At 55.0% G+C, this 94,555-nt stretch carries 83 protein-coding genes and 2 pseudogenes (1 of these 85 running past the window's edge); 42 read left to right on the forward strand and 43 right to left on the reverse strand.

The window, feature by feature from the left end; genetic code table 11:
• Positions 1–851 carry the 5' portion of a sugar transporter gene (locus ACOTX3_RS10135; protein ID WP_029883786.1) on the reverse strand. 346 nt of this gene lie to the left of the window's left edge, so the window shows 851 of its 1,197 coding nt (coding positions 1–851); it begins with the start codon at positions 849–851; the stop codon falls past the left edge of the window.
• A gap of 175 nt (positions 852–1,026) precedes the next feature.
• On the opposite strand from ACOTX3_RS10135, the gene ACOTX3_RS10140 reads away from it, so the two are divergent.
• Positions 1,027–1,815: a PhzF family phenazine biosynthesis protein gene (locus ACOTX3_RS10140; protein WP_020688617.1), complete on the forward strand. Its 789-nt coding sequence runs from the start codon at positions 1,027–1,029 to the stop codon at positions 1,813–1,815.
• 27 nt (positions 1,816–1,842) lie between these two features.
• A complete protein-coding gene (locus ACOTX3_RS10145) occupies positions 1,843–2,634 on the forward strand; it encodes a PhzF family phenazine biosynthesis protein (RefSeq protein WP_057071885.1) in 792 nt (263 codons plus the stop codon).
• Here ACOTX3_RS10145 and ACOTX3_RS10150 read toward each other — a convergent pair.
• The 6 genes from ACOTX3_RS10150 to ACOTX3_RS10175 form a co-directional block, all read right to left on the reverse strand.
• Complete coding sequence (locus ACOTX3_RS10150) at positions 2,631–3,308, reverse strand: SDR family NAD(P)-dependent oxidoreductase (protein WP_058678512.1); 678 nt, start codon at positions 3,306–3,308, stop codon at positions 2,631–2,633. The two genes, ACOTX3_RS10145 and ACOTX3_RS10150, sit on opposite strands and share 4 nt — an antisense overlap.
• A gap of 1 nt (position 3,309) precedes the next feature.
• Entirely contained in the window at positions 3,310–3,780 is a 471-nt protein-coding gene (locus ACOTX3_RS10155; RefSeq protein WP_020688620.1) for a YhcH/YjgK/YiaL family protein, read from the reverse strand.
• Positions 3,777–4,940 (reverse strand): sialidase family protein, encoded by a 1,164-nt coding sequence (locus tag ACOTX3_RS10160; protein ID WP_058678511.1) that lies wholly within the window; start codon positions 4,938–4,940, stop codon positions 3,777–3,779. The genes ACOTX3_RS10155 and ACOTX3_RS10160 overlap by 4 nt, the downstream gene beginning before the upstream one ends.
• Before the next feature lies 1 nt (position 4,941).
• Positions 4,942–6,354, reverse strand: a complete 1,413-nt coding sequence (locus ACOTX3_RS10165) for a sodium:solute symporter family protein (protein WP_127869259.1) — start codon at positions 6,352–6,354, stop codon at positions 4,942–4,944.
• A gap of 76 nt (positions 6,355–6,430) precedes the next feature.
• The gene (locus ACOTX3_RS10170) at positions 6,431–7,315 is read right to left on the reverse strand and encodes a dihydrodipicolinate synthase family protein (protein WP_058678510.1); all 885 of its coding nucleotides are present in this window, start codon (positions 7,313–7,315) and stop codon (positions 6,431–6,433) included.
• A 14-nt stretch (positions 7,316–7,329) separates the two neighbouring features.
• Positions 7,330–8,478, reverse strand: coding sequence for an iron-containing alcohol dehydrogenase (locus tag ACOTX3_RS10175; protein ID WP_058678509.1), 1,149 nt, complete (start codon positions 8,476–8,478; stop codon positions 7,330–7,332).
• A 173-nt stretch (positions 8,479–8,651) separates the two neighbouring features.
• Between ACOTX3_RS10175 and dtnK the strand changes: the two genes are divergently transcribed.
• The 4 genes from dtnK to ACOTX3_RS10195 all read left to right on the forward strand — a co-directional run bounded on the left by dtnK (position 8,652) and on the right by ACOTX3_RS10195 (position 12,177).
• Complete coding sequence (gene dtnK, locus ACOTX3_RS10180; protein ID WP_058678508.1) at positions 8,652–9,869, forward strand: D-threonate kinase; 1,218 nt, start codon at positions 8,652–8,654, stop codon at positions 9,867–9,869.
• On the forward strand, positions 9,862–10,848 hold the full coding sequence (locus ACOTX3_RS10185) for a D-threonate 4-phosphate dehydrogenase (protein ID WP_127869260.1): 987 nt from the start codon (positions 9,862–9,864) through the stop codon (positions 10,846–10,848). Before dtnK ends, ACOTX3_RS10185 begins: the two co-directional genes overlap by 8 nt.
• 1 nt (position 10,849) lies before the next feature.
• A complete protein-coding gene (locus ACOTX3_RS10190; protein ID WP_029883777.1) occupies positions 10,850–11,611 on the forward strand; it encodes a DeoR/GlpR family DNA-binding transcription regulator in 762 nt (253 codons plus the stop codon).
• Positions 11,612–11,694: 83 nt separating this feature from the next.
• The gene (locus ACOTX3_RS10195) at positions 11,695–12,177 is read left to right on the forward strand and encodes a GNAT family N-acetyltransferase (RefSeq protein ID WP_045294042.1); all 483 of its coding nucleotides are present in this window, start codon (positions 11,695–11,697) and stop codon (positions 12,175–12,177) included.
• Here the strand turns inward: ACOTX3_RS10195 and ptrR are convergent.
• Entirely contained in the window at positions 12,131–13,009 is an 879-nt protein-coding gene (gene ptrR, locus ACOTX3_RS10200; RefSeq protein ID WP_013096613.1) for a putrescine utilization regulator PtrR, read from the reverse strand. The genes ACOTX3_RS10195 and ptrR overlap by 47 nt on opposite strands.
• A gap of 99 nt (positions 13,010–13,108) precedes the next feature.
• On the opposite strand from ptrR, the gene sad reads away from it, so the two are divergent.
• The 10 genes from sad to ACOTX3_RS10250 all read left to right on the forward strand — a co-directional run bounded on the left by sad (position 13,109) and on the right by ACOTX3_RS10250 (position 24,581).
• Positions 13,109–14,497: a succinate-semialdehyde dehydrogenase gene (gene sad / locus ACOTX3_RS10205; RefSeq protein WP_127869261.1), complete on the forward strand. Its 1,389-nt coding sequence runs from the start codon at positions 13,109–13,111 to the stop codon at positions 14,495–14,497.
• A 116-nt stretch (positions 14,498–14,613) separates the two neighbouring features.
• A complete protein-coding gene (locus ACOTX3_RS10210; protein WP_058678506.1) occupies positions 14,614–16,203 on the forward strand; it encodes a methyl-accepting chemotaxis protein in 1,590 nt (529 codons plus the stop codon).
• Between the two features lie 64 nt (positions 16,204–16,267).
• Positions 16,268–17,194, forward strand: a complete 927-nt coding sequence (glsB, locus tag ACOTX3_RS10215) for a glutaminase B (protein WP_013096610.1) — start codon at positions 16,268–16,270, stop codon at positions 17,192–17,194.
• Positions 17,194–17,550, forward strand: a complete 357-nt coding sequence (locus ACOTX3_RS10220; RefSeq protein ID WP_013096609.1) for a DUF4186 domain-containing protein — start codon at positions 17,194–17,196, stop codon at positions 17,548–17,550. Before glsB ends, ACOTX3_RS10220 begins: the two co-directional genes overlap by 1 nt.
• A gap of 112 nt (positions 17,551–17,662) precedes the next feature.
• Positions 17,663–19,102: a GGDEF domain-containing protein gene (locus tag ACOTX3_RS10225; protein WP_058678505.1), complete on the forward strand. Its 1,440-nt coding sequence runs from the start codon at positions 17,663–17,665 to the stop codon at positions 19,100–19,102.
• Between the two features lie 176 nt (positions 19,103–19,278).
• Positions 19,279–20,271: a sensor domain-containing diguanylate cyclase gene (locus ACOTX3_RS10230; protein WP_058678504.1), complete on the forward strand. Its 993-nt coding sequence runs from the start codon at positions 19,279–19,281 to the stop codon at positions 20,269–20,271.
• 53 nt (positions 20,272–20,324) lie between these two features.
• Positions 20,325–21,290 (forward strand): sensor domain-containing diguanylate cyclase, encoded by a 966-nt coding sequence (locus ACOTX3_RS10235; protein ID WP_013096606.1) that lies wholly within the window; start codon positions 20,325–20,327, stop codon positions 21,288–21,290.
• Between the two features lie 82 nt (positions 21,291–21,372).
• On the forward strand, positions 21,373–21,900 hold the full coding sequence (locus tag ACOTX3_RS10240; RefSeq protein WP_127869262.1) for a GNAT family N-acetyltransferase: 528 nt from the start codon (positions 21,373–21,375) through the stop codon (positions 21,898–21,900).
• Between the two features lie 117 nt (positions 21,901–22,017).
• Positions 22,018–23,469 carry a tagaturonate reductase gene (locus ACOTX3_RS10245; protein WP_038980692.1) on the forward strand — a complete coding sequence of 484 codons (1,452 nt, stop codon included), beginning with the start codon at positions 22,018–22,020 and terminating at the stop codon, positions 23,467–23,469.
• A 197-nt stretch (positions 23,470–23,666) separates the two neighbouring features.
• Complete coding sequence (locus ACOTX3_RS10250; protein WP_038980694.1) at positions 23,667–24,581, forward strand: bestrophin family protein; 915 nt, start codon at positions 23,667–23,669, stop codon at positions 24,579–24,581.
• Here the strand turns inward: ACOTX3_RS10250 and ACOTX3_RS10255 are convergent.
• On the reverse strand, positions 24,569–25,117 hold the full coding sequence (locus tag ACOTX3_RS10255) for a GNAT family N-acetyltransferase (RefSeq protein ID WP_013096602.1): 549 nt from the start codon (positions 25,115–25,117) through the stop codon (positions 24,569–24,571). The two genes, ACOTX3_RS10250 and ACOTX3_RS10255, sit on opposite strands and share 13 nt — an antisense overlap.
• A gap of 226 nt (positions 25,118–25,343) precedes the next feature.
• Between ACOTX3_RS10255 and ACOTX3_RS10260 the strand changes: the two genes are divergently transcribed.
• The 5 genes from ACOTX3_RS10260 (at position 25,344) to ACOTX3_RS10280 (ending at position 30,330) form a co-directional block, all read left to right on the forward strand.
• A complete protein-coding gene (locus ACOTX3_RS10260; RefSeq protein ID WP_058678503.1) occupies positions 25,344–25,784 on the forward strand; it encodes a GNAT family N-acetyltransferase in 441 nt (146 codons plus the stop codon).
• A gap of 145 nt (positions 25,785–25,929) precedes the next feature.
• A complete protein-coding gene (locus ACOTX3_RS10265) occupies positions 25,930–26,925 on the forward strand; it encodes an alpha/beta fold hydrolase (protein ID WP_013096598.1) in 996 nt (331 codons plus the stop codon).
• Positions 26,926–26,969: 44 nt separating this feature from the next.
• The gene (locus ACOTX3_RS10270) at positions 26,970–27,710 is read left to right on the forward strand and encodes a response regulator (protein ID WP_058678502.1); all 741 of its coding nucleotides are present in this window, start codon (positions 26,970–26,972) and stop codon (positions 27,708–27,710) included.
• Positions 27,707–29,002 carry a sensor histidine kinase gene (locus tag ACOTX3_RS10275; protein ID WP_058678501.1) on the forward strand — a complete coding sequence of 432 codons (1,296 nt, stop codon included), beginning with the start codon at positions 27,707–27,709 and terminating at the stop codon, positions 29,000–29,002. Before ACOTX3_RS10270 ends, ACOTX3_RS10275 begins: the two co-directional genes overlap by 4 nt.
• A gap of 137 nt (positions 29,003–29,139) precedes the next feature.
• Positions 29,140–30,330: a cytochrome c biogenesis protein/redoxin gene (locus ACOTX3_RS10280; RefSeq protein ID WP_040020903.1), complete on the forward strand. Its 1,191-nt coding sequence runs from the start codon at positions 29,140–29,142 to the stop codon at positions 30,328–30,330.
• A 6-nt stretch (positions 30,331–30,336) separates the two neighbouring features.
• On the opposite strand, the gene tam is transcribed toward ACOTX3_RS10280, so the two are convergent.
• Both tam and ACOTX3_RS10290 read right to left on the reverse strand, forming a co-directional pair.
• Positions 30,337–31,095 carry a trans-aconitate 2-methyltransferase gene (tam, locus tag ACOTX3_RS10285; protein WP_058678499.1) on the reverse strand — a complete coding sequence of 253 codons (759 nt, stop codon included), beginning with the start codon at positions 31,093–31,095 and terminating at the stop codon, positions 30,337–30,339.
• 83 nt (positions 31,096–31,178) lie between these two features.
• Positions 31,179–31,763, reverse strand: coding sequence for an NUDIX domain-containing protein (locus ACOTX3_RS10290; RefSeq protein WP_020688643.1), 585 nt, complete (start codon positions 31,761–31,763; stop codon positions 31,179–31,181).
• Positions 31,764–31,849: 86 nt separating this feature from the next.
• Between ACOTX3_RS10290 and ACOTX3_RS10295 the strand changes: the two genes are divergently transcribed.
• Positions 31,850–32,617, forward strand: a complete 768-nt coding sequence (locus ACOTX3_RS10295; RefSeq protein ID WP_023619584.1) for a DeoR/GlpR family DNA-binding transcription regulator — start codon at positions 31,850–31,852, stop codon at positions 32,615–32,617.
• A gap of 44 nt (positions 32,618–32,661) precedes the next feature.
• Here ACOTX3_RS10295 and ACOTX3_RS10300 read toward each other — a convergent pair whose 3' ends face one another.
• A complete protein-coding gene (locus ACOTX3_RS10300) occupies positions 32,662–33,024 on the reverse strand; it encodes a DUF4406 domain-containing protein (RefSeq protein ID WP_023619585.1) in 363 nt (120 codons plus the stop codon).
• 227 nt (positions 33,025–33,251) lie between these two features.
• Between ACOTX3_RS10300 and ACOTX3_RS10305 the strand changes: the two genes are divergently transcribed.
• Positions 33,252–34,868 carry a mechanosensitive ion channel family protein gene (locus ACOTX3_RS10305; RefSeq protein ID WP_127869263.1) on the forward strand — a complete coding sequence of 539 codons (1,617 nt, stop codon included), beginning with the start codon at positions 33,252–33,254 and terminating at the stop codon, positions 34,866–34,868.
• A 55-nt stretch (positions 34,869–34,923) separates the two neighbouring features.
• Here the strand turns inward: ACOTX3_RS10305 and ACOTX3_RS10310 are convergent, their stop codons facing one another.
• The 6 genes from ACOTX3_RS10310 to ACOTX3_RS10335 all read right to left on the reverse strand — a co-directional run bounded on the left by ACOTX3_RS10310 (position 34,924) and on the right by ACOTX3_RS10335 (position 42,003).
• Positions 34,924–35,343: a DUF4354 family protein gene (locus ACOTX3_RS10310; RefSeq protein ID WP_038980708.1), complete on the reverse strand. Its 420-nt coding sequence runs from the start codon at positions 35,341–35,343 to the stop codon at positions 34,924–34,926.
• Between the two features lie 31 nt (positions 35,344–35,374).
• Positions 35,375–35,818 carry a PACE efflux transporter gene (locus ACOTX3_RS10315; RefSeq protein WP_013096588.1) on the reverse strand — a complete coding sequence of 148 codons (444 nt, stop codon included), beginning with the start codon at positions 35,816–35,818 and terminating at the stop codon, positions 35,375–35,377.
• 110 nt (positions 35,819–35,928) lie between these two features.
• Positions 35,929–37,296, reverse strand: a complete 1,368-nt coding sequence (chrA, locus tag ACOTX3_RS10320; protein WP_038980712.1) for a chromate efflux transporter — start codon at positions 37,294–37,296, stop codon at positions 35,929–35,931.
• Positions 37,297–37,457: 161 nt separating this feature from the next.
• Positions 37,458–37,739 (reverse strand): hypothetical protein, encoded by a 282-nt coding sequence (locus ACOTX3_RS10325; RefSeq protein WP_048972123.1) that lies wholly within the window; start codon positions 37,737–37,739, stop codon positions 37,458–37,460.
• A 448-nt stretch (positions 37,740–38,187) separates the two neighbouring features.
• Positions 38,188–39,897, reverse strand: coding sequence for a LeoA/HP0731 family dynamin-like GTPase (locus ACOTX3_RS10330; protein ID WP_058678497.1), 1,710 nt, complete (start codon positions 39,895–39,897; stop codon positions 38,188–38,190).
• Between the two features lie 9 nt (positions 39,898–39,906).
• Complete coding sequence (locus ACOTX3_RS10335) at positions 39,907–42,003, reverse strand: GTPase (protein ID WP_127869264.1); 2,097 nt, start codon at positions 42,001–42,003, stop codon at positions 39,907–39,909.
• A gap of 836 nt (positions 42,004–42,839) precedes the next feature.
• On the opposite strand from ACOTX3_RS10335, the gene ACOTX3_RS10340 reads away from it, so the two are divergent.
• Complete coding sequence (locus ACOTX3_RS10340; protein WP_234355758.1) at positions 42,840–43,163, forward strand: hypothetical protein; 324 nt, start codon at positions 42,840–42,842, stop codon at positions 43,161–43,163.
• Between the two features lie 27 nt (positions 43,164–43,190).
• Here the strand turns inward: ACOTX3_RS10340 and silA are convergent, their stop codons facing one another.
• From silA to ACOTX3_RS10360, 4 genes are read right to left on the reverse strand one after another with little or no spacing between them, the layout of a single operon-like run.
• Complete coding sequence (gene silA / locus ACOTX3_RS10345; protein WP_058679093.1) at positions 43,191–46,331, reverse strand: Cu(+)/Ag(+) efflux RND transporter permease subunit SilA; 3,141 nt, start codon at positions 46,329–46,331, stop codon at positions 43,191–43,193.
• A 10-nt stretch (positions 46,332–46,341) separates the two neighbouring features.
• On the reverse strand, positions 46,342–47,583 hold the full coding sequence (locus ACOTX3_RS10350) for an efflux RND transporter periplasmic adaptor subunit (protein ID WP_058679092.1): 1,242 nt from the start codon (positions 47,581–47,583) through the stop codon (positions 46,342–46,344).
• Between the two features lie 11 nt (positions 47,584–47,594).
• Complete coding sequence (cusF, locus tag ACOTX3_RS10355; RefSeq protein WP_058679091.1) at positions 47,595–47,936, reverse strand: cation efflux system protein CusF; 342 nt, start codon at positions 47,934–47,936, stop codon at positions 47,595–47,597.
• 27 nt (positions 47,937–47,963) lie between these two features.
• The gene (locus ACOTX3_RS10360) at positions 47,964–49,349 is read right to left on the reverse strand and encodes an efflux transporter outer membrane subunit (RefSeq protein WP_058679090.1); all 1,386 of its coding nucleotides are present in this window, start codon (positions 49,347–49,349) and stop codon (positions 47,964–47,966) included.
• 162 nt (positions 49,350–49,511) lie between these two features.
• Between ACOTX3_RS10360 and ACOTX3_RS10365 the strand changes: the two genes are divergently transcribed.
• Positions 49,512–50,195, forward strand: coding sequence for a copper/silver response regulator transcription factor (locus ACOTX3_RS10365; protein ID WP_029883300.1), 684 nt, complete (start codon positions 49,512–49,514; stop codon positions 50,193–50,195).
• Positions 50,185–51,642: a Cu(+)/Ag(+) sensor histidine kinase gene (locus ACOTX3_RS10370; protein WP_058679089.1), complete on the forward strand. Its 1,458-nt coding sequence runs from the start codon at positions 50,185–50,187 to the stop codon at positions 51,640–51,642. Before ACOTX3_RS10365 ends, ACOTX3_RS10370 begins: the two co-directional genes overlap by 11 nt.
• Here ACOTX3_RS10370 and ACOTX3_RS10375 read toward each other — a convergent pair.
• A complete protein-coding gene (locus ACOTX3_RS10375; protein ID WP_058679088.1) occupies positions 51,610–52,521 on the reverse strand; it encodes a LysR family transcriptional regulator in 912 nt (303 codons plus the stop codon). The two genes, ACOTX3_RS10370 and ACOTX3_RS10375, sit on opposite strands and share 33 nt — an antisense overlap.
• A gap of 117 nt (positions 52,522–52,638) precedes the next feature.
• On the opposite strand from ACOTX3_RS10375, the gene ACOTX3_RS10380 reads away from it, so the two are divergent.
• Complete coding sequence (locus ACOTX3_RS10380; RefSeq protein ID WP_250116797.1) at positions 52,639–54,048, forward strand: MFS transporter; 1,410 nt, start codon at positions 52,639–52,641, stop codon at positions 54,046–54,048.
• Between the two features lie 36 nt (positions 54,049–54,084).
• Here the strand turns inward: ACOTX3_RS10380 and ACOTX3_RS10385 are convergent, their stop codons facing one another.
• From ACOTX3_RS10385 to ACOTX3_RS10395, 3 genes are read right to left on the reverse strand one after another with little or no spacing between them, the layout of a single operon-like run.
• Positions 54,085–55,080: a DUF2891 domain-containing protein gene (locus ACOTX3_RS10385; protein ID WP_058679086.1), complete on the reverse strand. Its 996-nt coding sequence runs from the start codon at positions 55,078–55,080 to the stop codon at positions 54,085–54,087.
• A gap of 23 nt (positions 55,081–55,103) precedes the next feature.
• Positions 55,104–56,090: a DUF979 domain-containing protein gene (locus ACOTX3_RS10390; protein WP_058679085.1), complete on the reverse strand. Its 987-nt coding sequence runs from the start codon at positions 56,088–56,090 to the stop codon at positions 55,104–55,106.
• Entirely contained in the window at positions 56,087–56,809 is a 723-nt protein-coding gene (locus tag ACOTX3_RS10395; protein WP_013096573.1) for a DUF969 domain-containing protein, read from the reverse strand. The genes ACOTX3_RS10390 and ACOTX3_RS10395 overlap by 4 nt, the downstream gene beginning before the upstream one ends.
• Positions 56,810–57,024: 215 nt before the next feature.
• On the opposite strand from ACOTX3_RS10395, the gene ACOTX3_RS10400 reads away from it, so the two are divergent.
• Positions 57,025–57,573: a winged helix DNA-binding protein gene (locus tag ACOTX3_RS10400; protein ID WP_058679084.1), complete on the forward strand. Its 549-nt coding sequence runs from the start codon at positions 57,025–57,027 to the stop codon at positions 57,571–57,573.
• A gap of 2 nt (positions 57,574–57,575) precedes the next feature.
• On the opposite strand, the gene glgX is transcribed toward ACOTX3_RS10400, so the two are convergent.
• From glgX to treZ, 3 genes are read right to left on the reverse strand one after another with little or no spacing between them, the layout of a single operon-like run.
• Positions 57,576–59,651, reverse strand: a complete 2,076-nt coding sequence (glgX, locus tag ACOTX3_RS10405; RefSeq protein ID WP_058679083.1) for a glycogen debranching protein GlgX — start codon at positions 59,649–59,651, stop codon at positions 57,576–57,578.
• Positions 59,652–59,666: 15 nt separating this feature from the next.
• On the reverse strand, positions 59,667–62,135 hold the full coding sequence (gene treY / locus ACOTX3_RS10410; protein WP_127869160.1) for a malto-oligosyltrehalose synthase: 2,469 nt from the start codon (positions 62,133–62,135) through the stop codon (positions 59,667–59,669).
• The gene (gene treZ, locus ACOTX3_RS10415; protein ID WP_058679081.1) at positions 62,132–63,916 is read right to left on the reverse strand and encodes a malto-oligosyltrehalose trehalohydrolase; all 1,785 of its coding nucleotides are present in this window, start codon (positions 63,914–63,916) and stop codon (positions 62,132–62,134) included. Before treZ ends, treY begins: the two co-directional genes overlap by 4 nt.
• A 162-nt stretch (positions 63,917–64,078) precedes the next feature.
• On the opposite strand from treZ, the gene ACOTX3_RS10420 reads away from it, so the two are divergent.
• From ACOTX3_RS10420 to ACOTX3_RS10430, 3 genes are all read left to right on the forward strand, one after another.
• Positions 64,079–64,819, forward strand: coding sequence for a 5'-nucleotidase, lipoprotein e(P4) family (locus tag ACOTX3_RS10420; RefSeq protein ID WP_058679080.1), 741 nt, complete (start codon positions 64,079–64,081; stop codon positions 64,817–64,819).
• A gap of 142 nt (positions 64,820–64,961) precedes the next feature.
• Entirely contained in the window at positions 64,962–65,948 is a 987-nt protein-coding gene (locus ACOTX3_RS10425; RefSeq protein WP_058679079.1) for an MBL fold metallo-hydrolase, read from the forward strand.
• A gap of 15 nt (positions 65,949–65,963) precedes the next feature.
• Entirely contained in the window at positions 65,964–66,875 is a 912-nt protein-coding gene (locus ACOTX3_RS10430) for a LysR family transcriptional regulator (RefSeq protein WP_058679078.1), read from the forward strand.
• Here ACOTX3_RS10430 and ACOTX3_RS10435 read toward each other — a convergent pair.
• On the reverse strand, positions 66,866–67,750 hold the full coding sequence (locus ACOTX3_RS10435; protein ID WP_058679077.1) for a LysR substrate-binding domain-containing protein: 885 nt from the start codon (positions 67,748–67,750) through the stop codon (positions 66,866–66,868). The genes ACOTX3_RS10430 and ACOTX3_RS10435 overlap by 10 nt on opposite strands.
• Before the next feature lie 115 nt (positions 67,751–67,865).
• Here ACOTX3_RS10435 and ACOTX3_RS10440 point away from each other — a divergent pair, with 115 nt between their 5' ends.
• Complete coding sequence (locus ACOTX3_RS10440) at positions 67,866–69,356, forward strand: UbiD family decarboxylase (RefSeq protein ID WP_058679076.1); 1,491 nt, start codon at positions 67,866–67,868, stop codon at positions 69,354–69,356.
• A 27-nt stretch (positions 69,357–69,383) separates the two neighbouring features.
• Here the strand turns inward: ACOTX3_RS10440 and ACOTX3_RS10445 are convergent, their stop codons facing one another.
• Genes ACOTX3_RS10445 through opgC form a run of 5 tightly spaced genes read right to left on the reverse strand, consistent with a single transcriptional unit; the run spans position 69,384 to position 73,489 of the window.
• Positions 69,384–69,809 carry an ATP-binding protein gene (locus tag ACOTX3_RS10445; RefSeq protein ID WP_045294122.1) on the reverse strand — a complete coding sequence of 142 codons (426 nt, stop codon included), beginning with the start codon at positions 69,807–69,809 and terminating at the stop codon, positions 69,384–69,386.
• Positions 69,810–70,148, reverse strand: a complete 339-nt coding sequence (locus ACOTX3_RS10450; protein ID WP_045294124.1) for an STAS domain-containing protein — start codon at positions 70,146–70,148, stop codon at positions 69,810–69,812.
• Entirely contained in the window at positions 70,132–71,352 is a 1,221-nt protein-coding gene (locus tag ACOTX3_RS10455; protein ID WP_058679074.1) for a PP2C family protein-serine/threonine phosphatase, read from the reverse strand. The genes ACOTX3_RS10450 and ACOTX3_RS10455 overlap by 17 nt, the downstream gene beginning before the upstream one ends.
• Before the next feature lie 8 nt (positions 71,353–71,360).
• Complete coding sequence (locus ACOTX3_RS10460) at positions 71,361–72,260, reverse strand: hypothetical protein (protein WP_045294355.1); 900 nt, start codon at positions 72,258–72,260, stop codon at positions 71,361–71,363.
• Positions 72,261–72,271: 11 nt separating this feature from the next.
• Positions 72,272–73,489 (reverse strand): OpgC domain-containing protein, encoded by a 1,218-nt coding sequence (opgC, locus tag ACOTX3_RS10465; RefSeq protein ID WP_058679073.1) that lies wholly within the window; start codon positions 73,487–73,489, stop codon positions 72,272–72,274.
• A 280-nt stretch (positions 73,490–73,769) separates the two neighbouring features.
• On the opposite strand from opgC, the gene ACOTX3_RS10470 reads away from it, so the two are divergent.
• From ACOTX3_RS10470 to ACOTX3_RS10510, 9 genes are all read left to right on the forward strand, one after another.
• A complete protein-coding gene (locus ACOTX3_RS10470) occupies positions 73,770–75,587 on the forward strand; it encodes a glycosyltransferase family 2 protein (RefSeq protein ID WP_058679072.1) in 1,818 nt (605 codons plus the stop codon).
• The gene (locus tag ACOTX3_RS10475) at positions 75,584–76,915 is read left to right on the forward strand and encodes a DUF3131 domain-containing protein (RefSeq protein ID WP_045294132.1); all 1,332 of its coding nucleotides are present in this window, start codon (positions 75,584–75,586) and stop codon (positions 76,913–76,915) included. The genes ACOTX3_RS10470 and ACOTX3_RS10475 overlap by 4 nt, the downstream gene beginning before the upstream one ends.
• 41 nt (positions 76,916–76,956) lie before the next feature.
• Positions 76,957–78,459, forward strand: coding sequence for a DUF3131 domain-containing protein (locus tag ACOTX3_RS10480; protein WP_250116823.1), 1,503 nt, complete (start codon positions 76,957–76,959; stop codon positions 78,457–78,459).
• Positions 78,444–79,838 (forward strand): DUF3131 domain-containing protein, encoded by a 1,395-nt coding sequence (locus ACOTX3_RS10485; protein ID WP_058679071.1) that lies wholly within the window; start codon positions 78,444–78,446, stop codon positions 79,836–79,838. The genes ACOTX3_RS10480 and ACOTX3_RS10485 overlap by 16 nt, the downstream gene beginning before the upstream one ends.
• Positions 79,835–80,260, forward strand: coding sequence for a hypothetical protein (locus ACOTX3_RS10490; protein WP_045294136.1), 426 nt, complete (start codon positions 79,835–79,837; stop codon positions 80,258–80,260). Before ACOTX3_RS10485 ends, ACOTX3_RS10490 begins: the two co-directional genes overlap by 4 nt.
• Before the next feature lie 11 nt (positions 80,261–80,271).
• On the forward strand, positions 80,272–82,947 hold the full coding sequence (locus ACOTX3_RS10495) for a response regulator (RefSeq protein WP_058679070.1): 2,676 nt from the start codon (positions 80,272–80,274) through the stop codon (positions 82,945–82,947).
• The gene (locus tag ACOTX3_RS10500; RefSeq protein ID WP_058679069.1) at positions 82,937–85,108 is read left to right on the forward strand and encodes a glycoside hydrolase family 2 protein; all 2,172 of its coding nucleotides are present in this window, start codon (positions 82,937–82,939) and stop codon (positions 85,106–85,108) included. Before ACOTX3_RS10495 ends, ACOTX3_RS10500 begins: the two co-directional genes overlap by 11 nt.
• Before the next feature lie 93 nt (positions 85,109–85,201).
• Entirely contained in the window at positions 85,202–85,489 is a 288-nt protein-coding gene (locus ACOTX3_RS10505) for a VF530 family DNA-binding protein (RefSeq protein WP_023619621.1), read from the forward strand.
• Positions 85,490–85,496: 7 nt separating this feature from the next.
• Complete coding sequence (locus ACOTX3_RS10510) at positions 85,497–86,789, forward strand: glycoside hydrolase family 10 protein (RefSeq protein ID WP_058661305.1); 1,293 nt, start codon at positions 85,497–85,499, stop codon at positions 86,787–86,789.
• A gap of 39 nt (positions 86,790–86,828) precedes the next feature.
• Here ACOTX3_RS10510 and dsbG read toward each other — a convergent pair whose 3' ends face one another.
• The 8 genes and pseudogenes from dsbG to ACOTX3_RS10550 all read right to left on the reverse strand — a co-directional run bounded on the left by dsbG (position 86,829) and on the right by ACOTX3_RS10550 (position 93,995).
• Positions 86,829–87,587 carry a thiol:disulfide interchange protein DsbG gene (gene dsbG / locus ACOTX3_RS10515; protein WP_058661303.1) on the reverse strand — a complete coding sequence of 253 codons (759 nt, stop codon included), beginning with the start codon at positions 87,585–87,587 and terminating at the stop codon, positions 86,829–86,831.
• Positions 87,588–87,629: 42 nt separating this feature from the next.
• Positions 87,630–88,241: a DsbA family protein gene (locus ACOTX3_RS10520; protein ID WP_058661301.1), complete on the reverse strand. Its 612-nt coding sequence runs from the start codon at positions 88,239–88,241 to the stop codon at positions 87,630–87,632.
• A 7-nt stretch (positions 88,242–88,248) separates the two neighbouring features.
• Positions 88,249–90,279: a protein-disulfide reductase DsbD family protein gene (locus tag ACOTX3_RS10525; protein ID WP_127869162.1), complete on the reverse strand. Its 2,031-nt coding sequence runs from the start codon at positions 90,277–90,279 to the stop codon at positions 88,249–88,251.
• Between the two features lie 47 nt (positions 90,280–90,326).
• Positions 90,327–90,698, reverse strand: coding sequence for a hypothetical protein (locus ACOTX3_RS10530; protein WP_013096558.1), 372 nt, complete (start codon positions 90,696–90,698; stop codon positions 90,327–90,329).
• Between the two features lie 90 nt (positions 90,699–90,788).
• Complete coding sequence (locus ACOTX3_RS10535; RefSeq protein ID WP_127869163.1) at positions 90,789–91,355, reverse strand: RNA polymerase sigma factor; 567 nt, start codon at positions 91,353–91,355, stop codon at positions 90,789–90,791.
• A gap of 5 nt (positions 91,356–91,360) precedes the next feature.
• On the reverse strand, positions 91,361–91,780 hold the full coding sequence (locus ACOTX3_RS10540) for a hypothetical protein (RefSeq protein ID WP_013096556.1): 420 nt from the start codon (positions 91,778–91,780) through the stop codon (positions 91,361–91,363).
• Positions 91,781–91,878: 98 nt separating this feature from the next.
• Positions 91,879–92,377 (reverse strand): annotated as a pseudogene (locus ACOTX3_RS10545) (phage baseplate assembly protein V).
• 148 nt (positions 92,378–92,525) lie between these two features.
• Positions 92,526–93,995, reverse strand: a complete 1,470-nt coding sequence (locus tag ACOTX3_RS10550; protein WP_058679068.1) for a caspase family protein — start codon at positions 93,993–93,995, stop codon at positions 92,526–92,528.
• A gap of 308 nt (positions 93,996–94,303) precedes the next feature.
• Between ACOTX3_RS10550 and ACOTX3_RS10555 the strand changes: the two are divergent.
• Positions 94,304–94,446: pseudogene (locus ACOTX3_RS10555) on the forward strand (Presumed portal vertex protein); the annotation flags it as partial.
• Positions 94,447–94,555 lie beyond the last annotated feature (109 nt).

Below are 94,555 nucleotides of genomic sequence, written 5' to 3' on the forward strand. Positions count from 1 at the left end.
AGCAAACCGATGGCGCTGCTCACCAGCGCTGAAGCGTGCTGATTGCCAAGCTTGCCGAAAAGAATACTGCCAATAATGCCCGCCCCGCCAAGGAGCAGCAGGAGAAGGGTGGCAAAATTGCCGCTAAAGCCGGCCACCACCTGAACGAACGGCTCGATATAGCTGTAAGCCGTATAGTGGGCGGTGACCACAATAACGGTAAGCAGATAAATGCTCAGCAGCGCCGGGCGACGCATCAACAGCGGCAGGCTTTTCAGTGAGCCGGAATGTTCGCTTGGCAGCTTCGGCAGCAGTTTTACCAGACACACCAGGGTAACCAGCGCTCCCATGCCAATGGCGAAGAACGTGGTACGCCAGCCGAAGTATTGCCCCACGATACGGCCAATCGGCAGGCCCAGCACCATTGCCAGCGCGGTCCCGGTGGCAATCAGGCTCAGCGCCTGGGCGCGTTTCCCCGCCGGTGCCAGTCGGATAGCCAGCGACGCGGTAATCGACCAGAAAACGGCATGCGCAAAGGCGATCCCGACGCGGCTTAACACCAGCACCGTAAAATTCCACGCCAGGAACGACAGCACGTGGCTGGCGATAAACAACGCAAACAGCCCGATCAGTAGCTTACGCCGCTCCATCTGGCTGGTCAGCAGCATAAACGGCAGCGACATCAACGCCACCACCCAGGCGTAAATGGTCAACATAATGCCCACCTGCGCCGTTTCCATCTGGAAACTCTCTGCGATGTCAGACAACAGCCCAACCGGAACAAATTCTGTGGTGTTGAAAATAAACGCGGCAATAGCCAGCGTGACCACGCGTAGCCACGCAACCCTGCGGGAAACTGTGTTCGTTGTCATAGGGATGTCGGAGATTCGTTGCAAAAGAAGAGGAGACGATCTTAAAGCCTTGCACGGCGAAAACTCAACCATTATGTGATGCAGATCTCAATATTTACCTTATGAAAGCGGTAGCCGGAGGCAGGGTTTTCATTGAATATAAAAGAACACTCCAACAAAAACAGGCGGTAAGACAGTGCAGGAGATTGATTTTTATCTGGTCGATGCGTTTAGCAATGTGTCATTTGGCGGAAATCCGGCTGCCGTTTGCCCGCTCAAGGCGTGGCTGCCGGACGAAACGTTACTGAAAATGGCGCAACAGCATAATCAGTCGGAAACCGCATTTTTCGTCTGTACGAAAGGGGGCATTGAGCTACGCTGGTTTACCACGCTGACCGAAGTTAATCTTTGCGGTCACGCCACGCTTGCTGCGGCGTACGTTCTGTTCAATGAGCTGGACTATCCTGACTCGCGGATCCACTTCGAAACGGCCTCTGGCCGCCTGACGGTGAGCCGGGAGGGGGAGTGGCTGACGCTGGATTTCCCGGCGTGTCCCACGCATGAAGAGACGCCCCCGCCGGAGATGCTCGCGGCGCTCGGTATCCGCCGCTACGTTGAAGCCCGCAAAGGCCGCGCATGGGTGGTGGTGCTGGAAGATCGCCAGCAGGTTGAAGCACTCGCACCGACAATTTCAGCCATGACGCCTGGCGAACATAAGGTTGCCGTTACGGCACGGGGCGACGGGGATTACGATTTCGTCAGCCGCTTTTTCTCCCCCGGCGTTGCCGTCTGGGAAGATCCGGTGACCGGCTCTGCGCATACCATGCTCATTCCTTACTGGAGCGAAAAATTGGGTAAAACGACGATGTTTGCCCGTCAGGTTTCCGCGCGGGGCGGCGACGTGCGGTGCGAGCTAAAAGGCTCGCGCGTGCTGATGAGCGGACAGGCGTCATGCTATTTGAAAGGCACAGTTTTTCTGCGCTAGATACCTATAACAACAGAGGAAAAGACAATGCAGGAAATTGATTTTTATCTGGTGGATGCCTTCAGCGACAGGGCGTTTGGCGGCAATGCAGCGGCGGTATGCCCGCTGGAGGAGTGGCTTTCGGATGAGACGCTGCTCAAAATGGCGCAACAGCATAACCAGTCTGAGACGGCGTTTTTCGTACGCACCGACACCGGGTTCGAGCTGCGCTGGTTTACCACGCTGCATGAAATCAACCTCTGCGGCCACGCGACGCTGGCAGCGTCCCACGTGATTTTCGAATACCTCGATTATCCGCATACCGAAATCACCTTCACCACGCGCTTCGTGGGTGAGTTGACGGTGAAACGCAGCGGCGACTGGCTGACGCTCAATTTCCCTGCGTGGTCGACCGAGGTGGTCGACAATCCCCCGCCGGGCCTGTTCAGCGCGCTGGGGATAGACCAGGCTAAAGAGGTCCGCGTCGGACGGGATTACATGGTGGTACTGGAGAGCCAGCAACAGGTAGAGGCCTTAACCCCGGATATTGCAGCGATGGCACCGCTCGGGAAAATGGTCTGCGTGACGGCACCAGGAGAGGAGTATGACTTCGTCAGCCGCTTCTTCTGCCCGGGCGAAGGGGTACCGGAAGATCCGGTCACCGGATCCACGCACAGCATGCTGATACCGTACTGGAGCGAGAAGCTGGGCAAAACGTCGATGAACGCCCGCCAGGTTTCATACCGTGGCGGGGATCTGCGCTGCGAACTGAAGGGCGACCGTGTGCTGATTGGCGGCCAGGCGACGCTCTATCTGAAAGGGCGTATCTTCCTGCGCTAGCTGAGCGAGGCGCCGCCGCATATCACCATCTCCTGGCCCGTGATGGCGGCGGCTTCATCGCTGAGCAAGAAATTCACCAGTCCCGCGACCTCTTCTGGCGTGATAAGACGACCGATGGGCGGACAGGTAGGCGGTGAACTTTCTCGCCCCGGTGCGCTAAGCATCGGCGTTTGGGTGGCGCCCGGCGCGACCACGTTTGCGGTGATCTCACGCGGGGCCAGTTCCGCCGCCCAGCTTCTGACCATCCCTGTCATCGCCGCCTTGGTGGCAACATACTGTGAACGACCTGCCGCCCCGCGGGAGGTTCTGCTGCCAATCGCCACAAATCGTCCACCGGCGGCCATAGCGGGCGCGAAATGGTTAAACAGGGCTTCGCAGGCCTGAACGTGCAGTTGCCACAGTGACGCGCCAACCCTGCTTTCCAGTTGCCCCAGTGGGGCGGCGGCCATCATCCCGGCGGCGTGGATCACCGCCTGCGGTGTCGCGATGGCGTGCAGGGCGCTGTTCAGCGCCTCAGGGTCGGTGATATCCACGCGTAACCCCGTAAAGCCAGGGGTATCCGGCATCACGGCGCGGCGGCTGAGTCCGGTGACCTGCCAGCCTTCCGCCAGTAAACGCTTAACGATGGCCTCACCAATTCCGGAGCTGGCTCCGGTCACGACGGCGTGACGCATGTCAGACCTCCAGCATTGAACGAGGAACTTTAAACACCGCTTTGCGCACGGTCATCGGCGCGCCGCTGGCGCACAGCGCCTGGTGTGGTTCTCCGGGAGAAAAGACCGCAAAGTCACCCGCGCCAAGGCGGATCCCGACGCTGTGTGCCGATGAGCTGGCAATGAACAGGTCCGCTTTACGCTCTTCGTCATCCGGCTTGCCAACAGGGCGCGCGCCGGCATAGATGAGTTCTTCTCCCGCCAGCACAACCTGAATATCCGCCCACTGGTGATGGTACTCCGTATGCCGCTCCGCGCGCGGCTGCGTCTGCGCCGGACCAATCTGGCAAAACCAGGGGGCATTGTCCGGCTGCCAGCGGCCGTCATCGCGTTCGCTAAGCGCCTGCAGCGTGCAGTCCGGGCGGGACAGCAGGGCATACAACACCGGCGGTAACCCTGCCAGCGGCAGGGCGTCGAGATGTCCAATAATCATGCTGACTCCTTGACCCACTCGGGCGTCACCCGCACGTATTTTATGGCCTGACGAAAGTAGGTGTAGGCGATATGCAGGCTGCCATCCGGGCTCTGTTTAATGCTCGGATAGGAAAACTCACGGTTCAGTTTCTCCAGAGAGTTGTTAGTCATGCAGTAGCCATCTCCCTCGTCCAGATGCCGTTGCCACGGCCAGCTTTTGCCTCCGTCCGGCGAAATGGCGACGGTCATTGGCGCACGCGGGGCACCCCAGAAGGCGGTTCGACCGTGGGTCACAACCGGCTCTTTACGGCCATCGCCATCGTCAATTTCATCGTACAGCGAGGTGCGACGCTCCTGCGCCCCGGCGGCGCTCATGAGGTTAAACACCAGCGCCAGCTCGCCACTGGCAAGCGTTGTCACCTGGATAGAGGAGTTGTTGTTAGGTAATACCGTGGACTCCGGCACGGACCAGCTTTCGCCGTTGTCCGTTGACTGGCTGTAATAAATGTTATCCGCCCAGCGGCTGCGGAACAGGGCAACCAGGGTGCCATTGCGCAGCGGGGTGATATTCATATGGACGCAGCCCAGGCTGTCCGGCAGCTCGACATCACGCCAGGTTTTGCCCCCGTCTTCGGAGATTTTCACCGCGCTGATGTCATCGTTACCGACCCATTTCTCACCCGGCCGGGTGCGGCAGTAAAACACCGGCAGCAGCCAGTTACCGTTCTCCAGCACGACAATCGGCTGACGAATAAAGGTGCCGGGTTTATCGAGCAGGGTCGCGATGCCCCCCCAGGTTTTACCCAGATCCCGGGACTGGCGATAGCGCACAATAGCGGTGTCCTGGTTGCCGGACATTTGCGCGGTCCACAGCAGCCACAGCACGTTATCGGGTGCCAGGAACAGAACCGGGTTCTGTTCGGAGCGCGTGGCATCATCCGACAGTTTTTCTGCCTCACTCCACTGCTGGCTTCCCGGTGACAGGCGCGAACCCCACACAGAGATATCCGCAATACCCTCCTGGGTACCGCCAAACCAGACGCACATCAGCGAACCATCCGGCAGCGGCAGCAGATTTGCCGCGTGGTTTTGTGGGCAGGCGGAAGGCAGCATGGCCGCCTCCACGCGCGTATCCTGTTGTGGGCGAATAATCCCGTCGCGGGTTACGGTTACAGACATATCAGACTCCATTGTTTTCAACGGGGGTTGGCGCTTTACCCTGTGCCTTTCCCGGAATGAGGCGGTCGATGACCATGATGACCGCAGGGGTCAGCAGGGCGATGTACATATTGTTAATGCCAAACGGATCGCCCAGCAGATACCAGACAGAGGTCACGACGCAGGCGCCGATCAGCCCAGCATTGGCTCCGCGAGTACTGCGGAAGAACGGGGCGTAGAACGCGATGACCGCCACGACGGAAATCGACAGACGAATGGCGCGGGTAAAGAACGACAGCTTCAGGACTTCAGGCACCAGCAGAACAAAAATCAGCGGCAGGAAACCAATCAGCAGGGAGATCCAGCGGGTAGCTTTAAACTCCTGCTCGGGCGTCGGGTTGCGCATCGGCACGTAGAAATCTTTGACCACCAGGGAGGCAATGGCGAGCGCCACGGTACTGACGCTGACGAAGATGGACGCCACCAGAGAGGTGGTGACCAGACCGGCCAGCCACGGGTTCATATCCTGCAGGAAAATCGGCATCGCATACAGGCTGTCGATCTCCGGATGCAGGTATTTTGCCGCCACGCCAATCACCGCAGTGGCCAGCGCGATCGGCAGGCAGAAGAAGAACGCGACCCAGGTGGAGCGTTTGGCCGATTTAACATCTTTAGTGGAGGAGATGGCCTGGATCACAAACTGGGTGCAGAAGATGGAGCCAATGGTGCCGATAAGCCACGCGAAAATGGTCGACGCGCCGATGTTGCCATCCCAGGTCCAGTAGAAGTCCGGCATGTTTTCGATCATCGGCGTGAAACCGCCGGTTTTGGATAACGCAAAACCCATGATGGCCAGAATGCCGAAGTATTTCAGCGCACTGTGCAGCACGGTAACCCACGCCACGCCTTTCATGCCGCCGAAGGCGAAATAGAAGGTACTGACGATAGCCGTAATAAAGGCGGCAACGGGCAGATTGACTTTCAGTACGGTAGAAATGGCTGCTGCGCCGCTGACGTAATTCCCCACATTCACCAGCAGCAGGGCGTAGATCATGATGAGGGAGATAATGTTTTTGGTGCTGTTACCGTACTTTTCAGCAATCGCACCCGAGATGGTGATTTTCCCGGTGTTGTATATGCGTTTTACCAGCAACAGGCCAAAAAGCGGGAAGCCAATTGCGGCCCCGATGACGGACCATGATGCAGCAAACCCGTCCTCGAACGCCGCCTGCGCGGTGCCGATGGTGGATTTAGCGCCGATATACTCAGACATCAGCAGGATCCCGACAATAAACGCCGGCATCGCGCGGGAGCCTTCCATAAAGTCCCCGGAGTTTTTACTGCGGATCCGGAAGGTCAGCCAGGTGGTGAACAGGATGTAGGCAATGACTATGCCCACAATGATCAGGGTATCTTCAGCGGTAAAATTATTCATCTTTGCCTCTCTTCAGGGCGAGTGAATCCTGGGCACCTCAGGTACCCGGTATTCTTATTGACGAAACCAACGCCGTTTAGCTAAGTGACGTTGTCACTATCTGGCGAATCTGTTGGCACTGCTGCTCGCTAAACGCCACGGCATAGCGACTCTCTCCGACATCCTCGCCCATGATTTGCAGGGCCTTTTTAACCGCGGCAGGGGAAAACGCCACGCTGTACAGCTCGGTACGCAGTCGGGTGACGCGCTCCTGCGCCTGCCGGGAACCTTCAACATCACCCGCGTTAAAGCGTGACCAGATGGCGTTGATCGCCGCTGGCGCCACGTTTGCCAGCCCGGAAATACAGGCTGAACATCCCTCGACGAAGCCCTGATGGATCAGTGAATCTGGTCCGTTCAGCACGTCGAACCCGTCAATGTCGCTTACCGCGTTGAGAAAACCGCGCAGGCTTTCATAGCTCCCGGCACTGTCTTTAATACCTGAAATGTTGGGGTGTTCGGCCAGCGCCCGTACCGTGGTGGGCTCAAGGGTGTTGCCGGTCCGCGCCGGAATGTTGTACAGAAAGACCGGTACGGTTAGCGCGTCAGCGACGGCGGTGTAGTGTGCGATGAGCTCAGACTGTTTCAGCGGTACGAAGTAAGGGGTGATGACGGAAACCGCATCCACACCCAGCGCGGCGATCTGTTTTCCCAGCCGGATGGTGTCGCGGGTGGAGATTTCGCCAATATGCGCCACGACGGGCGCGCGTCCGGCGACGGTTTCCACACAGGTCCGGGTGACCGCGATTTTTTCCGCTTCGTTCAGGACAAAGAACTCGCCGTTGGTTCCGCCGCAAAAAATGCCGTTTCCGGCGTCCAGCTGCCGGGCAACCTGCCGCGTTAAGCCGGGAAGGTTGAGTTCACCTTCCGCGTCAAAGGGGGTGACGATGGCCGTCAGCACGCCCTTGATGTTGTTACGCATTTCTTACTCCTTGACTATGCATGTTCAGGAAACAGTGTCCGGTAAATCGCCTGCACCTCGTCGTGATTCACCTGACAGGGGACATTGTTCATTAACCGTTTAACGTTCAGGGCGGCATCGCTCAGGGAAGCGATGTCTTCGCGCGGCACGCCCAGGGACTCAAGGTTGTCCGGCAGGTTGAGCCGACGAACCAGCGCGGCAAAGTACTCCACCAGCGCGTGAGATTTTTCGTCATCGGACAGGCTGCTGTCCGCGCCTGGCACGAGATCCCACACCTGCGCAAATTTTGTCACGCAGTGGGGACGAACCACCCTCATGCAGGGCGCCAGAAGAATGGCGTTGGCCACGCCGTGCGGCAGGTGATATTTCCCGCCAAGCGGATAAGACAGGGCGTGAACCAGGTGTGTGCCGGCATGCGCAATCGCGACCCCGCCGTAATAAGAGGCCCACAGCATTTCCAGCTTTGCCAGCAGGTTGCCCGGCTCAGCGCAGGCCGTTTCGATGTTCTTCAGCAGCTTAGCGAGCCCGGTCAACGCCGCGTTATCGCTGACCGGGTTGGCGACCGTGGCGGTGAAGCACTCAATCAGATGGCACAGGGCATCGATGCCGGTGGAGGAGGCAATATGCGTGGGCATGCTGGTGGTCAGTTCCGGCAGCAGGGCGACGTAATCGGGCAGCAGGACCGGAGAGATAATACCGACCTTCGTGTTTTGCTCCGGTATCGCCAGAATAGCGTTCGGCGTGGCTTCTGACCCGGTTCCGGCGGTGGCGGGGATCAGAAGTGAGGAGATACGTGCCACCGGTTTTACCCCTGCCAGCAGGCTGTCCAGCCCCGGTGACAGCGGGTGACAAAGCACGGAGAGCAGTTTCGCCACATCCAGTACGCTGCCGCCGCCGATCCCAACCACGACATCAAACGATCCGCTGTTTAACCCCGCGAGCAACTGGCTGACATCGTGGTGGGAGGGTTCAGGCGGCACCGTGTCAATCACCGTGACGCGGCGGTTGCCCTCTTCAAGAATTGAACGGATCTGTGTTGCCGCCTCCAGACGCGCAATGTTGCCGTCCGTAACCAGCAAGAGCTGCGCGTTATCGGTGAGTAATGGCCTGATGGCGGCGAGCGCATTTGCGCCGCTAATAATGGTGCTGTTGAGGGTTACCACGCTTTTCTCCTGTCTTTGTGTCCATGATTAAATTCGCTCAATTAAGACGCTTCATGGTCATCGTGTGGCTAAATTTATATTTTATTCGCAAACTGATTAACTTGATCTTGCTCACATATAATCAATCATGATTGAATATAATCATTAACAGGAAAAACGAGCCCGGAGTGGGAATGAAAGAAAACAACCTGTTCAGAGACGTCGTTGTCGTTGCAGATGACTTTACCGGGGCAAACGATGCGGGTGTCAGCCTGACGCTAAGCGGTAAGAAGGTCAGCGTGGCATTCCACACCCCCTTTACCCAGCCGGTGGATGCACTGGTTATTAATACCGATTCCCGTGCGCTGCGGGCAGCAGAGGCGGCCGAAAAAGTGGCCGTACTGGGGGCGGATATTGCGGCTGCGCACTGGCTCATCAAAAAGATTGATTCCACGCTGCGCGGCAATGTAGGGGCAGAAACAGGCGTCCTTAAGGCAGTAAGCGGCAAACGGCAGGTGATTGTGGCGCCAGCGTATCCCGCGGCAGGGCGGATCACACGTCACGGCAGGTGTCTGGTGAACGGCATTCCGGTGGATGAAACCGAATTCGCCAGCGATCCGAAAACGCCCGTCCCGTCTGCCACGATTGCTGACCTGTTTACCGACGTGAGTTGTCAATCCGTGACGGCAAACACGCTGGCAGCCGAACTGGCGCAGGGAACGGAGTGGCTCATCGTCGATGCCCAGTGTGACGAGGATCTGGACGCCATTATTGCCGCCGCGCTGACCTGCCCGCAGACACCGCTGCTGGTCGGGTCTGCCGGGTTATGTGATGCGCTGGCACGCCATCTCGCCCCCGTGAAGCGTCAGCAACTGCTGGCGGTGGTGGGATCAATGAGTGAGATCGCTCAACGTCAGATTGCGCTGGCCGCTGCAGAGCCTGCGGTTTCGTCGGTATTTATTGATGTTAATGATGTGCTGAAGGGGGAGACGGCGAACGCGCTCATGCGCATCACGCAGGTCCTGAAGGCGGGCCGTCACTGCATCGTTCATACCTGCCCGGACCATGAGGCGCGACATCAGGTTGAACGGCTTTGCGCGCAGTATCAAATGACCCGGACCGAACTGGGTGAAACGATCTGCGCCTTCCTGGGAGAGATTACCCGAGAGGCACTGACGGCATGTCCGCCGGATGCGTTGTATGTCTCAGGCGGCGATGTGGCAATGGCCGTCGCCAGTGCGCTTGATGCGCAAGGATTTGAAATTACAGGGCGCGTCGCAGGATGCGTCCCTTACGGCAAATTTCTGGGTTGTGCCTGGCACCAGCCGGTAATGACCAAAGCAGGGGGCTTCGGAAAAGAAGAGACGCTGCTTGAGGTGTTGCATTTTATCGAGGAGAGACTGAGTGACTAACATTATTGCTGTAACCATGGGTGACCCGGCGGGCATTGGCCCGGAGATCATTATCAAATCCCTCACCGGGAGCGAATTAACGGGAGCCCCGGTTGTCGTGGTGGGCTGTGCCCTCACGCTCAGGCGGGTGCTGGATGATGGGATTGTGGGGCAGGCTGACATCCACATCATCAAGCAGGTCAGCGAGGCCCGTTTCGCACCCAACGTGATTAACGTGCTGGACGAACCGCTGGCCGACCCTGATGCCCTGAAGCCCGGCGTGGTCCAGGCTCAGGCGGGGGATTTAGCCTATCGCTGCGTGAAGCGCGCGACGGAACTGGCGATGGCGGGGGACGTAAAAGCGGTTGCCACGGCGCCACTGAATAAAGAAGCGCTGCATCTGGCCGGACATCACTACCCCGGGCATACCGAGCTGCTGGCCCATCTGACGCACAGCAAAGACTACGCTATGGTGCTGTACACCGATCGGCTGAAGGTCATTCATATCACGACCCATATTGCGCTGCGTAAATTCCTTGATACGCTCAATCAGGATCGGGTAAAAACCGTCATCGGCATTGCGGATACCTTCCTGAAGCGGGTGGGCTTTAGCACACCTCGTATTGCGGTCGCGGGCGTGAACCCGCATGCGGGAGAAAATGGCCTGTTTGGCGATGAAGAGATCACGATTGTTGGCCCGGCCGTTACAGCGATGAAAGCGCAGGGGGTCAACGTCACCGGACCGTGCCCGCCGGATACGGTATTTATGCAATGCCACGAAGGAATGTATGACATGGTCGTTGCGATGTATCACGATCAGGGGCATATTCCGCTAAAATTGCTCGGCTTTTACGACGGGGTGAATATCACCGCCGGATTGCCGTTTATCCGCACCTCTGCAGACCACGGAACCGCGTTCGATATTGCATGGACCGGTAAAGCCAGGTCGGAGAGCATGACGGTGTCTATTCAGTTGGCTATGCAAATTACACGGGAATAATATGAAGGGATATAACCGGTTAGAGCAGATAATGGATTACCTCAAAGGGCACAACCTGGTCACGGTGGATCAGCTGGTGGCGATCACCGATGCCTCGCCGGCGACGATCCGCCGCGACCTGATTAAGCTTGACCAGGAGGGCGTCATCAGCCGAACCCACGGCGGCGTTACTCTTAACCGGTTTATTCCTTCCCAGCCGACCACGTCCGAAAAAATGCAGCGCAGTCTGGCAGAAAAACATGCCATCGCCAGCGCGGCCGCGAGCTTTGTGAAAGCGGGGGATGCCATTGTGCTGGACGCAGGTACCACAATGATTGAACTCGCGCGTCAGCTCACGCATTTGCCGCTTCGCGTCATCACCAGCGATCTGCACATTGCGCTGTTTCTCTCTGAGTTTAAACAGATTGAAGTGACGATCATTGGCGGCCGTATCGATGATTCGAGCCAGTCCTGTATTGGTGAGCACGGGCGTCGGCTGTTGCAGAATGTCTGGCCTGATGTGGCTTTTGTCAGCTGTAATGGCTGGGATATTACCCGCGGTATCACGTCGCCTACGGAAGAGAAGGCCGCGCTGAAGCGGGATTTAATAGCCAATGCAAAACGCCGGGTGCTGCTGGCAGACAGCTCTAAATACGGTGCCTGGTCGCTGTTTAATGTGGCGCACCTGAACACCCTGACGGATATCGTCACCGACAGCAGGCTGGATGAAGCGGCCCGGACCCAGCTGGAACAGCTTGAGACCCGCCTGACGCTGGCGTCATGACATAAGTTAAAACTATGAAGTCCGAACAGATGGCAGACGCTATGTTGAAGCCTGGCCTCACAAAAAAAAGCAAGGAGCCTGCCATGTATTCCATTACCTCTGAATCTGCCCGACATCCGGACATCCTCAAGCTGATCGCGGCGCTTGACCGTTATCAGAGCGAACTCTATCCCGCTGAAAGCAATCATCTGCTCGATCTGGCTGCGCTGCCTGAAGCCTCGCTTATCCTGATGATCATTCGCGACCCGCAGCTGCAGGCCGTGGGATGTGGCGCCGTGGTGCTTAATGGCGACGGTACCGGGGAGATGAAACGGGTCTATATCGATCCGGCCCATCGCGGGCAACATCTGGGCGAGAAGCTGCTTGCTGCCCTTGAGGATGAAGCCCTGAGTCGTCACTGCCACACCGTGCGCCTGGAGACAGGGATCAAGCAACACGCCGCCATTCGCCTGTATGAACAGTGCGGATATGAACGCCGTCCGGCGTTTGCGCCGTATGTCGACGATCCGCTGAGCCTGTTTATGGAGAAGGCTCTGGTTGTCGACGTTCGTTTAGCAGCGCTATAAACGCTTCGAGCTGGCGGGTCATCGCCCCACGACGCCACACCAGCCAGGTGGTCAGCCAGCGCCAGTTCTCCGCCAGCGGCCACGCTTCTACCTGATGATGCCCCGGCATGCTCTCCAGCATGGAGCGGGGCATTAACGCAATACCCGCCCCTGCAATCACGCAGGCGAGCATACCGTGATACGACTCCATCTCATGGATCCGCCCGGGCGTGGCGCGGTCTGCGTGAAACCAGCTTTCCAGATGACGTCGATACGAACAGTTTGCGCGAAACGCGTAGACGTCGCTGCCGCTTACCTGCGCGGCGCGCGTCACCTCCGCATGTCCGGCGGGGGTGACCAGCATCATCTCTTCCCGGTAAACCGGCATGCCTTCCAGCTCCGGGTGTGAAAGTGGCCCGTCGACAAACGCCGCGCTTAAGGTGCCTTCCAGAACGCCGTCAATCATCGTTCCGGACGGGCCGGTAGAGAGCGCGAACTGAATGCGCGGATAGCGCTGGTTAAACGCCGCCAGACTTTCCGGGATCCGCACAGCGGCAGTGCTCTCCAGGGCGCCAAGGGCAAATAACCCCTGCGGCTCATCACCGGCGACGACCATGCGCGCCTCGTCAACCAGCGCCAGGATCTGCTTGCTGTAGCGCAGAAAGTTGTGCCCGGCGGGAGATAAGCGCAAACGCTGGCTCTCCCGGATAAACAACTCAACGCCGAGATCGGCCTCAAGCTGACGGATGCGGGTGGTGAGGTTAGACGGAACGCGATGCACCTTCTGCGCCGCCTGGGTAATGCTGCCGGTCAGGGCAACGGCGTTAAACATTTCAAGCTGAGTTAAATCCATAGCATTCTCGATTCGTGAATAAGGTGGTTAGTATTATTCATTTTTAAGAAATAGCAGAGTGGGCCACAATCAATCAACCGATATTACGTGGAGAACATCATGACTTATTCATCTGCTACGCATGCCCTCTCTGTTAACCCGGCGACAGGCGAGACGCTGGCCGCCTATCCCTGGGCCACATCCGAAGAGGTCGAACAGGCAATCACCCTGGCTGATGCCGGTTTTCGCCAGTGGCGAGGGGAAAGCGTCTCTCACCGGGCACAAAAGCTGCGCGACCTGGGGGCAGCACTGCGCCAGCGTGGGGAAGAGATGGCGCAAATGTTCTCCCGGGAAATGGGCAAGCCGATTGTGCAGGCGCGGGCGGAAGTGGCCAAATCTGCGGGTCTGTGCGACTGGTATGCGGAACATGGCCCGGCGATGCTGCGTGCGGAGCCCACGCTGGTGGAAAACCAAAACGCGGTCATTGAATACCGTCCGCTGGGGCCTATTCTTGCGGTGATGCCGTGGAACTTCCCGCTCTGGCAGGTACTGCGCGGTGCGGTGCCGATCCTGCTGGCAGGTAACAGCTATCTGCTCAAACACGCACCGAACGTCCTGGGTTCTGCAGAGCTGATTGGGCAAATCTTTGCTGATGCCGGTATTGCGCAAGGCGTCTTTGGCTGGGTGAATGCCACCAATGATGGCGTGAGCCAGGCGATCAACGATCGTCGTATTGCAGCGGTCACCGTCACCGGTAGCGTGCGTGCAGGTGCGGCGATAGGGGCTCAGGCGGGAGCGGCGCTGAAAAAATGCGTTCTGGAGCTGGGCGGCTCCGATCCGTTTATCGTGCTGAATGATGCCGATCTGGATCTGGCCGTTCGTGCGGCCGTCACGGGACGTTATCAGAACACCGGGCAGGTTTGCGCGGCGGCAAAGCGCTTTATTATCGAAGAGGGTATTGCCGATGACTTTACCCGGCGTTTTGTTGCGGCGGTTACGGCGCTGAAGATGGGAGCACCGGATCGGGAAGAGAATGATATTGGCCCGATGGCGCGTTTCGATCTGCGTGACGAACTGCATCAGCAGGTGCAGGCCACCCTCGCGGAAGGGGCCACGCTGCTGCTGGGCGGCGAGAAAATCAGCGGGGAGGGCAACTATTACGCGCCAACCGTGCTGAGCCATGTCACCCCGACAATGACCGCCTTCCGTCAGGAGCTGTTTGGTCCGGTTGCGGCGATTACGGTGGCGAAGGATGCGGAACATGCCCTGCAGCTTGCCAACGACAGCGACTTTGGTCTCTCTGCCACGGTGTTTACCGCCAACGAAGCGCTGGCCGGAAAATTCGCCCGCGAGCTGGAGTGCGGCGGGGTGTTTATCAATGGCTTTAGCGCCAGTGACGCGCGCGTGGCCTTTGGCGGCGTGAAGAAAAGTGGTTTTGGCCGTGAGCTTTCCCACTTTGGTTTGCACGAGTTTTGTAACGTGCAGACGGTGTGGAAGAACAGAGTGTAACCGCCATCCTTACAGAGGCCCCGACGACGAGGGCCTCTGTCATTTCTCTGCAATGGTTCTGTCATTTTCGTTTCGTAGACTCGCACGCGTCTAACGTCTTGTTACTGAAGAAAATTATGAACCTAACGCAAATTTATCGTCGTATTGCGCAGCGCATTATCCCCCGCCAGTTTGGTCTGCTGACCGGTATCTTTTGTATTATCGGCCTCTTTTCCGCCCTGCAACTCTCCTCGTCGTTCCTGCTCAATGCCTCCCTTAAGGAAGCGCAACGCAACGAGCAGCAAAACCTGCTGGCGTACCAGCAGCAGAGCAAGCTGGATCTGGCTCGCGTTTCCCTGCTGGCCGCAAGCGATCTGCTTAACCGCTCCGGCGTCTGGTTTATGCAGGATAAAGAGACCGGCTCCGAGGGCAGCTGGCACAGCCTGATGGACGACGCGCAAAAGGCGCTGGCCGTTTCGCAGCAGGCGTGGAATGCCTGGCTGGCGCTTAATCCGCCAAAAGATGACGCCCTGGTGAACAGCTATCAGCTTTTTTACGGCGCGATAAAAGAGCAGGCGGAAGGGCTGGTGAAAACCAACACCATCGATGCGTTTTTTGCCGTGCCAGCGCAGGCGTTTCAGACCGACTTTAATGACAACTATGCCCGCTATCAGCAAGCAAGCGAGAAGCAGGCGCTCAAAGGGCGTCAGTCATTGATTGCGCAGCTCTCCGGTCTGCAAACGCTGTTCCTGCTTGCGCCTGTTCTGTTGCTCGCTATTGCGGTTGCCGTCTGGTTCGGGATGTCCCGGTGGGTAATTACCCCGTTGCGGCGCTTGATTGCGCATATCAACCGGCTGGCCGCGGGCGATCTTTCCGGTACCCCTCCTGGCGTGATGCGTTTTAACCGTGAAATTGCGCAGCTCAGCGACAGTATTGCCACCATGCAGAACGGGCTACAGCAGCTGGTGACCCAGGTCAGCGATGCGACCACCGCCATGGTGGAAAACATTGGCGCACTGGCGCAGGGCAATCAAAAGCTGTATCACCAGTCGGCGCGTCAGGCCAAAGAGCTGGAAGACGTGACGGCGCATATCGCGACTCTGGAAACCCACGTAGAAGGCAACACGGGCTATGCGAAGCTTGCCAGCTCGCGGGCGGATGAGGCGCGCCAGGCCGCGGCGGGAGGGGATCTGATGATGTCGACCGTCAATGCGTCGATGCAGGCGATCGTCGACCGATCCTCAGAGATGCGGGGGATCGTGGCGATGATCGACAGCGTCGCGTTTCAGACCAACATTCTGGCGCTGAATGCGGCAATTGAAGCGGCTCACGCGGGAAACCAGGGGCGCGGGTTCGCCGTTGTCGCTCGTGAAGTGGGGCTGCTGGCGAGGAAGAGCAGCCATTCGACGCAAACCATTCAGGAGCTTATCAACCGTTCCCTTCAGGGGATCGAAGATGGGTCACGGGCCGTTAACCGTCTGGAAGATAACCTGCAGCAGGTGACGGGGCTGGTGGGAACATTAAGCAGTTTGCTGAATGAGATCTCCGCGGCCACGCTGAGTCAGGGGGAGAGTATTCATCAGATGACGCGCCAGCTTCAGGCGCTGAATCAGGTGTCGCGGCAGACCGACAGCCTTGTCTCTGACGCGTCCGATGCCTCTGAGCGCCTGCACAAACAGTCGGATCTTTTATTGCAGGCGGTTTCGCGTTTTCGTCTCAGTGCCTGACGCAACACATAAGCGTCTGTTATACTCGCAGCCCGTTTTAGCCTGAGGGCAAGGAGCAAAGAGAGTGGCTGCGGTCATCCATAATGAGATGCTGGACGAGATTCTGGCGCAGGTTCGTCCGTTACTTGGAAAAGGAAAGGTTGCCGACTATATTCCGGCCCTTGCCTCGGTCAGCGGGAATAAGCTGGGAATTGCAATTTGTACGATAGACGGTCAGCGTTACCAGGCCGGTGACGCCACGGAACGTTTTTCCATCCAGTCTATTTCGAAAGTGCTGAGTCTGGTTGCGGCCATGCGACAGTACGAGGAAGAGGAGATCTGGCAACGGGTGGGTAAAGATCCCTCCGGGCAGCCGTTTAACTCTCTGCTACAGCTTGAGATTGAACAGGGTAAACCGCGTAACCCCTTTATCAACGCCGGGGCGCTGGTGGTCTGCGATATGCTGCAAAGCCGTCTCAGCGCGCCACGCCAGCGCATGCTTGAAATTGTTCGCCAGCTCTCAGGCGTTGACGATATTGCTTATGATTCAGTGGTCGCCCGTTCGGAGTTCGAGCACTCTGCGCGTAACGCCGCCATTGCCTGGTTGATGAAATCATTCGGCAATTTCCATAATGATGTGGCGACCGTACTGCAAAACTATTTCCACTACTGCGCGCTGAAAATGAGCTGCGTGGAGCTGGCGCAGACCTTCCTGTTCCTTGCTCATCAAGGGCACGCACCACATCTCGATCAGGAGGTGGTTTCACCTATGCAGGCGCGTCAGGTCAATGCCCTGATGGCGACAAGCGGGATGTATCAGAACGCGGGCGAATTTGCCTGGCGCGTCGGTCTTCCGGCCAAGTCGGGCGTCGGGGGTGGGGTGGTTGCCATTGTACCGCATGAGATGGCCATTGCTGTCTGGAGCCCGGAGCTGGATGAGACGGGTAATTCACTGGCCGGTGTGGCGGTTCTGGAGAAACTGACCCAACGCCTGGGACGTTCTGTTTACTGATGTCTGACCTGGATCCTCTTTTTTCTCGCCTGGCGCGATCGACCTTTCGGTCGCGCTTTCGCTTAGGCACAAAAGAACGACAGTACTGCTGGGACAAAGGTGCCGATACCATTGACCAGCATGCTGCCGACTTTATTGCGAAGCGTCTTGCCCCCGCGCACCCCGTCAACGACGGTAAACAGACCCCCATGCGCGGCCATCCGGTGTTTATTGCCCAGCACGCGACCGCCACCTGCTGTCGCGGCTGTCTGGCGAAATGGCACAACATTCCGCAAGGTGTTCAGCTCACCGCGCAGCAACAGCACTATATCGTCGGCGTGATCCACCACTGGCTGGTGTTGCAGATGAACGCCTGATGTTGATGGGTGCTGATCCTGTTGTAATTGTGTTATAGATGCACGCTATGAGATCCCCCGCGTGGTGACGGGTCAGTTAGTTGCCATAAGTTATTATATGGAATGATATTTAATGCGTTCAGACCCCGCTGCCTTCACGCTTTTTCGCCCTGAATCGCCGCTGCGTAATGCGGCGGGTATCTTTATTCTCACCACCTTGTTCTACTTTATCGGTGCGGAATTACGTCTGGTCGAAGCCTTGTCGCTGTTCTGGCCGCTGAATGGCGTGATGGCGGGCGTCTTTGCCCGTTTTACCTATCTCAATCGCCTGCATAACTACGCGGTGTCGTACGTCGCCATGCTGATGTACGACGCGGTCACCACCAACTGGGGAATGGCCTCGGTGGTCATCAACCTGTCGAATATGGTCTTTATCGTCGTTGTCGCATTGCTGGTGGTGCGTGATAAACGGTTGATGAAGAAAACCCCCGATCCCATTAATGCGCTGCGGCTGTTCAATTATTGTCTGATCGCCGCCTTATTATGTGCGCTGCTCGGCGCGACCGGGTCGGTGGGGATCGACAGCCATACCTTCTGGCCGCTGTTTGCCGACTGGTTCAGCGAGCAGTTCTCAACCGGCGTGCTCATTTTACCCTGCATGCTCACGGTCAGTATGCCGACGCGGGCATTCAAACTGCGTCTGGAGCAACTTTTACCGGTCATTGCGCTGATTGTCTCGGTGATGGCATCGGTGGTGATTGGCGGGGCGGGAAGCCTTGCCTTTCCGCTGCCGGCGCTGATCTGGTGTGCGGTCCGCTACTCCTTGCCCGCGACCTGTCTGCTGACGTTTCTGACCGGCGGTCTGGAGATCGTTCTGGTCGCTAACTCCATTATCAATATCGCCGTGGGCACGCCGCTCTCTACCCCGATGATGTTCTCCGCACGGCTGGGGATTGCCACCATGGCGATCTGTCCGGTTATGGTCTCCGTCAGTATGGCGGCCATTAATTCGCTCATCCGTCAGGTGTCGTTGCGCGCGGATTATGATTTTCTGACCCACGTTTATTCACGCTCCGGGCTCTATGAGGCGTTAAAGCGGGAAGAGGCGCAGCGGCAGACACGTTTTCTGACCGTGATGCTGCTGGATATCGATTACTTCAAAAGCATCAATGATAACTATGGGCATGAGTGTGGCGACCGCGTGCTGGCCGGGTTTGCCCGCGAGGTCCAGCAGGTTGTCGGAGACGATGGTATGGTGGCGCGTATGGGCGGAGAAGAGTTCGCGGTTGTGGTGAACACCGGTGACGCGCAGCACGGCTTTGCGCTGGCGGAACGTATCAGACTCACCATTGCCGCTCATCCGTTTACCTGGCGCCAGCAAACGCTCTATCTTACCGTGAGTATTGGTCTCGGGAGCGGGAAGGCGGCGTCGTGGCAGTTGACCGAAGTCTTCAACAGGCTGATGGCCGAAGCAGACGATCATCTCTATCGTTCCAAAAAAGCGGGGAGAAATCGCACCAGTGCGCGTGTGTCAGACGATCCCATTACCCCGGCCCCGGAGAGTGAAACCTGAGCGCAGCCTGCATTCTGCCGGGGATGAATCATAACGAATAGCAGATAAATTGCTTGCTAGGTATTTTTAACGTCAATAAGATACCGCAAGAAAGCTATCGGAAAATTCGCAGAATGAATGCAGCTGACAAACTCAGTAGACCCTCTCGTGTACCAGGAAGCCGGTTTGTCAAACGTATGTATCTGATGCGTATTCTCGGCACGTTTCTCTGTTTTATTCCCATCCTCTCTGTGCTGATTGAACAGAATCGTTCAATCTGGCTGATGTGTTTGCTGGCGTTGAACGCGTTTATCTGGCCTACGCTTGCCTGGTATCGGGCGCGAAATTCGGCCATGCCGCTGGTGACTGAGCATCAGAATCTGGTGCTGGACGCCGGGGCGGGGGGATTCTGGATCGCCATGATGGCGGTTAATCCGCTGCCGTCGGTGGTCATTGCCACCATTATGCTGACCGACCGGCTCTCGGCAGGGGGCGTTACGCTGATGAGAAAGGCGGCCATTACCATGGTGGGCTTTTTTTTGGTGACCTGGCTGACGCAGGGAATGGCGGTGGATATGTACGTTTCGCAGCGCACCATGTTTGCCACGCTGCCGCTGATTGCAATTTATCTGCTGGCACTGAGCATATTAACGGACAGCATTGCGCTGCGCCTGCGGATCAAGAGCCGGGAGCTTGAGCGGATCGCGATGATGGATCCGCTACTGGATATCGCGAACCGACGGCTGCTCGAAAAGCGGATTGACCACGAACTGAATAAACTGCGCCAGACGTGCCGGGAATCGGCCCTGATGTTCATCGATATCGACAATTTTAAAGACGTTAACGATCGTTTTGGTCATAAGGTTGGGGATGCATTGCTGGCGGCCGTCTCGCAAATACTGCATTTGTCGACACGCCCGAACGATACCCCCGCACGCCTTGGCGGTGATGAATTTGTGGTGTTGCTGCCGGATACCACCCTTGAAGAGGCGCAAGTTGTCGCCAGACGCATTATGGATGCGGCTGCAATGAAAAAGGAGGTGGCTCAGGAGACGGTGCATTGCACGCTCAGCATCGGTATCGCCTGTGCCACGCGAGAAATGATAAGCGTAACCGACTGGCTACAGGCCGCGGACAACGCCCTGTACCGCGCCAAGCGGGACGGTAAGAACAGAATATTCGCGCACTGACAATGTCTCTGTTTAGGCTACGCTTTGAGTAACGCTTTGCGTCAGGAGACGTTATGAAAACACCTGCAACCCCAGCAAATGAAATGGAACGTCTGAACTCGCTGCGCGAGTCAGGCCTGCTTGAGATCGACAGTTCCCCGGCGTTTGACCGACTGACACGTCTGGCAAAACGCTTCTTCCAGGTTCCCCTGGCGATGGTCAATCTTATTGATGAACACTCGCTGATTGTGAAGTCGGCCGATGGTCAGGCGCCTGACACCGTTCCGCGTAATATCTCGTTTTGCGGCCATACGATCCTCAGCGAAGCGCCGCTGGTGGTTGCCGATATGCGTCAGGACGATCGATTTGCCGATAATCCGCTGGTGGCCGGTGAGCCCGGCGTAAGGTTCTATGCCGGTTTTCCACTGCGTTTACGTGACGGGGCGAGCGTGGGATCGCTGTGCCTGATTGATTATTCTCCTCGTGAATTTTCCGCAGCCGATCTTGCCGTGCTGGGCGATCTGAGCGCACTGGCGGAAGACGAGTTTGCTGCCGTCAGCGCGGCGACAACCGATGAATTAACCGGTCTGTTTAACCGTCGGGGCTTTAACCAGCTGCTCCGGTTCACGCTCTCCGTAGCCAGACGCCGGGCGGAGCCGTTAACTCTGGGCTGGCTGGATCTGGATCGCTTCAAAGAGATTAACGATCGCTACGGACATGAAGAGGGCGACAACGCGCTGAAAGTGATGGCGGAACTGATGCGCACCTCTTTCCGTGAAGCGGATTTGCTGGTTCGCTTTGGCGGCGATGAGTTTGCCGTGCTGTTTGCCGATACCGACGAGCAGGGGGCCTGGATTGCCATGCAGTATCTGGCCGAGCAGGTTGAACAGTACAATGCGCGCAGGCTGCATCCCTGGTCACTCCATTTTTCCTGGGGGCTGAGCGAGTTCGATCATAACGGCAACGATCTGCAGCAGTGGATGAAAGACGCGGATGAAAAAATGTATGCCATGAAGCAGCAGCGCAAGCGCGCAACATGACATAACAAAAGCCTATGTCTGATGTGATTGCGTTACGTAAATGTTAAATGCACAGTGAGCGTATTCAACGTAAGGAAAACCCATGAATACCTCACTGCAGATCAAAACCCTCACCCGGGACGATATTCTCACCCACCTCGATGCGCTGGCCGATATCTTTGAAAATTGTGTCAGGGGCGGCGCTTCCGTCAGTTTTATGTTGCCATTCAGTACCGATAAAGCTCGTGCTTTCTGGCAGGATATTGCCGGGAGCGTAGAGCGTAACGAACGCGTTGTGCTGGCCTGCATCGATTCTCAGGATGGAGTGATTGGCACCGTGCAGCTCATTACCGATCAGCCGGAAAACCAGCCGCATCGTGCCGATGTGGCAAAGCTGCTGGTGCATGAAAAAGCGCGTCGTAAAGGTGCCGCGATGGCGCTAATGGAGGAGCTGGAAGTGCAGGCCAGAGCAAGAGACATCTCGGTGCTGGTGCTGGATACCTCAACCGGCAGCGGAGCGGAGATCTTCTACCAGCGTGCTGGCTGGCAAAAAGTGGGGGAGATCCCGCGTTATGCGCTAATGCCGGATGGCGCGATGACTGCCACATCGGTCTTCTATAAGTTCTTGTGATTATTTCCCTCAATGACGTGATGAATTGATCAAAAGCGGGGTTCTGGTCGAAAACCTTTGGTAAGTTATCATACCAATTTAATCAGGTTGTACGACTAATCATAAAAGGACCCCATTGTGAACACACTTAACCGTCGTGATTTCCCCGGTGCTCTCTACCCCGAACGAATCATTCAGTTTGGCGAGGGCAATTTCCTGCGTGCGTTTGTCGACTGGCAAATCGACCTGTTAAACGAACATACCGATCTCAATGCCGGCGTCGTGGTCGTACGCCCAATTCAAAGCGACTTCCCGCCGTCATTAAGCACTCAGGATGGCCTGTATACCACGATCATTCGTGGTCTGAATGAGCAGGGCGAGGCGGTCAGCGAAGCGCGTCTTATCCGCTCGGTGAATCGAGAGATCAGCGTCTACAGCCAGTACGATGAATTTCTGAAACTGGCGCACAATCCGGAGATGCGTTTTGTCTTCTCCAACACCACCGAGGCGGGGATTAGCTGGCACGCGGGCGATCGTTTCGAAGATGCGCCAGCGGTGAGCTATCCAGCGAAGCTGACGCGGCTGCTGTTTGAGCGCTTCAGCCATTTTAACGGCGCAGCGGACAAAGGCTGGATCATCATTCCGTGCGAGCTAATAGACTATAACGGCGAAGCGCTGCGCGAACTGGTGCTGCGCTATGCACAGGCATGGGCACTGCCAGCGGAATTTATTCAGTGGCTGAATGCGCATAACAGCTTCTGCTCCACGTTAGTTGACCGCATTGTAACGGGGTATCCGCGCGACGAAGCGGCGACGCTGGAAGCCGGGCTTGGCTATCACGATGCGTTCCTGGATACCGCTGAACATTTCTACCTGTTTGTTATTCAGGGGCCTGAATCCCTGGCCAGCGAACTGCGTCTGGACAAATTCCCGCTAAACGTGCGGATTGTGGATGACATTAAGCCGTACAAGGAGCGCAAAGTGGCGATTCTCAACGGCGCGCACACAGCGCTGGTGCCGGTGGCGTTCCAGGCGGGGCTGGATACGGTGGGCGAGGCGATGAATGATGCCGACATATGCGCATTCATCGAAAAAGCGATCTATGAGGAAATCATTCCGGTCCTGGATTTGCCGCGTAATGAACTGGCCTCTTTCGCCAGCGCCGTTACGGGTCGTTTCCGCAATCCGTATATCAAGCATCAGCTGCTGTCGATTGCCCTTAACGGCATGACCAAGTATCGCACGCGCATTCTGCCGCAGCTGTTGGCGGGGGTGAGGGCATCTGGCACGTTGCCCGCTCGCCTGACGTTCGCGCTGGCCGCACTGATCGCGTTCTACCGTGCAGAGCGTAACGGGGAGAACTATCCGGTGCAGGATGATGCGCACTGGCTTGCTCGTTACCAACAGCTGTGGGCGCAGCATCACGATAAACAGATCACCACCCGCGAGCTGGTCGCCTCCGTTTTAAGCGTTACTGAGCACTGGGAGCAGGATTTAACTCAGGTAGAGGGTCTTGTCGGTCAGGTTTCGCGCGATCTCGACGCGATTCTGCAACAGGGGATGCGGGCCGCAGTAAAACCGCTTTGTTAACCCATGCCCGGCTTAGGCCGGGTATTTTATACCTTATTAGTTACAACATACTATGAACTCGTTTATGTAAAGCAGGCTCTAGCACCGTGCGGTTTATTTCTTATCAGGTGATAAAATGCAATCTCTTATTAACAAGCTTGCAACCGTGACAGGGATCACGTTTAATAACGCGGCTCTTTCCTTTCCTGAAGCTGACTATGATTGTTCGTCCCAAACAGCACTGGCTACAACTGATTTTCGTCTGGCACGGTTCGGTACTTCCTAAAATCTATACCCGGTTGTTACTTAACTTCCTGCTATCCATCGCCGTTATTCTGATGCTGCCGTGGTATACCTCGCTGGGCATTAAATTTACCGTTGCGCCGTTCAGCATCCTGGGTGTGGCCATCGCTATCTTTCTGGGGTTCAGAAACAACGCCTGCTATTCGCGCTACGTTGAGGCTCGCCAGCTATGGGGGCAACTGATGATAGCGGCACGCTCGTTATTTCGCGAGGTTAAAAACACCTTGCCGGATGATAAACATCTGGGTGAGTTCGTCCGCCTGCAGATCGCCTTTGCCCATTGTCTGCGCATGACCCTGCGTCGTGAACAGGGGGAAGGGCAACTGGCGCGCTATCTGGCGGCGGAGGATTTACGCAACGTCATGGCCGCCAATTCCCCGGCGAACCGTATTCTGCTGATCATGGGTGAATGGCTGGCCGTCAGACGCCGTAACGGAGACCTCTCCGATATTCTGTTCCACAGCCTGAACAACCGTCTCAACGATATGTCGATTGTCCTGTCAGGCTGCGAGCGCATCGCCACCACGCCCGTGCCGTTTGCTTATACGCTTATCCTGCACCGTACGGTCTATCTGTTCTGCATCATGCTGCCGTTCGCGCTGGTCGTTGACCTGCACTACATGACGCCGTTTGTCTCTGCGCTGATTTCGTATACCTTTATTTCGCTGGATACGCTGGCAGAAGAGCTGGAAGATCCGTTTGGTACCGAAGACAACGACCTGCCGCTGGACGCCATCTGCAACATGATGGAACGCGATCTGCTGCAGATGAACGATGAAGAGAACATTCCGGAAAGGCTGATGCCGGATAAGTATTATCAGCTGACCTGACGGGCGTTCCACTCGTCCCGGGTGATTTCCCACAGCTCGGAATCGAGCATACCGCTGACGTACGCTTTCTTTTCCGTTCTGATAAGCCGCATGCCGCTACTGTCTGAAATACGACGGGAGCGGCTATTGGCGGCCGCCTTCGGCGCGCGCAATACGGGTTTGTTCAGCGTGTTAAACCAGTAATCCGTTGCCGCAATGCTGGCTTCGCGCATATATCCCTTTCCCTGAAACTCCGGCGCCAGCCAAAACCCGCGGTTGTTATCTTCCACATCGTACAGGCAGATAACCCCCATCAGTTCATCCGGCGCTTCACGACGGCGGATGCTCCAGAACCAGGCAATCCCTTTCGCCATATCCGGCAGCGCCACGTTGTTGACATAGTTTTCCGCGCCGTTATCCGGGTAGGGCCAGGGCACGGAAGAGACCAGATAGCGGACAATCTCCCAGCGCGGATAGCGCTTTTGAATCTGAACGGCATCTTCGGCAACCAGCGGTTTTAGCAGCAAGCGTTCTGTCGTGAGAGTCGGTATCGTCATCCGCAGATCTCCATATTTAAGCGTTATGATTTTGTTTGCGTTCTGGTATTTTGTAAAGAGCGGTCTAAAGGGCGCTTGAGGTTGCTGATTTCTTGCCGGGTGGCGCTGCGCTTACCCGGCCTACACTTCCCAATTCATTGTAGGCCCGTGCAAGCGTAGCGCCGCCGGGCGAAACATACACCATGCACTTTGTCAGCAGTTTATAGCGCCGTAAAGTGAGAAAAACATGACAGTTATCGTAAGACCTTTACACGCAAATGATTACTCCCAGTGGCGTCCACTTTGGGACGGGTATACCCATTTTTATGACTGCTTTCTCGATGAATCGGTTACCGCATCGACATGGGAAAGGGCGCTCTCATCGCATTCACCGATGTTCTGCCGCGTAGTAGAGAAAGACGAAAAGATCATTGGTTTCGCGATGTGCATTCTCCACGAAGGCACCTGGTCAACGGCCCCCGTTTGCTACCTGGAAGATCTGTTTGTCGATGCCACCGAACGCGGTGCGGGGGCCGGGAAGGCGCTCATTGATGCCCTGATAGCCGAAGGCAAGCGCGAAGGGTGGTCGAAACTGTATTGGGTGACCCGGGAGAACAACCCGGCGCGTAAACTCTATGACAAATACGGTGAAGCAGACGATTACGTACGCTACCGCCTCTCGCTGTAAGCCTGAATCACCTGTGTTTGTATCACACTGTATCTGTGTACCGGATACATACACAGGATTGCAATAAACCCCCTTTCGCACATATCCGCTATACAAACGCGTGTTGTTATATCCCCGTCAACTGTTCTTAACCGGAGATACCAACATGTTCAGCAAACTCGCGTATTCAACCCTGGCGTTAACCGTTTCTCTTGGCACCGTCATGTCCTGTCAGGCCGAAGTCACCGGCAAAGATGTTGCCGCAGCCTTCGATCACCCTCAGCAAATTAACGCTGGCGATCTGAATATCGGCTATGTCGATATCGGACCAAAAGAGGGACAGCCGGTGATTCTGTTACATGGCTGGCCCTACGATATTCACAGCTATGCCGAAGTCGCACCCGCGCTGGCGGCAAAAGGCTACCGGGTCATTGTGCCTTCGCTGCGCGGCTACGGCACCACGCGCTTCCTGTCAGCAAGCACGCCGCGTAACGGCCAGCCTTCGGCCATGGCGAAAGATATCGTTAACCTGATGGATGCCCTCAACATTAAGCAGGCTGTTTTTGCGGGATACGACTGGGGCGCCCGTACGGCGGACATTGTCGCGGCGCTGTGGCCTGAACGTGTCAAATCCCTTGTTTCGGTAAGTGGCTATCTCATCAGCAGCCAGCAGATTGGTAAACAGCCGCTGCCGCCAAAAGCAGAGCAGCAGTGGTGGTATCAGTTCTATTTCGCAACAGAACGCGGTGCCGAAGGCTATGCCAAAAATACCCATGACTTCGCCCGTCTGATCTGGTCTCAGGCCTCACCAGACTGGAAGTTTTCCGATGCAACCTTTAACGCCAGCGCAAAATCCCTGGATAACCCCGATCACGTCGCGGTTACGCTCAGCAACTATCGCTGGCGTTTGGGGCTTGAAAAAGGCGAGCGTAAATACGACAGCTACGAGCAAAAGCTGGCGACATTGCCAAATATCACCGTTCCGACAATTACCATCGAAGGCGGCAACAACGGGGCGCCACATCCTGCGCCGCAAGCCTATGCCGGTAAATTCACCGGTAAATATGAACACCGCACCTTTGGGGCCACCGTGGGGCACAACCCGCCGCAGGAAGATCCGCAGGATTTCGTCAAGGCGGTTATCGATGCGGATAAGCTGTGATATGTGCTATTTTCAATACGTTACCCCTCAGTCAGGAGATCCCGGTGGAGCATATTGATCATATCCTTGTCGTCGATGACGACAGGGATATTCGTGAATTGATTGTCGACTATCTCGTCAAGTCGGGCTATCGCGCGTCTGGAGCGGCAAACGGCAAAGAGATGCGGGCCGTGCTAGATAAACAGCATGTCGATCTGGTGGTGCTGGACGTGATGATGCCAGGCGATGACGGATTAACGCTCTGCCGGGGACTGCGCAGCGGTAAACATAAAGATCTGCCGATCCTGATGCTGACCGCGCGCAACGAAGAGACAGACCGGATCCTGGGGCTGGAAATGGGGGCCGATGACTATGTCGTGAAGCCCTTTGTTGCGCGCGAACTGCTGGCGCGTATCAAAGCCATTTTGCGCCGTTTTCGTTCCATGCCACCCAATCTGCAGGTGACCGAGGCCGGGCGCCTGGTGATGTTCGGCAACTGGCAACTGGACACCGTTGCTCGTCACCTGATCGACAGCGAGGGGATGATTGTGGCACTCAGCGGGGCGGAATACCGACTTCTGCGCGTGTTCCTAGACCATCCTCAGCGTGTGCTGAGCCGCGATCAGTTGCTTAACCTGACCCAGGGGCGAGATGCTGAACTCTTTGAGCGCTCGATTGATCTTCTGGTCAGCCGGGTTCGTCAGCGGCTGAATGAAGATGCCCGCACGCCGGCCTACATCAAGACCGTTCGCAGCGAAGGGTACGTTTTTACCATGCCGGTGATCATCAAAGAGGCCAATGAATGAGGCTCTGGCCACGCTCGTTACTGACGCGACTGCTGATTATCGTGATGCTGGGGCTCCTGCTGGCCAACGCGCTCAGCCTCACGCTGGTCATGCTTGAGCGGATGCGCAGCGCCCGCACGGTGATGCTCGGCAACCTGGAATATGACGTTTCCACCAGTGTGGCCATCCTCGACCGGCTTCCCGCGAGGGAGCGTCCAGCCTGGCTGGAACGACTGGCGCGGGGGAACTATCGCTACATTCTGGGCACCGGTGAACCGGGGCCCGCACCGCATGACAAACGCTCGCAGGATGCCATCCGCACCCTGACAGAGGCGCTGTCGGCAACCTGGCCACTGACGTTTACTGCCGTGCCGGGGCCGGTTTCCCATATTCAGGCCCACCTTACGCTGAGCGATGGTTCGCCGCTGACCATTGACCTTATCCCCCGAATGCCTCCGGTCGCCAGCTGGCTGCCTGTAGTGCTTGTGTTGCAGCTACTGCTTCTGGCGTTCTGCTCATGGATTGCCGTGCGTCAGGTTATTCGACCCTTTTCTCAGTTTACCCGGGCGGTGGATTCCCTCGACCCGGCAGCAAGCTCGCCAATGACCGAGACAGGACCAGTCGAGGTGCAACGGGCCGCGCACGCCTTTAATGCGATGCAGGCGCGTATCCAGTCTTACCTGCGCGAGCGTGCGCAGATCCTGGCTTCCGTATCGCACGACCTTCAGACCCCGATAACGCGCATGAAGTTGCGCGTCGAAATGGCGGACCAGCCGGAACTGCGGGACAAGTTGCTCAATGACCTGGACAATATGACGCGCCTGGTGCGGGAAGGAATAGCGTATGCCCGGTCATCAGAATCGCTGGAAGAGACCTCGCTCAAGCTGGAGTTGAATGCCTGGATAAACAGCATCGCCAGTGATTACCAGGACATCGGGAAAAACGTGCAGCTTCAGGCGACCGATGCCCGTATGCCCGTGGTCACGCGTCCGCAGGCGCTACGCCGGGTGATGACCAATCTGCTGGATAATGCGCTGAAATTTGGCGACTACGCCGTCATTACGATTCATTCAGATGCCCATCATGTCACGATCGCCATTCGCGATGGCGGACCGGGGATACCGGACGCCGAACTGGAGGCAGTATTGCAGCCGTTTTATCGGGTGGAAACCTCACGAAACCGCGACACCGGGGGCACCGGATTAGGGCTGGCGATCGCCGCCCAGTTGACTGCGCAGTTAGGCGGGAAATTGCATCTGGCGAACCACGCCGAGGGTGGGCTGGACGTTTCGATTACGCTGCCGCGCGGGTAATTGTACGGTTTTGTATCGGACAGCCTTCATGATACGCGCACAGACAATTCGCGCTGATTTGCACATATCCTGAACATATCAACACGGTGAAATAACCTCACTGCAGCTTCGCAGGGCATCTCTAATGTGAGGTCACTATGTTTCTGATAATCGCTTTTCTGGGCGGAATGATAAGCCTGCTCAGCCCATGTACACTCCCCGTTATTCCACTGCTGTTTGCCGGGTTCCAGGGGCAACGACGGCATATTCTGGCGTTGCTCGCGGGGATGATTGTAATGTTCACCCTCGTGGCACTGGTGGCTACCGCAGCCAGCAACTGGATCGCCCAGGCGACGATAGCAGGGCGCTGGGTCGCACTGGTTGTACTGGCAATAGCCGCACTGGCACTCATTTTCCCGACATTCGCCCAGCGTATTGCCGGACCGGCCGTCAGCGCAGGTAATCTCCTCAACACACGCAGCGGGCAGACGCGCGGTACTCTCTCCGCATTTCTGGCCGGGCTGGCCGTTGGGTTGCTCTGGTCGCCGTGCGCCGGACCGATTCTGGGTGCCATCTTCAGCCTGAATATTGCCGGTCACTCCGCCATTGCCACGGGGGCACTGCTGGCCGCTTATGGCAGCGGATGCGCGCTGATGTTGGGGCTGCTGGTTATCGGTGGTCGCGCGCTGATGGCACCCCTGCGCGCCAGATCGGCATTGATGGAAAGGTTACGCAAGGGGGCGGGCGTGGTCATGTTAGCGACCGTTGCGTTTAACGCCACCGGGATGACGTCCGTTCTGAAAGGCGCTAACGGGGTCGCAGACCGTCTGGAGAATTCGCTCCTGACGCTGGCGAAACCCGCAACGGCACCGGTGAAGCTTCAGCCAGTGGTGATGACCGAACCCAGCAGCCAGTTACCCTCCTTAAGCGGCGGAACAGGATGGGTAAATGGTGACCCTGTCACGTCTGACTCTCTGCGGGGGAAGGTAGTATTGATTGATTTCTGGACGTGGGACTGCATCAACTGTCAGCATACGCTCCCGCACGTTCGCGACTGGGCCCAAAAGTACCAGGCGCAGGGTCTGGTGGTAATAGGTGTGCATACGCCGGAATACCCGTGGGAAAAACCGCTCGCCTCGGTACAAAAAGCGGTGACGAAATGGCAGCTCCCGTATCGGGTGGTCACGGATAATAACTATAAGATCTGGAACGCCTTCGGGAATCAGTACTGGCCCGCACACTACTATTTCGATGCCAAAGGGCAACTGCGCTACACCTCCTTTGGCGAGGGCAATTACGAACAGCAGGAAAAAGTCATTCAGCAGTTGCTGAAAGAGGCTCGCTCCTGAGCCGACTTACGGCTGACGTTGAGCAACGATAAACAAGCGTGGAAATGCCAGCAGTATCTGCCCGTTTTCCTGAAGCGGATACTGCTCTTCCAGCAGTTCATGGTAGCGTTTCAGGAACTGCTTCTGCTCGCTTTCATTCAACTCCTGTAACCACGGACGCAGCCCCGTGGCGCTGACCCAGTCAATAATCGCCTGATGCGACCCCATTTTATGGAAATAGGTTGTGCGCCAGATATCCACGTCGCAGCCTGCCTCCGTCAGAATATCGTAATACGCATGGACACCGGGCAGAGGTTCACGGCCTCGATTCGGATAACCTTGTTCAACAGCCACTTCGCGCATCGAGACGTGTGTCGGTTCAAGCCAGTTATCCGGCATCTGGATCGCCAGCACGCCGTTTAGCTTCAGCAGCGAAACCAGATGCGGCAGGAGCTCGTAATGGTCAGGGATCCACTGTAGCGAGGCATTCGCATAAATCAGGCCCAGCGGCTGGCCTGGCTTGTACTGCCGGATATCGGCCTCAACAAAGTGGCAATCGGGCAACGCCTGGCGCGCCTCTTCGAGCATCGCCGGTGAGTTATCAACACCAGTGATGTGGGCGGAAGGCCAGCGATGCTTCAACAGCGCGGTGCTGTTTCCCGGTCCGCAGCCTAAATCAACGATGGTGGACACCTCATCCAGTGGAATTCTGGCGAGCAGTTCAGCAGCAGGGCGCGTGCGTTCGGCACCGTATTGCAGATAAAGCGAAGGGTTCCAGTCGGCCATTTTTGCCTCTCCGTGTTGAATTCATCAGCAAGAATAGCACAGGCAGAGACCCGCACTGGGGCAGGTCTCAACCGACGCAGTGACTACAGAACGCCTTTCAGCGCGATATGGTAAAGCAGCATAATCGTTTTGCCGTCGACAATCCTGCCGGTATCAATACCGCGCAAGGCCTCATCCAGCGGCATTTCTAGCACGTCGATATCTTCTCCCTCTGACTTGATGCCGCCGCCTGCGCTGGCCCGATCCTGCGGGTGATACTCTGCGATATAAAAATAGAGTTTTTCCGTGACGGAGCCTGGGCTCATGTAGGCTTCAAAGACTTTCTCAACACGGGAGACACGATATCCGGTCTCTTCTTCCGCTTCCGCCTTGATGCGGCTTTCGGGATCCATGTTATCCAGCAGCCCGGCAGCGGCCTCGATAAGGTCGTCCTCATGGCCATTGATAAAGACCGGAAAGCGGAACTGGCGCGTCAGGATCACCGTTCTTTTATCACGGTTATAGAGCAGTATCGTGGCCCCGTTTCCCCGGTCATACACTTCGCGGCTTTGCCGCTGCCATTCACCGTCGCGTCGCTGCAGCTCAAAGGTGTACTTTTTGAGGATGTACCAGTTATCCGACAGGGTTTCATTTTCAATGATGCGCACATCTGCACGTTTCGATTGCACGTTTGCTGCTCCTTACGTAGAGTGATCGTCATAAACAGCATTATCATGCACATTCAAGATAAAGCGTGCAATATCAGGAATCCACAATGCTCACCAGTCAGCGAAAACAATTAATCCTCGAGAAGCTTGCCGCTGAAGGCCAGGTCCAGTCTAAAGCGCTCAGCGCACATTTCGCGGTGTCAGAAGACACCATTCGTCGTGATCTCCGCGAACTGGCGGCGGAAGGGCGTTTGCAGCGTGTCCATGGCGGTGCGCTGCCGGCCTCGTCGGCCACTGTGCCGTTTGCCGAGCGTAAATCGGTGAAGATGGACGCGAAAAAAAATGTGGCCCGCAAAGGCGCAAAGCTCATTTCCCCTGGGCAGGTGGTGATTGTCGACGGCGGCACCACCACATCGGAACTGATCGCGTATTTACCGGCGGATTTACGCATTACCGTGGTCACACACAGCCCGAGCATTGCCCTTGGGCTCGTCGAGCATCCTTCGATTGAAGTGATCCTGATCGGAGGACGTCTGTACAAACACTCCATCGTGACGGTAGGCGCAGCGGCCATTGAAGGCATCGACAATATCCATGCGGATCTGTTCTTCATGGGGGTTACCGGCATCCATCCTGAAGCCGGGCTTACCACCGGCGATTTCGAAGAGGCGTGCATCAAACGTGCATTTTCCGGCAGGGCCGCCGAGACAGTGGTCCTGGCATCGCCAGAAAAAATAAACACCGCGTCATCGTTTGTGATTGGCGAGCTATCGCTGGCCAATACGATTGTCGTGGAAGATGATACCGATCGCGCCTGGATTAGCGCGGTAAGGGAGAAGGGCGTCTCCGTGGTGACGACATCAGATCCAGAATAACCCTTGAACCTGCCTGTGATGAGCAGGCAGGTTCAGGCGCGTCCTCAGGCCTGAGGGATGCTTTCTAACGAGGTGTAAACGTTCAGCCCGAGCTTACGGGCAACCTCGATATCCATATCAGCTCCCTTAGACGCACCGGCAATACGATAAATCGCGTCGCATTTCCCAATGAGCCGGTGTGCAACGGGATAGAGCATCGCTTCACTGATTTCATCCCCAATGGACGTTGAACCCGCGGCCTTTGCCAGCGGTAGCGCAAGCCATTCACCAATCACCGGAACGTGGCCACGCTGGTATACGGCTAATGCTGCGTTTTCCAGACGGGCAAGGTTTTCATCCATTTTGGCCTGGTCGCCATCAGTCCCGCTGCGCCAGGGGCCCGCTATTAAAATCAACTGTTGTGTCATACATACCTCGTTGCGTGATGGTGCATGAATTTGCACGTTAATAATTGAAGTATCGGTTTTCAGCTCTGAAACGTATCTTAATAGGCACCATCGTGCAAATACAAGCAGTATCATGCATAATGGTGATGTTGCATAAGCGCGACGCTGGTCTATGCTCAACATGCAGAGACTCGCCATTCTCTGGGGCAATTGAAAAATAACAATAAGTTGCGTTTCAGGGGGTGGAAATGAATAAGGTCCTGCTCGCATTATTATCCTGCGTGCTCTCGGTCATCTCATTTACTGGCGTCGCCGCCGAGCCACGCCAGGAGCCTACTGAGCAGGAGCGGGCCCGAACCGTTTATATTTTTCATCAACCGATTGTGATGTTGCAGGCCAAATTTGGTCTCACGACGCCTGAAGAACGCGTGTTACGTATTCGCCATACCCTGCGCAATTTCACGCAGCAGGACGTACGTGAGCCGCTGAAAATTGTTCCCGTCACCCGTTACAACCAGCAGGGAAGGCTGATTGTCATGAACAATAAGCCTGTTTTATTGCTTACGCAGGCGGACCTGGATGAGGGGGACGATTTGACTCTCGACCAGGCCGCTCAGCGCGTGCTGGCGCGGATGGAGGCGCAACGTACGGCGCTTCGCGATCAATATGACACCGGCTGGCTGGCGCTCTCCGCCGGGAAAACGGTCGTCGGGCTGCTTGTTCTGTCTCTTTTCTGGTACGGGGCGTGGCGGTCGTGGCGCTGGGTTCGCAATGTTTGCCGTCGCCGCATTCTTGAAAACCGCAGCGTTATCCCGCAGAGCTGGCGTAAGTTTGTCGGCGCAATTGAGGCTCGTTTGTATGCTTTACTGATGATTTTACTGGGCATTCTCGGATTGTATCTCTGGCTGAGTTGGGCGTTCAGCTTGTTCCCCTGGACACGCGTCTGGGGTGCATCGTTAGGCGACTGGACCATGCGCGTGCTGCGGGACATTGCGCTGTCGATTGTCTCGGCCATGCCGGGAATTATGATTGTCCTGATCATCTTTGTGATTACCACCTTTATTCTGAAGCTCCTGAAGGTGTTGTTAAATCAGGTGGAAGCAGGGCGCCTGCAGCTGCCGGGCATTCATCCTGAAACCGTGGGAGCTACGCGTAAACTGATTTCTGTCGTGGTGTGGTTATTTGCCCTCTCTGCGGCCTATCCGTTTTTACCGGGAGCGAATTCGCTGGCGTTTAAAGGCATTAGCGTCTTCTTTGGCCTGATGCTTACCCTGGGTTCGGCAGGCGTGATGAACCATGCGATGAGCGGACTGGTACTGATCTACTCACGAGCGTTGAGGAAAGGAGACGTTATACGGGTGGCGGATAACGAAGGGCTGGTCACGGAGATAGGCATGCTGGCGACCAAGATCATCATCCGCGAGAACTATGTTGTGACCGTACCCAATGCGGTGGTGGTGAGCGGAAAAATCACCAATCTGAGCGTACAGAATCCTGACGGTGGCGTGAACCTGACGATTGGCGTGACGATTGGCTATGACACACCATGGCGACAGGTTCATGCCATGCTGGAGATGGCGGCGAGACGGTCGAAATGTGTTGACCCTTCGCAGCAGCCCCTGGTGCGTCAGCTGGGGCTGATGGACTGGTACATTGCCTATGAGCTGCAGGTAAAATTGCAGCCCGGACAGTCACTTGCCGAAGCCCGCAATGAGCTCCACAGTAACATTCAGGACGTTTTCAACGAGTTCAACGTGCAGATTATGTCGCCAAACTTCGTGATGCAGCCGGAAGGTGCGGTCGTCGTCGCGGAAGAAAACTGGTTCGCAGCACCGGCAGTGAAACCCGCACAAAAGCCATCATGAATCAGTCCGGTGCATGACAGACCGCCTCGATATTATGGCCGTCAGGCGGCGAACATCATCCTTTTGTGCAATCCTGTCCAATGCCGAAACGGACAAATGGCATATTCAAAACGTCAGGGTTCGAACTGCTGAAATACACCATTCCCGTACGGTTATCCATCGGCTTGTATTTTTTCAGCATCTCCAGTTCGATACCTGTACTCATAAATGATTTGCCGTTTTTATCAAACAGGAAGAAACACATTTTATTGTCTTTGCCCGGCTCAATACTTTTATCAGACGCGTTATTCAGTGTCACCTTGTAGCTGACCATGTACTGCGCTTCGCCAGTTGTGCTATCCCATTGACTTCCTTGGGATTGCTTTTCAGCAAAAAGAGTAATACCGCCCTGAGACGCTTTCTGAACTGCCAGGGCAGTTCCGGCTGCAGAAACCGCTAAAGTAAGACATACTGCTTTAATTAAGTTACAACGCATTTTTCCTTCCTCCTGTTAAAATACAGAGCCGCTAAATGGCGGACCGTTTCCGCCCAACAAATGTCCAACGCAGGTAGTCATAAAGCCAGTTAAAGAGCATCGTGTATGGCAGAAAAAACAGTACCAGACCGATCTCGACAAAAAATGCCTCAGTGACTGTTAAATTCAGCATTACCATCGCGACAGGAATTAATGTAATGATAAGTCCTGTTTCAAAGCAGACAGCATGGATTGCACGCACGAGAAATGTTCGTTGAAACGCATATTTTTTCTGCAAGGCGTCAAAGAATTTATTAAACACAAAATTCCATGCCGTGGCGGCAAGTGCAGATATCACGGACAACGAACCCGACTGAAGCACCGACACGTTCATCAGCCACGCAAGTGACAGCGCAATGATGACATTGGCCGTCACTTCGAAAAGAACCGCATGCAAAACGCGTTCTTTAAAACTTTTATCCAGTTCAATTTCCATTTACTTAGTGCGGCTTTTTAAAAAAACTGAAGTATATCAGACGTGCTTCAACTTTCTTTAAACGTGAAGGTTAGAATGGCTGTCAGGCCCCGGTTATTCGGGGCCTTGCTCTATGTTCTGAGGAAAAGATGTAAAATCAACCCGATTACCGCACATGCGGCAATTACGTGTGTGACTCTATATTTGAACCGGAATAGTGCGATGGCGGCAGCAAAAGCAATGACCGCTGCTATCCAGTCCATTTTGCCGTCAAATCCCTGTGGCCAGAGCACGTGGTAGCCAAAAAAGAGTGCCAGATTCAGGATCACGCCAACCACCGCTGCGGTAATTGCCGTGAGTGGCGCGGTAAAATTAATATTGTTGTGCGTCGTTTCAATAAAAGGCCCACCGGCCAGGATAAACAGAAACGATGGCAGAAACGTAAACCAGGTCGCCAGCACGGCCGCTACAGCGCCTGCCAGGAAAAGCTGATCCGGTCCATACGCCATATTCACATAGCCACCAACAAATCCCACAAATGCCACAACCATGATAAGCGGCCCCGGCGTGGTTTCACCCAGTGCCAGACCATCAATCATCTGCGTTGGCGTGAGCCACTGATAATGACCAACCGCGCCCTGGTAGATATAAGGCAGTACCGCATAGGCACCCCCAAATGTCAGCAGCGCCGCCTTGGTAAAGAACCAGCCCATCTGGGTAAACGGGTGCATCCAGCCAAGGCTCAGATAGAGCATCGCCATTGGCGTTGCCCATAAAAAAACACCGGCAATGATAATCAGGGTCAAGCGTGACCATTTGAAAACCGTATGCGGAGCCGCTGGCGTATGGTCATCAATAATGGCAGCACCGTAGGATTTTCGGCTGGCGTCATGGGCGTTACCCTGACCAAAATGGTCGGGGTAAAGGCGCCCACCCACATAACCCATCATTGCGGCTGACAGGACAATAACGGGAAAAGGGACATTGAGGGCGAAAATGGCGACAAACGCGGCGGCAGCGATTGCCCACTGCGTGCGGTTACGCAGCGCCCGCGAACCGATACGGTGCGCAGCCTGCACAACAATCGCCGTAATTGCCGGTTTTATGCCGTAAAAGAGACCGGCCACGACAGACAAATGGCCATACGCCACGTAAATCCACGACAGGACAATAAGGATAAAAAGGGAAGGGAGCACAAACAGTGTCCCGGCAACCACGCCGCCCCAGGTGCGGTGCATCAGCCAGCCAATATAGGTCGCCAGTTGTTGCGCCTCCGGGCCCGGAAGCACCATGCAGTAATTCAGTGCATGCAAAAAGCGCTGTTCGGATATCCAGCGTCGGTTTTCAACCAGCTCCTGATGCATTATCGAAATCTGCCCGGCCGGCCCGCCAAAGCTGATGAATCCCAGCTTCAGCCAGAATAAAAAGGCTTCACGGAAACTGACATGCGGAGGTGGAACGCCCGGTTCGTCGTCGACCGGAGGCAGATTGCTGTTCATGAGTTTCTGAACCTGTTTTTGAATTCTGCTGAGAGAAGGATCCGCTAAGCATATGCCATATTTATGAAAGATGAGTGATGATGGCTACGTCAGCAAACTGAGATAAGAGATTCTAAAGACAGCGGCCGTGTTAACGGTATTTCTTTTTAATTTTCCATGCCTTATAGGAAAGAAACGGCGGCTGAAAAAAAACAAATGATGAACAAAGCGATCAACATCGCAACGCCCGTGGATACTACATTTTCTCTGGACGCGATGATAAGAACTATGAGGTAAACAGCAGCAAGCAATATGGTCAATAACAACGCTGCGTTAAAACGTCTGGACAAGTCAGATATCACCATATCCAGAGAAAGGGCATCTTTTGTTATGTACTTACGCAACTTCTGAAGCTCCGAGGATGTAAATCCAGATGCCAGCAGCTTTGCTTCGGTTATCGACATGTTTTCTCCATCAGCGCTGTACTCTGTGTAATCAAGACTATCAACCAGGTAGCTCAGTGGGTAGCGTTATGTACAAACTCGTAAATGATTTTACAACAGCTATCAGTAGCCAAGGGAACACAATGACGGCCACGGAATGCTGGATTCGCCCTGAATCAACCTTGGTGCGCATAATGTATATTATGTTAAATTATCTACTGTGGTAAATAAGTTCATAAGGCACTCCCACTATCTGATAAATCAATACGTTAGGATTTCTGATCTCCCTCTCGTTTCTTGCATTAGGTACAGAGTACATTCTCTTCACAATCCAGACATTATCCTAATTAAGAATCAACAAAGGCCAGCCCATCTCTTAATGGGTAAAAACAGGCTGGCAAGAGTGTATAGTTTTGGAACACCTATTTAGCGCAGAACTCTAGATACAAAATAATTATGTCTTGAAATATTAAAAGGCACCTTGAATCTCTTCGCGTAAATTTTTGATTTCATCCAGTTGTGCCCGCAGCGCATTAGCGCAATCGGATTTCCCCTCAACCTGTGAGCGTATTTCATGCAGAGCCTCATCGATATTCGTGATAGGCAGATCAAAGCCCATTTCAAGCACCTTCTTGAGCTGAGTATCCATACTCTCACGCACGGCTTCGCTGTATTCTTTAAAGTTTTTGCGAATGTCCCGCTTAATTTGAACAATCTTTTTTGCATGCTCAGACTGTTGATAGTCATCATAAATCTGCATACCCACCCCAAAAATCGCCATGGCGGGACCCAGAAATTTTGCGCCCTTCCCTATTTTTTCCGCTATTTTTACCGCCTCCCAAGCTTTGAACTTGTAGCCAAAGAAGCCCCCAATTTCTTTAATAGCACTGTGCAGGCTGCTACCAGAAATGGATTTCAGCCCCGTTTTAGAGGCATCACCTATAGCGCTTTTTGCCAGGAAGGAAAACCCTTTCTCTGCAGACTTCACCATACCCTGATTAATTGCACTATTAAGCTTGAAGGGATCGTCGTTTGAGACGCTGCCGACTTTCCCTTGTTCGGCTTCGGGGTTGAAATTCTTTGCAGTCAACAGTGCTTCATTGATCTTCGCGCTGGCAGGGGTATTCGCCAATTCGACTAACTCAGCCTCCAGATCTGACAGACACTCGTCTACAGTGTCCCGCAGCGCTTCCAAAGTCGAATTAATTAGTCGCTCACATTTGTAAATCGCGATGTCCTGCATCTTTTCGAATGCTTCCTGTTCTCCACCTAAAGCATCGGCCAGTTGGTTGCCTTGCTCAACGATCTGACTATTCAGCGTGTCCAGATTCACTCCGACTTTTTTAATCAGATCACGCCTGTTAGCCATAAATACGCGTTTGTTTTGAGTGAGTAAGCTCACCAAGCCTTTTTGCAGCGGGTCAGAAATAGTCAGCTCATCTATTTTTGATTCCAGCCTGACTTGAAGCTGCTGGAGAGGCGTTGTCAGCCTGGCGTACAGACCACGTTGCGCCACAAAACTATCAATGGCTTTGGTGAGCCCTTCCGCGTTGGAAAGCTCCAACAGCTCTTGACGTTCTTGCTCATCGTCCTCATCCAACGCGTCGAAGAATGACTGCGCGTCAGTAAAAACGATGGGAAAGTCCTCAGGAATTTTGGGCTCAAGCACCTGCGTGATACCCGAAATCTTAGTCTCTTTATCGGCCGAGTCGCTTTCAAACTTATTGATGACGATCATTATCTCCCCGGCGCGTCCTTGCTTAAAGCACAGGTCCCGGAAGGCCGCGCCAACGACATCATCAAACAGTTCATTGGTAATGACATAGACCAGAAGATCTGCTTTCGATATCGCCTCAAGCGCTTTGGCATCATGTTGTTCGCATTCACCCGCAAGTATCCCAGGCGTATCCCAGATGTTTAACGACTTATGCTGATATTGAGTAACCGCATCTGTAGTAACACCGGCCCCAGTTTTGATATTCTCGATACCCGTCAGCATTTTAATGAGAGAGGACTTGCCAGCACTATACTGTCCAGCAAAAACAAGATTTAAAGGCGCTAAATTAATATCAAAATTTGCTTCCGATGCATTGACGTTACCGGCGCACCATAACTCATGAGAACGTTGGTAAAGGCTTTCCACCTTTTCTTTGAGCGTGTTGTAACCAATTTCGGTCATGACTCTTCCTTAAACAGTGATGAGGTCTATTTCACAGGAACAAAGCGCAGCCACCATTTTTATGCGGCGGTGGTCTTTCCCAATAACTTTACTTATATTTTTTTTCTGAACGAATACGGAAACATTATTATCTCCGGTCAGTTCGACCCTATCTACGAGTCCTTTATAAAGATGTGATATTTTTTTATCTAGGCTTGTGTTATACACTGCCAGTATCTTTTCTCTCATGGATTTACTCATAGCTATAAGAAGGTCAGTGTTTCGGAAATAATCTGAAATAAGAAAATAACATGCATAGCCAGGAATGCGCACCACCTTGATCGGCCTCGGCAGGACAAAATGTTGCTTAGTGATGATATGAGCCACTCTGTTCAGTAGCCTAAAGTTAATCTCGTGCTTCAAGGTACAGAGTTGACTGTCGGCAACATCCATTTCACTTATAAACTTACTCAGTGCTTGACAAAGAAGAGACAGGTTATTTTCCGCCGGGATAATGCAGGCCCGATGGATATTCATTTCGAACCAATCGACTAGATTAGCCTTTATTTTTTTCTTACTTCCCTCGATATCATCAAGCAAAACCTGACGCTGTTTAGACTTAGCCTCTTTAAGTTTTTTAGCACGACTATCTGAGAATAACGAGAATATGGTGAATACTAAACCAATACCAGCCGCCACCCAACCGACAGGATTCCAGGCATTAAAGAATGCAATAGCACTTATAGCCCCGGATATCGCCGAACCCCAGCCATTTATTCGCCTGAAGTCGAACTCGCTGAAGTTCTTCACATTGTGGATAACTTCAAAAGACAGAGTAATATCAAGTCCCTCATTCATTTCACGATTGAAATCCTGAAGTTCCTCCATCACCTGCTCAGCCAAATCCTGCACCGATTTCTCAATATTTTTAACAATATTTAAACTTTTATAATGACGATCCCAGGCGCCTGCCGCATTGTCACTCTCAATATTGTCATCAACAAAATCAGCCACAGAGTCAATGAGAGGTTTAAAAGCCAGATCGACTTCCCTTGAGAGGAACCGTGGTGCATCGCGAAGCGTCTTCATCTTCCATTGGGAAATACGTGTGAGGCCGCTTTCATACTGTGGCAAAAGCATGGAAAGTTGATCCCTTTGTCTTAGAATCAGTAAACTCTGCTCCTCAATATGGTGAAGGCTTGAATCTAGAAACGTCTGGACTCTACGGATCGGGCCATTGCCTTCGACTTCATCAATGAGCGCATTAAGAATGTGATCGATTCGACTCAGCTCATGCAATTGAGTACCTTCCTCACCCGTGATAGTCGTTGCCAGGAAGGCAGCTTGGGCATGAATGGGGATGATTCGAACCGCGCCGGGATTGATGCCTACACGGCCAGCGAGTTTTTTTAAGCGCTCAGTATGCCCTTGAATATCTTCTTCTTTGAAAATATATTTTTCCGGATTTTTCAGCGCCCGTCGCCGATTTCCCTCATTCTCCAGATCTTTTTTCATGTTCAACACGAAGATCAAGGGTTTGTTGAGCTTATGAACATGTTCGAGCTCAACAAAAGTTGATTCCTGAATACTGTCGCTATTCAGCATGAACAGCACGACGTCTGACTGCTCAAGGATCTCGTGGGCAACCTGCGTGTCCTCCAGGCCGTTATAAGCTCCGAAGCCAGGGGTATCGACTATCCTTAAGTTGTTCCATTCGTACTCTTGAACGTCGCGTGTTGTTCTTTGTGCTCCTTTGCCAATGGTCCGACCATCTCCTCGGGTAATCGCCTCGCGAACCGTACTTTTACCCGCCATTGTGCGACCAAAAAGCATGACGTTAAAGCAATCAAGACTTCTTAGCTGCTTTGCAAGATTGGCGTTTCGTTTCGAGAGTAGCTTTCCATAATCCCTCTCAAGGTTATGCAGCATGTCGGTAAGACCATCAACAACCATCTTATCTTTGGAAAGCGTTCGGCTACCATGTTCAATCACGCGTTGCAATTCTTTACTCAACCCATCGATAATGGCATCGCATTGTTCGAAGTGGCTCTGAACAGTCGTGTACTCTTCTTTGGCGATCCGTCTACAGGTCTCGAGCGACGCCAGGTAGTTATTTTGATCCGTCATTGCTTAACTCCGTTTTATCCCTCGGTTTCGGCTTTAACTCCCGCTGACCAAGAATTTAATTTTATTCAAAATTTCAATAGAATAACCAAAATTATTGATGATGCCAGTTGAGAGAAGATAAGCTCATTTTATATTAATAATATTCATTAGAAATAGCGAATGTTTTATTAAACATATGGCTTTCCGTATTACATGATTCTAATTTTATTTACTTATTCCTTAACGTTCACACCTGAAGCGCCAGGGTGATTAAATTTATTTTGAAGCCCCCCTCACCAATACTATTTCGCTTGATTCTTTGTGTGTTGTGAGATTGGTTTATTAATAATTTTAGTCGCGTTTTATTGCCCTATCACCGTTTGCATAGAATATTGTTATAACTTGGATGCAATAAAAGCTTCATTTTTTAGAAATGATTGCTACCAGGGTTGAGCTTAAACTCAACGGGAAAGCAAGTCAGCAGTGACAACGCTACCGCTCTCATAATTAGTTATTCCGAATAAGTCTTAGTGCATCTAGATGTTACAGAAATTAAACATTTTTTCAAGAAGGCAATCAGTAAACCCCTAAATATGGTGTGTTATTCTACGGCGAACATAGCTAATGTTCCATGCACTGAACAAGCGTATGCTGCCAGAACATGCTCATAGGAAATGAATACCCTGTTAGTTCATGAAGTCATTTAGCCCCCTCAAAGAGAAAAAATATCATTCAAATCAATGATGTACACAATTCATTTCTAATAAACAGAGCTCTCACTCAACATAAGTTAAATGCAATAAATCCATAAATCATATCCTGTGCCTCAGCCTCTGCTCTCACATCATAATCAGTGAATGATGTCGGAAGACTTTTCAAACTCTGGCGACCAATACGCTCCACTTCCATGGTACGTTTCTGCCCCCTGGACGAACTGTTTTGGGATACCGCAGCTGTGGTTAGGTTACAAAGTCAGCGCCGCCCTCGGGCTGCCTGAAGAAAGCGTATTTATATGGGTGGTTTTGATCGCCCTGCTGTTCTTAGGCATCAATGGCATGACGATGTTTCTGATTAGCAAAGGCCTCATGCGTGCTGTGCAGGTGCATCTTACGCTGGCGGTTATAAGCCTTGTGTTCAATCGTGCCTGGCGTAAACTTTTGCACCAGACTCGTAAAACGTAAAACCCCGTCATCTCTGGCGGGGTCTGTTTATTGCTTTTTATACCTGCGCAACCAGATAAGCTTATACGCCGCCGGAATGATAAACAGCGACAGCAGCGGCGCTGTGATCATCCCGCCAATCATCGGCGCGGCGATCCGACTCATCACTTCTGACCCCGTGCCGGTTCCCCAGAGTATGGGCAGCAAACCCGCAATGATAACCGCCACCGTCATCGCCTTAGGTCGGACACGCAGAACCGCACCATGGTACAGGGCTTCATCCAACGCTTGTGCGGTGAATGTCTCCCGTCGGGATAAGGCCGGATTCGCTTCGATGGCATGGCGCAGATACATCAGCATCACCACGCCAAACTCGGCGGCCACCCCGGCCAGGGCAATAAACCCGGTGCCGGTGGCGACAGACATATGGAAGCCCTGCCAGTACAGGAACCAGATCCCCCCGACCAGAGCGAACGGCAGACTCATCAGGATCAGCAAGGCTTCATCAACGCGGCGGAATGCCAGATACAGCAGAATGAAAATAATCATCACCGTCATCGGCACCATCAGCTTCAGTTTCTTATTGGCATGTTCCAGCAGTTCAAACTGACCGGAGAACGACACGCTGGTTCCCGGTCTCAGCTTCACGTTCTGGTTGATGGCCGTCTTAAGGTCATTGACCACCGACACCATATCCCTGCCGCGGGCATCAATATAGATCCAGCTGGTTGGTCGGGCATTTTCCGTTTTCAGCATCGTCGGGCCGGAAACGACACGTATGTCCGCCACATCCCCCAGCGTGATTTGCTGCTTCATCGGGGTCAGGATCGGCATCTCTTTCAATGCCTGCGGGCTGTTCCGGTAGTCCTGAGGATAACGGATATTAATCGGGTACCGGGCCACGCCCTCAACCGTTTCCCCTACTGTCTCGCCACCAATTACGGAGGAGACGAACAGCTGCACATCCCCCACCGTCATACCGTAGCGGGATGCTTTTTCACGATTAATATCCACATCAATGTAACGCCCGCCTTCCAGCCGCTCTGCAAGAGCAGACACCACGCCGGGTACGGTTTTGGCGACCGCTTCAATGCTCTGCGCCGTGGCGTCGATATCCGACAGAACGGTGCCTGACACCTTGATACCGATTGGGCTTTTAATCCCGGTAGAAAGCATGTCGATGCGGTTACGGATCGGCGGCACCCAGAGGTTAGCCAGACCCGGCAGACGGACTGTTTTATCGAGTTCGTCAATAATCTTGTCAATCGTCATCCCGGGTCGCCACTGATCCTCGGGTTTCAGTTGAATGGTGGTTTCCACCATTTCAAGCGGTGCGGGGTCCGTTGCTGTCTCTGCCTTACCGGTCTTGCCAAACACAGACGCCACTTCAGGAACGGTTTTGATGAGCTTGTCCGTGGTCTGCAACAGCGCAGCCGCTTCAGCCGGAGAAACGCCCGGCAGAGTTGATGGCATATACAGCAGATCGCCTTCGTTGATCTTCGGCAGAAACTCGCCGCCCATCTGACTCAGCGGCCAGATAACCGTGAAGATTGACAAAGCCGCCACCAGCAGGATTGTTTTTGGCCAGTGAAGCACCCGCAGCAGCAGCGGATGATAGGCTTTAATCAGCAGCCGGTTCAGCGGGTTACTGCTTTCGGCAGGAATTTTCCCCCGGATCCAGAAGCCCATCAGAATGGGAATGACGATAATGGCCAGCGCGGCTGCGCCTGCCATGGCGTACGTTTTGGTAAAGGCCAGCGGACCAAACAGTCGCCCTTCCTGACCTTCGAGGGTAAAAATAGGGATGAACGATAAGGTGATGATCAGCAGGCTAATAAACAGCGCGGGGCCTACTTCAACGGAGGCGTTGGTGATCACCTTCCAGCGGGTCGCGTTATCAATCTGCTCGCCAGGGTGCTGATGATCCCACTCCTCAAGCCGTTTATGCGCGTTTTCAATCATCACGATGGCGGCATCCACCATCGCCCCCACGGCAATGGCGATCCCGCCCAGGGACATAATATTGGCGTTCAGCCCCTGGAAATGCATAACGATAAAAGCAATACACAGGCCTAGCGGCAGAGAGATAATCGCCACCAGCGCAGACCGCACATGCCAGAGAAACAGCGCGCAGACGATGGCCACCACAATAAACTCTTCCAGCAGTTTATAACTCAGGTTATCAATGGCCCGGTCAATCAGCTGGCTGCGATCGTACGTGGTAACAATCTCAACACCTTCCGGCAGGCTGGCCTTCAGCGTCTCCAGTTTATCTTTTACCGCGGTAATCACTTCACGCGCGTTTTTACCCGAACGCAGGATCACCACGCCGCCCGCGACCTCTCCCTGCCCGTTAAGCTCGGCGATCCCGCGCCGCATTTCAGGCCCGGTTTGTACGCGAGCAGCATCACGCAGATAAACCGGTACTCCGTTCTCGCTGGTTTTCAGGACGATGTTATTGAAATCATCAATGGTCTGAAGATAACCGCTGGCCCGGACCATATACTCTGCTTCCGCCATTTCGACCGATGAGCCCCCTGCTTCCTGATTAGAGGATCCCAAGGCCTGCTTCACGTCAGCCAGACTGATGCCGTATTGTGCCAGTTTCAGCGGATTGACCTGGATCTGATACTGCTTTACCACCCCGCCGACCGAGGCCACCTCCGCCACGTTCGGGATGGTTTTCAGCTCAAATTTCAGGAACCAGTCCTGCAAGGAACGCAGTTCGGACAGATCGTGTTTTCCGCTGCGATCCACCAGCGCATATTCAAAGATCCAGCCCACGCCCGTAGCGTCTGGCCCAATTTCCGAACTGACACCAGCAGGCAGCTTCCCCTGAACCTGATTGAGATATTCCAGAACGCGCGAGCGGGCCCAGTAGAGATCGGTCCCGTCTTCAAAAATAACGTACACATAGGAATCACCAAACTGTGAAAACCCACGCACGGTCTTCGCACCCGGCACCGACAGCATGGTCGTGGTGAGCGGATACGTCACCTGGTTTTCGACAATTTGCGGTGCCTGGCCGGGGTAGCTCGTTTTAATAATCACCTGAACATCAGACAGATCGGGTAAGGCATCCACCGGCGTATTGATGATGGTCCATGTTCCCCAGACGCTTAGAAACAGCGCCCCTATCATCACCAGGAAACGGTTGGCGACGGCGCGCCGGATAATCCATGCAATCATCGTCGTCTCCTCAATGGCCTGAATGACTCTTTTCAGGCTGACGCATACGCTCCAGCGCACCGGTAATATTGGCTTCGGAATCAATCATGAACAGACCGCTAACCACCACCGACTCCCCTTCGTTGAGGCCGGATCCTACGGCGGACTGCTGCTGGGATTCGTGCAGAACGTGGATCTGCTTCGGCACAAATCGCCCTTCCGCGTCAACGGTGATGACCCGCTGTTCTTTACCCGTATCGATAACGGCCTGGGAGGGGATCAACAGCATCTCCTGGCTTTGGGTGTTCAGCTTCAGGTACGCATTCATGCCCGGCTTAAGCCGTTCGTCTTTGTTGGAAACCTGCAAGCGAACCTGCAGCGTACGGGTGGCAGGATCGACGCTTGGCAAAATGTTCCATTTTTCAACGTGAAACGATGTGTCCGGGTACGCCGGGACCGAAATGTCAAACTGCGAGGAGTCTTTCAGCAGATACGCGATGGATTCAGGTATGGCCGCGCTGATCCACACCGGATCCATCCCCTGAATCTGTGCCACAACCTTATCTTTCGAAATATTCATCCCGGTACGCAGGTCAAAGCCGGTGATCACCCCGTCAATGGGGGCTTTGATGGTAAACCGGGTCTGGACCGTGCGGGTCGAGCGTAACCTTTGAATATCCGCTTCCGGCATGCCTGCCAGACGAAGCCGTTCAAGCACCCCTTTCAGCTGCGCGGGCGTGCCACCGGTGCCGGACAACAGAAGGAACTCACTCTGCGCTTCCACCCACTCCGGAATAGTAATGTCGATGAGCGGCGTGCCTTTCTTCACACGATCGCCTGTCGTCAGGGGATACACCTTCTCCACAAAGCCTTCGGATCGTGCCTGCACAATCACAAACTGATATTCGTTATAGCTGACGTTGGCCGGGATGGTCTGGGCATAATTCAGCGTGCCGCGGGTCACTTTTTGCGTTTTTAATCCCAGATTCTGAACCTGCGTCGGATCAATACGGATACCGGCACCGCTTTTATCGTCATTCTCATCCGCGTATTTAGGGACCAGATCCATATCCATAAACGGCGATTTACCGGGTTTATCGAATTTAACGTCGGGCTTCATCGGGTCATACCAGAAAAGCACCTTTCGTTCCGGCGGGGTATTTTCTGTTTTTTCGGCAGCATAAATATACTGCCACGCCGTCACTGCAATCAGCCCTCCCGCAAGAAGGCTGCCGATTATCATTGCAGCATATTTAACCTTTAACGATGCCATGCCGTTTCCCGCTATTTAATGCTTTTGAGTAAAGAGATATTGCCCTGCTGCACAAAAGAAAATTTCACGTGGTTGCCGACTTTTACGGCCTTAATACTTTCGTCTGCGTCAGTAAAGGTGAAACGCATGGTCATGGCGGGCCAGCCAATTTCCGGGATGGCTTCATGAGCGATCGTTACCTTTTTGTTTGTGAGATCAATGTCCTTCACGATGCCAGTCCCGGAGACAACCTGCTCTGTGGCCCCTTCGCTGGCAGCACTCATTTCTGCATGCTGATGAACCTCGGCCTGCAGGCCGGCAGAAAACATCATGGAGATCGCACCGAATACAACGGCCTTCATTGAATTACGCATATTATTTTCCTGTTGAGTTAATTAAGGTTATTCGACCCAACCGCCGCCCAGCGCGGTGAAGAGATTAATTTCATTAACCTGTCGGGCATAAATAAGGTCGAGAATGTTTTGCTGCGTGGAAAACAGCGCGCGTTCCGCGTCTAATACTTCGATATAACTGACCGCACCGCGGGTATATAACCCTCTGGCACGCTGCAGGGTGATGTTTAGCGAATCAAGATACCGCTGTTGCGCAGCAAGCTGCTGGCTGAGGCTGTCCCGCAGCGCGAGCGCGTCGGCGACCTGTTTAAAGGCGGACTGAATTTTTTGTTCGTAATTCACAACCGACTGCTGCTGGCGAATTTCGGCCAGCTTCAGGTTGGCTTTATTCCTGCCCGCATTAAAAATGGGAATGTCTATTTTGGGAATAAAATTCCACATGCCGCTGCCGGACGTGAAGAGGCCAGATAATTCCGTGCTGCCCGTTGAAAGCCCGCTGGTCAGGGAGATGGACGGGAAAAAGGCAGCGCGCGCCGCGCCAATATTCGCATCGGCCGCTTTAAGCTGATACTCCGCCTCCATAATATCCGGGCGCTGCAGCAATATTGCCGATGAAAGATGGGGCGGCAGTATTACCGGCACAATATCGCTGGCGTTCATTCCGCCGTCGCCAGGTAGCGCGCGATACGTTCCGAGGACCAGCTGCAGGGCATTATTGGCCTGTGCCAGCTCCCCCTCTCTTTTGGCAATTTCTGCCCGGGTACTTTCGATCTGCCCCCGGGCCTGCTCCAGCGCCAGCACGTTCGTGCTTCCCGTCACCAGCTGTTGCTCAACGAAGGCGTAAGACTGCTGATAATTTGACAGCGTATCCCGCGCGATACGCAGCTGTTTGTAGGCCAGCTGCTGGTTGAAATAGCTCTGGGACACATTAGCGACAAGCAAAATATGCACGGCACGACGGGCTTCTTCGCTGGCGAAAAAGTTTTGTCGGTCGGCATCGCTCATGTTCTTTAGCTTGCCAAAAAAGTCGAGTTCGTAGCTAAGCGCAAGTCCCGCGTCGTACTGCTGTGAGGTGGGTTTGTCACTCTTTAGCCCCCCGCTGTAAGTGACGCCCGAGGAGGCGTTCAGCTGAGGATAACGATCCGCATCCGTCACGTTGAACTGCGCCCGGGCCTCTTCAACCTTCAGCGCGGCCATTTTTATATCGCGGTTGTTCTTCAGGGCCTCTGTAATCAATCCCGCGATTTGCGGATCGACGAAGAAGTTGCGCCAGCCGGTGTCATGATACATGCCCTCCACGGGCGTCAGGCTGTTACGCGACAGCGAAAACTGCTGGGGTACCGGTGACGTCGGGCGCTGGTATTCAGGGGCCAGCGAGACGCATCCTGTCAGGATAAATACCGTAGTGATGCTTAGTCGTTTTAGCAGGAACATAGCGGTTCAGATGAATTCCAGAGTATTTTTAGGGCTACTCTACTGAACGCGTCCTGTTTGACGGGTGACAGGATAATGACAATGTTGTCATTTATGGCGTAAGTCATTGTTAACGGTCGCGGGTGCAATAGAATGTGCTGAGCAGCCAGTCGGGGAAGCGTGATGAAAATATTGATTGTTGAAGACGAAATTAAAACCGGTGAGTACCTCAGCAAAGGGCTTACGGAAGCGGGCTTTGTGGTGGATCGCGCTGACAACGGCCTGACCGGCTACCATCTCGCCATGACCGCCGATTATGACCTGCTCATTCTGGATATCATGCTTCCTGATGTGAACGGCTGGGATATCATCCGCATGCTCCGCTCTGCCGGAAAGGGAATGCCGGTCCTGTTGCTGTCGGCTCTCGGCACCATTGAACACCGGGTGAAAGGCCTGGAACTGGGGGCGGATGATTACCTGGTTAAGCCCTTTGCCTTTGCTGAGCTGCTCGCCCGGGTCAGAACGCTGTTACGACGCGGCAATACGGTGATCGCCGAGAGCCAGTTTACGGTGGCAGATCTGAGCATCGACCTCGTATCAAGGAAGGTAAACCGCGCCGGAAACCGCATCCTGCTCACCAGCAAGGAGTTTAGCCTGCTGGAGTTTTTTGTTCGCCATCAGGGTGAAGTGCTGCCCCGCTCGCTGATTGCCGCGCAGGTCTGGGACATGAATTTCGACAGCGACACCAACGCGATTGACGTCGCGGTGAAGCGGTTACGCGCCAAAATCGATAACGATTATGAACCGAAGCTGATCCAGACGGTACGCGGCGTGGGCTATATGCTGGAGGTTCCGGATGCAGAGTAAGCCCGCCAGACGCCCCTTCTCCCTGGCTCTGCGCCTGACGTTCTTTATCAGCCTCTCCACCATTCTGGCTTTTTTCGCGTTTACCTGGTTTATGCTCCACTCCGTTGAAAAGCACTTTGCCGAGCAGGATATCAGCGATCTGCAACAAATCAGCCGCGCCATGCACCGCATACTGCAGTCGCCCGCGGAGCCGGATGAAAAGAAAATCAGCAAAATCAAAGAGTCGCTGGCCAGCTATCGCAACGTTGCCGTCCTGCTGCTCGATCCCCGTGGCAATGTGCTCTTCAGCTCACAGGGCGAGGCCATCCGGCCAGCGGTGAATACCGCGGATTTCAGCGCCCATCGCCGCGCGCAGGATGTGTTTCTTTGGTCAGTGGAGGATGCTGGCAAGGCGATGCACGCCGGGTCCGACATGAAGATGGAAACATACCGGATTATCGCCTCGTCCGGCACGGCGACATTGCAGGGAAAAGAACAACACTATGTCATGCTGATCGGCCTCTCCATTAATTTTCATCTTCACTACCTCGAGGCGCTGAAAAAGAACCTGATTGCCATCGCGGTGGCGATCAGCCTGCTGATTATTCTGCTCATTCGCATCGCGGTACGTCAGGGACACCTGCCCCTGCGTAACGTCAGCAATGCGATAAAAAATATCACCTCAGAGAATCTGGATGCGAGGCTTGAGCCGTCGCGGGTGCCGGTTGAGCTGGAGCAGCTGGTGATCTCGTTTAACCACATGATTGAAAAAATTGAGGATGTCTTTACCCGTCAGGCAAATTTCTCTGCCGATATCGCCCATGAGATCAGAACCCCGATCACCAATCTGGTAACGCAAACGGAAATTGCGTTAAGCCAGAACCGCTCGCCGAAAGAGCTGGAGGATGTGCTGTACTCAAGCCTTGAAGAGTACAACCGGATGACCCGAATGGTCAGCGATATGCTGTTCCTGGCCCAGGCGGATAATAATCAGCTGATCCCTGACCGGGTAACCTTTGATTTGAGCGCAGAGGTGATGAAAGTCTTTGATTTCTTCGAAGCCTGGGCGGAAGAACGCCATATCACGCTGCGTTTTAACGGCACGCCCTGCCTGATAGACGGCGATCCGCAGATGTTCCGGAGAGCCATCAATAACCTGCTCTCCAATGCCCTGCGCTATACGCCGGACGGAGAAACGGTGACCGTGTCGGTAAGTGAAAAGGAAAACGTGTGCAAGCTGATCGTTGCCAACCCCGGCAAGCCGATCCCTGAAGCACATTTGCCCCGGCTGTTCGACCGCTTTTACCGGGTGGATCCGTCCAGACAGCGAAAAGGCGAAGGCAGCGGGATCGGCCTGGCGATTGTGAAATCCATCATCACCGCGCATCACGGCAACGTGCGTGTGGAATCCGATGCTGTGTCGACCCGTTTTATATTATCGGTGCCGCGACTGATGGCACACCGCTAGCACCTTCTCTCTGAGCCACCGGTGGCCCGGATCCTGTTCCATCCGCGGGTGCCACATCTGAGATACGGTAATGGTCCGGGTGTTGAACGGCAGTTCAAAGATGTGCACATTCTCGCTCATCGGTTGATTCAGCAGATACAACGCCGGGACCATCGCAATCAGATCGGACGCCAGCGCCACGGATAACGCAGTCGGAAAACCGGGCACCACGCTGGCGATTTTGCGTTTCATCCCCCGCGCGGCCAGGGCATCATCAACAAAACCGTGTGAAGAGCCATTTGGCGCGGTCACCACATGACCCCATGCGACATAATCCTCAAGGCTGACTGTTGGCAGCGCCGCCAGCGGATGCCCTTTGCGCACCGCGCCTACAAAGCGGTCCTCAAAGAGCCGCTGCAGACGAATTTCGGGCCCCATGTTGCTCTGCACACCAATTTCCAGGTCAACCAGCCCCTCCCGCAGATAACGCGACGTTTTCTCCGGTTTTGGGGCAAAGCGGATGCAGACATCCGGCGCTGCTTCCGCAACGGCCGCAATCAGCAATGGACCAAACGCCACCACAAAGCCATCATTGGCTCTGACGGTAAACACCCGTTCAAGATTTTCTGCCCGGAAGGTGTCCGTTGAAGGCTGCAGCACCGCCCTTGCCTCATGCAGCGCATGTCGGGCGCGATCCCGGGTGGCTTCGGCCCACGGAGTCAGCACCATCTGACGACCAGCCCGCACCAGAATCGGATCGCCGGTGACCTCACGAAGCCTGCTCAGCGTGCGGCTCATGGCTGAGGTGCTCAGGTTAAGACGCCGCGCCGCGCCCGCCACGCTGGCTTCAGCCAGCAGGATATCGAGTGCGACAAGCAAGTTGAAATCAGGATCGGTCACAAAACCTCCTCATACAGGGCGTTTGATGCAACATATAAGTGCAAATGCTGCGTCTTCCGCCCTGTATAACCCATTACTATAGTGTCGTCATCAACATTCTTGCCTGGAGATAACACGATGACGCTCTTTTCATACCAACCCGGCGACGAAGGATTACCGGGACATGAACGCGCCCGGGTGATGGCTGCGGTGATGACCACCACGTTGATGGGCGTATTCGATGGCACCATGATCAACATTGCCCTGCCATCAATGGCCAGCGCGATGCAGGTGCCCACGAATGTCGCAGTCTGGTTCGCCAACGGTTACCTGCTGTCAGCGGCAATGACGTTAGCCATCTTCGCCGCACTCGCCGCGCGCGTGGGTTACCGCCCGGTGTTTCTGGCAGGACTGGCTACGTTTACCCTGACCTCGCTCGGCTGCGCGCTGGCAACAACGCCGGAAATGCTGATCGGGATGCGTATTTTGCAGGGTATCGGCGGCGCGGCCACGCTGAGTATTGCCCCGGCGATCCTGCGCTCGGTGTTCCCGGGACGGCTGCTTGGCCGCATTCTGGGGCTGCACGCTCTGCTTATCGCCGCCAGCACCGCCATTGCGCCGGTGCTGGGCGGAACAATACTCGACGTACTGAGCTGGCAATGGCTGTTCGCGATCAACATTATTCCCGGTACCGTTGCCCTGCTGCTGGCCTGGAAAGCGCTGCCGCGGGCGAGGGCCTCTGATACGTCCCCGTTCGACGTGCCCGGTGCCCTGCTGTCCGTGATCCTGCTGGGGTCGATGATCATGGCGGCAAACAGCGTAGAGAATACAATGCACGCCATCAGCACCGTTTGCTGGGCATTTGTCGCCACGGTCAGCCTCATCGCTTTTGTCTGGCATATCCGCCGTGCCCGGAGCCCCATCCTGCCGCCGGTGATATTCAGCAACGGACGGTTTACCCTCGCCGCGCTAACCTCGCTGGCCTCGTTTGTGAGTCAGGGCATTACCTTTATCGCGCTGCCGTTTCTGTTTCAGAGCGTGTACGGCTATAGCCCGGCGATCTCCGCTTTACTGTTCACCCCCTGGCCGATAGGTATCGTACTCATTGCGCCGCACGCGGGCCGTTGGGCAGACACGATCTCCGCCCCGTTGATCTCCACGCTTGGACTGATGATTTTTGTCGTTGGGTTGATTTTGCTGGCGACGCTGCCTGCCAGCCCTTCTGCCTGGGATATCTGCCTCAGGAGCCTGGTGTGCGGCATCGGCTTTGGCTGTTTCCAGAGCCCCAATAACCGTGAAATGCTCTCTAACGTTGCCCGGGAGTACGCCAGCTATGCTTCCGGGGTATTGTCCATCGTCAGAACGTTCGGCCAGTGTCTCGGTGCCGCCGTGGTGGGAGTTTTGCTGGCTGCGACCGCAGGGTCAGACCATCAAATGCTGGATGACGGTGCCGTTCATCTTGCGCTGTGGATCGCGGTGATCGCGTCAACTGCGTCAGTATTATTTAGCGTTAGCCGACTGCGTCGCGCGCGACAGGCTACGGCATAAATGCCAGGGCAGCGTCATGCGACGCTGCCCCCATATTTACTCCAGCGCCAGCAGCGCAAAACTCGCCAGCCAGTGCCCACCGCTGTAGTGGCTGCCGACAACATGCTCGACGCTCGCCGTCAGGTGTTTCGCCACCGCATCACGCAGCACCTGCTGCGCCGGATGATCCTCCGGCAGCGCACTGGCAATATGCTTCATGCACCAGGCGCGGCTGAGGTTTAATCCGTCCAGATGCGCAATTTTGGGGTCGGTACGGTCGCTCACTTCTGCCGGGTTCATCAGCGCTGAAACAGCCCCGATATTCGGCAGAAACGCGTCGAACCAGGCCGGGAAATTCTCCGCGACCTTGCTCATCAGCAGAGCCTCTGTCAGCGCGCCGGACACATACTCATCGCCCCCCGGTTCATAGTGAGCCGGATACTGGGTATCCGCGAGATAAAACCGCGTCGCCGCCTCCAGAATGGCACTCTCCAGCGCGTTATCTTCCACCGCCCGGGCGTAATCGATCCCCAGCGCGAGGGCAAACGCGGTGTTGTAATGCGTGCCAACCCGAATCGGGTACGTCAGCTTACTGAGGTAATCCACCAGACGGTTGCGAATGTCCTGCGTTAACGGCGCAAGCGTCTGATACCAGCCTGCTGCCTGCGGCAGCGATGACTGTTTCAGCTCCTGGGCCAGTGCCAGCAGCCAGCCGTAGCCATACGGACGCTCGAACGAGGCGCGGAACGGCGCGTTGAAATAGGCCAGCTCCTGCGCCACCTTTTCTGGCGTGAGATGGTCGGCAAACAGCGTGATAATGTCATCCCGGCACGACAGTTCCGGGTAGAGGCGCAGGCAGCGCAGCAGCAGCCAGTAGCCGTGTACCGCCGAGTGCCAGTCAAAACAGCCATAAAAAATGGGATGCAGTTCGCGCGGCGGCAGGACGTCCCCGTCATCATTGAGCAGATGCATAATATGGTTCGGGTATTCCTGGCGCAGATAGGTCAAAGGCATTCTGGCAAAAGCATCAGCCTGGTGTTGCGTTAATTCCATCACAGCTCCTTAGGTTGCCACGCTTAGCGAAACACGAGGAAATACATTAAGAACACGTTGACCACCAGCAGGGTTAACGCGGTCGGGATCTGGATCTTAATGATCTGATATTTGTCTTTCAGCTCCAGTAACGCGGCGGGAACGATGTTGAAGTTCGCCGCCATCGGCGTCATCAGCGTGCCGCAATAGCCAGCGTACATACCAATCGCCAGCAGCGGTGCCGGATTACCGTGATGCACGTGGATCAGAAACGGTAAGGCGATACCGGCGCTCAGCACCGGGAAGGCCGCAAAGGCATTACCCATGATCATGGTGAACAGCGCCATGCCGACGCAGTAAATCACCACCAGCATAAAGCGGCTGTCCGGGTTCACAAACAGGCTGACCACCTTCTGCACGGAGTTGCCGGTATTGGCCACCACAAAAACCCCGCCCAGCATGGCCAGCATCTGCGGCAGGATCACCGCCCAGCCAATGGTATCCACCAGGCGGCGAGACTGACGGACGGCATGCAGCGGCGTACCTTTTGTCAGCCACCAGCCGGTAAGGATGGCCGCCACACAGGCCACGCACAGCGCCGCCAGCGTGAGCTGTTTTTGATCGAGCAGGTAAACCCCGCCAATCGACACCCCTTTCAGGAACAGCGTGCCGATAACCGTCACCACCGGGATCATCAGGGCCGGTAAAAACAGCCAGTTTTTCAGCCGGTTTGATGAGGCAATACGCTCAGGCTCACTGGCCATTTTGTACTGCCCTTTACCGACCAGCCCAAAGCCTGCCAGAAGGGCAATTACAATCACGGCGCCGCCAATGATCCGGTACGCCAGCGAGCGGCCCAGCTCCTGCACCATCAGGTCACCGAACAGGAAGATCCCACCGAACAGAAACCAGAACAGTGCCGTGGTAAAACGTTTGGGGTTGGCGCGATCGCGCAGGGTCATGACCACCAGCAACATCACGACGAAGCCAATCAGGTAGTACACGCGATTAATGGTGAGCAGTGTCATCATGGCGCGATCTCCTGCGTTCCCTGCCCGGCTTTCCACGCCATCACGTCACGGCGGATGCTGGCATCCAGCCTCAGCAGACGCGTCATATGAATAATCAATGCCGCAATCGCCGTCGGGATCGCCCACAGGCCGATATGCAGCGGTTCAATACCCTGAATACCGTTCTCCTTCAGGAAAGCGTCGATCAGCAGCACCGCCCCGAAGGCGATAAAAATATCTTCGCCAAAAAACACCGCGATATTGTCGCACGCGGCGGCATGGGCTTTGATTTTGTCGCGAATATGCTGGGGCAGTTCGCCGTACTCGTTCAGCGCCGCCCCTTCGGCCATCGGTGCCAGCAACGGACGCACCGTCTGGGCATGACCACCCAGCGACATCAGCCCCAGCGCGGCCGTCCCCTCGCGGGCGACAAAATAGATCATCAGAATACGCGCCGAAGTGGCGCTGGCGATCTTCGCCACCCACGCCTGTGCGCGCTCTTTTAGACCGTAATATTCCAGCAGACCAATAACCGGCAGGATCAGAATGAATGTAGCCAGAGAGCGGCTGTTGACGAACTTCTCGCCGAAGGTTTCCAGCAGCATGCCGAAATCCATCCCAACCAGCAGACCCGTCGTCAGCCCAGCTACCACGACCACCAGTAGCGGGTTGAAGCGCAGGGCAAAACCAATAACCACCACCGGGATCCCGATAAGCGGCAACAGTGTAGAACCGTCCATAAACGTTACCCTATCCAAAGTGAGCGTTGCGCGCCGACGGCTATTTTTTTAATTTGCGGCGAGCGATGTTGTGTTTTCCGTCAGGCTTCGAAAACCTGCGTTAAAAAGCTATATCTGAACCGCAAAAACATGTAAACAATTTATCAATAAAATGTTCTTATTTTATCGATGAGTTTACATTTCCGGGCAACAGCCACACTCCCGTAAGGAACGTTATGACCCTGAAGAAAAGTGCTGCATCAATGAATCACGACGATATTAACGACGGCCGGATCGTCTCCTCCCGCCATCTGGTTTCCGAGCGCTGCGCGGAGCTATCGGAGCTGGAGTACGCGCTGATCATGACCAGTAACGCGTTCAATAAATGGATGGTGCGCTGCATGACCGCGGCCGGTGAGCCGGATATGGGGGCCTTTGACGTCTCGCTTTTGCATCATGTGAATCACCGCAGTCGCAAGAAGAAGCTGGCCGATATCTGTTTTGTGCTCAACGTGGAAGACACCCACGTGGTGACTTACGCGTTGAAAAAGCTGGTCAAGGCGGGCTACGTCACCAGTGAAAAGGCAGGAAAAGAGCTTTTCTTTTCCACCACGGAGGCGGGAAAAGCACTGTGCATGAAATACCGGGATGTGCGCGAAGCGTGTCTGATCAACATACATGCCGAAAGCGGGATTTCGGGTGCCGCTATCGGTGATACCGCCCAGCTGCTGCGCACCATTTCATCCCTGTATGACACCGCCGCACGGGCGGCGGCATCACTTTGACATCACGGGCGTCTGAAGAGAGTAATACTGCGCCCCGCCAGTTCGTAATCCACGGTCCGGGTGATGACCTCGCCCGTGGCAACCTCCCCCGCCGTGGAGAGCTCCAGCACCCAGCCTCCTTCACCAAACTGCGGGATCTGGAACGACACGGCGCCTTCGAAGGGGTTGAACAGCATCAGCACGTCGTGCCAGATCCCCTCCTCCTGGATGAGATCGGGCCGGCTGATGGAGACGCCGATTGTCGAGCCTTCCTCCCATTGCTCAGACTGCTGCGGTCCTCCTCCGGCGTTAAACCAGCGGATCTCAAGACCGTCTCGCCAGCTCTCCCGGCGCAGCAGCGGCTGTTTCGCCCGAAGCGCAATCAGGTGCCGGGTAAACTCACGCAGCGCGACGTCGTTTTCTGACAACCCTTTCCAGTTGATCCAGGAGATCTCGCTGTTCTGGCAATAGCCGTTGTTGTTCCCTTTTTGCGTCCGGCCAAACTCATCCCCGGCCAGCAGCATCGGTGTACCATGGGAGAACAACAGCGTGGTGAGGAAGTTCCGTTTCTGCCGTTCACGGGTGGCAATAATGTCCGGGTTCTCGGTCGGGCCTTCCTCGCCATAGTTATACGAGCGGTTATCGTTATGCCCGTCGTTGTTCTCTTCACCATTATCGGCGTTGTGTTTCTCGTTGTACGACACCAGATCGTTCAGCGTGAAGCCGTCATGCGCGGTAATAAAGTTGACGCTGGCCCACGGGCGACGCCCGCGTAAATCATAGAGATCGCCCGAGCCCAGCAGGCGGGCGGCAAAATCAGTGGGAACGTTATCGCCCCGCCAGTATTCACGAACGGTATCGCGATATTTGTCGTTCCACTCGCCCCAGCCGGGCGGGAAGCCGCCCACCTGATAGCCGCCGGGGCCGATATCCCAGGGCTCACCAATGAGCTTGAGTTTTGATAAAACCGGATCCTGGGTCATGGCATCAAAGAAGCCGCCGCGCGGATCGAACCCTTCTGGCTCGCGCCCCAGTATCGTACCCAGATCGAAGCGAAAACCGTCGATATGCATCGATTCCGCCCAGTAGCGCAGCGAATCCATGATCATCTGCAGCACACGCGGGTGTGAGGTGTTCACCGTATTCCCCGTGCCGGTGTCATTGATGTAATAGCGATGCTGATCCGGCAAGGTGCGGTAATAGCTGTAGTTATCGATACCCTTGAACGAGAGCGTCGGGCCAAGCTCATTGCCCTCTGCCGTGTGGTTATAGACCACATCCAGAATCACCTCGATGCCCGCGTCATGATAGGCGCGGACCATATCGCGAAAACCCTGGATCCCTGCAGGGCCGTAATAGCGTGACGCGGGCGCAAAAAAGCCCAGCGTGTTATAGCCCCAGAAATTCTTCAGGCCGCGGTCCAGCAGGTGCTGATCGTCCGGGAACCAGTGAACCGGCAGCAGCTCGACGGCGGTGATACCCAGACTTTTGATGTAATCGACCGAGGCTTTATGCCCCATGCCTTCAAAGGTGCCGCGCAGCTCGGGCGGTATCGCCGGGTTGAGCTGGGTAAAGCCTTTCACATGGCTCTCATAGACCACGGTATGCGGCCAGGGGATCGCTGGCCGCTGATGGTCCTGCCAGTCAAACGCATTCGGATCGATAACCCTGCATTTTGGAGTGAACGGCGCGCTGTCACGCGTATCAAAGCTCAGATCCAGCGCGTCATGACCCAGTTCGTAGCCAAAATGGGCATCATTCCAGTCGATATCGCCCACCAGTTCACGGGCATAGGGATCGATGAGCAGCTTATGCGGGTTAAAGCGATGCCCGTTTTCCGGATCATAAGGCCCGTAGACGCGATAGCCATACAGCGCGCCGGGCTGGAGGTCGGGCACATAGCCATGCCAGATCTCGTGGGTATATTCCGGCAGCTCCAGACGGGCGATTTCCGTTTTACCGGAGGGGTCAAACAGACAGAGCTCCACCCGCTCGGCGTGAGCTGAAAAAAGCGCGAAGTTAACCCCTTTCCCGTCATAATTTGCACCCAGCTGCTGGCCATGACCGGCCCGTATGTCAAACGTATTTTCCTTTGCCATTTTCGTTCTCCACGATTATTCGCAGGTAAGCAGAACTAACAAACTTCCTGTTTCAGACGTTAAATCCAGCGTCTCCCGCAGCGCCCGACGTTCACCGGTAAACAGATCCCGGTAGCGTTTCCCGGAAAGCTCTTCGGGGATGACGACCGAAGTGTTGGCCCACAGCGTTTCGTTTGTGGGGGTAGCAAAAACCAGACGCGGTACGGCAACAATCAGCGCCTCCCCGTCCTTCACGCGGGCGTAGACAATCAGGTTTTCCTCGCGCTCGCCGCTGACCTTCAGCGGCAGCCAGTCGCCGTACTGGAAGAGCGGTAAATAGTGCTGCCGGACGCGTAACAGCGTGGCGGTGACATACTGCTTCACCCTGCCGTTTCGCCACTGCTGTTCGTCGGCAAAGAGCTTTGCGTCGGCGCTGCTAAGGTTTTGCCTCAGCGTGGCGAAATCCGGCTCCAGCCGGTTATCCGGGTCGACCAGGCTAAAATTAAGCGCCTCGCTTCCCTGATAGATATCCGGTACGCCCGGCGCCGTCAGTTTGATCACCGTCTGGCTCAGGCTGTTCATCAGCCCGGCGCGGATAAAGGGTTGCAGGGAGGACGAGAAATCATGCAGGAACAGCGTGTTCTCAGGGGACAGCAAGTGCCGGACGTAATTCAGCACCACGCTCTCATAGCTCTCATTGCTGTCGATCCAGTCGGTACGCTGTTTGGCCTCGCGCAGCGCTTTCTCAATAAACCCGAGGAAACGCGCTTCGAGAGACTTCAGCCCTTCACCATCGTCAGGCGACAACGTTGCAGGCCAGACGCCCGCCAGCGCCTGGTAGATCATCCAGGTATCGGCCGCGTTTGGCGCGGTACCGTCATTGAGAAAACGCACCTGGGTCTGGTTCATCTGTCGCCAGCGCGCCAGATTTTCACCCCACTGTTCCGGGGCTTCCGTCAGGGTGTAGAGGCGCGCCCGCGCGTCTTCCCCGCGCTTGGTGTCGTGCGTGGAGGTCCCCAGCAGCGCATCGGGCTGACGGGCCAGACGGATGCGCATCTCCTGGTGAAAGCGGGATAACGAGAACGCGCGCGGGGTGGGATCGGCCCCCACTTCGTTCAGGGCGAGCTCGAGGTTATGGCGGAAAAAGAGCGTATCTTCCACCGATTTCGCCATCAGCGGCCCGGTAAGCTGCTGGAAGCGGGTTCTGAACAGCGAGGCTGCATCGCGGCTGCTGGCGTCCAGGTCGCCGGTGAGGATCCTCACCAACAGGCTTAACGCCGGTTCCGGTGCGTCGACGCTGGCAACAACGCGGTTCAACAGCGCGACATCCGGGGCGGTTAACCCGTCGGCGGTGCCGTAGGTGCGGTAGACCGGAAACGCAATCAGCAGTTCGCGCAGCGTGTAGCGTATGTCGTCCTGCGGCACGTCAATGTCGTTGCATCGGGCAAGGTCGGTGGCAATGTTAAGCAGCGTTGTGAATTCACCCTCAAAATTGCGATCGGTCATCAGCCCTTTAGCGTTGCGAAGTTCCGCATGGCGATCGACCGTCACGCCCAGCGTCTCGTCGTGGATTTTTTCCAGCCGTCCGAGGTTATTATCGTCGACCAGCACTTCGGCCAGCGAGGCGATAAACTCATATCCGGTGGTGCCGGATACCGGCCATTCCGCAGGCAGTTGTTCCCCTTTGGCGAGAATTTTTTCCACCGTGATATAACAGTCGGGACCGGTTGCCTGCCGTAACCGCTGCAGGTAACCCAGCGGGTCGGCCAGCCCGTCGATATGGTCAATGCGCAACCCGTCGACAATACCTGTATGCACGAGCTCGAGGATCAGGCGATGCGTATCCTGAAACACCCCCTCGTCTTCCACTCTGACGCCCACCAGGCCGGTAATTTCAAAAAAGCGCCGCCATGAGAGCTGTTTCGGCGCTTCCCGCCAGGACATCAGCCGCCAGCTCTGCGCCTCGTGGATCGCCTCGATGCTTTTCTCCGCAGCCCATATTCCGGGGTTAAGCGGATAGGCTGTGTCATAGTAGACCAGCGCGGCCTCACCGGTGACACTGTCACGTTTCAGAGTAATTGCCCCCTTCACCAGCTCGGCCTCAAAGGTGTCGCCAAGGAACGGCAGCGTCAGCTGGCGCGACCAGTCAATATCAAAATAGTGCGCGTAACGGCTTTGCTGACCAAACGCGATAACGTCCCGCCACCAGCGGTTTTCCAGCGAGGTCGACATATGGTTAGGGACGATGTCCAGAATGAGCCCCATTCCCGCCTGCCTGAGTGCCGCCGTCATGCGGTCGAAACCGGCGCGCCCGCCAATGGCAGGATCGATTTCGTTAGGATCGGTGACGTCATAACCGTGGGTTGAACCGGTGGTGGCGGTAAATATCGGTGAGGCATAGAGATGGCTGATCCCGAGGTCTTTAAGGTATGGCACCAGCTCCACCACGCGGTCAAAGGTCATGCCATTGCGGAACTGTATTCGGTATGTGGCACAAGGGATCATGATGCGTCTCCATCTGCAAAACGAACGACAATGCTGTTCGGCGCTAACACCTCAGCGGCCTCCGGCCAGCTAAAGAGCGTTTCGCCTGCCAGCGCAGGAACGTCAACGGGCTTATTACCGATATTCAGCGCCAGCGACAATGTCCCCGTCGGGAAAGACCAGCTCACCGCCACCATACCGGGAGCAGTCTTAACGATTTTGCCCTCAACGGTGCCGCCAGGGCGAAGTAACGGCACAAGATAGCGATGCCGCAGGACCAGCAGGCTTCGCGTGAAGCGCAGCCAGGATTTACCCTGCGCAGTCGTCACGTTGTGCCAGTCCAGTTTTGAGCGGGCAAAAGTCTGCTTGTCATTCGGATCCGGTACATCGCCATCGTGTCCGCTGTGGCCGGTAAACTCTTTTGCCCGCCCTTCCCGCACGGCTTTCGCCAGATCGCCATGAAAATCCGTAAAGAACAGGAACGGGTTGGTTTCGCCATACTCTTCGCCCATAAACAGCAGCGGGATATGGGGTGACAGCAGCAGCGCGGCGAGCAGAACGCGGGTTTTATCCGCGCCCGCAAGGGTAATAAGCCGTTCGCCCTGGGCGCGGTTACCGGTTTGATCGTGGTTTTGAATAAAATCGACAAAGAAGGTCGGCGGCTGGGTGTGGCATTCCACCCCGCGTGAGTGTCCGGTCTGCAAAGAGACCTCACCCTGATAGACAAACCCTTCTGCGAGTGCTCTGGCGAATTTTTTTTCCGGTTCGAAGGCAAAATCCTGATAGTAGGCATGCGTTTCGCCGGTGGCAAAGACGTGGGCGGCGTTGTGGAAATCATCATTCCACTCGGCGGTAAACAGCGGCGTGGCTCCCTTTTCATCGCGTGGATGCAGGAAAATCACGTTACGGCTGTCCTCGGTGGTGAGATGGATATGACGATCCGGGAGCGCTTCGCGGATCGTTTCTGCGATCTGCTGAAGAATATGTTTCGACGCCGTATCTTTAATCTGGTCGATGGCATCAAACCGTAAGCCATCCAGACGGTATTCGGTCAGCCAGAACAGGGGCGCGTCAAGAATGTAGTGTCTGACCGGCTCCCGTTCATAGGCGATACCGTTACCCCACGGCGTCATTCTCTGCGCATCAAAAAACGCGGGTGACAGCAAGGGTAAGTAGTTCCCTTCTGGGCCGAAATGGTTGAGTACGATATCCAGCACGACAGAAAGGCCCAGGCCGTGCGCCGCATCGATGAACGCGTGAAAATCCTCCGGCGTGCCATAGGCGGAATGCGGGGCATACAGCAATACGCCGTCATAGCCCCAGCCGCGGCTGCCGCCGAACTGTGAAACCGGCATAACTTCAAGCTGGGTGATGCCGAGTTCAGCCAGATACGGCAGCTTGTCGATAGCCGCCCGGAAGGTGCCCTGCGGCGTAAAGGTGCCAATATGCAGTTCGTAAATCACCGTCTCTTCCCACGGTCGCCCTGCCCAGTCTGGGTTGATGGGCTGATAGCGGCCGGGGTCAATCACCACGGAGGGGCCATTAACGTCCCCTTTCTGCGCCCGCGATGCGGGGTCAGGTACCGCCATGCCGTCCTGTAAAACGAACTGATACTCGGTGCCATGCGTCACGCCAGGTACGTCAATCTGGAACCAGCCGTTCCCGACCGCCGTCATGGGCAGATCGCGTTCTGCCAGACGTAGCGTAAGTTGTTGTTGTCCCTCAGCCCAGACGCGAAAACGTACAACGTCACTGGAAATAAACTCAGCACCCCACTGCTTTTGAAATGTCCTGAATTCCATTCATTGTCCTCGAATGACCCACATTTTACGCGGAATGAAGTACAAGCTTAGTTCAGGATCGAAAGCACGTTTCAACAGAGCCCCAATGTGCAACCGTCATTTTTCTGTCACTTAAATTCATTACGCTTTCGTCATTTTGACAAGGGTGTTAAGGAAACAATAATGAATTCAATAGCTAAGGCATTACTGGTGGCATTACCGATGTTGAGCGCAACCGCTACCGCGGCAAATAATGAACTGTGTGAACCAAAAGCCTACGAAATGGCGCTGCGCTACCAGCAGAAGTCAGCTGAAATCATGGCGCTTCAGCTGCAGACGTACCGTTTTGCCACCGGCCGTTTTGACGAGAAAGTGAAAGATCTGAAAACGCCAGAAAATTACGCGGTGGTCATGGATCTGGATGAAACCGTGCTCGACAACACCCCGCTGCTGGTGCGCGACATGGAACAGTGCCATGACTACACCCAATGGGATACCTGGAGCGACTGGGAAAAACAGGGAAAACCCGGCCTGATCCCCGGCGCGAAGGCGTTTCTTGAGCATGTGAATCAAAGCAAGGTGCGTATCTACTATGTCTCTGACCGCATGCAGGAAAATAAAGCAGATACCATCAACACGTTAAAATCCCTTGGCCTGCCGCAGGTCTCGGACGACAGCGTGCTTCTGGATACGGTGAGTAAAGAAGAGCGCCGCCAGAGCATCCTTAAAAAACAGCAGATCATTATGTTGTTTGGCGACAGCCTGCCGGATTTCGCCGTGCAGTTTAAAAACAAAAAACCGAGTGAGCAGCAGCGCGAGCTGGTTGAGGCAAACGCAGAGCATTTTGGCAATGACTGGATTGTGCTGCCTAATGCCGCTTATGGCTCATGGTCAAAAGCCACGCCGGACAGCTGGAAGCCGTAACAATCTGCCCGCCGGGCACGGTATTGCCGTTGCCCGGTCACCCCACTGAGCTATCCATCCCATTTATAGGTCCTATCACTGTTGAGCGGGTTCTTAAATTTTGATGCATAAGTAAGATGAGGACTTACTAAAGGAGATCATCATGCTTACTGTCAAGAAACTTGCCCTCTCTACGCTCATCACCAGTTCACTGCTCTTCTACCCTGCGCTGCACTCCCTGGCAGAGACGCCTCAGCACGTGGTGGAACAACCGGCGGGCGGTTACAGCGTTCAGGTGGGCGACGTGCTGGTTACGTCGTTTACGGACGGCAGCGTCGCGCAGGATCTGCACACGCTGTTGCGCCGGACCACAGCGCAGAAAACCGATGCGTTACTGGCGAAAAATTTCCAGGCTAACCCGGTTGAAGCTTCCATTAACGCCTTTCTGATTGCGCTGCCGGGACACAAAATTCTGGTCGATACCGGTTCCGGCCAGCTTTTTGGTCCGGGCAACGGCGGGCGTTTAATCGAGAGCCTGGCAACGCAGGGGATCAAACCGCAGGACATCACGGAAATCTTACTGACGCACGCGCATTCCGATCATTCCGGTGGCCTGATAAAAGACGGTAAGGCGGTATTTACCAACGCCCGCGTGTTCGTGGGGAAACCGGATATCGACTTTTTCTTCAATGAAGAGAATCAGAAAAAAACCGGTTACGATCAGAACTACTTTGACGTGGCACAGAAGACTTTAAAACCGTATCTTGATGCCGGCAAAGTGGTGCCTTTTACCGGTACATCAGCGCTGCTGCCGGGTATTACCGGAACGGTTCACCCCGGCCATACACCGGGCTCGGCCTTCTATACGCTGGAAAGTAAAGGCGAGAAAATTACCTTCGTGGGCGACATTATCCACGTCGCTGCGGTACAGTTCCCGCAGCCTGATGTGACCATCGCCTACGATGAAGATCAGGACGGAGCAGCCCGAGTGCGCAAGCAGGCCTTTGACGACTTTGTCAAAAACAGAGATCTGATTGCCGCGCCACACCTGCCGTTCCCCGGTATCGGTTATGTCACCAAAGGCGAACGCGCGGGCTATGCCTGGGTTCCGGTTACCTATACCAACCGGGACGCCAGCACAGCTAAATAAACAACGGAAAACAACATGACGCCATTTTCAGACCTGGATATTGACCTGATATTGACGTTGGATGCACTGCTCACCGACCGGAACATCACGCACGCCGCCGCACGTCTGGGGGTCAGCCAGCCCGCGCTGTCAGCCCGTCTTTCGCGCCTGCGTGCCATTTTTGGCGAGCCGTTGTTTATCCCTTCCCCACATGGACGTGGGGTGTTGCCCACACCCCGTGCCGAGGCGCTGAGGCCTCAGATCGCGGCCGTTCTGCGTGGCATCAGCGCGATGCTTGCCCCCACCGGGTTTAACCCCCGCGAGAGCAATCGCACGTTCGTCATTGCCCTGCATGAAAACCCGGCCCTGATGCTTGGGGCTGAACTGCTGAATCACATCAGACGTGAAGCGCCGGGGATCCGCCTGCGTTTCGCCCTGCCGGAGTGGGTGAACCTGACCCAGCAGCTGGAAAGCGGAGACGTTGATATTTACATCGGCGTGAGTGCGGGCGCGCACGACGGCTGGGTCAGACGCAAACTGTTTGAAGACGCGTTTGCTACCGCCCAGCGCAAAGGGCATCCTCGCGGTACGGGGCCGCTGGATCTGGCGCAGTATTGCGCACTCTCTCATCTGGTAGTCTCCTCCCAGGGCGATCCATTTACCGGCTTTGTCGACCAGACGCTGGCCGGGCTGGGATATCAGCGCAACGTGGTGATGTCCACGCAAAGCTATGCCATGGCACCGCCTCTGGTGGCGGGGACTGACCTGATTTGCACCTTACCGGGACGCATGTTGCAGCAGTTCGCCACCACACTCGATATTTTCCCGCCCCCGCTGCCACTCCAGCCGATCGCCATCAGCATGTTCTGGCATCCTAAAAACAGTCAGGACACGGCGAACGCCTGGCTGCGCGAACAACTGCTGCTGGCCGCCGGGCGTCAACCCTGAGCAACGGTGGTGAGGAATTTTTTTAAGACTTCAGAACGAATGATTCGGTGACAAACCAGCGTCAGTTCGCTCTCCCTGAGCCGATCAATAATGTCGACGTAAACCACATTCCCGACGCTCACCGCCCTTGCTGAGGCGGGCAAGAGCGCAATGCCAAATCCCGCCGCGACAAGGCTGATGACGGTGGGCACGTCGGTGGCATTCTGCACCACCTCCGGCTGGAAACCCGCACCGTTACAGGCGTCATAGAAATATTGTTCCAGCCCCATGCCTTGCGGATCGCGCAGCGAGATCCACTTTTCGTCCTTCACGGATGAAAGCGTCAGTGCGGATGACGTGGCCAGGGAGTGTTGGCGAGGCAGCGCCAGCACCGTTTTCTCTGAGGTAAAGGGGCGAGATTGCAGATCGTCAGGTAACGCAGGCAGCGGAGCCCGGATAATCGCCACGTCCAGCTGGTTGGTCTGCACGGCTTCGTAAAGCGTCTGCACGTTCCCGGTCATCAGCGAAATGGCAATCGCGGGCCAGTTCTCGTGCAGCTGGCGCAGCGTTGCAGGCAGCTTACCGTCGAACATCGCACTCGATACACATCCCAGATTCAACACCCCCTGTTCGCCACGGGCGGTTTGTCTGGCGTCCAGCACGGCCTGCTCGGTCATCGCAATTGCCAGCCGGGCTTTGACCAGAAACGCGTCTCCGGCAGGCGTCAGGGTTAAGCGACGATGTGCACGGCTAAACAGTGTGACGCCCAGACGCGCCTCCAGCGCTTTAATCTGCTGGCTCAGCGCAGGTTGCGCCATGTTCAGACGCTCCGCGGCGCGGTGCATATGGAGCTCTTCAGCGACCACCAGAAAATTACGCATCAGACGAAATTGCATGATGAAGTCCCGCGAAAATTGATAATAAAATTCTTATCAAGATAGCATCAATGATGCAATTGATGCTATCTGTCGTTCGCCCAACAATGGAGGTCAGCCATTAAGGGAGAAAAACATGCAAAACCCCATCAACGATCTCAGAAGCGCCATCGCGTTGCTGCAACGCCATCCAGGTCACTATATCGAAACCGATCACCCGGTAGATCCCAATGCTGAACTGGCGGGCGTCTACCGCCATATCGGCGCGGGCGGTACCGTAAAACGCCCCACCCGAACGGGCCCGGCCATGATGTTCAATAGCGTGAAGGGCTACCCTGGCTCCCGCATCCTGGTAGGTATGCACGCCAGCCGGGAAAGAGCGGCGCTTCTGCTGGGTTGTGAACCCTCGAAGCTGGCGCAGCACGTTGGTCAGGCGGTGAAAAACCCCGTTGCACCGGTGGTGGTTCCGGCCTCGCAGGCACCGTGCCAGGAGCAGGTCTTTTACGCCGACGATCCGGACTTTGACCTGCGTAAGCTGCTTCCGGCCCCGACCAACACGCCGATTGATGCAGGCCCGTTCTTCTGTCTGGGGCTGGTACTGGCAAGCGATCCGGAAGATACCTCGCTGACCGATGTGACCATTCACCGTCTCTGTGTGCAGGAGCGAGATGAACTCTCTATGTTCCTTGCCGCCGGTCGCCATATCGAAGTCTTTCGCAAGAAGGCCGAAGCGGCGGGCAAACCGCTGCCGGTAACCATCAATATGGGACTTGACCCGGCTATCTACATTGGGGCCTGTTTCGAAGCGCCAACCACGCCATTCGGTTACAACGAGCTTGGTGTCGCCGGGGCATTACGCCAGCAACCGGTGGAGCTGGTACAGGGCGTGGCGGTAAAAGAGAAAACGATTGCGCGGGCGGAAATCATCATCGAGGGCGAACTGCTTCCCGGCGTGCGCGTAAGAGAAGATCAGCACACCAACACCGGCCACGCCATGCCGGAGTTCCCGGGCTACTGCGGCGAGGCGAATCCATCTCTGCCGGTGATCAAAGTGAAAGCCGTGACGATGCGAAACCACGCGATCCTGCAGACGCTGGTGGGCCCGGGCGAAGAGCACACCACGCTTGCCGGTTTGCCGACCGAGGCCAGCATTCGCAACGCGGTCGAAGAGGCCATTCCCGGCTTTCTGCAAAACGTTTACGCCCACACCGCCGGAGGCGGTAAATTTCTCGGCATTTTACAGGTGAAAAAACGCCAGCCGTCAGACGAAGGACGTCAGGGCCAGGCGGCACTTATCGCCCTGGCCACCTATTCCGAGCTGAAAAACATTATCCTCGTGGATGAAGACGTGGATATCTTCGACAGCGACGATATCCTGTGGGCAATGACCACCCGCATGCAGGGCGATGTGAGCATTACCACGCTTCCGGGGATCCGCGGCCACCAGCTGGATCCGTCGCAGTCGCCGGACTACAGCACCTCGATCCGTGGAAATGGCATTTCCTGCAAGACTATCTTCGACTGCACGGTGCCGTGGGCGCTGAAGGCGCGGTTTGAACGGGCGCCGTTCATGGAGGTTGATCCCACACCGTGGGCGCCGGAGCTGTTTGCGACGAATAAGCAATAGTCCCACAGCACGCGTATGGTCATCGGGTCATACGCTTATTTTCTTTTCAAGCGTGGCGATATTCTCACCCGCCACGCGCTCCACCGTAAAACGATCGACGCTCAGCAAAATCAGCATCAACCCTCTGCCGCTCTCCAGCAATGGCGATGTTTCACAAAATCGGTCTCGTCTGGCGGCATCAAGCCGCTCCTGCGGGAACGCCTCACCTGCGTCGGTAAAGATAAGGCAGACGTCGCTGTCGCGGATGTCGAACCGCACGCGGAATGCGCTTGAGGGATCCTCATGCAACGCATGCCGGATGATATTCGTCGCCACTTCACAGACGGCGAGATCGAGCGCGAAACGCCATTCATCATCAACGGTAAGCGCGCATAGCCTCTCTTCCAGCCAGCTTGCCAGCGGCGTCAGCGAGCCGAGCACCGCCGGAAATTCTGCCTGCTCCGGCGTCTGCATTTACTGCCCCAGCTGCGCAAGCGCGGTGCTTTTATCCGGATAGATGCGAAATATGCGATCCATCCGGGTCAGAGTGAACATATTCATGATCCCTGGGTTCAGGGAACATAGCGCCATTTCTCCTTTGCCATTCATCAACTTGAACAACGACACCAGCATCCCCAGCCCGCTGCTGTCGATGAAATCTACTTTGCTAAAGTCGACAATGAGGGCTTTACGATCGCTGCCAATTTCTTCCGTCACAGTGGCTTTAAACGCTGCCGCAACGGAGGCATCCAGCCGCCGGACCGCCGGCGTAAGTACGTTGGCATGCGGTAATCGTTCAGTGTTCATCATCATTCTGTTCTCCCTGCCGCTCAATTACTAATAGTGAAACATCGTCAGTTAAGGCGGTCGGTTCATCGCGATGTGCGTTACGCCAGTCGGTCAGGTGTTGACCAAACTGTGATAACAGTTCATCAACAGGCAAACGGGCGTGCTGATGAAGCCAGCGCTGGAGACGTTGCGGGCCAAACTGCTCGCCCTCGACATTCTCACATTCCGTGATCCCGTCACTGAATAAGCATAAGCGATCCCCTGGATTGAGGGTAAACGCCACATCGTCCCAGCTGAGATCGGGGATCAGCCCTACAGGCGGTCCGCCGTCACCCACGGCGGTGACGGCACTGTCTGCATTCACAATTACGGGGGTAGGATGCCCTGCCTGACACAACAATCCCTGACCCGTTGCAGGATCGATTACCCCGTAGATAATGGTGAAATAGCTGGTGATGTCGTTCTCTTCACTGCAAAACCGGCTATTCAGAATTCTGATCACCTCAGCGGGAGACTGAACCCCGCCCGCTTCGGTAAACAAGAACCGGTCCACCACCCGGCCATGTAAAAACTGGCGCGCAACCGCGAGGGACATCATTGCCGCGCCTACGCCGTGACCGGAAACATCGACGCAATAAAAACCCAGATGGGAATCGAGCGCAAAAATATTAAAGACGTCGCCCGAGACCCAGGCTGAGGGTAAGAAAAGCCAGTCGGAAAAGTAATTGCCATAACGTAAGCGGTGCGAAGGCAGCACGGAGTGCTGGACACGCGCCGCCAGCTCAAGATCCTGTTCAAGCTGGTGTAAGGCCTCGCTCAGACGCTTATTGTGCGCGGCGAGCGTCGCTTCCAGCGTCAAAATGCGCCCTCCTGCGTGTAACCGTGCCCGTAGCTCTGCCTGCTCGACGGGCTTACTCAAAAAATCATCGGCCCCTGCATGAAAACCCTGCGTCAAATCGCCCGTGTTCTCGCGCGCCGTTAACAGGATGACGTAAACGTAGTGACCCCATTCGCGGCTACGGATCGCCTTGCACAGAGCCAGCCCGTCCATCACGGGCATTTCCCAGTCGCTGATCACCATGCTGACGGGCTCGCTGGCCAATATCTCCAGCGCGGCGACGCCATTCTCCGCCTCGCTCACGATGTAGCCCCACTGGGTGAGCATCCGGGAGAGTAAGCGACGATAAATCAGCGAATCTTCAACGATTAAAACGTGCAGCGCTGACATGCATCCCCCTATAGCGGTAAGAACCAGATAAGGCTGACGGTGCCTTCGCGGAACTTAGCATTCCCGTTACTGTGGCCAGGGTAGCGTGTCCCCGAGTAGTTCGCGTACTGGACGGAGAACGAACCCGGCGTATAGCCTGCATAACCAAAGCTGTAGCTGTAATCGCCGTTCCAGGGTTGTTGCTGACTGCTGTCGGGGAACCAGAATGCCGTTGCCCGAATAAAGAAATGCTGTTTAAAGGTGTAACCGCAGCCGCCGAGGAATACATTTTTATTTTTGCGAATGTCATCGCTGCTAAGGTCATAGTAACGTGGGACCCAACTGTACCCTGCCTGGCAGATAATAGAGTCGCCTTTGTTGATCAGAAGCGATTTTTCTATCGGCTTCGGTAAGGAAAACTTATAGGCGAGAGTCACCGCCCCCTGCTCGAAGTAGGTATGTCGTCGGCTACCAGGCGTCCAGAAGTGATTATCACCGTAGTTGCTGTACACAAGGCTAACCGTATTAGCATGCCAGTCGTCATAGCCAAAACTGTAACGAAAATCTGCGGTGTAGCGACTGGTATCCCTGACCGGCAGCCGGGAGGTAATGTTGGCAAACCAGAAGCTATAGGGCGAATACTGCAGGCTGAGATTCAGCGTCTGGTTAATTTTTCGCTTTTGTGTGGCGCTGTCTGAGCTGTTTGGAATGCTCATCCACTGCTCTTTCAGCCCCGAACTGAAACTCAGGGCACCTGAGAATTTTTTGTCATTACCCGAAAACAGGCGCCCCCATCGACTGGTAAATACGCCAGCCTGTACCGGTTCGCCGTTTTTATCGCGCAGGGTGTCATTTTCATTACTTTGTGCCGCATCTGCGGAAGATGTTGCGGCGAGCAGCACGCCCGCCAGAAGCCATTTCTCGCGCATAACCGCCATCCTTAGTTAGGTATCCAGCGTGCGGCGACGTTATATTTCGCCATGAGCCACAGTATGCCTAGTGCCGCAGCATGCACTAACGTGTTTTCTGTCCAGGCGTGACGCCATAAATCGAACGTAATGAACTGACTCACCAGCAACACCACGTACACATGCAAAATAAAGGTATAAAGCGAGTGCTGGCCTAACGGAATGAGAAACCATCCGAACATTTTGTTGAGCGGCACCCACCACCAGGTCAGCACCAGATAGACGGTAACCATCAGCGCGATATCGTTTAATACCCGCACCGGACCCAGCCCATTTTTTGCAGCCCAGGTGTGATAAAACGTGTTGAAGGTGTCAGGTGGAATCACATGCAACAGCAGCGCAGGCGGCATAAACGGGTTGGTATGGTTCTGCGCAACAAACCCCAGAACAAGTGATACCATCACCAGCGCAACCACCACCACTTTACCTGCCGGCGTGCGGGCAAAAGAGAGTAATTCGGCTTTGTACCAGCCGCACGCCATGCCCAGCACGAAAATGAACTGCCAGGCCAGCAGCGGAAAAGCGAATTCGAATTCCGCTGGCGTCAGCCGCAGCGGCCAACGCTGCCACAGGCTGTACACCAGCAGCGACAGCCCCAGCAGCCACCAGACCTTCCCTTTCTGCAACATCCCTAAAAACAGAGGGCTAAAGAGCAATAAAAAGATATATAGCCCAAGAATTTGAGTCTGATGGGGGCCAATCTGCAAATAGAGAATGATATTGAACCAGGTCTCTTTTATTTGCGGTGTCACCGGATAAAGCGACCAACTTTCACCCGAAAAGCGATCGGTAAAATGGGTAACCTCGAAAAGAGTAATATTGGGAACCCATGCCAGAAGAATAAATGACACTATGATAATGATATTTACACGATATATTTTCCACGCCCGGAGATAAAGCCCCCATGACACCGTAAGTAATACCACTTTTTGCAGGCGAGCACGGTTGAGCATGCCCAACATAAATCCTGAGAGAATCACAAAACCCTCTGCGCCGGTGGTTAATCCGAAACGCTCCCAGGAAAATATATTAAATACCGACATCACTTCCGTATGTGCCACGACCATCATGACGAGGGCAATACCGCGCATAAAGTCGATTCTCAGGTCTCGTGCACCTGCAACGGCATACCGCCATGTTGTTGATTTTGAATTATTTTCTTGCGCGAGCAACGGCGCAATATGGCTCATAGGGTGTCCTTTACCAGGAATCGAAAATAAAGTTCTAAATAAAGTAGATAGCCTATAGAAATAGTAACCGCAATTTCTCCCTGGCAGAGAAAATGGATTAAGCAAAATTTACATCCAATTAACCCATGCTAAATATTACTTATGGGCATGGCTGGACACTTTTATTCGGCGTTCTACACTTACCTTAAATTTCGTTCAATCGCTTTTTCTTTGGCCTTCGGGTAACTGTCTGCGCCGCAGAATGGGGCTGCATTTTCACGGAATCAGGAAAGCCGGATCTATGGATTTTTATTTTTCCCGTTTTGAACATCGTCAACCTCCGGAACCGTTAAAAACGCCACGTTGGGTCATGATGACCTGGCAGGTGTTAGCGGTCGCGGCGCTCATACTGGGCGCAAATTATATTTACTGGCGCTGGACCGCCTCCCTGAATACCGATGCCTTGTGGTATGCCATTCCGCTGGTCCTCGCCGAAACCCTGGCATGGATCGGAACCGTGCTGTTTACCATCAATTTGTGGAAAGAAGAGGATCCACCGCAAAGTCCCCCTCCCAGCGATATTAACGCCTGTCTGTCGCCCGAGGAGGCCACGGAACCGCGTCCTGTTAAAGTGGATTTATTCATCGCAACCTATTCCGAAGACACCGAGCTGGTACGGCTCTCCATTCAGGATGCGCTGAAGATGGATTACCCTTTCCCGATTGACTACCGGATCCACGTGCTTGATGACGGCCGCCGCCCGGATATGAAAGCCGTCTGCGAAGAGGAAGGCGTCAATTACATCAGTCGCCAGACTAACATCGGCTTTAAGGCCGGCAATCTGCGCAACGGCCTTGAGCAAACCGACGGCGACTTCATTGTTATTTGCGATGCCGATACCCGGGTCTTCCCTACTCTTCTCAGCCATACGCTCGGCTATTTTCGCGACCCCGATGTCGCCTGGGTACAGACCCCCCAATGGTTCTTCGACCTGCCGGAAGGCGAAAATTTGTCACACTGGGGACACCGTAAAGCAGGGAAAGTTGGCTATGGCCTGGGCTGGGCGATCCAGAAGCTGGTTGGCCCGGTGACCCTTGGCCGCGATCCGTTTTTCAACGACCCGCGCATGTTCTATGACGTGATCCTGCGACGCCGCAACTGGGCCAATGCGGCATTCTGCTGTGGAGCGGCCTCCATTCACCGCCGTGAGGCCGTAATGCAGGCCGCACTGAGAAGCTATGCCTGGTCTGTTGAAGAGGAGATCCATCGCCATACCCGGGATATCCGTGACGAAGAAACGCGGGAAGCCTTGCAGAATGCGATGCGTCCGCACGTTGCATTTGACACCGAATTAACGCCCTACAAATTCCACGTATCGGAAGATATCTATACCTCAATTTTGTTGCACGGTGATGCCGCAAGACGCTGGCGTTCGGTCATGCACCCGCGCGTTGAATCGAAAATGCTCTCCCCGCAGGATATGCTGACCTGGATGATCCAGCGCTTTAAGTATGCCGCCGGTTCGCTGGATATTTTGTTCCATGACAATATCTTCAGTCGCCGCCGCTTTAAGCTTTCTCTCCCTCAGACGCTGATGTACGCCACAACCTTCTGGTCTTATCTGGCCTGCGTGTGGAACACGGTGTTTTTGATTTCGCCCATCATTTACCTGTTCACCGGCATTCCACCGGTTTCAGCCTGGTCGACGCCGTTCTATCTCCACTTTCTGCCCTTTTTTATCCTCTCTGAGCTGGCCTTTATGTTCGGCACCTGGGGGATTTCGGCCTGGGACGGCAGGGCCTCTTACCTCTCCTTCTTTTCCATGAATCTGCGCGCGCTCAACACCGTGCTGCGAGGCGAACAAATCAAGTTTCATGTTACGCCGAAAGAGAGGCAAACCGGCCGTTTTCTCTATCTGGTGAAGCCGCAGATTGCCATCGTGGTACTGACCCTGGCGGGGCTTCTCTGGGGAGGAATCCAGGTCGCTCGCGGCCAGGTTGACGATCCATCTGGTTACGTCATCAATATTTTCTGGGGGGCGGTCAATATCGCCGCCATGCTCCCTCTGATTTTTGCGGCCATGTGGACGCCAACTGAAGAGGGAGAGGTCAGCCAATGAGACGACGCGATGCCCTGCTTTCTGCGCGCAGTTATTTGACAATTTTGCTGGGGTTCCTGCTCGGTTTTGCCATTGTGGTGTGGGTTGAGAAACAAATGCCTTCGCGTGTGGAAAGCAGCGGCGGCATTGCGCTCAGTAAAGATTTCCCTCCACTGCCTGCGACACGCGAACTGACCTATAACGAAGCCATCTGGGCGCGGGTGGCATGGCAGTATTACGTGAATAATACCCAGCCAAACGGGCTGGCGAACGCCAGCGACGGTGAGCCATGGCTAAGCCTCTGGAGCGTGGGAAGCTATCTCTTTGCGACCATCGCTGCACAGCAACTCAATATTATTACCACCGATGAGTTTGACGAGCGGATCGGCGCCGCCCTGTTCACGCTGGGGGCGCTACCGCTCAATGATAAAGGGCTCCCGGCCGCCTATTATCATGCGGACACGCTGAAGATCCTCGGCAAATCAGACGCCTCGCCCATAGGGCTCAGCCGCCTGCTGACGGCACTTCAGACTCTCCTGTGGCGCTACCCTCAGCACGCCGCGGCGGTTGGTGATGTGTTTAGCCACTGGCGTACCGGCTCGCTGATTGAAAATAACACTCAAAGCCAGGCGGCCGTGCCGCTTCATCACTGGACGCTGACTGCCGATGAACAGCGGGACAGCTTTGGCTATCGACTCTATGCCAGCCATACCCTGCGTTTGATTGACAGTGCAGCGGGCCTCGCGGTCACCAACCCGCCTGAAGGGCAAAAGATGATCGACCTGGATGGCATCATGGTCCCCGATGAAGGGTTACGTACGCCCTGGGGCAAGCAGACCTCTCTGATCAGCCTGCCCTATCTGTTAACCGGTCTTGAGCTGGGTTTTGATGCCCAGAGCGCGGAAATCGCGTGGCGAATTATGCAAATTCAGCAGCGTCGCCACCACCTCCGTACACCAAAACCGCCTGTCAGCACGGATTATGCCGAACCGGCACCGGATTATGTTACCGACCTGCCAGACAGACAGCCAGTACAGGCACGCGCCTTGCGCGACGAAGCACCGGAGAAGGTAGCCATTACCTCAACCCGTTCTGCGTTTGCCTGGTATGCCCTGTTTCGTAATAGCTGGAGTGAAGCGCTGCGCCAGCAGGTAGAGTCGCTTCAGGTGCCGGGCAAAGGCTGGCAAAGAGGATTAAATCTCAACAATAGCGTTAATTCCGTCGTAGATGCGGATACCAATGCCATTGTGCTGGAAAGCCTGTCTTATATCGCGCATGGCCAGATGCTCTGTCTGGCCTGTCTCTACACGGCCCCACGGCCATCCACTTCTGCAGGAGCAACGCCATGAAGCCACGATCCCTGATCTTCTTTCACCTGCTGACGGGAATAATGATCTGCTGGCTGGCATTATCGACCGTGCGTGCGGAAACCGGGCTGCCAGCATCGAATTACGTCCCGCGCAGTGGAGAGCTGACGGTCAGAGAGATGACCATTGCGAAAAATGCCTGGCAGTATTTTGTGGCGAATTATCAGCCCACGACGGGCCTGGTGAATGCGGTCAATAAATATCCCTCTACCACGATGTGGGACAGCGCATCCTATCTGGCTGCCATGACGGCGGCGCGTGAACTGGGGATCATTGATAAAGCAGAATTCGATCGCAGAATGCTGAAGTTTCTCGCCACGCTAAACACGCTGGTGCTGTTCCGCAACGAGCTGCCAAACAAAGCGTATAACACCATCAGCGGCCAGAAAGTGGACTATACCAACAAGCCCGGTGAAATTGGCTTCTCGGCCCTGGATATCGGACGGATGCTGGTCTGGCTGAAAATTATCAAAGAGCGTTACCCGGAATATGGCAACAGCATAGATAACGTGGTACTGGGATGGGATTTCAGCCATGTGATTGATCCCTGCGGTACCCTGTATGGTGCCTATCTGGAAAATGGCCAGCCCAAATATGTTCAGGAAGGTCGACTGGGCTATGAAGAGTACGGCGCGGCGGGTTTCCAGCTGTGGGGTTTTAATACCTGTAAAGCCAGTCGCCCGCAGCCTTATGAGCTGGCCGAAATTTACTGCGTACTCGTTCCCTATGATACACGCGACCCGCGTAACACATCTCAACATAACTATGTTGTGACGGAGTCTTACCTGCTTTACGGGCTGGAGTTCGGCTTCGATAAACCGACCGACCGGGATAACGCGCCCCGCGACTACTCCCTGACATGGATGAAGAACTTTGCCGACCGCGTTTATCAGGCACAGGAGAACCGCTATACCATCACCGGCGTCCTCACTGCCCGCTCTGAACACCAGCTCGATAAACCCCCATATTTCGTCTATGACACCGTATTCAGCGATGGTTTTAACTGGAACACCATCACCGATAAAGGCCAGTTCGTCCCTGGCGCTGCCGCGATTTCACTGAAAGCGGCGCTGGGGATGTGGGTACTGTGGAACTCGCCCTACACGGACCGCCTGCTGAATACCATTGAGAATGCAAACGAAGAGGGAAAAGGCTACTACGAAGGCCTGTATGAAAATGGTGACGGGCCGATCAAGGAGTTCACCGCGAACAATAACGGCATCATGCTGGAGGCGTTGTTATTCAAAAAAGAGGGAAAACTGCTGGCCTTCAACACCGACAACCCGAAGAGCAAGGATTTTGCCCCGTCACTGTGGGATCAAAAGCTGCTGGATCAGTTTGAAGAGAACAACGCGCTGCGTAGCCGACCGTTCCTTACCAGCACACCGGCAGTAAAAAGCTGGTGCGACCGGACCGGCGTCACGCTGCGCACCAAACCCGCCTGTCAGGCTTGTCAGTGCGCATCCTGCAGCGCGGACGAGCCTGTTAAACTGCCTCCGGTGACTGCGCAATGCTTAAAACCTTAGCCAGAGGGCTCGCGGGATTACTCCTCGCAGGCGTAGTGGTTTTTGCCCTGTTTGGCCATCAGGGGGCTGGCTGGCGCTGGCTGATAAACGGTGGCTGGCACTCCACTGCTCGCCTCGCCACCCTGACGCCGGAAGAGCAGAAATGGGCGGCAATTGCCTGGCGCTATTTCGTCAACAATACCCAGCCACAAACTGGGCTGGTCAACGGAAGCGACAAACAGCCGCGCGTCACGCTCTGGCAAATGGGCGATACACTTATCGCGCTGCTCTCAGCAAAAGAGCTGGGGTTGATTCAGGATGCCGAGTATGACGCCCGCTTAACCCGACTGATGGGGACACTCAACCGTCTGATGCTGACCGATACCCGTACACCAGGGCGGCTCTATTCCAGCCAGACAGCAACGCTTATCGATTTTAGCGGCAACCCGGTCAGACAGGGTTGGTCTGCCCGGGACATGGCTCGCCTGATGCTCGCTCTGCGCCTCACTGCAGAGCGTGAGCCGCAATATGGTGAGTATCTGGACAAAATCATTCTGCGGTGGAATTTCTGTCCGGTCATCGATAACGAGGGCGAACTGTGGTCATCTTCCCTGCAGAATGGCCAGCCGGTGGTGCGTGAGGAGCTGCGTCTGGGCGAAAGCGAATATGCCGCGACGGCGTTTCATCTGTGGGGATTTTCAGCGGAGAAGGCGTTTACGCCGCCGGTACATCACGTCATCATCGCGCAGCGGCGGCTGGCCGTGGATGCCCGCGATCCGCGCACCACGTGGCAGCCCTCCCTGATTACCACTCTTCCCTACATGCTGCCAGGTCTGGAGTTTGGCTGGGAACCCGATGGCGTGACGGCCGAACGACAAAAGCGTCTGCGTAAGCAAGCAGAAAACGTCTGGCTGAGCCAGAAGACCCGCTGGGAGATCGATAAAATCCTGACAGCGCGTGCTGATTTCGCGCTCTCACAGGCCCCCTGGCATATACAGGATACCGTCTGGGGAAATGGTTATGCCTGGAACTCAATAGGCGATGATGGCCGGGACTACACCCGGTTCGCGCAGGTGTCGACCAAAGCGGTCTTTACGCTGTGGGCCTTGTGGGATACCCCTTACACCGACGAGCTGATGTCAGTCACAAAACACCTTAACGATCCGCAAAGAGGTTGGTATGAAGGCCGCCTTGAAGCCACGGGCGATACCAATGCTGCCCTCACCCTCTCCACCAATGCCATGGTGCTGGAAGCCCTTTTCTTTAAGCATAACGCCGGGCCTCTCTTTGATACCCGCCAGTCAAGGAAAGAGAGCTACTTTACCCACCGTCTGGCAGATGAATATGCCCCCCCGGGACGTTGTCTGCCGGGTGAAAACGCCATAAGGAGGACGCCGTGAAATTCTACCGCGATCTGTTTGAATCCAGCCTGAACCGCGTCTTCCCGGATAATGAAAAAACGGCGTTTTTCGAGACGTTCTACGACGCTTTCGTGCATATGTCACCTGAGACGGAAGCACATTTTGCCCGTCTGCCGGATCAGGAAGGCCAGCAAACCCTGTTTAAAAGTTTCTTCGCCATGCTGGCGGTAGATGGCGCCCTGATTGTGCCGGATTTTCTTGAGCGCCTGGCGCGGGAGCAAAGCGATGACGGCTTGCACCTTCCGCCGCGTTTTTTTGCCCTCTGGCGGGAAGCGATGCTCAACACGGTGAGCCTGCGCGATCCGCAATGCGACGATGAGATCCTGACGGCATGGGCGATGGCAATTGCGCCCGGGCTGGAATACCTGCGCCGACAGGCAGAACTGCATTACCGGGCGTAAGGAGCATGACAATGCCTTCATTTAACTATGATCTTAACGCGCTCCCGGCTGCGGTCATGATTTATGACCGCAATGAACACCTGGTGGCCTGGAATCACAGCGTTGCCCTGTTTTATCCGGTCATCACTCCGTGGCTGAAAGCAGGTACGCCTCTTGAAGAGTTGGCAGAACGTTTCATTGACGCTGTTTACAACGTCGATCCAGGCCTTCGTCAAACGCTGCGTGAATCCATCGTTCGCAACTGTCGGCAGGATAAACATTGTGAAGTCAGACAGGCTGGTCAACGACGCATTTTTGTTCAACATCAGCGGCTTGCGGACGGCAGTATCGTCAGTCTGCATAGTGATATCACGGAGCTTGACGAAGCGCAGCGGTCGCGCCACCGGCTACATGACGATTTTCTGCTGACGGCGGAATCCATTCATATCGGAATTTGGGACTGGCAGGTTTCTGGTGACACTTTACAGGTGAACGACACGCTGCTGTCCATGCTCGGTCAGTCACGCATGCGGTGGCATTATCCGGTGCGTTTTTTGCTCAATCAGGTTCATGAGGACGATCGCGCTGCGCTGCGCAAGGCACTGCAGGCCTCAAAACAGGACCACCGTCCGGTCTTCGAATGTGAAATCCGCGTTCATCACCCCACAGAAGGGTTACGCTGGATGCTGTTGTCCGGCCAGGTGGTGACGCTCTCCATCGGGGGCAACGCTGAGCGGGTCATTGGTACACTACAGGATATTACCCGGCGTAAAGAGGCCGAAATACTGGCGATCAATGCCGCCCGGGAGGCCAGAAAGGCGAATGAGGCGAAAAGTGCATTTTTAGCCAATATGAGTCATGAAATTCGCACGCCTATGAACGGCATTATTGGCATGACGCAACTGTGCCTTGATACCCCTCTTGACGCCGATCAGCGTGATTACCTTACGCTGGTGATGAGTTCTGCCCAGTCTTTGCTGCACATCATTAACGACATTCTTGATTTCTCGCGTATCGAAGCCGGCAAAGTGGAACTGGAGACAGAGCCGGTTTCCGTGCGCCCCTTTATTCAGTCGCTTATTCGTCCGCACATGCCGGGTGCCAGTGAAAAAGGGATTGAGCTTCTGGTTGATATAGCGCCTGACGTTCCCGACGTACTGCTGGTGGATGGCGCACGGCTACGTCAGATCCTCACCAATCTGCTGGGAAATGCGCTCAAATTTACCCACCAGGGGGAAGTCATGCTGATTATTGAGCCGGAAGATGGCGAGCATCGCTGGCGTTTTCGGGTACGTGACAGCGGTATTGGTATACCGGCGGATAAACAGAATGCCATTTTCGAAGCCTTCAGCCAGGCGGACAATTCAACAACTCGTCGCTATGGAGGTACGGGGCTTGGATTGACTATCTCTGCGCGGCTGGTTGCGGCGATGGGGGGTAAGTTAACCGTGACCAGCGAACCGGGTAAAGGCAGCGAGTTTACATTCGTGCTACCGCTGGCGACGCAGCCTCTGGCCCCGGAAGAACGGCCGTACAGCAAACGGTTTAGCGGGGAGCCGGTGCTTGTGGTCGATGATAACCAAACGAATCTGCGATTGTTGGCCGCAATGCTCAGCCAGATGGGGCTGAAACCCACCTGCGTCAATAAAGCCAGCGAGGCGATACATCGGGTTAAAGCGGGGCCCGCCTGGCCGTTAATACTGCTGGACGCGCAAATGCCTGAAATGGACGGAGTTTCTCTGGCGCTGGAGCTTTCAGTTCTGCCGCAGACGGCGGAGAGTCATATCATCATGCTGAGCTCCATGAGCCGACATTTTGACAGCAATATGCTGAAACGGATTGGTATCAAACACTATCTGCATAAACCCATCGCGCAGGACGAGTTGCATCAGGCCATTGCCGCAGCCTTTGAGCGGTTGCCGAAGCTAATGAGTGAAGCCCTCCCCGTGCTAGTCGCGTCATCGGGTCGTAAGGGGCTACGCATCCTGCTGGCTGAAGATAATCTGGTCAATCAGAAGGTGGCAGCACGGCTGCTTGAACGCCTCGGCCATAGCTGTCAGATCGTCGACAATGGACTCACTCTGCTTGAACGCTGGCGTTCGGGAGAATGGGACGTTTTGTTGATCGACCTTCAGATGCCCGAAATGGACGGTGAAACCGCCATTCGACGGCTTCGGGAAGAGGAACAGACCCTACCCGGCCCTGCTCAGCCAACCGTCGCCATGACCGCACACGCTATGCAGGGGGATAAAGAGCGTTGTCTCAATATGGGATTCGATGGCTATATTGCCAAACCCATCAGCCAGGAACGTCTTGCTGAAGAGATTGCCCGCGTTCTTCAGCGCGAAGATTCACTGGACTTTCCCGATGAAGCTCGCCTGCTGAACCAGTGCGCTGACGATCCCGCCCTGGTCCAGGAACTTCTGACCCTGTTTGGTGAAGAACTGGATGGGGCCGTGAAAGCCATCTCCCGGGCTATCGACCGCGATGACCGTGAAACGCTGCGCCGTGCGGCCCATAAACTGCGCGGCGAAGCCGTCACGCTGGACTTCCGGGGTCTCGCACAGCAACTGCAGGTGCTGGAGAGCGAAGCGCATACGCTGGAGACGCAACAGCTTGCGATGCTGAATGCCAAACTTCATAAGGAATCACGGCGCCTGATGGCCTGGCTCGCCAATCATGGGGTAAATGTTATTCATGATTCGTAACTGCACGCTGCTTTTTGCATTGTTGACCCCCTCGGTGATGGCAACTTCAGTACCGATAAGCTGGTCTCTTGCGGGTGTATGGCAGGTTCAGGACGCCAACGATAACCCCCGGCCTGCCGGGGCAGGCTGGCGTAAACTGAACGTACCTGCCAACTGGTATAGCGCCGGGTACGATCATCAGGGGGCGTTGTGGTATCGCCACGCTTTTACCCTCCCCGCTCAACCGCCCGATATCATGACCACCCTGGTGTTTGACGGTGTCGACTACCTGGCCGATGTCACATTAAACGGCCAGTCACTGGGCCAGCATGAGGGTTATTTCCAGCGCTTTTCGCTGGATGCCACCGGCGCGTTACAACGTCACAACCAGCTTATAATTAGGGTTGATAGCCCCTTCGAAGATCCGCAGACGGTCTGGCCTCTGCATAAAACCGCCATGAAGGGGATTCTTAATCAGCATGACACTCGTCCAGGCGGGGCGTGGTCACCTGAAGGTCAGGATGCGAACTCTGGCGGCATCTGGGCACCGGTCAGACTGCATCTTAGCCGGGGAGCCACCATTGATGACATTATTCTGCGCCCCGACTGGACGCAGGGACTGACGCATCCGGCGTTAAAGGCTGAGATACGCTATCGCGCCCTCCAGTCGGAACGCGCTACCGTGCGGCTTACCGCAACCCCCGCCAACTTCAACGGTAAACGCTTTGAGGCTGACTTTCCGGTCACCCTCAAAAGCAACGCCCATTCCGTGCAGGTTACGCTGCCCATGACGGGGGCAAAACTCTGGTGGCCGGTCGGCACAGGGAAGCCACACCTGTATACGGTTCGCGCCTCATTACGCGATAAAACCGGGTTAATGGATACGGCTGTCACCCGCACCGGACTGCGCAAGATAGTAGAACAGCCGGGTAACACAGGCTGGCTTATTAACGATAAACGCCTGTTTATTAAGGGCAGCAATTACATCGGCTCCCCGTGGCTCAGCACCATTACGCGCGAGAAATACCGTCGCGATCTTCGTCTGGTTAAGGCCATGAACGCCAACGCCATACGCGTACACGGACACGTGGCGGGTCGCGCGCTTTATGAGGTTGCCGATGAGATGGGAATGCTAATCTGGCAGGATGTTCCGCTGCAGTGGGGCTACGACAACAGCGAGGCCTTTACGAAAAATGCGGTTCGCCAGACTCGCGAGATGATCGAACAGTTCGGTAATTCTCCCGCCATCATCGTCTGGGGCGGTCATAACGAACCGCCCTGGAATTCACCCCGGATGGAAAAACGCTTCCCGGACTGGAACAAAAACCTTAATCGCGACCTCACGCAAAAAGTCGCGGATACGCTTGCCGAAGATACCTCCCGCATTGTGCATCGTTTTTCCGCCGTGGAGGAGCATTACTGGGCGGGATGGTATTTCGGTACCGTACGCGATCTGCTTGCCCCGGCCAAAACGGGTATCATTACCGAGTTCGGTGCACAGGCCCTTCCCCGCCTGTCCACGCTAAAAACCATTATCCCGGCATCACATCTGTGGCCTAAAACGACCGCCGCCGACGACCCCGGCTGGACGCTCTGGAAATACCATAATTTTCAGCCGTTCCAGACCTTTAAGTTTGCCGGCATCGCGCGCGGCAATAACATTAAACAGATGATCCACAATACGCAGGCCTATCAGTCACAACTGGTGGCCACGGCGGCAGAGAGCTATCGTAGACAGCGATACCAGCCGGTAACGGCACTGTTCCATTTCATGTTTGTAGAAACCTGGCCCTCTATCAACTGGGGGGTGGTGGACTATTTGCGCAAACCTAAAGCCGGGTATTTCGCATTAAAACGCGCGTATCAGCCCATCCTGCCCTCCATTGAGCCGGTCACTGCGCAGTGGATGTCCGGCGCAGCGGCGACCCTGCGTCTTTGGGCAATCAATGACACCTGGAAACCGTGCAATGAATGCCGTCTGATATGGCGTGTTACCCAGCGCGATAAGGTGCTGGCAAAGGGCACGATGACAATGACGATCGCCGCAGACTCCGGAAAAATGGTAAAAGCGCTTACGGTCACACCCGTGGGTCAGGACGCGGTGTTGATCAGATTCATGATCAAAAACAAAGCCGGGAAAACCGTCGGAGATAATCAGAGAACAGAATCCGTCATAAAGTGAGCGAGGGGAAAAGGAAAATTGCCGCTTCCCCTGCTTTCTTGTACCCTTTCAGCGTTTACCCCAATCCCCTGAAAATCGAGACACCGGACGCCTATGACTGCACATATTTCCAAAGATCCTTTGCATGGCGTTACGCTGGAGATGATGGTCAATGCCCTGGTGGCGCGATATGGCTGGCGCGAGTTGGGCGATCGAATCAAAATTAACTGTTTCAGAAATGACCCAAGCGTGAAGTCGAGCCTGAAATTCCTGCGCCGTACCCCCTGGGCACGCGCGGAGGTCGAGGCCCTGTATCTTGATTCCCTCAATGATAACGGGACCGCTGAACGCGAGGCGCCCGCCTTTAACCCCTGGGCCAATAGTCGGATAACCAAGAGCTAATACGCAAATGATGCGACATGTAAAACGGACTGGTGCGCTGCTTGGCTGCGCGCTTTTACTTGTTAGTTGCTCCTCAAAACCCCCAAAGTCGCTGGTCACACCGCTCCCGACCCCAGGCAAACCGACGCAGCAGGCAAACGAGCCGATGCGTGGGATCTGGCTGGCAACTGTCTCCCGTCTCGACTGGCCGCCGGTCGCGTCGGTGAATGGCCGCAGTGCTGACCAGCGTATTGCGATGCAAAAACAGGCGCTGATCGACAAACTCGACAATCTGAAACGCCTGGGAATTAACACGGTGTTTTTCCAGGTGAAACCGGACAGCACCGCGCTCTGGTCGTCCAAAATCCTGCCGTGGTCAGATATGCTTACCGGCAATATTGGCGAGTATCCGGGCTACGATCCGCTGCAGTTTATGCTCGATGAAGCCCACAAGCGTGGGATGAAAGTTCACGCCTGGTTCAACCCCTATCGCGTTTCAACCAATACCAAACCGTCAACCATCGCCGCGCTGAACCGCACCTCATACCAACAACCGTCCAGCGTCTATGTGCAGCACCCTGAGTGGGTTCGCATCGCAGGCGATCGGTTTGTGCTCGACCCGGGCATCCCGGAGGTGCGTGACTGGATAACCCGGGTGGTGACCGAGGTGGTGGCGAACTACCCGATAGACGGCGTGCAGTTTGATGACTACTTTTATGCCGAATCGCCCCGCTCAACGCTGAATGATGCGCAGACCTACAGACAATACGGCCAGGGGTTTAGCTCCAAAGCCGACTGGCGTCGCCACAATACGCAGCAGCTGATTGTGCAGGTCTCTCGGGCGATCAAACAGACAAAACCGCAGGTTGAATTTGGCGTCAGCCCGGCGGGCGTCTGGCGTAACCGCTCCTTTGACCCGGCAGGATCCGACACCCGTGGCGCGGCGGCGTATGATGAATCCTACGCGGACACCCGTCAGTGGGTGCAACAGGGGCTGCTGGACTACATTGCCCCGCAGATCTACTGGCCTTTCTCCCGGGATGCGGCACGCTATGACGTGCTGACAAAATGGTGGGCCGAGGTGGTGAAACCGACCCATACCCGTCTGTACATCGGCATTGCGTTCTATAAAGTGGGCGAGCCGTCGAGAAATGAGCCGGACTGGACGGTTCAGGGCGGCGTGCCGGAGCTGAAAAAACAGCTCGATCTCAACGACTCCCTGCCGAACGTGAATGGCACCATCCTGTTCCGCGAAGATTACCTCAACCAGCCGCAGACGCAGCAGGCGGTAAACTACCTGAAAGGACGCTGGGGAAGCTAAGTACAGTCAGGCAGAAACGCCCCGTTTCTGCCTGATTTTTTACGGCTTCGGCCCGAACATCGCCTCAAGCTGCTTCGCGTCCGGCATACCGACAACCTGCTGGAGCTCATTCTGGTCATTGAGATAATAAATGGCCGGTGTGGCATTCGCCCCCAGACTGTCCATTAACGCCTGGTGTTTTTGCAGTATCGCCACGGTTTCACGCGAGGCGGTGCCTTCCGGTTTAGGCAGTTTTTTACCGCCGGACAGTTCATACTCCTTCCACGCCGTAACCGGATCTTTTGCATTCAGGATCGCAGATGCGTTACGGCCGCTGTTTGGGTTCAGAAACGCCACCAGCAGCGTATTGAGCTGCGCCTTACCCGCCGTCACCCACGGCTGTGCTTCTGACCAGAATGCCTTGCAGTACGGGCAGAACGGGTCGGCGAAGACAAACACTTTGCGTGGCGCGTTATCCGCCCCCTCTTTCAGGGGGTGCGCAGCGTTAAGCTGTTTCCACATTTCGCGTCCCATCGGGGCGTAGATCTCTTTCTGGAAAATACCCTCGCTGAGGTTTTTACCCTTCTCGTCATAGAGATAACCCGAAATAACGTGCTTTCCGTCAGGTGTGAGAAAGAGCGTCACTCCCATGTCCTGATATTGTCCCAGCCAGGCGGATGCGCCACCGGGCACGTCGATCTTCTTGAGGATCTTAATCTCCTGCTGCTCGCTAAAGGTCTTCACGACATCAGGTATAGCATCCGCAGCCTGCGCCAGCCCTGACGCGGTCAGCAGCGAAAGTAACAGTAATTTTTTCATGTCTCTCTCCGGTTTGTTCGGGGGCCTGAGGCCCCCTTCAGGTTAGCGGTTTTTCAGTGCATCGGTGACCATTTCATCAAACTGTTCGAAAGGCACCCAGCCGGGTAACAGCCCTTCGCCAATCAGCGTGGCCGGTGTCCCCTGAATGCCCAGTTTTTCGGCGATGATCAGGCTGCGTTTTACCGTGACCAGGCTCGTATCATCCGGCGTTGAAACATTCACGCCCGCGCGCTTTTGCGCCTCCTGAATGCTGGCGTCATCGTGATACCCTTTTTTCGCCATCAGGGTTTCGTTGAACTTCATAAACTGCTCAGGGTGTGAACGCCAGACGGTTAACGCGTCGCGCGCGGCGGTTAGCGAGCTTTCCGAACGGAACGGCAGAAACTTAAACACCACGGCCACCTGCGGATGTTTCTCAACGATCTTCTCCAGATACGGATCGAATTTTTTGCAGTATGGACAGTTGTAGTCCGTAAACACCACCAGCGTCAGCGTTGGATTTTTGGCACCGATACGCGGTGAATCCGGGTCGTTAAACAGAAAATCGTAGACCAGCTTCTGAGCGCGTTGCTCCTGATCCGGGGTGATCGGGTCCGCCGCCATCACCTGGGCCGAAGCGAAAAACAGCAGAAACGTAATAAGGATTTTTTTCATAACAGCGTTAGCCTTTTGCTTTGTTCAGGGTGGTCATCAGGGTGCGTTTGTCCAGCAATGGCGAGAGGATGTCGCCCTCCGGCGTTCCAGGGCCATACACCTGGTTAAACGGGATGGCGTAGCGATTACGTGATTTCAGAAAAGCCGCAATCGTCTCTGATGGCTGGCTCCAGTCTCCGCGTAGCGCCACCACATCCGGCTGGCGCAGCGCGGCGATAACCTCCGGCTGATTCAGCACCCGATGCTCATTCACCTTACAGGTGACACACCAGTCCGCCGAGATATCCACAAACACACGTTTCCCTTGCGCAAGCGCATCGCTGATTGCCTCTTCACTGAGCGGCTGCCACGGGATCGTCTGTTCGCTATTCTCAGCCGTGTTTACCGGCGTTGCGTTCACTATCCCGCGCAGCTGATAGCCCCCGAATACGGCCAGCGCAATTATCACCACCCAGAACAGCGGCGATGATGTCTGACCGCGAAGGGCATAGACCACAATGGCGACCACAATCAGAAGCAGCATGAGGATGTGGCTGAACATCTCGCCCAGATGCAGACTCAGCAACGTCACCAGCCACAGGCTGGAGGCCAGCATCATCCCGCCCAGAATCACCTTCAGGGTATTCATCCAGCGGCCAGGTTTTGGCAGCAACAAGGCGGTTTTGGGGATCAGCGCCACGAACAGCCACGGCAAGCTCATGCCCACCCCGAGCATCAGGAAGATAAGCCACAGGGAATGCAGCGGTGCGCCCAGCGCAAAGGCCACGGCCGTACCGAGGAACGGCGCAGAACACGGCGTGGCAAGCAGCGTGGCAAACACGCCTTCGCAGAAGCTGCCCGTCAGTCCGGTTCCGCCCGTTGTGGCGAGCCGTCCGGTGGCGGCGGAAGGCAGAAACAGCTCAAACGCACCAAACAGGTTCAGCGCGAAGATAAAGGTCACGGCAACCATCAGCCCAATAAACCACGGGTTCTGGAACTGGATGCCCCAGCCCAGCGACGCGCCGGTGAGTTTCAGAATAGTCACCATCGTGGCCAGCAGCATAAAGGAGGTCAGAATACCCGCACTGGTCGCCAGGAAACGCAGCCGGATTTTCCGCGTGTCCGTACCCGCCTGCAGGACGCTGCTGAGCTTCATTCCCATTACCGGCAATACGCAGGGCATCAGGTTCAGGATCAGACCGCCCAGCAGTGCAAAGGCCAACATTTTGACTGTTCCCGCTGGCGTACTCTGCACCGCGTCTGCGGGGGCTGCGCCTACGGTCAGTTGCGTTTGCTGGGCTTTATCGCCGTTGGTGACGACAAATGACAGCGTTTTCCCCGCAAGCGTCGCGGGTTCATCGCCCCACTCATCGGTGACCGGAACCGCGACCTGAAGCCGGTTTCCGGTGTGCTTAATCACCGGTTCGCCGGGCAGAATGTCACCCTCCAGCGGGTCAAAATAGATCCCAGGATTGACCCATTCGCCTTCCGTCGTGCCCGTCATCATCAGCTTGCCGTCTGATAACCAGGCGCTGAAGTCTGACGACACGCCTGACGAACCGGGTACTGAACGCATCGCGTCTTCAAATGCCGTACGAAAGCCCGCATCCGCTGGCGTGCGGAAATCCAGATGCAGCTTGTAGTCCGTCAACAGACAGACGTTGCTGCAGGTTGAGAGCGTGAGCGTGGCGTCGAGCACATCCGCGTCCGTCCCGGCGATCGTGATGGGGATCGTGACGCTATCGTGGTAGCCCTGGGTCGTCAGGCCCGAGATATCAAAGCGGGAAGGAACCGGCCAGTACCAGGTATCCTTAACGCCCTGTGGCCAGCTGATTTTCGGGGCCACGCCGCCCTCGCCCGGCGAACGCCAGTAGGTTTTCCAGCCGGGCTGCAGCTCCACGCTGAGCAGGCCGATGATGCGGTCGTGATCCCGCTCAGCCTGAAAGCGGATGCGGGCGTGATCGTTTTGCGGTGACACCAGCCAGCCCGTATCTGCCGCATGAGCAATACCCATGCAGGACAGCCACAGGAGGACAAGTCCCCTGAAAAGGTTAACCATGTTTTACTCCGTGAATAGTGAAAATTATCGTGTGGTGACGATGTTTTTCATTCACGGAAAACGCAGTTTTTGAGGTGTATTCGGGGAGGCGGTGCCTGGACAGGCTGCTCCCTGGAGAGAAATGTGCGCCGTTGGGTAAACAACTGCAGCAGAGCGAAGAAGATAATAATCGCCGGTAGCGCACCGTCAAAAAACAGCGGCTGGGCGCAAAGCAAAGACTGTGCGCCAAGTTGACACGGCGACGGGCCGGGCTGTTCAGCCTCCTGACCCGGGGCGTCAGCCATCATGAGCGTTTGCACCTGAGGATCCAGCCCCTGTAAAAAATGGTTGAGATAAACCGCACGCTGAACCAGGCAAATTGCCATTGCCAGACACGTGATTATCAGAAGCCATTTACCGAGAAGCTGACGGTTGCGCATAACGTTCCAAAATAACAAGACGCCCCGATCATAAACGATAGTGATGAATCTACAAGTCCCGACAGTGTAAGGTTTTGTCTGCCGGGAACATTATCCCCCTGTCAGCGCGTCATACACATCCCTCAATCGCGTGCGCAGGAACAACACGGCCTTATGCTTACGCGATAATAATGCCTGCTCGCTAACCCCGGTTTCCCCGGCCAGCAATTTGATGCTGTAGCCCTGTAGCTCCGTCTTCTCAAAGACCTCGCGCTGCGCTGCGGGCAGTACAGCCAGCGCCTGCCCCAGCTCTTCCCACAGCAGCGTTTTGAGGTACTCCTCTTCCGGGGTATGCGGAACGCCGAACAGGGTTTCAGCGATCTCATCTTCCGGAAAATCGTCATCCTCCTCGCCTGTGAAGCTGAAATAACCGGAGAGCGACACTTCACGCTTTTTCCGCGCCCGGTCGGTCATCTCATTTCGCGCCGCGCGAAACAGCCACGCGGCAACGTTTTCGACCGGCTGTTCCACCTTCATCAGCTGATACGTGATCTCCTGCAAAATATCGTCGGCGTCGTCACGTACCGGGGTTCTTCCGCGAATAAAGGCTCTCAGCCGGGCGCGGCAGGCATTAACCGCCGACATCAGCAAGGATCCGCCCGCCTCCCCGGTTTTCATCTCGCTCACTCTGCGTCCGGCGCTTTTGGCGCGTTGTCTTCACGCTTGTCATCACGGTGGCCGTGCCAGCCACAGTGCCCGCGACCATGGCGACCAAATCCTTCCCGGCGCTGCTGCATGAACGCTTCACGCTGTTCGGGCGTCATGTTCATCCAGCGTTCGTGCATCCGGCGGTGCGCACCAAACATACCCGGACGGAACCCCAGACCACCAAACAGGATCCGGCTCAATATCAAAATGCCAAGCGCCTGCCAGAAGCCAATGGCTTTCACGCCGAGGATCGCCGGGAGTAAGGCGTTCCACAGGGACATCACCAGCAGGCCGAGCACGATAAAAATGACCGCGCCGATGACTAAGCCCTTGCCCATACGGTGGCGACCGAATCCGCGCCCGTGACCTCTGCCGTGCATATCAAACTCTCTCATGGTGTTGACCTCGTTTACAGTAACTGATTATGGCTTGTGATGAGGTAGACGGATGAGGTACAAAAATATTGCTGGGATGAATATAAAAATTTTGTGGTTCAGGAGGTTAAACGCAGTACATTGCCGTCAAACTGGTCATTCACCTGCACGCCGTTTGAGATAAGTGTCCCGCCGTTATGTTCGATGTTCCCGGCCATCTTCCCTTCTTTCTGCACTTCGAGCGTACCGGTCGTCAGCTTGTTGGTGCATACCACCTCGTGTGTATCGCGCGTGATACGAGTTTCGGCTTTCACCAGCACCACCGGCACGGTGGTCGTGATAGAGTACGACGCAGTGATGGCGGCGGTTTTGATGCTTAGCACTGTGAGCATGTCGTTGTGGGCTTGTATTCGATTACCGCCACGTTATGAAAGGACACATGCAACGCATAGAATGAGGCCGACGGCGAGGGATTGACGTCAGACAAAATGCCCGGCAGCACAAAGGCCGTATATCGAGCTCGCCGCCGATTGCCAGCAGCAACACCTGCTCACCGGCCGAGGGAGCCCACCAAACGCGGGCACGACCGGCGCGAAAGTTTACGATTCCGCCGGTCAGAACACGTCAGTGATTAGCTTGAAGTATTATATTTGTTATAACACCGATACAAATCAAGTTACGGAATAAACATAAGTAATGCCGCTATCGAAGATCAGCGGCAAAAAAGGATTTTGTCAGAGTCTTATCACAACAATCAAATAAACTATCATTTCCCATCTGGCTCAGAGACCAAGTTAAAACTCTTTAACACAGGAGTAAGAGTCTCACTTTCAAAATTCTTAGCCAAAATTCCAAGATGTTTTTTGATATCGCCGCTAGCAATAAGTTCAATTGTGTGAGGCGTCCATTTGATGTTGTTATCAATCAAAACTTCCGAATCCCATCCTGATGGTTTATAAACTGCCATGCAAGATAAAATAACTAATCTTGTTTTTGACATAAGCGGCAATATGTACAGCTTAGTGCTATTTACATTAGGATATTTTGATTTAGCAAGCACAGTGATAAACTTATATGTGCAATCTAGTGAAGATTCGATACTAACTGGCGAATAATAATATTCAGTAACCCATTTGTAATTATCTTCGTCATCATCCATCCACGTATGCATTCTAGCTAAAGTTGCAGCCAAACCTTTATTTTTGGGTTTTCTTACGGACCGCTCCTTTCTTTCTGATTTGGCTTTTACAAATAGATCGTCATTGTTTTTATCGACCCACTCAGCCAAGAGAGGCAATTTTGGAACGTCATCATAGTTTTCATGAGTCTCCACTATCAAATCAAAAAGTTCTCTAGCATCCCCTTTGAATTTAAACTGTTCCTTGACAGAATCAGGAATGGACTCATAAATTCCCATAGCCTTTCCCTCAGTAAAGTAACGTTCAGCATCTTTAATGACTAATTCTTTAAGAGGCTGCTTTTTGACCTCGACTTTATTTTCTGAAATAATTGAAAGTGCCCCTTCAATAACTTTTTTACTCTCGGGGGTAATATTCTTAATAAAAACTTCAGTAAATGAAGCTTGATTTATAAAAACTGGCGACTGATTTTCATTCCTACTAAATTTATCGGAAATATAATCAATTAAGTCCTTATAACGAATGGAATTCTCAGCAGTATATGCAACTGCTTCACCAATAGCTTTAGTGAAGAAACTTAGATGTGAATCAGCAAAAGAGAATTGCGCATCCTCGGATGAAAACATAAAGTAACACTTAGAAAAGTCCAACTTTGAGTCTTCAATGTGTTTAGTGAGTGCCGCAGGATCTTTTATATATGAAACGCCTGAATTACATGCATCAACTATTTTGACAGTTAGTTTAGGTTTTAAAGATTTGATCATTGTATCGAGCTCGCTATTTTCTAGCGATGTACTCTTTATTTTTATAGAATCAAAATCAGAAAGTATATAATGGAAATCACTCCCATCAAACAACCCATGACCACTAAAATAGAAAAACAACTCATCAATATCGCCGCCAGAATATCTACCAATAAATTCCGATAACCTCCCTTTGACTTGGCGTGTATTGGTATCGCTATCTATATATAATATATCTTCATATTCATCACTAAGATCTAGCATGGATTTTATGAGTTTCACATCGTTTTTACTCGCAGAAAGATTTTGCTGGGAATTATAGTCGCTAACTCCAATTAAAACGGCCAATTTCATATGCACAACCTTTTAATGTTATTTAAGTTAAATTTCAACAGCGTTAAACGTGATCTTCATCACTCATCTCAACAGTTCAATAAAAGTTTATCAAGGATTACATTCTTGATAAACTTTTTATTATTACTGTTAAACCGAGCAAAGTCCTTCTTGTATAATGGACGATTATACCATGCAACAACGCTCTATCGGGCCAACCATGCATGCTCTGTATAACGAGCCGCTTTCCACCGGTAGCGGTATGTAATCGGCTTCTATTCTGAATATTAACTAAGATCAAAAAATACCAAAAGAAATAACCTAAACAGATGGTCAGCATAACCACCAGCACGTCGAAGAAAATGGAGGTGTTCACCTTTAGTAAACCCTCCCGGAACTCGAGCACTGCGACATCCTCGACTATGTCGAGTGCATCAACAATGGCACAGGGAACGAACCGCCGTTCAGCTTTTAGGTGACCTGCCCCCACGATTAGATACAACACTCAGTTAGTAACGTCGGAATCTTCATTCTCAGAATGACCCTTTCTCCAGCCCGCTGCAAATTCAGACGGTGTCTGA

Source organism: Enterobacter cloacae complex sp. IR5384, assembly GCF_049237265.1.
GTDB classification, from domain to species: domain Bacteria; phylum Pseudomonadota; class Gammaproteobacteria; order Enterobacterales; family Enterobacteriaceae; genus Enterobacter; species Enterobacter cloacae.

Excerpts from the sequence above, each read along its gene's own strand:
- ACOTX3_RS10145 (WP_057071885.1), top strand. The coding sequence starts at position 1,843 with ATGCAGGAAATTGATTTTTATCTGGTGGATGCCTTCAGCGACAGGGCG.
- ACOTX3_RS10150 (WP_058678512.1), bottom strand. The coding sequence starts at position 3,308 with ATGCGTCACGCCGTCGTGACCGGAGCCAGCTCCGGAATTGGTGAGGCC.
- ACOTX3_RS10155 (WP_020688620.1), bottom strand. The coding sequence starts at position 3,780 with ATGATTATTGGACATCTCGACGCCCTGCCGCTGGCAGGGTTACCGCCG.
- ACOTX3_RS10160 (WP_058678511.1), bottom strand. The coding sequence starts at position 4,940 with ATGTCTGTAACCGTAACCCGCGACGGGATTATTCGCCCACAACAGGAT.
- ACOTX3_RS10165 (WP_127869259.1), bottom strand. The coding sequence starts at position 6,354 with ATGAATAATTTTACCGCTGAAGATACCCTGATCATTGTGGGCATAGTC.
- ACOTX3_RS10170 (WP_058678510.1), bottom strand. The coding sequence starts at position 7,315 with ATGCGTAACAACATCAAGGGCGTGCTGACGGCCATCGTCACCCCCTTT.
- dtnK (WP_058678508.1), top strand. The coding sequence starts at position 8,652 with ATGAAAGAAAACAACCTGTTCAGAGACGTCGTTGTCGTTGCAGATGAC.
- ACOTX3_RS10190 (WP_029883777.1), top strand. The coding sequence starts at position 10,850 with ATGAAGGGATATAACCGGTTAGAGCAGATAATGGATTACCTCAAAGGG.
- ACOTX3_RS10195 (WP_045294042.1), top strand. The coding sequence starts at position 11,695 with ATGTATTCCATTACCTCTGAATCTGCCCGACATCCGGACATCCTCAAG.
- ptrR (WP_013096613.1), bottom strand. The coding sequence starts at position 13,009 with ATGGATTTAACTCAGCTTGAAATGTTTAACGCCGTTGCCCTGACCGGC.
- sad (WP_127869261.1), top strand. The coding sequence starts at position 13,109 with ATGACTTATTCATCTGCTACGCATGCCCTCTCTGTTAACCCGGCGACA.
- ACOTX3_RS10210 (WP_058678506.1), top strand. The coding sequence starts at position 14,614 with ATGAACCTAACGCAAATTTATCGTCGTATTGCGCAGCGCATTATCCCC.
- ACOTX3_RS10220 (WP_013096609.1), top strand. The coding sequence starts at position 17,194 with ATGTCTGACCTGGATCCTCTTTTTTCTCGCCTGGCGCGATCGACCTTT.
- ACOTX3_RS10225 (WP_058678505.1), top strand. The coding sequence starts at position 17,663 with ATGCGTTCAGACCCCGCTGCCTTCACGCTTTTTCGCCCTGAATCGCCG.
- ACOTX3_RS10230 (WP_058678504.1), top strand. The coding sequence starts at position 19,279 with ATGTATCTGATGCGTATTCTCGGCACGTTTCTCTGTTTTATTCCCATC.
- ACOTX3_RS10235 (WP_013096606.1), top strand. The coding sequence starts at position 20,325 with ATGAAAACACCTGCAACCCCAGCAAATGAAATGGAACGTCTGAACTCG.
- ACOTX3_RS10240 (WP_127869262.1), top strand. The coding sequence starts at position 21,373 with ATGAATACCTCACTGCAGATCAAAACCCTCACCCGGGACGATATTCTC.
- ACOTX3_RS10250 (WP_038980694.1), top strand. The coding sequence starts at position 23,667 with ATGATTGTTCGTCCCAAACAGCACTGGCTACAACTGATTTTCGTCTGG.
- ACOTX3_RS10255 (WP_013096602.1), bottom strand. The coding sequence starts at position 25,117 with ATGACGATACCGACTCTCACGACAGAACGCTTGCTGCTAAAACCGCTG.
- ACOTX3_RS10260 (WP_058678503.1), top strand. The coding sequence starts at position 25,344 with ATGACAGTTATCGTAAGACCTTTACACGCAAATGATTACTCCCAGTGG.
- ACOTX3_RS10265 (WP_013096598.1), top strand. The coding sequence starts at position 25,930 with ATGTTCAGCAAACTCGCGTATTCAACCCTGGCGTTAACCGTTTCTCTT.
- ACOTX3_RS10275 (WP_058678501.1), top strand. The coding sequence starts at position 27,707 with ATGAGGCTCTGGCCACGCTCGTTACTGACGCGACTGCTGATTATCGTG.
- ACOTX3_RS10280 (WP_040020903.1), top strand. The coding sequence starts at position 29,140 with ATGTTTCTGATAATCGCTTTTCTGGGCGGAATGATAAGCCTGCTCAGC.
- tam (WP_058678499.1), bottom strand. The coding sequence starts at position 31,095 with ATGGCCGACTGGAACCCTTCGCTTTATCTGCAATACGGTGCCGAACGC.
- ACOTX3_RS10295 (WP_023619584.1), top strand. The coding sequence starts at position 31,850 with ATGCTCACCAGTCAGCGAAAACAATTAATCCTCGAGAAGCTTGCCGCT.
- ACOTX3_RS10300 (WP_023619585.1), bottom strand. The coding sequence starts at position 33,024 with ATGACACAACAGTTGATTTTAATAGCGGGCCCCTGGCGCAGCGGGACT.
- ACOTX3_RS10305 (WP_127869263.1), top strand. The coding sequence starts at position 33,252 with ATGAATAAGGTCCTGCTCGCATTATTATCCTGCGTGCTCTCGGTCATC.
- ACOTX3_RS10310 (WP_038980708.1), bottom strand. The coding sequence starts at position 35,343 with ATGCGTTGTAACTTAATTAAAGCAGTATGTCTTACTTTAGCGGTTTCT.
- ACOTX3_RS10315 (WP_013096588.1), bottom strand. The coding sequence starts at position 35,818 with ATGGAAATTGAACTGGATAAAAGTTTTAAAGAACGCGTTTTGCATGCG.
- chrA (WP_038980712.1), bottom strand. The coding sequence starts at position 37,296 with ATGAACAGCAATCTGCCTCCGGTCGACGACGAACCGGGCGTTCCACCT.
- ACOTX3_RS10325 (WP_048972123.1), bottom strand. The coding sequence starts at position 37,739 with ATGTCGATAACCGAAGCAAAGCTGCTGGCATCTGGATTTACATCCTCG.
- ACOTX3_RS10330 (WP_058678497.1), bottom strand. The coding sequence starts at position 39,897 with ATGACCGAAATTGGTTACAACACGCTCAAAGAAAAGGTGGAAAGCCTT.
- ACOTX3_RS10335 (WP_127869264.1), bottom strand. The coding sequence starts at position 42,003 with ATGACGGATCAAAATAACTACCTGGCGTCGCTCGAGACCTGTAGACGG.
- ACOTX3_RS10340 (WP_234355758.1), top strand. The coding sequence starts at position 42,840 with ATGATGTCGGAAGACTTTTCAAACTCTGGCGACCAATACGCTCCACTT.
- silA (WP_058679093.1), bottom strand. The coding sequence starts at position 46,331 with ATGATTGCATGGATTATCCGGCGCGCCGTCGCCAACCGTTTCCTGGTG.
- ACOTX3_RS10350 (WP_058679092.1), bottom strand. The coding sequence starts at position 47,583 with ATGGCATCGTTAAAGGTTAAATATGCTGCAATGATAATCGGCAGCCTT.
- cusF (WP_058679091.1), bottom strand. The coding sequence starts at position 47,936 with ATGCGTAATTCAATGAAGGCCGTTGTATTCGGTGCGATCTCCATGATG.
- ACOTX3_RS10360 (WP_058679090.1), bottom strand. The coding sequence starts at position 49,349 with ATGTTCCTGCTAAAACGACTAAGCATCACTACGGTATTTATCCTGACA.
- ACOTX3_RS10365 (WP_029883300.1), top strand. The coding sequence starts at position 49,512 with ATGAAAATATTGATTGTTGAAGACGAAATTAAAACCGGTGAGTACCTC.
- ACOTX3_RS10370 (WP_058679089.1), top strand. The coding sequence starts at position 50,185 with ATGCAGAGTAAGCCCGCCAGACGCCCCTTCTCCCTGGCTCTGCGCCTG.
- ACOTX3_RS10380 (WP_250116797.1), top strand. The coding sequence starts at position 52,639 with ATGACGCTCTTTTCATACCAACCCGGCGACGAAGGATTACCGGGACAT.
- ACOTX3_RS10385 (WP_058679086.1), bottom strand. The coding sequence starts at position 55,080 with ATGGAATTAACGCAACACCAGGCTGATGCTTTTGCCAGAATGCCTTTG.
- ACOTX3_RS10390 (WP_058679085.1), bottom strand. The coding sequence starts at position 56,090 with ATGATGACACTGCTCACCATTAATCGCGTGTACTACCTGATTGGCTTC.
- ACOTX3_RS10395 (WP_013096573.1), bottom strand. The coding sequence starts at position 56,809 with ATGGACGGTTCTACACTGTTGCCGCTTATCGGGATCCCGGTGGTGGTT.
- ACOTX3_RS10400 (WP_058679084.1), top strand. The coding sequence starts at position 57,025 with ATGACCCTGAAGAAAAGTGCTGCATCAATGAATCACGACGATATTAAC.
- glgX (WP_058679083.1), bottom strand. The coding sequence starts at position 59,651 with ATGGCAAAGGAAAATACGTTTGACATACGGGCCGGTCATGGCCAGCAG.
- treY (WP_127869160.1), bottom strand. The coding sequence starts at position 62,135 with ATGATCCCTTGTGCCACATACCGAATACAGTTCCGCAATGGCATGACC.
- treZ (WP_058679081.1), bottom strand. The coding sequence starts at position 63,916 with ATGGAATTCAGGACATTTCAAAAGCAGTGGGGTGCTGAGTTTATTTCC.
- ACOTX3_RS10420 (WP_058679080.1), top strand. The coding sequence starts at position 64,079 with ATGAATTCAATAGCTAAGGCATTACTGGTGGCATTACCGATGTTGAGC.
- ACOTX3_RS10425 (WP_058679079.1), top strand. The coding sequence starts at position 64,962 with ATGCTTACTGTCAAGAAACTTGCCCTCTCTACGCTCATCACCAGTTCA.
- ACOTX3_RS10430 (WP_058679078.1), top strand. The coding sequence starts at position 65,964 with ATGACGCCATTTTCAGACCTGGATATTGACCTGATATTGACGTTGGAT.
- ACOTX3_RS10435 (WP_058679077.1), bottom strand. The coding sequence starts at position 67,750 with ATGCAATTTCGTCTGATGCGTAATTTTCTGGTGGTCGCTGAAGAGCTC.
- ACOTX3_RS10440 (WP_058679076.1), top strand. The coding sequence starts at position 67,866 with ATGCAAAACCCCATCAACGATCTCAGAAGCGCCATCGCGTTGCTGCAA.
- ACOTX3_RS10445 (WP_045294122.1), bottom strand. The coding sequence starts at position 69,809 with ATGCAGACGCCGGAGCAGGCAGAATTTCCGGCGGTGCTCGGCTCGCTG.
- ACOTX3_RS10450 (WP_045294124.1), bottom strand. The coding sequence starts at position 70,148 with ATGATGATGAACACTGAACGATTACCGCATGCCAACGTACTTACGCCG.
- ACOTX3_RS10455 (WP_058679074.1), bottom strand. The coding sequence starts at position 71,352 with ATGTCAGCGCTGCACGTTTTAATCGTTGAAGATTCGCTGATTTATCGT.
- ACOTX3_RS10460 (WP_045294355.1), bottom strand. The coding sequence starts at position 72,260 with ATGCGCGAGAAATGGCTTCTGGCGGGCGTGCTGCTCGCCGCAACATCT.
- opgC (WP_058679073.1), bottom strand. The coding sequence starts at position 73,489 with ATGAGCCATATTGCGCCGTTGCTCGCGCAAGAAAATAATTCAAAATCA.
- ACOTX3_RS10470 (WP_058679072.1), top strand. The coding sequence starts at position 73,770 with ATGGATTTTTATTTTTCCCGTTTTGAACATCGTCAACCTCCGGAACCG.
- ACOTX3_RS10475 (WP_045294132.1), top strand. The coding sequence starts at position 75,584 with ATGAGACGACGCGATGCCCTGCTTTCTGCGCGCAGTTATTTGACAATT.
- ACOTX3_RS10480 (WP_250116823.1), top strand. The coding sequence starts at position 76,957 with ATGATCTGCTGGCTGGCATTATCGACCGTGCGTGCGGAAACCGGGCTG.
- ACOTX3_RS10485 (WP_058679071.1), top strand. The coding sequence starts at position 78,444 with ATGCTTAAAACCTTAGCCAGAGGGCTCGCGGGATTACTCCTCGCAGGC.
- ACOTX3_RS10495 (WP_058679070.1), top strand. The coding sequence starts at position 80,272 with ATGCCTTCATTTAACTATGATCTTAACGCGCTCCCGGCTGCGGTCATG.
- ACOTX3_RS10500 (WP_058679069.1), top strand. The coding sequence starts at position 82,937 with ATGATTCGTAACTGCACGCTGCTTTTTGCATTGTTGACCCCCTCGGTG.
- ACOTX3_RS10505 (WP_023619621.1), top strand. The coding sequence starts at position 85,202 with ATGACTGCACATATTTCCAAAGATCCTTTGCATGGCGTTACGCTGGAG.
- ACOTX3_RS10510 (WP_058661305.1), top strand. The coding sequence starts at position 85,497 with ATGATGCGACATGTAAAACGGACTGGTGCGCTGCTTGGCTGCGCGCTT.
- dsbG (WP_058661303.1), bottom strand. The coding sequence starts at position 87,587 with ATGAAAAAATTACTGTTACTTTCGCTGCTGACCGCGTCAGGGCTGGCG.
- ACOTX3_RS10520 (WP_058661301.1), bottom strand. The coding sequence starts at position 88,241 with ATGAAAAAAATCCTTATTACGTTTCTGCTGTTTTTCGCTTCGGCCCAG.
- ACOTX3_RS10525 (WP_127869162.1), bottom strand. The coding sequence starts at position 90,279 with ATGGTTAACCTTTTCAGGGGACTTGTCCTCCTGTGGCTGTCCTGCATG.
- ACOTX3_RS10530 (WP_013096558.1), bottom strand. The coding sequence starts at position 90,698 with ATGCGCAACCGTCAGCTTCTCGGTAAATGGCTTCTGATAATCACGTGT.
- ACOTX3_RS10535 (WP_127869163.1), bottom strand. The coding sequence starts at position 91,355 with ATGAAAACCGGGGAGGCGGGCGGATCCTTGCTGATGTCGGCGGTTAAT.
- ACOTX3_RS10540 (WP_013096556.1), bottom strand. The coding sequence starts at position 91,780 with ATGAGAGAGTTTGATATGCACGGCAGAGGTCACGGGCGCGGATTCGGT.
- ACOTX3_RS10550 (WP_058679068.1), bottom strand. The coding sequence starts at position 93,995 with ATGAAATTGGCCGTTTTAATTGGAGTTAGCGACTATAATTCCCAGCAA.